This is a genomic window from Methylomonas sp. HW2-6, from assembly GCF_052474525.1.
In genome coordinates, this window is record NZ_CP184124.1 from 3503619 (window position 1) to 3618961 (window position 115343).

Here is a 115343-nt window from a genome sequence, read left to right on the forward strand (position 1 = left end):
CTTTCCCAGCGATTCCAGTTCCGCGTCCAGCCGCTGGCGAATTTCCGGATCGGCTTCCGGCAACTGCGCCAAACCCTGGGTCAAGGCGCTGAAATACAGCATTGTGCCGCCGACCAGTAACGGCAGTTTGCCGCGCGCGGTGATGTCGGCCATCAGCTCCAAAGCCTGATTGCGGAATTGGCCGGTGGAAAAGGCTTCGCTGGGATCGAGGATATCGATCAGATGATGCGGCACGCCGCCGCGCTCGGCCTGGGTCGGCTTGGCGGTGCCGATGTCCATCCCGCGGTAGACCAGCGCCGAATCGACGCTGATGATTTCGGTATCGAGGGTCTGGGCCAAGGCCACGCCCAACGCGGTCTTGCCGGAAGCGGTCGGCCCCATCAACAAGATGGCGGCCGGTTTTTGCAATTCGCTCATTTATTGGCCGCGCATGAAAAACCGGTCCAAATCTTGGTGGCTAAGTGCAACCCAGGTCGGTCGACCGTGGTTGCATTGGCCGATGCGCTCGGTTTGTTCCATATCGCGCAACAAGGCGTTCATCTCTTCGATGCTGAGCTTGCGCTTGGCCCGCACCGAGCCGTGGCAGGCCATCGTCGCCAGGACTTGGTTGATACTTTCTTCGGCTTTATGGCTGACACCATGGGTTGCCAGGTCGGCCAACATATCGCGTACCAGTTGGTCGACGTCGGTCTTCGCTAACAAGGCCGGCGTCGCCCGCAATACCACCGTTTCCGGGCCGGAACGATTGATTTCAAAACCCAGAGTCAGGAAAAACGCATGCTCTTGCTCGGCCAAATCGGCCTCGGCGGTCGTCACTTGCAATTTGATCGGCAACAGCAACGGCTGCGAGACGATGGCCCGGTTGTGGTAATGCTGCTTCAAGCGCTCGTAAGTCACCCGCTCGTGCGCCGCATGAGCATCGACCAAAATGATGCCGTTGGCGGTTTCGGCCAGGATGTAAATGTTGTGAATGTGGGCCAAGGCAAAACCCAATGGCGGCATGACCGAATCCGTTGCCGCCTGCGGCGTCGGCACTGGCTCGTTTTTTGGATAAAGTTTGGCGTAGGCCTGGATTTGCTCGGCAACGTCGGCCGCGCCAGTTCGTTCCGGCTGCGACCGGTAAGCGCCAAACGCCGGCGGCGCAGCAGTGCTTGCATTGCCGGCGGTTTGCGCCGGAAACGTCATCGGTAACGCCGTTTGCTGATTCAAAGTTGGCCGCTGCGGCGCTGACGCCGGCACGGTTTCCGAGAATTCGGCAACGGTTTCGATCCGTTGCGGCAACGGCTGAGAACCCGGCCGTTGCTCGGCCAGACTGCGATGCAACGCCTGAAACAGGAAGTCGTGTACCATCCGCCCTTCCCGAAACCGTACTTCCAGTTTGGTCGGATGGGCATTGACATCGACCAGCGCCGGGTCCAATTCCAGATACAAGACAAACACCGGATGGCGGCCATGGTAGAGCACGTCCTGATAAGCCTGCTTGACGGCATGGGCGACCAGCCGGTCCTTGATCAAGCGGCCGTTGACGTAGAAAAACTGCATGTCCTGCTGGCTGCGGGAAAAGGTCGGCAAACCGACCCAACCGTGCAGACGCAGGCCCGACGCGGCGTACTCGATCTTGACGCAATTGTCGACGAAGGCCGCGCCGCAAATCGCCGCGATACGTTTCTCCTGGGCGGCTTGGCTGTCAGCCGATTTCAGGTTCAGCACTTCGCGCTGATTGTGGTTCAGGACAAAGCCGACATCGAAACGGGCCAGGGCCAGTTTCTGGATCAGGCTCTCGATATGGCCAAATTCGGTTTTCTCGGCTTTTAAAAACTTGCGCCGGGCCGGGGTGTTGTAAAACAGGTCGCGGACATCGACGGTGGTGCCGGGCGGATGCGGGTTGGGTTGCGGGTCGAAATTGCGCTCGCTGCCGTCGGCGCTGACTTGCCAGGCGCAGTCGGCGTCGGCAGTTCGGGAAATCAAGGTCAGCCGCGCCACCGAACTGATGCTGGGCAAGGCTTCGCCGCGAAAGCCCATGCTGGCGACGTGCTCCAGATCTTCCAGCGAAGCGATCTTGCTGGTGGCGTGCCGCGACAGCGCCAGCGCCAGATCGTCCTTGACGATGCCGCAGCCGTTGTCGCGAATTTTGATTTGGCGAATCCCGCCCTGCTCGACATCGATTTGAATCTGGGTGGCGCCGGCGTCGAAGCAATTTTCGACCAATTCCTTGACCACGGACGCCGGCCGCTCAACCACCTCGCCGGCGGCGATTTGATTGACTAATTGCGTGGGTAAAGCGTGAATCCGCATCGAGGCGCCCGAAAAAAAGCGCGTATTTTAGCGGATCAAAACGAAACGGGGCGAAATGATTCGCCCCGTAACGGATCAGACAATCGGCAACGGATGCCTCAGCTATCGCGCGGGATTTGCAGCACCTGACCGACGCGGACGTTACCGTCGTTCATCGAGTTGGCCAGACGCAACGCCCGCATCGACACGCCGTAGTGTTGAGCGATGCCGGACAAGGTCTCGCCGCGGTTAATCACGTGCTGAGTTTGCCCGGCGCCACTGGCAACCACCGAAATGGCTTCGGCCGGCGCCGCGTCGTTGTCAGCCAGCAAGGCTTTGGCCTCGACTCTTGACTTGGCCGCCGGGGCCGGTAGCGGCCGTTCGTCAGGTACGGAATTGAGCGCCACCATCCGCGGTGCCTTGGCGGAACGGTTCAGTTGCGCCATCAGCGTATCGGCCGGCGCATATTGTTTGAAATGACCGACGATGCCGTTGAACACCGCCGCCGCCATTTTGTATTGGTAGGCTTTGCTGGTCAGGCGCCGCTCTTCTTCCGGATTCGAGATAAACGCGGTTTCGACCAGAATCGACGGAATTTCCTGAGATTTCAACACGACAAAGCCGGCTTTTTGCACCGCGCTCCGGTGCAAATGACCCACGCCTTTCACGCTTCTCAAGACTTTATTGCCGACGTTCTGACTGGCCTCTTTCGCGGCCTTACTGGATAAATCCATCAAGACCGAGGCGAGCGTTTCATTGCGGTCGTCGCCGGCTCCCGCCGCGCCGTCGACCGCGTTTTCGCTGGCAGCCAACCAACCGGCACCGGCACTGGAAGCGCCTTTGGTGGCCAAGGTATAAACCGAAGCGCCGTGGGCCTGGCTATCGCTGAAGGCGTCGGCGTGGATCGAGACGAACAAATCGGCTTTGGCGGCGCGGGCGATCCGGCGGCGTTCGTCCAATTTGACGAAATAATCGCCGTTTCGGATCATTACCGCTTTCATACCCGGCTGGGCATTGACCAGATTTTCCAGATTCCTGGCGATCGCGAACACCACGTCTTTTTCCTGGGTGCCGTTCGGCCCCTGGGCGCCGACGTCTTTACCGCCATGACCGGCATCGATCGCCACGACGATGTTACGGCCTTTGGCTTTATTGGCTGCCTTCATCGCCACCGGTTTGATTGCCGTTTCGGATCTTTTCGGCGATTTTTCCGGCGCCGGTAGCGGCGGCATCGCGGCAATGGCGGTTTTCTCGCGGACTAAAGCCACTGGTTCGCCCACGGTCGGCAGCGGCTTGGCTGCCAGATCGACCTGCAAGGCATTGCCTTGCATCACGACTTTGGCATCCGCATCCGCTTTCAACTCAACCACTACCCGTAAATCGCCGCTACCGCGCATCGCACTGCGGGCACCGGCAAATAACGGATGGTCGGCCGGCGGCTGACTGATGGCTTGCGCCAGTTTTGCACCGGTAAAATCGACTACCAGGCGGCTCGGGCTTTTCAACACGAAAGCGTGATGACGCGCCGGGCCGGACAAGCTGAACACCACACGATCCGCCGAGGTGTAGCTGACCGCGCCTAACTCGGCCTGGGTCGCCGCTGCCGAAACGGCAGGCAACAACAAGCCCCAAATCCAGAAAATTCGATAAATTCGCTGCATAACCGACGCGACCGCTAATGACAAGGTTGTTTAGATTATAGCAGTAGGTCTTTGTTTTTCCAGTTTAGTTTAATTGTTCCGGCGCGATTTTGCGCTAACACATTGATTTGCGCGACACGTTGCTGTCGCGCGTACTGCAAACCGATCTCGATATCCGCCGGCGGCAATACCCCCTGCCCCATTTCCGGCCACTCGATACAGCACAATGCATCTTGCTGTAAATAATCGTCGATACCCATCCACTCCAACTCTTCCGGATCTTTGAGCCGATACAGATCAAAATGGAACAACCGCCGGCCGTCGATTTCGTATTCCTCGACCAAGGTATAAGTCGGACTTTTCACCGCCCCGCGATGGCCTGCCGCCCGCAGCAAGCCCCGCATCAAGGTGGTTTTGCCAGCTCCCAATTCGCCGCGCAAATACACCAGGCATTTTTCAGGCAAGGCCTGCCAGAGCGCGGCGCCCAAGGCTTCGGTGTCTTCGCTGCTTTCCAAATCGATGTTCATCTATTCAATAACTCCCTGATACGTGGCGGCAAATCGCCGGCCAGCAAGCCGCGTTCGCCGAATTCGGCGGCGAGACTATCGGCCGCGGCGGCATGAACCTGGGCGCCGGCCAGCGCGGCTTTATCTAACGAAAAACCTTGGGCGATCAAGCCACCAATCAAGCCGGCCAAGACATCGCCCATACCGCCGCTAGCCATGCCCGGATTCCCGGCAGCGACGACATAGTGCTGAGAGCCATCGCCGATTAAAGTCCCGGCGCCTTTTAACAACGCGACGCCGCCATAACGTTGCTGCAGCGCGGAAACCGCCGCAAACCGGTCCTTGCCGACCTGCCGGGTATCGCAGTTCAATAGCCGCGCCGCTTCGCCGGGATGCGGCGTCAGCACCCAGTTATCGCGTCTGGAATTTCCAAGCGCCAATAGATTCAAGCCGTCGGCGTCGACCACGCAGGGTTTACCGGCCGCCACGGCGCCATCGAACATGGCCTGGGCCCAGGCATCGCGGCCCAAGCCCGGACCGACCACCACGACATCGGCTTTGTCCAGCATTTGCTCCAAATCGCCGGCCTGTTCCACCGCCCGACACATCAACTCCGGCCGGGCAATATTGACCCAGGCACTATGCGCGGCCCGGGTGGCGACGCTGACCAAGCCGGCACCGGCTCGCAGCGCCGCTTCGGCGGCAAGGCGGATCGCTCCGGAATAGCCGTGGTTACCGCCTATCAACAACACGTGGCCGAACTGGCCTTTGTGCGCGCTACGTTGACGCTTGGGCATACCGATATTTTTCAGCAACAGCGAAGCCGGCTCGACGCCGACCAGCAATGTGCCGATTTCCAAATCGGCACAAACCACTTCACCGCGGCAATCGGCCGCCGCACCGGTATACAAACCTTGTTTGGGGCCGATAAAGGTCACAGTCAGGTCAGCAACCACCGCCGCCCCCAGGATGCACCCGGTATCGGCCTGCAAACCGGACGGTACGTCGACCGCCAGCACCGGACCGCCGGCGGCATTGATGGCGGCTATCGCCGGCAAATAGGCTGCCGCTACGTCGCGGCTCAAACCGATACCGAACAAGGCATCGACGACGACACCCTCTATCTCGGAAAGGCCGGGCTCAAAATCGGAAACGCAACCGCCGGCCTGCAAAAAATCCCGGTAAGCGCCGCTAGCGTCGGCGGGTAGCTTGTCCGGATCGGCCAGACTGTATACCGCGACCCGGTAGCCGGCCTGATGAGCCAGACGCGCCACTTCGTAACCGTCGCCGCCATTGTTGCCGCCGCCGCAAAACACCGTCAGTTGCCCACAGTCGGGCCAACGCTGCCGAATCTGCCGGAATAGAGCGCTGCCGGCCCGCTGCATCAACTCCCGTCCCGGAATGCCGAGGCCTTCGATAGCCCGGCTTTCGGCGCTACGAATTTGCGCTGTTGAATAAAGAGCTTCAGTCGAAATCTGCATGTTTTGTCCGGAGCGCAAGCGAGTTCCGCGAAATCAAACCGTTGTAAATTTGGTTGTCATTCTATCGCCAAACCGGCCATGACCGGCGGAAATCGCTAAAGTTATGCCACAATGCTCTCCCGAAAAAATGCCGGGACTGCCGTTAAAATCTGCGGTCGGCACTGTTCCAACCTTTGTTGAATAAACTATGCCAGCACCCGCTCCCGTCGATACCGAACAATTAGTTTGCCTGATCAAACAATGGGGTATGGAGCTGGGTTTTCAGCAAATCGGCATCAGCGATACCGACCTGCATCAGGCCGAAGACCATCTGCAAAACTGGTTGGATCGAGATTTCCACGGCGAAATGCAGTACATGGCCGCGCACGGGCTGAAACGCAGCCGACCGGCGTTGTTGCAGGAAGGCACGCGCAGCATTATTTCAGCCCGAATGGACTATCTGCCGGAACCCTCGGCCCGAAGCCACAGCCTATTGGCCGATCCGGCCGCCGCCTTCGTCTCGCGTTACGCTCTGGGCCGCGATTACCACAAAATTTTACGCAACCGCCTGCAGAAATTGGCCGATCAAATCGCGACAGCCATCGGCCCGTTCGGCTACCGCGCCTTCGTCGACAGCGCTCCGGTGCTGGAAAAGGCCATCGCCGAGAAAGCAGGCTTGGGCTGGATCGGCAAACATAGCAATCTGATCAACCGCCGCGCCGGTTCCTGGTTTTTCCTGGGCGAAATCTATACCGATTTGGAACTGCCGGCCGACCAGACGGCAAGCAACCACTGCGGCGACTGCCGGGCCTGCCTTGATATTTGCCCGACCCAGGCCATCGTCGCCCCCTACCAGGTCGACGCCCGCCGCTGCGTATCCTATCTGACGATCGAACTGCATGGACCAATACCGGAAGATTTGCGTCCGCTGATCGGCAATCGGATTTACGGTTGCGACGACTGTCAGCTGGTCTGCCCCTGGAACCGGTTTGCCAAACTCAGTGCGGAAGTCGACTTTCGGCCGCGCCAGCGTTTGGACAGTGCGACGTTACTGGAGTTATTTGCCTGGGACGAAGCGGAATTTTTACAAAAAACCGAAGGCTCGGCGATCCGCCGCATCGGCCATCAACGCTGGCTGCGCAACATCGCCACCGCACTGGGTAACGGCCGGCCGGCGCCTGAGGTTCTGGCCGCATTGAACCGACGTCTGCACGATGCCTCCGATCTGGTCGCAGAGCACGTCCGTTGGGCGTTAAGCCGTTTGACTGGCGCTTGAGTTTTAACGGAGAAAGCGTATATTTGCGAACCAGTTTAAGCTTTTCGGTGACGAGCATGCAGGTAACCGCCGCGTCGAATACATACCATGTCTACGCCCCGCAAAGCCGATCTCCGGCCGCTGCCGCGTCGAACAAACCCCAACCCTCCGCCAACGCCGAGACAAGCGGAGAATTGAGCCAAGAACAACGCCAACTGGTTGAAAAGTTAAAAGCCCGCGACCGCGAAGTCCGCGCCCACGAACAGGCGCATCTGAGCGCGGCCGGCAACCTCGCCGTCAGCGGCGCCAATTACGATTATGTGACGGGGCCAGACGGCCAACGCTACGCCAGCGGCGGCGACGTCAGCATCGACGTATCGGCAGTGGCCGGTGACCCGCAGGCGACGTTGCTGAAGGCCGATACCATCCGCCGGGCGGCACTGGCGCCTGCGAATCCGTCGGCCCAGGACCAGAGCGTAGCCGCCAGAGCCACGGCGATGGCGAACAAAGCCCGGGCTGAGTTGCTGAGCCTGCAAGGCTCTGCAAACGGCGGTGCTACAATCGATTTAAGCGCCTGATTGCTAACTGCCTGAGGACGCTAGCCGGAACGGCCGGGACCATCGAGCAAGCGCGAACGGTATCAATCTCTGCTGCAAAACTCGACGGCAAAACCGGAATCCGGATCGATACGAACCACCCTGACCAACTGCACCGGAGCGTCGTCAAATTCCGTGGTTTGGACTTCCAGTACCGTACCAATTGGCGGAATCAGCGCTTTATCGCACTGCAAAAACAAGCCGGTTTCCGAAAAATCCCGCATTTCGACGATATTCTCCACCGACTCGGGAACGATCAATTTGATTTTGGCGCGGTGTTTTAAACGCGGATGCCTGCGCTTATTGTCAATCACGAATTCTCCTGAATTCTGCTTAGAATTTAAGCCGGTCCAAGCCGGCCACGAGCCCGCTATGCTTAGCCGCCGCGGGCAAACAAATACATGCCCAAGCCAACCATCACTGCGCCGCTGATCAATTTCAACCAACGGCCGTGGTTGCGCTGCAAGCGCTGTTGGCTCAATGTTACGATGCCCAGCGCCAACACCACAATATCGTCTAGCATATACGCCAGATTATAAAGCAGCAAATAGCCGTAATAGTCCCAGCCTTGTAACTGGCGCAAGGTCAATATTCGCGTATACAAAGCCGGAAAGCCGGAGGTGCAGAATAATTCGACGATTTGCACCAACACCGCCAGCAGCACTGCTCCGACCAACGCGCCCCACAGGTTTGCCGCCTGCAAAATCCGCCGTATCCGCGCATAAATGTCAGGCTTGGCCGCTTGCGGGATCGATAACGACGGACCGACACCCAGGGCCCAGAAATCCTTCAGATTCAGCGCACCGGCGGCAACGGCAATGGCTGCGATCGCAATTTCAGAGGCGCGCGACAAACCTATCCATAAAAACAGGTTCAACCATGCCGCCATAAACACGAAGTAAGCCACGCCTTCAACCAAAACGAAGACCCCGGCGACCGCCAGCATTCGCGGCCGGTTCCGCATCGGCGCCAGCATCGATATCATCAACAGCAACACCCACATCGAACACGGATTGAATCCATCCAACAGTCCCATCGCCACGGTAAAGGCCGGCAGCCCTACCCGGTCCAGCGCCACCCGATTCCCCAGCACGGCCAATTCGAACGGCTCTGGCTGCGCCGGCGGATTGGCGGCATTGCCGGCTTCGCAGGTTTGCACGGTTTCCACCTCGCAACTACCGCTTGCCTCCTCGACGGCGGCCGGCGGGCCTGTCTCGGCTAACGCCTCACGCAACAACAGGTCGCCGGTTTCGGCCGAATAGCCTATAACCAGCTTCCCGCCGACCCGGAAGGTCGGCAGCCTTAGCGGGGCCGGCGGATTCTGGGCTGCGGCCAGGGTTTGCAAGCGCTGCCAGGCGTCGGGCTCGCGGCTGACATTGCGGATCACGATGTTCAACTGCGGTCGTTCCCGTTGCAACTCGGCCAGAAAAACTTCGGCGCGTTCACAATGCGGGCAACCGTCGCGCACGAAAGCTTCGATATCGACTTGGGCAATCGGCGCCGAATACGCCGAATTGACCCAAACCAAGGCCAATAGCCAAAGCCGGAACCACAAGCTCAGCCTGGACGATTGCGTTTGAAACTCTAGTACTGCAGCGGCCATAACCGTTTCTCCCCTACCAACAGCTGCCAGCCGAAGTCGCAGCCACCTCGATTTTGTTAGATAATATCAGGCCAACCGCATCGCAGCACAAAACGCCGCGACCGCCTCACCCTTTATCCGCGCTGCCAATCGCCGTAGCGCAAACCGCAAACCGACCTGATGGCCAGAACACCCAGACCCCGCAGATCAGCCGTTCGACGCAGAAAAACCAAATCCCAGGCATCCTGGTTGTTACGCTTACTGGTTCCGCTGGCTCTGATCGGCGGTTTCGTGTTGGCGGTTTACGTCGGCTATCTGGATTTCACCGTGCGCCAGCAATTCGAAGGCAAGCGCTGGTCGATTCCGGCCCGGGTCTATGCCAGTCCGGTCGAGCTGTATGCGGGTTACGAAATTTCCGCCAAGAACTTCGAGGACTTATTGCTGGAATTGCATTACCGGCAGGATCCGCAATTGGCCGGCGAAGGCTCATACAGCACCAAGGGCAGCGTCGTTAACGTCCGCACCCGCGCCTTCAATTTCGGCGACACGGTGCAGGAGAGCCGCAAAATCAGCGTCGCCTTCTCCGGCGCGGCAATCAGCGGTTTGACCGACGCCGGCAACGGCGAAAACCTGGCCATCGTGCGGATGGACCCGGTACAAATCGGCAGCTTTTACCCAACCCGTAAGGAAGACCGGATTCTGATCAAACTGGACGAAGCGCCGCCAACCCTGGTGCAAGGCCTGCTGTCGACCGAAGACCGCGATTTTTACAGCCATTTCGGCCTGTCGCCGAAAAGTATCGCCCGCGCCATGTGGTCCAATCTGAAGGCCGGCGGCATGGTCCAGGGCGGCAGTACCATCACTCAGCAGTTGGTGAAAAACTTCTTCCTGACGCCGAAACGCACCTTGCGCCGCAAACTCAAGGAAGCGTTGATGTCGTTCATTCTGGAATACCGCTACAGCAAGGACGAGATTCTGGAAGCCTATCTGAACGAAATCTTCCTGGGCCAGGACGGCGCCAGCGCCGTCCACGGCTTTGGTCTGGCCAGCGAATTCTACTTCGGCCAGTCGCTGAAAACATTGTCGCTGCACCAAGTGGCGACGCTGGTCGCCTTGGTGCGCGGTCCGTCGGAATACGATCCGCGCCGCAAGCCGGAACATACTCTGGAGCGGCGTAATTTGGTCTTGGATTCGATGCTGAACGAAGGCTACATTACCGAGCAACAGGCCGTGGAAGCCAAGAAACAACCGCTCGGCGTCGCCGCGGTGATCCACCGGTCCGCCAACCGTTATCCGGATTTTATCGATCTGGTCAAACGCCAGTTGAAGCAGGAATACAAGGAGGAAGATCTGACCTCCGAAGGCTTGCGTATCGTCACGACGCTGGACACCCGGATCCAGGACATTCTGGAACGCTCGATGGCCACCAAGCTCAAGCAATTGGAGAAGAGTCCGAAAAGCAACGACCTGGAGAGCGCTGCCATCGTCACCCGTCGCGACAGCGGCGAGATCGTCGCGCTGAGCGGCGGCCGCAATAGCGAATCCACCGGCTTCAATCGCGCGCTGGACGCGGTCAGGCCGATCGGCTCGCTGATCAAACCCGTGGTCTATCTGACGGCGCTGGAATATCCGGAGCGTTACACCATCGCCACACCGGTCAGCGACACCCAGATCAGCATCGAAGCCGAGCGCGGCAAGTCCTGGTCGCCGGACAATTACGACAACCGCGAGCACGGCATCGTCCCGCTGCACACCGCCCTGACCCATTCCTACAACATGGCCACGGTGCGGATCGGTATGGACATTGGCTTGGCCAAAGTCGCCAACACCTTGAAAAACATGGGTGTCAGCCGGCCGGTGGATTTGTACCCGTCCTTTCTGTTGGGCGCGCAACCGCTGACACCACTGGAAGTAACCCAACTTTACCAAACCCTGGCCGGCGACGGCTTCGCCACGCCGTTGCGCTCGATCCGCGCCGTGAACGCGGCGGACGGCAAAGCCCTGCAAAGTTACCCGTTGACGGTGCGGCAGGCAGTGGACCCGGCAGCCACCTTCATCACCAACACCATTCTGCAGGAAGTGATGTACGCCGGCACCGGCCACTCTGCGTATAATTACCTGCCGAAGGAAATGGCGCTGGTCGGTAAAACCGGCACCACCAACCAATTGCGCGATAGCTGGTTCGCCGGTTTCAGCGGCGACTTTCTGTCGGTGGTCTGGATCGGCCGCGACGACAACAAACCGTCCGGCCTGACCGGCGGTAGCGGCGCGCTACAGATCTGGGCGGAAACCATGCGGCAGGTTTCGAAAAAGCCGGTCAGTCTGGTACCGCCGGATAATATCCAGATGACTTGGATCGATCCCGAGAGCGGCCTGCTCAGCAGCGAGAGCTGCCCCGGCGCGAAATTGCTGCCGTTCGTCGAGGGCTCGGCGCCGACCCAGTTCGCCGAATGCGGCGCCAATGCTGAATCCGGCGAAAGCTGGCTCAATAACCTGAACCCTTTTTAATATGCTACGTCACTTAAGCTCCGCTCTGGTTTTATCGATCGCAGCCGTCACCAACGTTTATGCCGACGAGGCGCCGATCAACCGCTTGAAAAGTTTTCTGGCGGCCAGCGCGTCGCTGGCGGCCGATTTCAAGCAGGTCAGCTTCGATAAAAGCGGCCGACCGGCCCAATCCAGCAGTGGCAAATTTTATTTGAGCCGGCCGGGTAAATTCCGCTGGAACTACCAAAAACCGTTCGAGCAGGAAATCGTGTCCAACAACGGCAAAGTCTGGTTTTACGATGCCGACCTGGAACAGGTCACCGTCAAGCAACTGGACGACTCGCTCGGCTCCACGCCGGCACTGCTGTTGACCGGCCAGGTCGATATCGAGGAAAAATTCGTCCTGCAGGAACAGGGCCAGGACGAAGGCATGAACTGGGTCAAGCTATCGCCGAAAAACGAGGAAAGCGGCTTCAAATACATCCTGATCGGCATGAACGGCAACCAGCTCGGCGGCATGGAACTGAGCGATAATTTCGGCCAACTGACCCGGATCTATTTTTCCAATATTCAGCTCAACCAAAAGCTGGACGACAGTTTGTTTAATTTCAAACCGCCCAAGGGTGCGGACGTGTTCGAAAATTAAGTGCGGCCGCTCCGGTCCGCCGGAACCATGGTCACCAATAACAACAAGACCTGCCATTGTATCGAGGAATCCACATGCAAAAATTCAAACCGCAACTGAGTCTATTTTTGTTGGCCGTAACCTTCGCGGTACAACAGCCGGCGTGGGCGGAACCGGAAGCCGACGGCCACGATCCGGCCCACGCCCACCATACCGCTAAAGAACATCACTGGCTGGGCGTCTATAACGGGTTTCTGCCCTGCGCCGATTGCGCCGGCGTCAAAACCCAATTGGGCTTAAACAAAAACGGCAGTTATATTTTGATGACCACGTTCTCCGGCAGATCGGAGCGCGAGTTTGTCGAGAAAGGCAAATTTACTTGGGACGAAAAAAAGATACGGTGACCCTGATGCCGAAGAAAGAAGGCGCGATCGGTAACCGGTATTTGATCGGCAACAACATTCTGACGCAGTTGGACAGCGCCGGTAACCTCTACACCGGCAAGCTAGCCGAACGTTACGTATTGCGCCGTAACGAGATCACCGAAAAAGAACCCTCTCACGCTCACTAAGCGGCGACAACCGATGCGGCCAATATTTGCCGCATCGGCAACCTCCGGCTAGAAACCGGCTTCGACCCGGTTACGGCCAAGTTTTTTAGCTTGATACATCGCCGCATCGGCCCGTTTCAACAAGCTATCGACGGTATCGTCGCCTTGCAATGTGGCAACCCCCAGGCTGGCGGTCAAATTCAACACATCCATGCCGTAAGCCAGCGTATGCGACTCGATATCGGCCCGAATCCGTTCACCTATTATCAGGGCGCCGTCGATGTCGGTATCGCTGAGTAGAATCACAAACTCCTCGCCGCCGTAGCGATAGACTGCGTCGCTGCCGCGCACGCTGTCTTTCAACCAACCGGCCACCGAGGCCAAGGCCAAATCGCCGCATTCGTGACCGTATTGGTCGTTAATCGATTTGAAATGATCGACATCGACGAAGATCATCGATAAATGACTGCCACTACGATGCGCCCGTTTGATTTCGCGCATCAGGCTGTCGTTAAACGCGGTGCGGTTGTTGGCTTTGGTCAACGGGTCGGTGAACGCCATTTTCAGCGCTTGCTGAAACAGCGTGGCATTGCGCAACGGATAAATCAGACAGCACAGCAGACTTTCCAGCATTTTCAGCTCGTCCTTGCTGAAACGTTGGCTCCGGGTCAACTTCAACTCGCCCAACTGCTGTTCCTCGACTTTCAAAGCGTAAGAACAGGAATGGCGAGCCAGCACGCCGCGTTTGTATTCCAGGTCGAAATCGGTATTGGTATATTCGACGCCGTTATGCGGTATGGTGTTTTGGATTTTGTTGCAGAAGATCGCGATCAGCTCGTCGAACTCCAAAGTGGTCTGCAACGCACTACTGATATCGTAGTGATGCAGATTTACGGCGGTCGACGCAGCGAAGGTTTTGTTGCTGACTATGGCTAATTCGGCGGCTTTTTCTTTCATGACGCTTCCTCGAGTCTGGAATCAATGCTCAAGAAGGAAAAGCCAACTCCATGCCAATTTTATTTAATAAATAAAAAACAAACACTTAAACTAAAAACAACCCACCACGCCAACCTGAAGCGGCAATTTTCCGCCGCCAGGAAGAACGGCAATTTAAAACAGGCCCAATTGTACCTGCGCCACTTCCGACATCATCTCGCGCGACCAGGGCGGGTCCAAAACCACTTCCACCTGCACCGAACTGACGCCCGGTAAAGCGCGGATCGACTTTTCCACGTCACTCTGAATTACCGGCCCCATGCCGCAGCCGGGCGCGGTCAGCGTCATCCGGATATGCACGTCGTTACCGCCCTCGGCATTGCCGGTGACGTCGCAACCGTAAACCAGGCCCAAATCGACGATATTGACCGGAATTTCCGGGTCGTAGACGGTTTTCATCACTTCCCAGCAATTCTGCTCCACCGCCTGGCGGTCGGTTTCCGATACCAGGGTTTGCAGATGCTGTGATTCCTTACCCAACGCATCGGCATCGCTGCCGGCAATCCGGACCATGTGGCCGTAGTCGGTCACGACCGTGTAATTGCTGCCGAGAGACTGGTGAATCGTCACTTCCTGGCCCTTTTGCAAGGTACCGTGATTGCCGTCCGGGATTGTGACGATATTGACATCCCGGGTTAGAAAAACAACTTCTCTGTCTGCCATAGCGATACTTAAGGTTTGAAAGTCTGCGCGTCAATAATTTGACCGGTAACGCCGATGCTGGCGTCGCCGAATAAATAAAGGTAAAGCGGTTCCAAACTGGACATCGGCGGAATAGCGGCCTTGTCTTCCGCCGGATAGGCGCGTTTTCGCAACGGCGAATCGATCGGGCCGGGGCACAAGGTATTGACCCGAATCTTCTGGCCGGCTTCCAGTTCGGCGGCCAGGATCGCGGCAAAGCCTTCCAGTGCGATTTTGGAGACACCGTAGGCACCGGAGTAGGCCTGCGCCTTCCGTGCGCCGGAATCGCTGGTAAAGACGATGGCGGCATGCCGGCTGAGTTGTAACAACGGCAACAATACCCGGCACAGAATGAACGGAGCGTTCAGGTTGACGTTCAGCGCATGCCCCCAATCCTTGGTCTTGTAATTGACGATCGGACTGAAGGCGCTGAATTCCACCGCCGAATGCAGCAAGCCTTGCAAACTGCCGTAACGCTGTTCGATCGCATCGGCCATTTCCTGGTACTGGGCCTCGCTGGCACCGGCCAGATCGAACGGGTACATCACCGGCTCCGGCCCACCGGCCTCGACGATGGCATCGTAAACCCGCTCCAGCTTCGGAATATTCTTGTCCAGTAGAATGATTTGAGCGCCGTGCTTCGCCAACGCTAAGGCTGCTGTCGCGCCCAAGCCGCCGCCGGCGCCGGTGATTAAAATGACTTGGTCTGTTAACGGCATATCTGCGCCTGTATCCATTCCATCAGTTGTTGCGGCCGCTCGATCAAGCCGTCTGCGCCCCAGGATTCGGGGACGTCGTCGGCTTTCAGATAACCGTAGACGGCGGCCAGGGTTTTCATATTCGCGCGCTTACCGGCGGTAATGTCGTGGGCGGCATCGCCCAGGTAAACGCAATTTTCCGGTGCGACTCCAGCCTCGCGGCAGGCGGCAAACATCGGCTCCGGATCGGGCTTGCTGCTCGGTGTCGAATCGCCGCTGATCACGCAGGCGGCGCGTTGGCGCAACCCCAATGCCGTTAACAACGGTTCGGTGAAGCGGGTTTTCTTGTTGGTCACCACGCCCCACTTCAAACCCTCGGCCTCGATTGCCTGGAGACTGTCTGCCAACCCATCGAACAGCCGGCTGTAATCGGCAACATTATCCTCGTATTGGTTCAACATAAATTCCAGCATCCGCTCCGCTTCGGCCTGATCCACCTCGACGCAATGCCGAATCATGGCCAAGGCCCCGTGGGAAATCAGCGGCCGCACCGCAGCCGGAGCCGTTTCCGGAAAACCATGGGCGGACAATGTCCGGTTCAAACACGCGATCAGATCCGGTGCGGTATCCACCAAAGTGCCATCCAGATCGAACAGCACGCAATCGAGCTTGAATCCAGTCATGTTCAATCGGCGCGTTTGAAAGCGGCGATGTAATTCACCGAAACATCTTTACCCAGATAAAACGCCTTGCTGAACGGGTTGTATTCGATACCGACCATGCCCTGCAATTCCAGACCGGCAGCGCGGGCCATCCGCCCCAGCTCCGACGGCTTGATGAAGGTTTTGTAATCGTGGGTACCCTTCGGCACCATTTTCAAAAGATGTTCCGCGGCAACGATCGCCAACAACCAGGCTTTCGGGTCGCGGTTCAAGGTCGAAAAAAACACGGTACCGCCGGGTTTGACCAAGGTGGCGCAAGCCGCAACTACAGAGGCCGGATCGGGGACGTGCTCCAGCATTTCCATGCAGGCGACATGGTCGAAACCGGCCGGTTGCTCTTCGGCCAGCTGCTCGGCGCTGATTTTGCGGTAGGTCGCCGCGACACCCGACTCCAAACCGTGCAGATCGGCGACGTCCAGCAAATCCTGGCTCAAATCGATACCCAGAGCGTTGGCGCCCAGCCGGGCCAGACCTTCGGTCAGGATGCCGCCGCCGCAGCCGACGTCGACCACCTGCTTACCGCTGATATCGGCGTATTCGCCAACAAACTGCAACCGTAACGGGTTAACCTGATGCAAAGTCTTGAATTCGCCTTCGCTATCCCACCACCGCTCGGCCAAAGAGCCGAACTTGTGTATCTCGTGCGGATGAACGTTATCTGCTGTCGCCATAATGCCAAACCTTTTCTGTGTGCCTATAGTTTACTGTATTACTAGGTTATTAGTCATGAGCTTTGCGCGCCGACGGCAACGCCTTGCCGCCCCTCATAACAGGAAACCGGGGAATTAACTGCTTAAACGCTGCTGCCAAACCGCAACCCGCTCGTTGAGCGCCGCCAGATCCATCGTGGTCAATTGCCGGTTTTTCAAGAGTTGCCGGCCGGCGACCCAGACATCGCTGATCTGGCGGCGGTCGGCGGCATAGACGATCTGCGCCAGCGGATTGAACAAGGGCTGGGTTTCCAGTTCGCTCAAGTCGATTGCCGCGACGTCGGCCTGCTTACCGACGCTGAGCGAACCGATTTCCGCCTCCAAGCCCAAGGCTTTGGCACCGTTCAGGGTAGCCATCCGCAACGCCGTTTCCGCCGAAACCGCCCCGGCGTCGCCGGCCACTGCCTTGGCCAGTAATGCCGCCGTGCGCATTTCCGAGATCATGTCCAGATCGTTATTGCTGGCGGCACCATCGGTGCCCAGTGCAACGTTGATACCCGCCGCCAAGCAGTCCGCAACCGGGCAGAAACCGCTGGCCAGTTTCAGATTGGACTCCGGACAATGCACGATGTGGGCCCCGGTTTCGGCATACGCTGCCATGTCGGCGGCCGTCAACTGCGTCATATGCACCCCAATGAACGACGGATTCAGCAAACCCAGTTGTTGCAGGCGTTGTATCGGCGTTTGCCCGGTCTTTTGTTTTTGTTCTTCGACCTCGTGCGCCGTTTCGTGCAAATGCATATGCACCGTCAGATTCATTTCGTCGGCATAAGTCAGCACGCTGCGTAACGGCGCATCGGACACGGTATACGGCGCATGCGGCGCGAACGACAGGCTCAGCAAATTTTCGTGGCGCAACTTCTCGTGCAGAGCCAGACCCTTGGTCAGATAGGCGTCGGCGTTTTCGGCCCACACGGTCGGAAAATCGAATACGATCAAGCCGATATTGGCGCGGATACCATGTTGCACGGCTTGTTGCGCGGCAATTTCGGGAAAGAAATACATGTCATTGAAGCAAGTGGTGCCGCAGCGCAGCATTTCGGCAATCGCCAGATCGACGCCGTCGCGAACGAAGGCCTCGCCGACCCATTTCTGTTCCGCCGGCCAAATGTGGTTTTGCAGCCAATCCATCAACTGCAAATCGTCGGCAATACCGCGCAATAACGACATTGCCGCGTGGGTATGGCAGTTGACCAAACCCGGAATCAAGGCGTGGCGGTCCAGCATTTCCAACTTACGCGGCTGGTATTTTCCCCCAATTTCGGCAGAGGGTAACAGGTCGACGATCTTGCCGTCGTTGATCACCAGGCTGGAGTGCTCGAAGATTTGACCCGCGGGTTCGACCGGAATTATCCAGCGCGCCTGAATCACGAGATCGACCTGCATATAAGCCTCCGGGTATGAAATATGGGCGATTATAACCGTTAAGCCGCCCCAGTCCGATAACTTAGCTAACCTTCCCCGCCCGATTATCGAAGACGCAGCGGAAAAATCCCCCGGGGTCGGCTTGTGGCATGCCGATCAAGACTGGTCCGTTAGTAGGTGCATCGGCAAGCTCTCACGCCTGGAAACTACCCGCCACGCTAAGAACCAGCTTAAAATTAAGCCACGGCGGTCCGTAGTCTCTAAAGCAAGAAAAGCCCGGCACCCACGACTTTTGCCCTGGACGGCCCGCACCCCAATAACCTCATCAACCGAACAACATGAGCCAAACATCGCAATTATCGGTCCAAGCCCTGCAATGGACCGGACACAGCCTGAAAGTACTGGACCAGCGCGTCCTGCCGCAAACCATCGCTTACGACGAATACCGCGACGCCGCCGGCGTCGCTACAGCCATCGCCTCGATGCGGGTGCGCGGCGCGCCGGCGATCGGCATCGCCGCCGCCTACGGCGTGGTGTTGTCGGCCATGCGCCATTATCCGCAAGCCGATTGGCAAGCCGCGGTCGACCGCGACATCGAACAATTGGCCGCCTCGCGGCCGACCGCCGTCAATCTGTTCTGGGCGCTGGACCGGATGCTCGGCTTGATCGCGAATAATCCGGCCGATCCGGTCGCCGCGCTGACCGAGCTGGCACAAACCATCCACGCCGATGATTATGCTGCCAACCAAGCCATGGGCGAGCGCGGCGCGGACCTGATCGGTACCGCAAAAGCGGTGTTGACCCATTGCAATGCCGGCGCGTTGGCGACCGGCGGTTACGGTACGGCCTTGGGCGTGATCCGCAGCCTGCACCGCCGCGGCGGCTTGCAACAAGTCTACGCCGGCGAAACCCGGCCCTGGTTGCAAGGCGCGCGGCTGACGGTTTGGGAATTGGCGCAGGACGGCATCCCCGCCACGCTCATCGCCGATTCGGCGGCGGCCTGGCTGATGAAATCCGGCAAGATAGACTGGATCGTGGTCGGCGCCGACCGCATCGCCGCCAACGGCGACGTCGCCAACAAGATCGGCACCTATTCGCTGGCGGTGCTGGCCAAGCAACACGGCGTCAAAGTCATGGTCGCCGCGCCCTCCTCCACTTTCGATTTCAACCTGGAAAACGGCGCCGGCATCGAAATCGAACAACGCGACCCGCGGGAATTGCTGGCCGATTGCTATTTGCACGAAGGCTCATTGGTCAGCGCCTGGAACCCGGTGTTCGACGTCACGCCGGCCGACCTGATCGACGCGATCGTCACCGAGCGCGGCGCCGTCGTCGACCCCGGCAAACACGGCGTCAGGAGTTTGCAACCATGTTGAAGTTGAATTTCAAAAGCGGCAATAGTCCGCTGTTTGCGGTGCAATGCCTCTGGGAAGGCGTGCGCATGCTGATCCGCCCGGAGTTGCGCAATTACCTGCTGATTCCGTTGTTCATCAATATGGTGCTGTACACCGGCGGTTTCGTGCTGGGTTACCACATGGTGTCGGCCTTGATCCACCAGTTCATCCCGGACTGGTTGTCCTGGCTGAACTGGATTCTGTGGCCGCTGTTTTTCGTCAGCTTTCTGGTGGTCGGATTTTTCAGTTTTGCGCTGCTGGCCAACCTGATCGCCGCGCCGTATTACAGCCGGCTGTCCGCCAAGACCCTGGCGCTGATCAGCGGCCAGCCACTGCCGGCGGCGGAATTGGCCTGGGACAAGGTGTTTTTCGGCGAACTGCACCGGATCGGTTATCTGCTTTTGCGGGTGCTGCCGTTATTGCTCTTGTTCGCGGTACCGGTCGTGAACTTGTTGGCCCCGCTGTTATGGGCCGGGTTCGCCGCCTGGGGCATGGCCTTGGAATTCATGGCCTACCCGTTGGAACAGCGCGGCCTGGCGTTTGCCGGGCAAAAACAGTTTTTACAGCAGGTACGCTGGGGCGCGCTGAGTTTCGGCGGCCTGACCAGCCTGGGCTTGACGCTGCCGCTGCTGAATCTGGTCATCGGCCAAGCTGCAGTGATCGGCGCGACGATTTACATCTACCGGCTTTCGGCCCCGGATACCGAGTCCGCCGCCGCATCCTGAGCCCCGCGCAATACCGTTGCGTCGACTTTGCGCTAGGGATCGCCGAGACGAAGCGAACCCGGGTGACAAGGACGCATGAAGCATTCGCCGTCCGTAGCAACAGGCCCCCGGCGCTCCCTGCCGGGGTGACGCCCGGCTATCAACCAACGACATAATCCCCGCCAGCCCAGCCGGAGGCCGCCGCTCCATCAATACTTGATCGTGACGCCGACGAAAGCCGAGCGGCCCATACCCGGCACGTTTCGGCCCCAAGGCACGGTGACGTTGGGGGCGGCGGTCGGGTTCATGCCGTAGCGGTCGCCGAGATAGGAGCCGGCCAACGGATGGAAATATTGTTTATCCAGCACGTTGTCCAAGCCGACGTCCAGCCTGACACTGCCCCATTCGTAGCCGGTTCTGGCGTTGAGCAGGATGTAGGACGGCGTCTGAACTTCGTTACGGATTTGCTGGACATGGGATTTGCCGTCGACGAACTGCATTTCCAGCGCGCTCTGCCAACTGCTCAAGCGGTGGTCCAGACTCAATTTCATATTGAACGGCATCATGTGGTAAAGGTTGCCGCCGTCCATCCGCTCGCCGCGGACGTAACTCATCGTGGTATGGGCCGCAAATTCGCCGAGCTTTTGGTCTTTGTACAAGCGGGTGCGAGCCGACACGTCCATACCCCATAGCCGCGCATCGTGGTTGGCATATTGCAAATAGACGTACTGATTGTCCACCGTCAAGTTATTGATGGTAGGCCCGCCCGTGTATGACGTTGCCGCGCTGCGGCAGCCGTTGGCGTCGCGAGCCGGATTGGTATTGACCAGACAGCGATCCGCATCGATGAAGTTATTGACGTACGTAAAATACGGCGTGACGTTGACTTCCCACAAATTGTTTTGCGGCTCGTGAAATGTCGCGGTCAAACTGACGGTATGGGCGGTTTCCTCGGTCAAATCCATATTGCCGACATAACCGTTGCCGTCGCCAAACCAGCCTACCATCGCCATATCCATTTTCCGCGCGCCCCACACATAACGCTCGTATAAATTCGGCGTGCGGTTCTTGCGGGCATAACCCAATTCGTACTGACTGATGTCGTTAGGCGTGAACTGCACCAGAGCCGTCACGTCGAAAGTGTCGTTGGTCCGCCCTTTATCGCGAGCATTGAACGCGTTGGCCGCCGTCAAGGCTAATTTCGCGCCTGCCGGATCGGGATTGTTCGCCAAATTGCCATTGGTACCCAGCAAATTCGGGTTGTAGGGGCTGACGTTACCCGTATCGGTGCTGGTGTGTTCGTAGCGCAAACCCAGCAAGCTTTTCCATTGTTGGTTCCAGCGCGCTTCCCATTCGCCGAAAAAGGCAACCCGCTCCTTCTCGGCATTGTTTAAATTGATGTAATTCTGCGGCGCCATCATCCAGTATGCCGGATTCGGCGTGGGGTTGGCCGGTCCGGGATCGTTATGCACCGCCGGCCAGTAATCGTTCAGCTTGTTGGCGTGGTATTCGTTGCCGATTCTGAAGGTATCGCGCTTGCCGTAGGGGATTTCCGCCAAAATCTTGTAGCCCAGATTGCGGCCACGGGTTTCCATCGGCATCCTGTCGTTCGGAAAAGCAAAACCGCCGCCCGACACCGTACCGTCGAGATAGCGATTGTGCTTGTCGTCGCCGATGTCCATGCTGTGCTGGGTCGATTCGAAGTAGAACTTACTTTCCAACGTGCCCCAATCGAAACTGCCCTTGTGCATGATGTTGCCGAAGATACTGTCGTTGTTGGTCAGGTCCATACGCTGGTTCGGAAACAACTGGTAGGGCATGTGCTGCTGGCCGCCTCTGACCACAACCAGATGATTGTCGGATTTGAACGACAACGCCGCGGAATGGTTTTGGTTGACGTAAGCCGTGGAGTTGACGATCTGGCCGTTGCCGTCGTTGTAATTCATGCTTTCGGTATGCGAACCGGTATAGTCCAGCCGGACGTTCTGATTAGCGACGCCGGCCGCGATACTGCCGCCGAAGGCGTCGCCGTTGCTGCGGTAAAACGACGACACCGAACCGTCCAGCAAAATATCCTTGCCCGGCTCGGCAAACACCGGTTGCGGGGTTTGTACCGAAATGGTGCCGCCGATGCTGTCGCCGCCCAGGCTCACCGGCGTTACCCCGGTCAGAATCGTGATCTTGCCGATATTGCTGCGGTCGATATACGACAGCGGCGGATTCATGTGGTTGGCGCAAGCCGAAGTCAAGGTCATGCCGTTGATGTCGATTTTGACCCTATCGTCGTTCAGGCCGTGGATCACCGGCAAACTGGAGACGCCGCCGGCGCCATACAAACTGACGCCGGGCGTATCCTCCAATAATTTGGCGGTGTCGCTGACCGCCGCCCGCTTGCTTTCCAGAATATCGGCTTCCATTTCCGATGCGCCCAGGTTTTTAACGCTGGGGAACTTGTCGGTGACGATCACTTTTTCCAACACCACCTCGGTTTCGGTTTCGACCGGTTCCGGCGCGGTCTCGGCAGCCAACGCCGAAGCCGCGAAACAGAGCGATACCGTGCCGAGCCATTTATCGCAACGCAGCCGGTTGCCGGTGGGAGTTGCCGGAGGAACGTTCGGCAAATGCGCCGGTAGATTTGAATTGAAATTGTTCATTGCTTGCCTTTCGAAAGTCTGAAATCTGGGCGAACGCCAAGGTTCGGCCAGAATTAAGTCAAGCAACAAGCGCACCAAACTGTAAGGCTTTGTAATATTATAACTTTCTAATTTTATGTTTTATGGATTAACCAAACTATGTTATTTGCCACACGCAAAATAGGCGATATGCCGCAACCCCGGCCGACGATTTCGGCAACTTTACGGCCCTGCCCGCGCAACCGCGCCGGCCGCAATTCAATCCGCCGCGACGCCGGCTTTGCCGGAAACGGCGGCGCAGACTTACAATAGCGCGACTTCAATCACCTAACTTTTCGGAAAACACGATATGAAATACAGCCCTTGCGTCGACCAATGCACCAGTGACGGTACTCATTGCTCAGGCTGCGGCCGCTCGCACCAGGAAATCGCCGAAACCAAGCAATTGGTCAAAACGGTGGTCGACTTCATCCAGAAACAGGGTTACGACAACCCGGAAGAGTTTGTCGACCGCATCAGCAAAAGCATTCTGAAAAAGCTGCAAAAAGCCAAGGGCTGAGTGGGTTGTAAGCCCAACAAGCGCAGCCAGTTTCAGCCGCCGTCGGCGGCCAGCCGGTAGCCGACGCCGACTTCGGTCAACAGATAACGCGGCCGGGCCGGATTTACTTCCAGCTTGTGCCGCAACTGGCCCATGTAGATGCGCAGATAGTGCTGGTCGTGAATATGCTCGGCCCCCCAAACTTCGCCGAGCAATTGCCGGTGGGTCACGACCAGACCGGCATGGCGCGCCAGGATACCGAGCAGGCGAAACTCGATCGGCGTAATCCGCACTTCGTTACCGGCGATGAACACTTTGCGCCGCGCCAGATCGATTTTCAATTGCCCGGTTTCGAAAGTCTCGCTAGCCGCGATACTGCGCGCCACCCGGCGCAACAAGGCCTGCAAACGGGCATGCAATTCGCCGCTGCCGAACGGTTTGGTCAGATAATCGTCGGCGCCGGCGTCCAGCGCCATGATCTTGTTCTGCTCCTGGCTACGGGCCGACAACACAAGCACCGGCAGATCGGACAGTTGCCGCAAGCGCCGGGCGACGGCGATACCATCCATGTCCGGCAAGCCCAAGTCCAGGATCACGCAATCGGGCTGCTCGCTTTTCAGCAGCGCCAGCCCGGACTTGGCGCAATCGGCTTCGGCGATGCGCCAGCCGCGGTTGGCCAAGCTGGTTTTCAAAAAGCGCCGGGTCTGGCTGTCGTCTTCTATCAGTAAAATCAACGGTGCCGCATCGTTCATCCGCCATTCTCCCCCGTTTCGCCCCAATCCAACGCCGGCGGCTCGCGCAGCGGCAAATCGATGATGAACGCCGCGCCTTTACCGGCCAGATTCGTCGCCCGAATCCGGCCGCCGTGGGCGGCGACGATGGTCCGGCACAACGCCAATCCCAAACCGACGCCGCCGTGTTCGGTCTCGCCGCTCAGCCGGTAGAATTTGTCGAAGATTTTCTGCTGCATGCCGACCGGAATCCCGGCGCCGTAATCGGTAACGGTCAATTGCAAACCGTCTGCCGCCAGTTCCGCGCCGATATCGATCGGGCTGCCCGGCGGCGTGTATTTGATCGCATTCTCGATCAGATTGGCCAGCACTTGCTCGAACAAGACGGCATCGACCCACAACAACGGCAGGCTGTCCGGAATTTGGGTACGCACCGGCCTCTCCCGCAACGCTTTATCGAGCCGGGTCAACGCGCTGCCGACGATTTCCTCCAGCGCGTTCCATTCGCAATGCAGCGTAATTTCGCCGCTGCTGAGCCGGGCCATGTCCAGAATCTTGCTGGTCAATTCGGCCATCCGTTGCGCTTCGTCGAATACCGCCCGGTAAAACTCCTGGCGCTCGGCCGCGGATAAGCGGTCGGCATTGTCGATCAATGCGCCGGCCGCACCGCTGATCCGGGTCAACGGCGTGCGTAAGTCGTGGGAGATCGCGCTGAGCAAGGCGTTACGTAACGCTTCGGCCTGCACCTGCAGGCCGGCTTCGCGGGCGCGTTCGGCCAGATACAAGCGCTCCAGCGCCTGGCCGACCAGATTGCGGAAGGTTTCGAACAAAGCCAGTGCCTCCGGATGCGCCAAGCGCGACGAAGGCTCCGCTCTGACCAACAACACGCCGAATACGGTCTGCGATCCGACCAACGGATAATAGGCTGCACCCTGGCTGTGGCGAGTCGAGTTCGCCGCGAACGCCTGCCGGGCTGCTTCGGCATCGAAACCCGGCCCAACTTCGGCAACCGACGCGGGCAGGCGCCGGTTCTCGTCGGCCGGCACGATGAGGGCTTCGGCGCCGAATTCGTCGCGTATCCGCTCGGCAGCCAACGCCGCAATCGCCTCGCGGCTCTGCGCATCGGACAAGGCCCGGCTTAAACGGTACAAGGCATTGGCCCGGTTTTCCCGTTGCCGGGCAATTTCAGCTTGGCTGCGAGCCCGATCCAATAAATTGCTGGTCAGGCTGGCAACGACGATCATGATGGCCAAGCCGACGATGTTTTCCAGATCGGAAATCGCAAACGAAAAAATCGGCGGCGCGAAATAATAGGCAAACACCGGCGGGCTCAGCAGCGAGGCGGTCAGCGACGCGCCGCGGCCGTAACGGCTGGCGACCAGGAATACGCCGAGCATATAGCTCATCAGAATGCTGGCCGGCTCCAATATGCTCCGCAACGGCCAAGCCGCCAACGTGCAGATGAACGGCGCGGCGATCCCGCAAACGTAGCCGGTGTAGCGCTCGCGCCGGGTCCTGGCCGGCAGGCGCGCTTCCGGTCCGGCATGACTCTGCCACCGCCTGCTACCGAACATCGCCCTCACCCTTCGCGCCGGACATCCGCGTCAAAAGGAATGGGCGTTGACCAGAAAATGCACGCCGATACTGGCGAAATAACCGAGCAGGATCACCGGACACCATTTCATGTGGTTGCTGAAGGTATATTGTCCCTTGGCCTGGCCCAACAAGCCAATCCCCGGTGCCGAACCGATCGCCAACAAGCTGCCGCCGACGCCCAGGGTCAAAGTCAACAACAGCCATTGGCCTTGGGTGATGTCGGGGTGCATGGTCAGAATCGCGAACATCAGCGTGCCGTTATCGACGAAGGCCGAGCACAGGCCGATCGCGATGTTGGCTAAGGTCGGGCTGAGTTGGCCGTAAAGCAGGTGCGAGACGGCGTCGAGATAACCGATGTAACCCAGGCCGCCGATGCCCATCATCGCGCCGTAGAAGAACAGCAGCGTGTCCCATTCCAGCCGGCCGACTTTGTCGAAAATATCGAAACGCGTCGATTGGGTGGCAGCGGTCCGGTAATCGCCGCCGCCGAAAAACAGCGAGAACTCCGACTGGCTCAACGGTTGCGCCTTTTCGGTTTGGTGCAGGTAATAGTAAAAAAACTGCAACAACGACAACCCCGCCATCATGCCGGCCGCGGCCGGCAAATGCAGTTCCATATCGAACACCACGGCCAACGCAATCGTCACGCCGAACAGAAACAGCAGGCGCTTCGCGCCGCGCGGCAACGCGACATCCGCCATTTCGATGCTGGGAACCTCCCGCGGCAGCGCAAAATGCATCGCTAGCGCCGGGACCAGGAAATTCACCAGGCAGGGTAAGAACAACTTGAAGAATTCGGTGAAGCCGAGGATGCCGTGCTGCCAGACGAACAAAGTCGAAATCCCACCTAGAGGGCTGAACGAACCGCCGGCATTGGTTGCAATCACAATGTTGATACAGGCCAAGGATACGAAACGCGGGTTGTTTTTACCGACCGCGACCGCCACAGCCCCCATCAGCAGGCCGGCGGTCAGGCCGTTGACCACGCAAGACAGCAAGAACACCAAGAATCCGGTCATCCAGAACAGTTGCCGATAACTCAAATGCTGACTAACCAGCCAGACTTGCAAGGCGTCGAACAGGCGCATGTCCTCCATCGCGTTCAGATAGGTCATCGATACCATGATGAACAGCAACAACTCGATGTAAGTCTGCAAATTGCTGCGAAACGCGGCGACTGCCAGTTCATCCAGTCCCTGTTCCCGGTAGGCCAGCACGATAACGAACCAGATTAACGCCGCCGCCAACAGCATGGGTTTGGATTTGCGCAATTCGGTCACTTCTTCCAGCATCGCCGCGACATACGCCGCCACCATGACCAAAAGCGAAATGTAACCGGGCCAATGGCCGGTCAAATCCAGGGATTTTGGGCTTTCCGCCGCCAAGCCGGCATCCGCGGCGGCCAGCGCCGGCAGCGCCAGGACTGCCAGTCCCAACAGGCACGATATCATCATCCGCATAAATTTCTCCTTACCCTGATTCGTAAGCGATCCGAATAATCGGACCGATCCGCTAAGCTCGGCGCCATCGCCTTAATGTTTCCATTGACCGCCCGCCGCGACGACCGCGCCGCCTAAACTTCCACGGCCCGGAATTCTAGGCAGCCGGACGTAAAAAAGGTGTAAAGAACGGTCAGGACAGTTACCGAGGATTTGCCAAATCCCGGCAAATTTGCGGAAATGAGCGGTTTTAGCCCGAACCGATCGTTAGCCCGATGAAAAATAAAGCCCTCGCCGACCTGCCCCGCCACAACGTCCCCAACTTCCCCGGCTGGTGGGCCGCATTGGGGCCCGGCGTGGTGTGGATGGCGCTGGCCCAGGGCAGCGGAGAACTGATCTGGTGGCCGTATATGGTCGCCAAGTACGGTTTGACCTTTCTCTGGTTGTTGGCACCGGCCTGTTTGCTGCAATACCCGTTGAATCTGGAAATCGGCCGCTACACAATACTGACCGGGGAAAGCATTTTTCACGGCTTCATCCGCTTGAACCGCAGCTTCGGCGTGTTTTTATGGCTGCTGATGACGGTATCGTTTCTGTGGTTCGGCGCGTTCGCCTCGGCCGGCGGCACGGCGATGGCCGAATTGACCCATTGGCCGGAGGGCTGGAGCCAGCGCGGCCAAAGCCTGTTCTGGGGCTACGCCTCGATTGCGGTGTTCGTCACGGCGATTCTGGCCAGCGGCGTGGTCTATACCTTGATCGAACGTTTCATGAAGCTGGTCGCCGTCGTCACGGTTGTTGGCCTGCTATCGGCCTGTCTACAAGCCGACGTACTGAAGGCGCTTCCGGAATTTGCCCAAGGCCTGTTCGGTCCGGTCGGCGCCATGCCCCGGCCCTGGGATAATCATGACGCCAGCAAGTTGCTGACCGCCATCACCTTCGCCGGCCTCGGCGGCTTCTGGATCTTGTTTTACTCGTACTGGTTGCGCGACAAAGGCGCCGGCATGGCCGGTCTGGTCGGCCGCATCACCGGCCTGGGCGGCGCCGAGGAAGCGGTGCTCAGCGACGGCTTTCTGCCGGCAGACGCCGCACAAAGCGCGCAAAACTGGCAATCCTGGCGCCGATTCTTGAGCGCGGACATCCTGGTCGGCATCGTCGGCAATTTATTGACCACCTTGATGACCTGCCTGCTGGCCTATGCGCTGCTGTTTCCGAAAGGCTTGCTGCCGCAGGAATACGAACTGGCCGTCGTGCAAAGCCAGTTCTTTGCCGTGAGTTGGGGCGAAATCGGCCGGCTGCTGTTTCTGGTCGTGGCCGCGGCATTTCTGACCGATACCTGGCTGGCTACCGCCGACGCGGTCAGCCGGATTCAAGCCGACATCGTCTTGACGCTGTTTCCGCAGGCGCAACGCTGGCCGGCCCGGCGCTGGTATTACCTGTTTCTGGCGCTGCTGACCTTGATTACCTCGTTTACGATGCAGCTCGATGCGCCGGGACCGTTGATCCTGACCAGCGCCCTGATCGGCTTCGCCGGCACCATCCTGTTTCCGGCGGCCTTATATCTTTTGAATTACCGGTTATTGCCGCCTCATTTGCCGGAGTGGGCCAAGCCCAAGGGCCGGCCCTGGCTGCTGGCATTGAGCTTTGCCGTGTATCTGCTGCTGGCGCTGCTGTATCTGCGCGCCAGCCTGTAACGGCCCACCGCTTTAAAACTCGTATTTCAACGAGCCCATTACATTGATCGGCGCGCCGGGGATTACGCCGAGATTGCTGCCGGCCGAGTTGGCGTAGTATTCCTTGTCCAGCAGGTTGTTGATATTCAATTGCGCGGTCAACCGCTGCTGACCGATTTTTTGGGTGTAAGCCGCCATCGCATCCAAACGGACGTAACCGGGCAACAGATAGCTGTTATCGGAATCCCCCGGCCGCGGCCCGACCGCGACCGCGCCTAACCCGGCTTTGAAGGCCTGGTTAAACTGCCAGGTGCCCCACAGGCTGCCCTGGTGGCGCGGCACGTTCTCCAGCCTGTGGCCTTGCAGGCCGTCGAAATCCTGGGTGTAATTGACTTGGGTATAAGCGTAGGTCGCCAGCAAATGCAGTTGGTCGGTGACTTGCCCGGCCAAATCCAACTCGATACCCCGGCTCCTGATTTGCCCGGCCAGAATCTGAAAATTCGGATTGGCCTGATTCGGATCGTCGGTCAGCATATTGCTTTTGGTCAGATAGAAAAATGCCAGTGTCGATGAAAATCGTTGGTCGGCCGATTCGGTTTTAATCCCCAATTCGTATTGCTTGCCGCGCTGTGGGTCGAATTTCTCGCCGCTGGCACTGACGCCGTTATTGGCGCTGAACGATTCGCTGAAACTGCCGTACAGCGACAGCCAATCCTGCACGCGGTACGTCAACCCGGCCCGCGGGCTGAAGGCGTCGTCGTTGGCTGGACTGCGCCCCAATTCCGCCGCTTGCAACGAGACCGGCGAAAAATTCTGCCCTGTGGTCACGCTGTCGTAGCGCCCGCCCAACAGAATATGCAAGCGGTCGAACAAGGTGATCTGGTCCTGCAGATAGGCGCCGACCCAGGACTCCCGCCGGTAAAAGAAGGCGTTATCCACGGTCAGGGCATCGAAATCGACTTGGCCGTAGACCGGCGTGTAAATGTCGATCGGCGCGGTCGGCGCATCCGAATCATGGGAGCTGGTCAAAGAGTGAAAGCCGTCGAATCCGACCAGCAGATTATGTTTGCTACCCAGAATTTCAAACTTGCCGTTCAGGTCGATATTGCCGGAGTGGCTAACGACGTCCTGCACACCTTTGGTAGCCACTCGATCCAGCGTGCGCATGTCGTCGCGCAGCCCAAAGTAGTTGTACAAGGTCGGCCCGCTCAGAGTCCAATCCTTGAACAAATAGCGCTGGGTTATTTTCCAGTCGTCATTGAAATGATAGGTCCAATCTACTGCAACCGAGGTGCTTTCCAGAGTTTGGCGGTGGAAGCCGTCTTTCAGGTTACGGCTGAGCGGAATCGGCGCCGGCCGACCGTTGACCGCCGGAATGCCGTAGTCGGCATTAAATTGGTCGTGTTTGTATTCCAGATCGACGTTGGTTTCGAAGCGGGCGTTCGGCCGCCAGGTCAAGCTGGGGGCGACGAAAAAACGCTGGTTACCGACGAAATCGCGAAACGATTGCTGGTCGGTATACGACCCGTTCAGCCGATACAGCAAGGTCTTGCCGGCATCAAGCGGACCGGTGGCGTCAATTAAAGTACGGTATTGGTCGAAAGAACCGAACTGCTGCTGCAACGAGTAGTACGCGGTATCCAGCGGCTTTTTAGTCACGTAATTGACCATACCGCCGGGCTCGATCCGGCCGTACAACATCGCCGCCGGCCCCTTCAGAATCTCGATTTGTTCGATGTTGGCAATATCGTAAATATCCTGGCGATTGTACAAACCGTTGCGGTAAGCGTCGCCAAACCCGGAACCGGCCAGACCGCGGATCACGAAATTGTCGTACAGGTAACCGCCACCGGTGCGGCCCAACACGCCGCTGACGTGGCCGTTGACCGCGTCCGGCAAGGTCATAGTCTGTTTATCGGCCAACACCGCTTTCGGCACAATTTGGATCGAGATCGGCGTTTCCATCACCGGGGTATCGGTTTTGGTGGCCGTGGTGGCGTTGGGCCGGTTGTAATCCGGATTATCCGGCGCATTCCAGGCATAGACCGGCTTGCCGACCACCGTCATCGCCGGCATCAGCTCCGGGCTGGTTTTGTTGTGCAGCTCCGGCGGCTTGGGCTGAATCGTCACGGTACCGTCGCCGGTGGTTTGCGCCCGCAACGGCGAATCGGCCAACAGCATATTCAGCGCTTCGGCGTCGGTATACTCGCCCTGCACTGCCCGACTACGCAGATGCTCGGCGATGTCGGTGCCGTAAATCAGCGGTTGCCGGCTCTGCTTGCCGAACTGCAACAACGCCGGGTTCAGCGCTTGGGCCGGAATGTCGTAATAATGCTTGGCGCCGACGTTTTCCGCCTGAGCCGCCGGGGCCATTGCCAGGGCAGTCGACGCGACTAGCGCACGGCAGATAAAAATCGAACGGCGATGCGTTGCGTGGGACATGAACACTCCTGATTTCGTCTCGGTTACGGGGCCGCACTGCGGCTGCTAACGGTAACGACGGAATTGGCGGAAGAATCCACATCGGTGCGGCGTCAATGATTGGGCCAATTGCTGCTGCGAGAGGAAAACCCGCCCGAGCCTCGGGCGGGAAAAAGTCTTCATATTGTCGCGGCGACTGCGGCATAATCGATCTAGCGCGCGCCGTGGCGGGCCGCGCTACCGACTTACTCCATAATAACGATGAGGAGCGCGCCCATGTCCCGATTGAACCTGCTTGCCGTGATGTGCCTGACGCTTTGTGCCGCCTTAGCCCACGCCGACTGCGTGGACCCCAAAGACACTTACGATGCCTACAACGAGGTCGCCGACACCGCCCAACACCGGCCGTCGGAATTTTACGTGCTGTCCTACTCCTGGGCGCCGCGCTATTGCGCCGAGAAAGGCGACAAACGCCGCCCCGGCCAAAAAGATTATCTGCAATGCGGCAGCAACGCCCGTTTCGGCTACATCCTGCACGGGCTGTGGCCGCAAGGCACCCTGGCCAAACCCAACGACTACCCACGGGCCTGCGCCGGCGACCAGCCCAAAATCGACCGCGCACTGATGGCGAAATATTTCTGCATGACGCCCAGCGCCTGGCTGTTGCAACACGAATACGAAAACCACGGCACCTGCATGATCGATCAGAATCTGCGTACGCCGCAGGCCTATTTCGATAAAGCGCTGGCACTGCACAGCGCGCTGCGCCTGCCGGACCAGCAAATCACCAACGAAGCCAAGGGCAAAACCTGGTTCGTGCAAAACAATCCGCAACTGCCCGAAGACAGCGTCTACTTCGACCGCAATGCCAAGGAATGGCGGGTCTGTTACAACCGCGATTTCGCCCCGTTCCCCTGCCCCCGTCCCGGCGGCCAAGGCGGAGACGACTCAGACGGCAACAACGGCAACCCCGACGCCTGCCCGGTCAAAGGCAATATCTCCGGCAAGAACCGCAAATACTACTTCGTCCCCAGCCACCCGAGCTATGCCGGCGTAGTCATCGACTTCAGCAGAGGCGAACGTTGTTTCGATACGGTCAAGCAGGCAATGGCGGCGGGCTGGAAAAAAGCGCCTTGATTTTTCAGCTATTTGCAGGCGAGTTTCAGCGTTTCCGGCGATTTGATTTCGCCGGAAGCGTCAGCGCTTGATGTTGCCTTGGCTGTTTTCGGCTTTGCGGCAGAAACAGTGAATTCGGCCAGTTGCGGACGCCCCTCTAGTTTATGATCGTCCGGTAACTTGCTTTTAGCAGATATAGGGCGGGCAAATTTGCCCACCGTTTCGACCCGCGTGGGCACAAAAGGCCGTGCCCACCTTACCGGACTGCCATATGGTCGTTCGTAGTATCAAGCATAAGGTCTAGGGTGCGGCCCTAGTTTCACTATTGAATTGATTGACCGGGAAATATTCCACATGAGCAAACCGCTGAATCATTTTTGCCAAGTCAAGCTCCTCACTGCCGTTATTACTTTGTCCGGCGGCTGTTCGGTTAATCCAGTAGCGTCCAAACCAACCAAATTTGGTTCGGCCTGGCAAACCGTGGCGTGCAAAATTTTTGACGTGCCTGATGCGATTGCCGCGCAATCGGATTGTGGCTATGTCACCGTCCCCGCACAGCATGCCCAACCCAACGGCCCCACTATCCAACTGGCCGTAATCCGAACGCGTAGCAGTGGCAAAAACCCCGCGCTCGATCCCCTGTTTGTCGAACAGGGAGGTCCTGGCGACTCAACCATCGGTGATATTGCCGATGGGGCCTTGCCGAATTTCCCCGAACTCCCCGTCTTGTTAGAGAACCGCGATTTAATCTTCTTAGAGGAACGGGGGACACGTTATTCCAAGCCCTTCCTGTCTTGTCCGGAACTCAATGATCACTATATTGCAGTGGCCAAAGGGGAAATAGGCTACACCGATCCAAGCTGGTTCAAGGCGTGTAACGATCGCCTTAAGGCACAAGGGATAAATCCCAACGCCTTCAATACCCGCGAAAATGCTGCCGATGTCTACTTTGTGGCAGAGACCTTGGGCTACCCGCAGTTCAACTACTACGGCGTTTCCTACGGCACCTTATTGGGGCAATATGTGATTGCGCAGGCGGATAAGCACAAAGCAAAATTGCGCAGCGTGATCCTGGATGGCGTCGTCACCACCAATGTTGATTTCAATCTGGGCGCCGGACACTCGATGAGTTATGCCTTGCGGAATGTGTTTCACGCTTGCGCGCAAGACCAACAATGCGGTCAGGCCTATCCCAATCTGGAGCAGAAATTTTTGGCGCTGGTCGATCAGCTCAATCAGAAACCCATTCCCATTACCCTGACCCTTCCCTCCAGCCAAAAACCGATCGCCAGTCGGCTCGATGGCAATACCTTTCTCAATGGTGTCCTGCACTTTTTAGCTAGGCCTTATTCCGCTGAATCAGCCCGCGGTAGTTCGCTACCCAAGTTCATTTATGCCGCCAGTCAAGGTAACTTCGATTGGGTGACGGAAAAACTGTCAGAGGACTTGGAAAATCATACCAGCGCTAAAGAGATGTATCACACCGTCCTTTGTGCGCGGGCAAAATCGGTGCAAATCACGCCTTCCCAGTTACTGCCGCCAGCCTATCCGCAACTGTTGCCCATTGGCATCCGCGAATCCGAGGCTGTGTCCAAAGCGTGTGACATTCTCCAGGCCGAGTTGAAACCGCCTTTTGCTTACGAAAACCCTGACATTCCAACCCTTTTATTTAACGGTACTTACGATCCAGTCACGCCGCAGCCCTATGGCGAAACCGTGGCCAAGAGTTTGAAAACCGCCTATGTTTACACCTTCCCAGGTGTCGGACATGGGGCCTTGTTTGTGCCGAAGGATATGCCTGCCGGGACCTGTTCGACGCAAATTGCCGCCGAGTTTCTGGCTAACCCGCAGCAAGCACCCGACAGTAGCTGTCTTACTCAGATCAAACCGAGATTTGTGGTTGAATAAAACAGCTTTTCAAAAATCTTTGAGCCGTCGGGCTCGATCTGGAGCGGTTAACGTTAAACAAATCCACTCGGTGGTGGTAAAGACTTTGATAGCTAAGCCCTTAATTTGCATTGGACAAACTCAAATTAAGGGTAAGCAGGAGTCTTCGATGGTTGCCGATGCTGCGCCGGGCTAGCGCAACACCACCAGATACCGGGTCAAGGACACGATTTTAAGGCCCGGCACCGCGGAACCGAAGCCGGCGACGGCCTGGTCGAGGGCATCGAGCCGAAACAGGCCGCTGATCCGTTTATCCGCCCAAGCCGAGTTCAGCAGCAATACCTTACCGGGGCGATAGGCGTTGATGCGTTCGACCGCTTCCGCCAGCGGCACGCCGTCGAATTGCAAGTAACCGTCGCGCCACACCGCCATGTTTTCCGGCCGACCGGGGCGGACGGATATTTGGCCGCCCGCAATTGCGGCGGTTTGGCCGGCCGCCAGCGGGTTGTGCCGGTCGCCGATGCGAATTTCGACCCGGCCTTCGACCAGTTCGACCTGGGTTTGCGCACCGGTGCGGCGCACGCCGAAAGCCGTACCGATCGCCCTCACTTCACCGGCATCGGTGGCGGCCAAAAACGGCCGCTGCGCATCCTTGGCCACTTCGAAAAAAGCTTCGCCACGCAACAACTCGACCCGGCGTTGGAGCTTATCGAAACGAATCGCCAATGCGCTGTCGGCGTTCAAAATAAGCCGAGAACCGTCGGCCAGCACCACCCGGCGCTGCTCGGCCTTACCGGTCAGATAGTCGGCCTGCCATGCCAAGGGCGGATAAAACGCCGCCAAGGTCAACGCCAATAACACGCAAGCGGCAATTGCCGGTGCCCACCGTAGCCGCCGACGCCGATTTCGGAGCGGCGGACAGGTCGGCGCGACTGAAACGGTCGCCGCGGCATCGGTAGCCGGCAGCCGACCGCGTTCCTGCAAGCTGGGTTCGGCGCCGGGAATCGGCCGGCCGCGCAATTGCCCCAGCCCTTGCCAGACCGCCTGGGCCCGTTGCCAGGCCTGTTCTTGGGCCGGACCGGCCTCGCGCCAGGCCGCCAAACCTTGGCGGTCCGCGGCGGAAAATTCGCCGGATTCCCGTTTCGCCAGCCAAGCGCAAGCCTGCTCCAGCAAGCGCGAGTCGTCGTCCGGCAGCGGTGCGGTGGTCATGGCAGATTCCTGAGTCAACGATGAAGGCGATATATGATAGACGAGGCCCGTAGCCTGAACCACATCGTCCGGCTAGGGCTGAGCCAAGGATTTGGCGCAATGCAGCAACGCGCGTTTGATATTGTCTTCCACGGTGCGTACCGAGATACCGAGTTGCTCGGCAATTTCCCGCTGTTTCATGCCTTCGAAGCGGTTCAGATAAAAGATGCGTTGGCACAGCGGCGGCAATTCCGCCAGACTGCCGATCAGGCTGTCCAGGGCTTGCTCGCTCAAAGCCACGGTTTCGGCGCAGCGCAGATCGGGGGCATCGGGCAAGTCCGGTTCCGGCCAGTCGGCAATCGTCGCGTTACGCACGCTCTGACTGCGGTAATGGTCGTACAGCAAATTCTGCGCGGTGCGAAACAGGTAAGCCCTCAGGTTGCCGACTTTGCTTAGATCCTCGCTACGGCATAAGCGGACGAAGGCTTCCTGGCTGAGATCGGCCGCGGTTTCCCGGCAGCGTAGCCGGGCGAAGAGCACGGCTTCCAGCTCGCTGCGGCAGTCGAGATAAAGCTCTTGTAAGGATTGGCTGACAGAAAAGGACATGAGCTGCTGGCTTGGCGGTGCGGAATGCGAGATGTCCTTTGCACACCAGCAAAATTAGCGCCGCAAACCGGAAACCGTCTGCAATCAGCAGGCTAAGCCTTCTGTCGCAGCAACGGTCGGCCCGAAATCAAATAAGCTATGTTAAATAACCCAAGCCAAAGCGGCGATATGGCGCAATCGCCGACCGGATATCAGCCGACCGCGGTGTAGTTGGCGGCCGCTTCTACCAACAACTCGTCGATAAAGTACCGGCAGTAGTTGGGCACGTACAGTTGTTTCAAATACGCGATCTTGGTGGTGGAACTGGGTATCAGGCCGGCCAGATCTTTGGCGAGCAAGTCGCTATCCCGACCGGGCTCGTAAGACGTACCGGCGATGATGCCGACGCCCATACCCAGCCTCACGTAAGTTTTGATCACATCGGAATCGGCCGCGGCCAAGGTAATATCCAGCGGCAAGCGCCCATTTTGAAAGGCTTTTTCGATGGCGCTACGGCCGGTAAACCCCGGCGAGTAGGTCAAAATCGGTTCGGCGGACAGACGTTGCAGCGTGATTTCGCCGTCGGCCAGCCGGTGTCCGGCCGGCATGATCGCGATGTGATGCCATTCGTAACACGGCTTGACTACCAGTTTGTCGTCGTCGGCCAACTTTTCGGTGCAAATGGCGAGATCGGCCTGATGCCGATGCAGCAAGTTGACCAGATTATCCGGCGAGGATTGCACCATATAAATCTTGATGCCGGGATATCTGGCCCGGAAGCGGGCGATCGGCCCCGGCAGCAAATATTTGGCCTGGGTATGCGTGGTGGCGATGCGGAAGGTGCCGTGGTTATTATCGAGAAAGTCGTCGGCGATCAGTTGAATGTTCTTTTTCGCCTGGTTGATCAAATCGACCTCGTCCATGATTTTTTCGCCAAGCGGCGTCAGGCCGGTCAATTTTTTGCCTTGGCGAATAAATAAAGGCGAACCTAATTCGGCTTCGAACAATTGCAATTGGCGGCTCACCGCCGACTGCACCACATGCATTTTTTCCGCGGCCTTGCTCAGGTTGAAATCGGTTTCTTGCAGATTACGCAACAATTCGAGTTGGTTTAAATTCATCTAATTCCTCAAAAAAAACCCACCGTCCTGGAAACTTTTTTTAACTAACCTATACTGTTAGTCGACGGTAGCAAACCAAATCTGATCTGTAGATATAGGATTGTGATTATATCGTTTTATCCTAGAGGTTTAGCACGCTGACATAACGACCGCCTCGCTTCGCCGCAGCGGTCGTTATTTGTGGCTAACCTCCTCCTAGCTACAGGGAAGTTGTTTATGGCGGGTTTAATTACCCGCCATTTTTTTGCGCAGCCCGGCGGCAAATTCTGCCGGCATGATATTCAAGCGCCCCTTTTCTCGGACAGTTCCTGCAAGATTTTCCCCAACAATTCGGCCAATTGCATCGCCAGACCGGAAGTGTCGGCTTGTGCGTCCTTGGCCGCCAACTCGGTTTGCTGCGCCAGTTGTAACAGCGATTGGACTTGAAAAATCCCGGCAAAGGCTTTCAAGTTATGAGCGACAAACTTGATCGTCGCCAAATCGCCCTGCTCTGCGGCCAGCCGCAGTTTTTCCAGATTCTGTTTTTGGCTGCCGTCGACCGCGTTGTCGATAATCTTATCGACGAAACTCTGGCGGCCATCGAAACGCTCCAACATCGCTTGCCAATCGATCAAGCCCGAACTTGGCGGCAGTTGCGTATTTGCCGCATCCTGGGGCGGAGGCGCGGGCAAGTCCTGCTCGACCGGCGCAGCAACGGCAGCCGGCACCACCTTCACAATGGCCTTGACCAATGCGTTCTCGTCGACCGGTTTAGTGATGCGGTCTTTCATGCCGGCCTCCAGACAACGCGCACGCTCCTCTTCCATGGCATGAGCGGTCAAGCCGATCACCGGCAAATCCGGAGCCAGCGCCAACAGCCGCCGCGTGGTCTGGTAACCGTCCATGACCGGCATTTGAATATCCATCAAAACCAGATCGAACGCCTGAGGGCCGGAGCGCTGAATCAAATCCAGCGCCTGCTGGCCGTTCTCCGCGAATACCACCTCGGCGCCTTCCGTGTGCAGAATGTCGGCCAGTACCAGCCGGTTCAACTCGACGTCTTCCGCGGCGAGTATGCGCAGACCTTGCAATCTTGCACCGCTGGCAGTCAGCGCACCGCTATCCCCGATTTCCGGTGCTGCGGCCGGCAACGGGACAGTCAACACGAAGGTACTGCCGACGCCGTACGTGCTTTGCGCCTCGATGTCGCCGCCCATTAACCGCGCCAGATCCCGGCTGATCGCCAACCCCAAACCGCTACCGCCGAATTTGCGCGTAGTCGAATTGTCGGCCTGTTCGAATGCATTGAACAGGCGCTGCAACTGTTCCGCGGTCATCCCAATCCCGCTATCCATCACCGAGAAGCGCACGTTGGCGTCACGACGGCTGATTTTGACCGCCACGTAGCCGCTATCGGTGAATTTGACAGCGTTAGCCAATAAGTTCAGCAGTATCTGCCGCAAACGCAAACCGTCGCCGAGCACCCATTCCGGCAGTTCGCCGTCGAACTGCACCACCAACGTCAACTGCTTTTCCCGCACCCGTAATTCCAGTAACTCGCGGACTTCACCAATCAGGTCGGCCAGTTTGAACGGATGCGGGTCCAACTGCATTTTGCCCGACTCGATTTTGGAAAAATCCAGGATATCGTTCACCAGATTCAACAGGTGTTGGCCGGCTTCGTAAATTTTGGCCATGTTGGCATTTTCCGCCCCGACCTTACGTAAATTCATTTTGGCCAAACCCAGAATCGCATTCAGCGGCGTCCGAATTTCGTGGCTCATGTTGGCCAGAAAATCACTTTTGACTTGCGACAGACGCTCGGCTTGCAAGCGAGCCTGCTCTTGCGCGGCTTGGGTAGCCTTGTGGTTGCTGATATCGCGGATCACCCCGATAAAGATGTTCTCGTAATCGTCGATCAACTCGCTGACCGTCAATTCCAGCGGAAAGGTGCTGCCGTCCGATCTGAGTCCTTCGAATTCCACACAGCGGTTCATGATCGCGCGACTGCGGCTCGTCATATATTTGGCTAGATAGCCATCGTGGCTGGAACGATGGGGTTCCGGCATCAGCAGGCTGACATTGTGGTCTATTAACTGGTTTTCGTCGTAGCCGAACAAGTTACAAACCGCATCGTTAACCAACAGGATAGTCCCGACCTGGTCGATCAATACCACACCGTCGGCCATGGTACGCAAAATCGCCCGGTTGCGGGCCTCGCTCGCCACCAGCTCCTGCTTGGCCCGTTTGCGCTCGCTGATGTCGTGCACGGTTGCCTGCACCAGCTCTTCGTCGCCGATGACGATGCGGTTCAGTTGCACTTCGGCAAAGAACAGCTCGCCGTCCGCTCGCTTATGTTGCCACTCGAAGTGTTGAGCGCCCTCCATCAATGTCCGTTCGATGTACAGTGCGGCCAACTCTGCGGAACAACGGCCGTCCGGCTGATATTCCGGCGATAGCAACACCGGGGACAGACTCAACAGATGCGCCAGATCGCGGCAGCCGAACAAGCTGACCGCGGCCGGGTTGGCCGATAAAAAGCCGCGGGCCTGGCTCAAGGTCATGATCGCGTCCAACGAAAATTCGAATAAGGCCCGAAAACGTTGCTCGCTATTCCGCAGAATGGCAGCGGCTTGCCTTTCGAACGAAATATCGCGAATAAAGGCGTTGAATTCGACGGCATCGGCCAATTCGATTGGCGTGATAGCCAATTCCACCGGAAACTCGCCGCCGCTGCGGCGCAATGCGGCAACTTCTATGCGCCGGTTGACCGCGCTGCCTTTGCCGCTACTGAGAAATATTTTCAAGCCCTGCAAGTGAGCGCTGCGATACCGTTCCGGAAGAATCACATCGTGTAATGGCCGGCCCAAGACTTCCTCGGCTTGCCAGCCGAAGATGGCCTCGGCTTGCGGGTTCCAGCCTGTGATTTCGCCACGGCGATTCATTTGCACGACCGCGTCCAAGGCGGTATTGACGATGCTGCGCAAACGGACCTCGTCTCGTTTTCGCTCCGCCATTAACGCGGCGAAGCCGTCTGCCATTCGATTGAAATGCCCGGCCACCCGGCCGATTTCGTCGTCGGAATCCTGTGCCAGCCGTTGCTGCAAATCGCCTTCGGCGAACGCCTTGGCTGCCTTCGCCAAACCGGCGATGCTGGCACTGATCGACAAATGGGCGCCTATCGAAAAATAAGCGATCAACACCAGCAAAAAACCCGGCACACCCACACTCAACGCCAATGAGGTGTGCATTTCGGCTATCCGGCGTTGGATAGCCCGCTCCGTCTCGGGCAAAAAACTGTCGTATATTTGCTCGAAAACGCTGTCCATCGTGATGGTCGCGGTAGAGAAAAACTGATCCGGATCGACGGTAAACCGCTGCTGCAGCATATCGTCGATCAAATGCCCTGTGATCAGAGTAACCGCATCGCGGATACGATCCAGCATCGCGGCCATCAGCGGCAGTTGCGCCGGGTTGTAACGCTGGATGTCTTTCGCGGCGTGCTCCAGCGTTTTGACGTCGTCCAATATCCGGCTTTTCAGTACCGACAGTTCCTGCTTTTGCGCGGCATCGATCTGCTTGGCGGCCAGGATGCCGACCCCCATCGCCCTGACCCGGCCAATGTTTTCCAAGGCCTTTGGCAGTTGCTCGACAACCAGCAAAATCAAGTGGTGGGTAGCCAGACTGGACTCGTTGACCAAGCGGCTTTCCTCGCTGACCAATGCTGCGAGTTCCAGCAGACCGGTAATCAAGTTAGTATGCAATTCATAGCTGCGCTGCTGACTGATTTCGGTCCCGCCCTGTTTTAACAACAGCGCCCAATCCGTCTGCAGGCCCTCGGCTATCGCGACGCCCGCAGAACCGGCATCGCTAACAGCCACCAGCTCGGCAAGCGCCGCAGTTGTCTTGGCTTCGACCAAGTCGCGCCGTGCCCGCAAACTTTCCGCTCCGCCGATTAAGCCCGCCGACAGGCCGCGATGCTGCTGAACCAATTGAAACGCCCGGGTAACGTGGGCAATCTGGCTTAATCCGGTCACTTCCCGCTGCGCATAGGACAGCGAGCGATTCAGATTTTGATAAAGGTTAAAAAATACCGCCAGTACCGCCAACAGCGACAACAGCCCGATCACGCTGAACTTTTTGCTGAAGCTCAAGCGGTTCATCACCGCTTCGGCCGGCAAAAACAAGACTTTTATGGGGTTCAGCCCGGTCTTCACGGGTTCCGGCTCACGCTTGCTCGCTTACTTCGGCGTTGCCGGCCAGTAAAGCGTTCTGTTTTTCCAGGATCTGATTCAAGCGCAATGCCAGCTGGTGGTCCTTATCGAACAAGCGGTCCAGCTGAGTCGTTAACTCTTCGACATAGCCGTGCAACAAATACTCCTGGCTATCGGTCAGCCCCAAGTGGACGAACGCGTTCTCCATGTTACTGCGGTGTTGTTCGGACAGATTGACCAGCTGCTGATGGTTGACCTGTTGGTTTTGTTCGATTTCGCTCAACAATGCATTCAATTCGCGAATACCTTCCAGCCTGGCTTTGGCCTGCAATTGGCGCTGCTGCTCGCCGACCATCGCCTCCATCCGGGCGCTGGCGCCCTCCACCAGAATCGCCAGGTGATCGCGCAAGCGGCCTATCGCGTCCGGATCGGTCACATCCAGGCCCATCACCAACAAGGTCACGTTCGGAAAATTCAATACCAGTCGGTCTCCGGCCTGATAGATACGGCCGAGTTTGCTCACATAGCTTAGAATCGAGCGCTCCAACGCCGAACATACCGGCTCCGGCCCGAAAACGTGTTCGCCGCAGCTATCGTCCAGTTTCACCAGACCGCTGGCACCGTATTGCGGCAGCGTCTCGATGATCAATGCCCCCAATTGCGCAGGGGTCCGGCATTGAAACGAAGTGCGCAGAAAATGCAGGATCGCTCCGGTCTCGCCCAAACTGGACATGGCCGTGAATGCCGTTTGCTGGGCGTAATCGAGCTGGGTGCGTAGATTGCGTTTTTGCTGTTCGGTCTCGATCGCCAATTCGACCTTGCGCAGCAATACTTCTTTCTTGGCGTTTTTCGGAATGAAGTCGTTGCCGCCGGCATCGAAGGCGGTTAACAGAATTTCCAGGTCATCGTGCGCCGAGACGAACATGACTTGCACCTCGTCGTTACCGTCGGCGCGAATCTGTCGGCAAACATCAATCCCGCTTTGGCCCGGCATCTCAATGTCCAGCAGAATCAGATTCGGCTGCAGATCCAATGCAGCCAAGCAATCGGCACCGTTGGCAAACTCGTGAATCTGATAATTTTGGCCTTGCAACTGGTCGACAATCACCAGCCGCAACAAGGCGTCGTCATCCACAACAAAAATACAGAAGGGTTTATCGGACATCTTATTTCCTCGGTGTCGCGCAAAATCGGGGCGAATACCGTCTACAAGCTTAGTTAATTTCGCCAAACTCTCCAGCCGGAACGGTTACAAAACCAAGCGAATGGTCCGTTCTCGCCAGTTCCGGGCTTTTCTGTTTCAATAGCGGCTTTTCCTTATATGCTGAATTCATGGATTACTCATCTGCGCTCGCCGCGGTTCTCGGCGGCGTTTTAATCGGCGCCTCCGCGGCCTTACTGTTGTTTACCTACAAACATACCGCCGGTATTTCCGGTATCGCTGCCGGTCTGTTGCCGCCTTGGCCGAAGGGCAACGTCTGGCGCATCTGGTTTCTGGCCGGTCTGGTCGCCAGCGCGCCGCTAGCGAAATTGGCCGGCGCCGACCCGGTCACGGAATTGCAGGCGTCGCCTACGCTTCTGGCGCTGGCCGGACTATTGGTCGGTTACGGTTCTCGCCTCGGCGGCGGCTGTACCAGCGGGCACGGCGTGTGCGGTATCGCCCGCCTGTCGCCCCGTTCTATCGTAGCTACGCTGACTTTTATGTTTAGCGCCGGCATCACGGTCTTCCTGACCCGTCATTGGCTTTGAGAGAGGGAAACGTCATGAAACACGGAGTGATACTCTTCGGCTACGGCCTGCTGTTCGGCATCGGCTTGGTGGTTGCCGGCATGAGTAATCCGGCCAACGTTTTGGCTTTTCTGGATGTGGCCGGAGCCTGGAACCCAAGTTTGGCGCTGGTCATGGCCAGCGCACTGGCGACCTTGGGCGGAGCCCGCCATTGGCTGCACCGCAATACCGAAGCCGCCGACCACGAACAAGACACCGGTCCGACGCCGGCAGCGATCGACGCGCGCTTGGTCTGCGGCGCAGCGATATTCGGCGTGGGCTGGGGCATCTCCGGCTTTTGTCCGGGACCGGCATTGGTCGGTCTCACCTCAGGGCTGGCCGGAAACTATGTCTTTGTTGCGGCCATGTTTGCCGGCTTCTACCTGTTCAAACGCTTTCACCGCAGCAATTGACCGGAAGCGGCTTGCAGCTTTGCCATCCAGTCTCGCCGCATTTTGTCCGCTTTACCACAACAATCCACGCCGATCCGGCGCCTGATCGGCGCCGGCTAACAGCTACGGTCTCGGCTGAGACCGCGACTAGCGGGCCTTCGGCGTTTATTTGCGGACACTGGCAGCGGACCGCTAATTCTGGAACCGATTTTGCTGCATGTTAAGCAAACACTTGCCCAGGAGAATTACGATGAGTCTATTTATCGCTTCGATGACGCCGGACCGGGCGTTGGAAGACAGCGCCATCAGCCAAGCCATCACCAAGATTGCAATCGCTTTGGCCGGCTACCGGCAATTGCCGGTGCAAAAACGTTCACCGGCCCTCGATATCGTATTTATGCTACCCGGCAGCCAGGAGCGTGCGGCGTTCGCCGGCCTGCGCATCCGCGGCTTCGACCAGACCGGGCAGAGCTTGCAACTCGAAGCGGCGGTGCCGGACAACATGATAGGCTCGGCGCACGCGGAACGCTACGTCATCGCCGTGATGCAGGACGCGATCGACGCCGGTGCCGAATTTTTCCGCGAACAGCAAATCTTGTTCGATGCGGCGGAGCATCTGGCTTTGAGCGAGGCGCTGACCGAGAAACCCCGCTACGCCATTAACTGAATCGCCGCTGGCAATCCGGCAATTTGCGGCGGTGATGGGGACGCTTCCGCCCCCATCGAAAACCGTCCCCTACCAGGAAAAACTACCGGTGACGGAGCCGCCGCCATCGTACAGATAGCCGGTTTTAAACGCACTGTTGACGCTAAAAGCGCAGCTGCCTTTGGCCGAACTGGCAAACGTCGGACTTGTGATGGTGGCTTGGCCGGTGCTGCCGGTAAAGCCGATCGCGGAGGTGGCGAGCAAGGTTTTGCTGGTACCGGCAGTCAAACCGCCGCTCCAAACGCCGTAAATCGCCGCACCGGAAACCGTCGAGTTCAAGTACTTCAACGTTACGTTCGCCACACACTGCGCCTTGCCGCCGGGAAGAGTCCGGCGCAGAACCCGGGTAGATGCCACTTTCATACTGTTCGTTACCGGACTTTGCTGGGCTTGCAGACTGACGCTGGCGCTGTTCTTCAAACCGCTGTTGTCGGTCACCGTCAAGGTTGCAGTGTAGGTTCCCGGCGTGTTGTAGCTATGGGTAACCGTGGCTGAGCGGCTCACCCCGCTGCCGTCGCCGAAATTCCATTCGTAACCGGTGATGCTACCGTCGCGGTCGCTGGAACCGGATCCGTTAAATTCAACACTCAACGGCGCATAGCCTTGGTTCGGCAACGCGCTGACGATTGCCGTCGGCGCCTGCGCTTCGACAGCTTTAGGGTAGCTGCCGCTGATCTGGTAGCGTCCCAGGCTGCCGTAATCGCTGTATCCGGTGGTCAAGTCGCCGAAGCCGACGCCTTCGATTTGCAGATAATATTGCCCGGGGTTCAGCACCGCAGCGACACTAGCCGACAAACTGTCGGCTGGACTGGCTTCTAACACTGTCGCGCCTTTGGCGTCCAACAGCTTCAATTGAATATCCAAATTTTGCGACACCGGGTCCGGGCTGGCATTGAATTGCACCCCGCCGCCGCCGGTATTGAAGGCAAACACGTCGATGTCGCTGCTGCGTTCGATGATGCCGCTTTGGTCTACGGCACTGGAGTCGCCGGCGATAGGTCCGGCGCCAGCCGAATTGTTGGCATAGTCGTCGACTCTGAGCGGGGTACCGGCAGCGTGAATCACCGTAATATCGTCCTGCAGGTTGTTGGCGCCGGGGTATTCGCCTTTGCTCCATTGCGTGACCGATTTGTAATAGCCTACCCCCATGATCGGCCCCCAACCGGTGACGCCGCTGCCGTGGCCGGAGTAGTAAGTGGTCGAGGCATTGCCGTCGTGGGTCAGATTCAAATTGTGGCCGACTTCGTGCGATACCGCTTCAGCGACGTATTTCGGAAAGCCGTTGCCCAATTTGTCCAGAAACACCCAGGCCGGCTGATAACGGTCCGGCTTGCTGGCCGAATAGTAGGAATAGACGTTGACGTAAGCCACGCCGCCGCAAGCCTGGTTGCACAGTTGCGGCATCGACCGGGTGATCACGGCCCGCGTGCCGTACTGGCCGTCGTCGGCCGCGGTCCGGAACAATTTATCCGCACTCGGCTCTTCCGTGGTCACATCGACATCGAACGGCGCGTAGTCTTCGGCGACCCGTTGCCAGATTTGTTTGATATTGCTCAATTCGGTGGCGCTAAAAGCCGCCGGATTGCCGTCGATGTCGTAGGCCGGGGCCGTCAAAGTCCCGGTATTCCATGCCGTAGCGATAGCCACATGGCCGTTGAAATCCAGATAAATCAGACGGTTGGCGCCAGGCTTGCTGTGCAAGGCAAAGGCATCGGTGCTGGAAGCAACGCTCATGCCGCCGCTTCCAGCTTGGGCCGGCGCGGTAGCGGTCGCCTCCTGCCCATCGCTCTCGCCCGGCGGTAAAGCATCGATGTAAAGCAAGCGGCCGCCCTCGTCGATCCAGGCGGTCGAATCGGTGGCTAAAATCTCGGCCAGGCGTTCGGCGGACATATCGTAGGATCGGGCGACCGCTTCCAGCTTGTCGCCCAAAGCCTCGATTGCGGCCTTACCGTTTTTCTTTTCCGCCAGCCGAATTTGCGGAAACGGCGTTTCGCCGCCGTCAGCGCCGACCGCTGCCGAATCCGCAGGTACCGCGGTGGCGCTCTGTGCCAACGTAATCGGATTGTCGGCGCCGGAATCGTTCAGACCGGAAACGAAGGCCTGCACCCGGCCGTCAGGCAAGGCTTTTAAGCCGTAGTTGTAGCCGCTCAAGGCTGCTTCGGCATCCTCCCTGGAAGAGAAATACAAGGGTTCGCCAACCGTACCCGCCCCCGGACTAGGCATGGTTGTGGTTAAATCGTCCGTACTGGAGACATTTTTTTCGGGTTCCGTCGCGCATCCTGCCGCCAAAACCGTCAACGCCAACGAAGTGAGGAATATTTGCTTGTTCATACGCCGCTCCCGAGGTCAATAAATACGCCAGAACAGTATAGTCCTGTCAACGGAGCTTTAGCGTTGGGAGGAAGATTAAAATTGCATCCCCTCGCCAACCAAACAGCGGAGGCTGCTTAACTCAATTTTCAGCCCCCGAGCCCTTGCCCGCTCCGACTGGGTTTACTTGCCGTTTTCTTTCGACAGCAAGCTGTGGCGCAACGCCGACAGCAGCAACACCGAACCGCCGGCCCCGGCCGCAATAAGCATCTCCGCCGTTTGCGGCTGCGCGCTAAACCAAATCAGCACTAGCGTCGCCACGCTCACCAGCAATGCCGCGACAGGGATGGCGCGCAAAACGGCACGGTACGTCCTGACAGGGGCGGTACGCCGGCGCTCGGCCTGCCAGAGATAAGCACCGACACCGACCAGCAACCCGGCTATCGAGAATCCCCAATTCAATATCGACGCGCCCTGGTTAGTCCCGGTTAGCGCTTGCAGATTCCATTGCATCCAAACGCAGCCTTCCGCCAACAAGGCAGCCGGTAGCAGACCACTGGCCCACGTCAGTTCCAGCGCCAAAAAAGGCAACGCCAGCAACGCCACACTGGCCGCACTAAGCAAACTGAGCGGATACGCAACCAGCACCGCCAACTCCAAAGCGCTGGCGTCTGCGGCGTTTGGCAAATACAAGGCCAAAATGAAACCCAGCAGCGCGATAGTCATCGCCAGGGTATCGAGCTTGACGGCCCGTAACCGGGCTGAAGAAACACGACGGCGCAGCGCTTTTAGCAGGCCACAGGTGAAACACGGCCCCATCAGCAGATAAAACACATCCGATGGCGCCGGAAACGGATTCCAGTAAAACAGTTCTTGCAGATTCCAACAGCATTGGCCGACAAAATACAGGCCGGTACCGTAACAAAACCAGCGGCGATACCAATACTGTCCGGCGTCGCCGTGTAGCGTCCCCAGCCAGGCGATAACCCAGGCCGTACCGGCACTGACCGTCCAATGCACGCTATCCAGCAACGCCAACCAGCTTTCGCCGGCAAACAGCGACAATACGGCTATGGCCAACAACAACAGGCTGGATACGGTCAGAATCGGTTTCAAATCGGCAGGCGTCATCGGTTGCGGAACGGTCATGCTTCATTTTAGCAACTGTTCCGAAATCCGAACCAAATCGGCGGCAAACGCTTGGCGACAATATACCACTCCGGCTCTGCGGCCCTTACGCTATGAGCGGCCGGCCGTCAAAGGTCCGCCTCGTCGTAGCCGAATGCAGCGACAAACCGTGCCAATTGCGGCATCAGCTCGGCGAAGTTTTGTCGGTATGGCCGCCAGCGTGCCAGTGCCGAGTTGTACAAAGGTTGCGACACCGCGGCGAAGCTGGGCGTCGCCACGTAGCGACCGGCCGTGCGCTCGTGAAAACGTTCGACTTCGGGCCGCCAGTCGACGCCGAGCAGTTCGAATACGCCGCGGAAACTGGCTTCGAAATCGTTGACCACGTCTTCGTAGCGCAGCTCCAGCCAGGCCGGCGCGATCCGGTCGCGCAGGCTCAGCCACAAATCCATCACCGCCGCATACTGTTCGGCCACGCCTTGCCAGGACAACAGATTGACCGTGGCCGGCGACGCGGCGAAGGATTGCATCGCGCAACTCAGGCAAACGTCGCGCGGGTCGCGCAACGCAAACAAAATCTTGGCGTCCGGAAACAGGCAACTGATCAAACCGGTCTCGATACTATTCAATGCCACCTTGTTGACGAAGCGTTTACGCAAGGCCTCCGGCCCGAACTCCTCCGCCACCCGCTGCCAGTAATAGGCGCGCAGTTGCCTGGCTTGCTCGATCCCGATCCGGGCCAACGCCGCCGGCGTGTCGTCGCTGATGCCGGCCATGGCCGCCAGTTCGGCCGACAGTTCTTCGAGCAGGTGGTTTTCGTCGGAGGTCAATACCTGCGGATGGGCGGCAAGCACCTGTTCGGTCAAGGTCGTACCGGAACGCAGGAAACCGATCAGAAACACCGGCGCCGGCAAGCCGTCGGCCAGTTGTTCCGGCGTCCAGCGTTTCAGCAAGGCGTCGCTGTAACCCTGTTTGAACAAGGCGATTTTTTTAAAAATGTAACCGGCATCGAGTGCTTGATTCTCCGGCAATTGCCGCTGCAATCCGCCAGCCTTGGCAAACATCGCGAACGCCTCGGCATAGCGTTTCTGCTTATCGTAGACCTTGGACAGTTCCAGGCAGGCACGGGCCAATTGCCGGGTATCGGTTTCGGCGGCGACCACCCGCTCCAGCCGCTGCCGGGCCGCATCGTACTGTTTGTTGTCGAACTCCAATATCGCCAGCAGGATATGAGAACCGGCATCGTGCGGCACCAGTTTCAATACCTTCTCCAGCGCAGCGATCGCCGCGTCGGTCTGATGCAAGCGCTGCAGGCAAACCGCCACCCCGTAATGGGCCGAAGCATTGTCCGGCATGGCTTTGGCGGCCGCCCGCGCCAGTTGTAGCGCCAAGTCCATATCGCCCCAAATTTGCATTTGTTCGGCAAATCCCAACAATACCCGGCCGTCGGTTTTATCGGACTGCCGCAGCAAGGCTTTCGCCGCCCGAGCCAGATAACGTTTGCCTTCGGCCAAACGGTGGCGCCAGCACAAGCCCTGGCCGACGCCGGCCAAGGCCTCGGCATGATTGGGCTTGAGCTCAAGCACCTGGCGATAGCATTGCTCCGCCGCCGCGAAATCGCGGCGTTGGTAGGCATGATAGCGTGCGGTTTCCAGCAATTGCTGCAAGCCGGTTTCGCCTGCCGGGGCCGCCGTCGGCTGCGCGCAGCAGTGTTTATACTTGCGGCCGCTGCCGCACGGGCAGGCTTCGTTACGGCCCGGTTTGGTCGAAGGCTTCGAATTCATGGATGGGTGTTAGGGTTAAACAGCCCGCATCATAACGGGAAAACGCGAAAACGGGAGCACCGCAGCCGGCACTCCCGTCCGCTAGGTCCAAGCCCGGCCGGGTCAGACGGTCGAGGCTTTACGCCGTGCGCGCAAACTCCAACCGGCGACGACGCTGCCGAACAACCAGACCGCGCCCGGCAGCGGTACTTGCGATACGGTAATGCTGTTGCCGTTGCGGGCGAAATTCAGCGTATCGGAACTGAAGGTAATCCGGTAATCGGCGTAGTCCAAAATCGGGTTGGCGTAACCGCCGGGTGCCGAGAAGCTGTCGCCGCTGTTGATGCCTGCGGCGGCTTCGGCATCGGTCAGCCGATAGTCGGCGATTACGAAACGATACGCGCCGGCAGCCAAAGCAATGTCGAAGGCCGGATCGCGGCGAAAATGGATGGAACCGTCGGCCGCGCCTTGCTCTTGGCTGCGGGATGTCAAACTGATGGTACTGTTGCTGACCGTCGCACAGTTATTGGCGATGTCGTCGCAACGGGCCAAGTGGTTAGCTGCGCTCAAGCCCGCAGAACCGTCGTCCAGATACCAGTGGGTGTCCGGGTCCAACCAGGTCAGTTCGCCGTCGCCGTTCAAATCGGCCGTCGCGTAGCCGGCGGTCGCGACATTGCTCTGTGAGGCCTCGTAGGCCGCCAGATTGACGCTAAAACTGCCTGCGGTTTGGATAGCGATGTTCCAAACGTCGAACGTGGTGCCGCCCGCTTGGCGGAACAGGGTGCCGTCGACCACCAGAGTATTGGCTTGCGCCGGCGCGGCCGCCGACAAAACCGCCGCCAAGGTGGCGGACAAAGTATATTTCATCATTTCAGTCTCCGAATGGCCTTTAAGTTGCGCCCGAATCGGCACCGGCGATACCGGAGTTCAGGCTTAGGCCGGACAAACAAAATCGGCCGGGATGTGCGGCCCGGCCGCCAACCCCGGCGTCCCTGCCGGGGCCGGACCGTCCTGGTCCGTAGTCGAGCGTCCTTGAGCGGTCTGACCGTTAACGTTGATTGACGACGGAATTACGCCGATAGCGCTTGGCGTCGTTTCAGGCCCAACATGCCGAACAGCGCGCTGCCGAATAGCCAAACTGCGCCTGGGACCGGAACGGCATTGATCTGCACGTTATAAGACCCCGCCAGCCAGCCGCCGGAACCGTTGGCGGTACCGCAATTGGTCTGGGTATAGCAACTGCCGCCGACGGCCATGATGTAGTAGCCCGGCGCCAAATTCGCCAGATCCAAGGCCGCCCAGTCCAAACCGCCTGTGGTACCGCGGCTGGCACCGGCGCTGCCGCTACCGACCGCATAGCCGGCGCCGTTGGTGAAGCTGCTGTCGGCCGGATTGCTGTTACCGTTCGAATAACCGACGAAACCGGTGACGTGAGTCGAGGTAGCCGGCGGCGTGCCTGCGCCCAAACCGTTCATCCATTGGTTTTTATGGGCGCCGCCGCTCGCTTCCGGGCCGCTGACCTGGCTGTAACGGTGAGCGCCGCTGGAATGGTCGACCGGGCCGTTGACGGACCAAATCGAAAAGCCGGGGTGCAACAAGGCATTGGCGTTATTGGCGCTGACCACGATTTTGACGTCGGTGGCACTGGTAACCTGGAATTGGTACCAATCGGAGGTATGACCCCAACCGGAACCGGCCGGACCGCCGCCGTCGGCCCAGGCTTTAGCGGCCACGCTATCGTTATGGCTGTAAGAAGATCCGGGCGTCACGGTGGCAACTTGGCCGTTGGCAGTCATCGCGGTCAAGCTGAACGCGCTGGCATGGCTGGCGGTTAACGCCAAAGCCGCGCCGGTCAGTAGTTTGGCAACGGATTTTTTTGCGAATTTCATTTAAATTCCTCGTATGTTTTTTAGTCGGCGGCACGCGAATTCCCCGGTTTCGCGATACCACAGTTTGCATCTTCCAATTTGTTCGGCACGGACAGGCGGTACCGGCATCCCTGCATCGGCCTAAGCCGTACCCTGCCGTCACCGGCTCGACAACGAGCCGATAAGCGTGATGCAAATCACATACCAAAATAAAAACATGAGAATTTACGGATGGCTACATTCGAACTGACTCGACAAAAACCGCGCAACTGCTAGGTGATATGACTGACGTACTATGGCATTTGCCGCAGTTTGCGTATTCCTGCCAGGCACCGGCTCGGCCAAGGTCTGACCGACTTCGCTTCCGCCAGACCGATGTGCGTCGCCGCCGGTTGGCGGCGACCTGCGATCTAAACCCGGCTGGCGCCGTTCAAGCGGCCGCCGCGGCGCGATAGCGCAAATCCAAATATTGCGCCAGAGAACAGAAACGCCGAAGCCGGCAGCGGCACCGGCGCCGCGGCCAGCGGCTCCATCCGCCAGGCCAACGCATAGTCCCAGACGAAATCGCCGGCCGTGGCCGCAACCACCCGCAGCTCGTAAGCGTGACCGCCGCGCAAAGCCAGCCACAGGTTTTCGCTGTTGTCGACGCGGCTATCGGATAAACCGACCGTACGCTGCAGCGTGGTGTCGAACAACTCCAGATCCAGATCGTACAAGACCGTGGCCAAGCTGCTGTCGTCGGCGACGCCGATATTCCAGACCAAAGCCGCCGACAATTGCAGATCCTTTAGCGCGGTGATTTTGTAACTGGCGCTCCTATTCGAGTTCAGTCCGCCGAATGCGTCGTCGACATCGAACCCGGCCGGCCGCAGCTCGGCATTGCCGCCGTCCTCGATACTGTCCTGCTCGCCGCCGGCGATGATCCGGTAACTATTGAACACATCGAGCTGGCCGGCACCGAAACGGTCGTCCAAGCCGTTGGCGGTCTGGTGGCCGGCGCTGCGGTAATCGGCAAGATTGGCGGCGGTCGAGGTATTATCGGTGGTCCGTTCGGCCCCGGCCATCAGCGCCGCCTTGACCGTCTCGGCGCGTTCGGCGTTATAAACCTGGCCGATGCCGGCAATCGTTTGTACCGCGTTGGACAAATTGCCGGCACCGCTATGACCGGTTTCGACCAGCAAGGCCGCGGCGGTGGCGACCATAGGCGTCGCGCCGCTGGTGGTGGAGCGCGGCGCGACCAAATCCGGCCGGGTGCGACCACCGCCGTAGACGCTGTCGACCGGGTCCGAACCCCGGTCGTGGCCGCCGTCGGTACGGCCGACCGCAATCGTGTTGTAAGCGCTGCCGAGTAACGGCGAGTCGCTCGGCCCATTGTCCATGCCAACCACCTGAATGAATTCGTAACGCTGGACGATGCGGTCCGCCAAACGCAGGTAGGCGCCGATGTCGGTTTCGCTGTCGGCCCTGCCGATCCAACTATGGTTGGCGATCCGGGCCCCGGCAAACGGGGCTTCGGCGCTAGCGGCGACCAAGCCGTGCAGCCAGTCATCGGCGTTGTAAACGGCAATGTTGGCGATGCCGGGGGCGATGGAATCGTTACCGAAAAACATGGCGGCAACGCCGGTGGCATGATCGGAGATGCCGGTACTGGCCAGCGGCCCCGGATAACTGAAGGTTTTACCGGCAAACCGGGTTTGCCCGGTGTTGGGGGCAAACACCGGATAGCGCAGCTTGTCGGATTGTGGAACCGTGGAGGCTTCGGCCAGAACGACATTGACGCCGGCCCCGGTCGGCGCGGCATTGCCCAGCAACTGCTGCAATTGCCGATAGCCGATGTCGTCCCGGTAATCGGCTTGCGCCAATCCGCACCACAGGCTCGCCAGCCCCAAACCCAGCCGTTTCGTCGCACGCATCGCTAACTCCCGTTCCAAGTGACCGCAACCGGCGGGCGGCGCTTGCTTCGGTTCGGCGACTCTAACGCACCAACCGCATCCGCTTGCCGGTCAGGCTACTATAGTCGAGAAACGTGGAGACGCCAGCCGCGGGCTACAACCAGCCGGAGCGCTTGAGACGCCAGTACAAACCCAGGCTGCCCGCCGCCACGCCGGCCAGCACCAGCGGATAACTGAAGGCCCAATCCAGTTCCGGCATGTGGCGGAAATTCATGCCGTACCAACTGAACACCATGGTCGGAATCGCCAGAATCGCGCCCCAGCCGGCCAGACGCTTGACCACTTCGTTTTGCCGCACAGTTTCGAAGGTCAGATGCACCTGCATCGCCGCCAGCAGCATTTCGCGCATGCCCTGAATCGCCCGGTCCACGCGCTTGATATGGTCGGCGACATCGCGAAAATAAAAGCGCACGTCTTTGTGGATCATGCCGCCGTGAAACCGCATCAGTTCGTTGCAAATGTCGATCACCGGATTGATCGCGCCTTCCAGCAGCAGCAACTCGCGCTTCAATTCGTACAAGCCTTCCATGGTCTGCCGGCTAGGCCGGTTCTGGAAGATGGCCGATTCCAGTACATCGAAGCGTTCCTGCAAGCCGTTGATGACCGGCATGTAGTTGTCGACGATGAAATCCATCACCGAATACAACGCAAACCCGGAGCCTTTGGCCAGCAATTGCGGCATGGCCTGGCAGCGTTCCCGCACCCGGGCCAGGCTGTGCGACGCGCCGTGGCGTACCGTCACCAAAAAGCGCGGCCCGACGAACAAATGGGTCTCGCCGAATGCGACGCTGTCGTCGACCAACTGCGCGGTCTGCAATACGATGAACAGCGAATCGCCGTATTCCTCGATTTTCGGCCGCTGATGCGCGGAACAGGCATCCTCGATCGCCAAATCGTGCAAGCCGAACTCGATTTGGATCGCCCGCAAAATGCCGCTGTCGGCCTCGCGCAGCCCCAACCAGACGAAGGTATCCTCCTTCAGCAGCACCTCGCTGATGTCCTCGATGGTAACGTCGCCGATACCGATGCCTTTCTGGTAGGCCACGCAACGCATGACCTTGGAATTATCGATAGCCTGGTTCAAGAGCTTCTCCGCTTATTTGGCAATGGTGATGGTCGGGGCGCCTTGCTGGTTCAAATTGGCGACCGTCATCTGAAAGATCTGGCACAGCAGGCGGAAACCCTCGCGGTTCCACTGGTAGCCGGTTTCGGGTTGCAATGCGTAATTCTGCCCGCCGAATTCGACGCTGAGGTCGCCGTCGTCGGCGCCGACTTGCAAGGCCAGGGTCTGCACCGGATTTTCGCGCACTGCCGGCGTCGCCGGGTGTTTGTCCACCGCAAACTCCGGCTCGTCGCCAAGGCCTTCGCCGATGAAGTTCAATACATTATGAAAGCTGCGCAAGCGGAACACGCCGTGCAGCGGCCATTCGCCGCCCGGATAGCCGGCGCGGATATCGACGCCGACATCGTTGTCGGCGCCCTGCCCGGCCTCTTCGTGCAGCCGCCGCCGCTCGTCGTTGCTCAGTAGCGCCGGATCGTAATTGGTCAGCACGATGCGCCCCACCACCCGTTTCTTCAGCCGCACTTGTCCCGATTGCGGCAGAAATTCGACGGCGTAGTATTTTTCCAGCTCGGCCAGATGTTCCACCGTCACGCTGCCGGCCGGCAACAACCACTCGCGCTCGAACATCAGCGGTTCGGCAAACAGTTGGTGCCGGTCCTGAACCGACGACAGATGCAGCACCGCCTGGCGAAACACGCGGTAGCCTTCGGCATCGGCCGGCCGATTCGAATAGATGGCGTTTTGCGCGCCGCCGGCCAAGCGCAGTTCGCCGGCCAGCAAACGCAGCAATAAATCCACGTCGACGCCCTGGCGCAACAGCATCGTCAGTTTGCTCTCCGGAAACGGCGTCAACATCCGCTTGGTGAATTCCTCGCCTTCGATCGGCACGATGCTGATGGTCGGATTTTCCGAGACGGTGCCGCCGAACACCGGCGTCAACAACGACCCGTTGTCGCCGGTGACCGCCGGCGTCGCCCCGGCATTCAATTGAAAATTAAAGGTCGCGGCAATATTGGACACCCCGGTGAAATGCAGCGGCTGGTGCTGGTGGGCGCGAGCAATGTTCAGCAACAACTGCCGCGACAGCGTATCGGCGGTGGCTTTGTCGTATTCGACCACGGCGCGGTCCAGGGCCAGCGGCGACAAGCAACCGGACAAGGCCAGCGGCACGGCCAAGCCGAAAATGGCCGGCAAACTCGGCAGCGGCAGTCGGAAATGAAACAGATTGGGCATCGTGGCAAATGGGTGGAAAAAACCGGCTAAGTTTGCACGCGCAGCCGCCGAAAACACAATCGCATTTTTTCGCCGCCGTATTCTCCGGGTCCGCCGGCCTGCGCCGCGGCCGGAGAAATTTGGGTTTACACTGTCGGCATCCGCCACTTCGCTAGCGTGCCGAACCATGAAAATCCACCATTTGACCGCTGCCGAAGCGCTGGAAAGTTTGGGCTCCAGCCTGAACGGCCTGGACGATGCCATGATCGAGGGCCGGCTGCGCGAATTCGGCTTCAACCGCATCGAAGAAACCCGGAAAACCTCTGCGCTGTTGCAGTTTGCCCAGGAGTTTCTGCATTTTTTTGCGCTGATCTTGTGGCTGGCGGCCGGACTGGCGTTCTTCGCCGAATCGCAGCAACCCGGCGAGGGCATGCAGACCTTGGGTTACGCCATTCTGGGCGTGATTGCGATCAACGGCTGTTTTTCGTTCTGGCAACGACATCAGGCCGAACAGGCCATCTCCGCCTTGCAAAAACTGCTGCCGCGCCAGGTCAAAGTGATTCGCGACGGCGAATTAGGCTTGGTTTATGCCGACGAACTGACGCCCGGCGACCTGCTGGTATTGCAGGAAGGCGATAACGTGCCGGCCGATTGCCGCTTGGTGGAAGCGTTGGCGTTGCGGGTCAACAACGCCACCATCACCGGCGAATCCTTGCCGAAAGGCCGCGACGCACTGCCGTCCGCCGCCGAAGACATCGGCCAGAGCCGCAACATCCTGCTGGCCGGCACCTCGGTGGTAGCCGGCGAAGGCAAGGCCGTGGTCTTCGCCACCGGCATGCACACCGAGTTCGGCAAAATCGCCCACACCCTGAAAACCATGGTGAAAAGCCAATCGCCGCTGCAAAAGCAAATCGCCCGTTTGAGCCGCTTTGTGGCGCTGCTGGCGCTGGCGCTGGGCCTGGCGTTCTTCTTTATCGGCCAGGCCATCGGCCTGACCTTCTGGGAAAACTTCATCTTCGCCATCGGCCTGATCGTCGCCAATGTACCGGAAGGGCTGTTACCGACCGTGACGCTATCGCTGGCGATGGCAACACAACGCATGGCCAAGCGCAACGCCCTGATCCGCAATCTGCCGTCGGTGGAAACCCTGGGTTCGACCACGGTGATCTGTACCGATAAAACCGGGACTCTGACCGAGAACCGGATGGCGGTCAAGCAGCTGTTTGTGGACGGCCGCCATTGCGTCCCCGCACACTTGGACCAACATAGCCTGCAACAGCACGCCGCGTTTCTGGCCGGCGCCGCCTTGTGCCACAACCTGAAACGGGTGGAAGGTATCGCGGCGCTGGGCGATCCGATGGAAATCGCCTTGGTGGAAATGGCTCACGCCCAAGGCATGCGCATCGATTATCCGAAGACCGGCGAAGTCGCTTTCGACACCGACCGCAAGCGGATGTCCACCATCCACAGCACCCCGTCCGGAAACATGCTGTACTGCAAGGGCGCACTGGAAATGGTACTGCCGCTATGCCGGAAGATTATGTTCGACAATAAGATAGAGACTCTCGACGACGACCGCCGCCAACAATTGACCGACGCGCTACAAACCATGGCCGACCAAGGTTTGCGGGTACTGGCGCTGGCTTATCGGGCGCTGCCGGAGGCGTTACCCGACGATCCGGAACAGGATTTGGTATTCAGCGGTCTGGTCGGTCTGGAAGACCCGCCGCGGCCCGAAGTCGCCGACGCCATCGCCCAATGCCACCAGGCCGGCATCAAAGTCATCATGGTCACCGGCGACCACCCGCACACCGCGGTCGCCATCGCCCGCCAAATCGGCCTGGTGCGCGGCGAGCATCCCAAGGTCATCGTCGGCGACAAATTGAAGAAACTGACGCCCAGCCAATTGCAAGTCGCGCTGGATGCGGAAGAAATTGTTTTTGCTAGGGTCGGCGCCGACCAGAAAATGCAGATCGTCGCAGCCCTGCAACGCAAGCAGCATGTCGTCGCGGTCACCGGCGACGGCGTCAATGACGCGCCGGCGCTGAAAAAGGCCGACATCGGCATCGCCATGGGCAAGGCCGGCACCGATGTCGCCAAAGAAGCGGCCGACATGATTTTGCTGGACGACAACTTCGCCAGCATCGTCGCCGCGATCGAGGAAGGCCGCGCCGTATTCGACAACATTCGCAAGTTTCTGACCTATATACTCACATCGAACATTCCGGAAGTGGTGCCCTATCTGGCTTTCGTGCTGTTCAAGATTCCGCTGCCGCTGACCATCATCCAGATCTTGGCCGTCGATCTGGGCACCGACATGCTGCCGGCGCTGGGCCTGGGCGTCGAAAAACCCGACACGGATGTGATGAAGCAAGCCCCCCGCTCCCAAAAGGAAACCCTGATCGACTGGCGCTTATTGGCTCGCGCCTACGGCTTTCTGGGCGTGTTGGAAGCCGTCGCGGCTATGGCGACGTTCTTTTTCGTGCTGGAGCGCGGCGGCTGGGAGTACGGCCAAATCCTGCACGGCCGCCAGCCCTTGTATTTGCAGGCAACCACGGCCTGCCTCAGCGCGATCATCATGATGCAGATCGCCAACGTCTTCGTCTGCAAGCAGCGCCAGCACGGCCTGCTCGGCACGGCGTTGCTGGATAACAAACTGATCCTGTCCGGCATCCTGTTGGAACTTGGGCTGATCCTGGCCATCGTCTACACGCCGTGGGGCAACGCCCTGTTCGGCGCCGCACCGATCGGCGGCGAGGTCTGGCTGTTCACGCTGCCCTTCGTCGTCAGCCTGCTGGTCCTGGAAGAATTGCGCAAATGGCTGGTGCGGCGCTTCCAGCCGTTTCCGGTCCGGTTTAAGCCGGTCAAATTGCGCAAAAATGCACGCACCCAACGCTGAGTGATACCGGGAAGTAAGCCCCGTCGATGTCAGCCGGGCAGGTCGCTGGGCTCGCTGCTGATTGATACCTCAGATGCCGGAAAATTTAACAACTCAGCTCTGCTCTGAGGCCGATGTCCGAATCAGCTAGCGCGCGATACCGCGCCGGCACCCAGGATTTATGCGACATCCAACCCTAAACCGGGACGCATCTGCAAATGATACCGCCCCATTCCTGCGGTGTTGTGCTTGATTCTTCTAGTGTCGTATTTTTTTACAGTTATGTGAAAATCGCGTTACAAAGAACTCATAACTCTCTGATAAAGATCAAAATAGTTTTATAGGCATATTTCATGCTCAATCTAAAGGGAATTTTTCCTTTTTTTAACTTATATCTCATCGGGGGAGAGACGCCATGAAATTCAAACACTTATACATTGCAGCGATTGCGATCGGCATCGGGTTTGCCGCGCCGGCATTGCAAGCAGCCACCTATACTGCCGACAACCTGATCGGTTCGGCAAACCTCGGCAATTCAGGCGACGCAAGCGAATTAAACGCATTGAAAGCCTTGTTGGGATCTAGCGGCGACAATTTGGTGATGGACTACAAAAGCAGCGGCTCGGTAACGGCAGTCGCCGACGGCGCCGGCCAATGGTACCTCGACGTCACTCCGGATCAACCTGGCTATTTTCTGCTGAAATTCGGCACCGGCGGCTTGGGCGGAGTGAACGATACCTATTTCTTCGAAAACATCGGAGAAATGACCAAACTGGTATGGACCAACGCCCAAGTCAACAACATCACCGGTGGATGCGGTGCGAACAACTGCAATATCGGTAGATTGAGCCACTACGCTTACACCAACGGCACGGGTACCGACAACATTCCGACCATTCCAGAACCAGGCGTCTTGAGCCTGATGGGTATCGGCCTGTTAGGTTTCGGAGCCAGAAAAATTAACGTCAAGCGCTAATCCGTTAGCATTTCCATACCAAGCCGGCGTCAGCCGGCTTTTTTGTGTCCAGTTTCCGCCGCCTCCTGTTTCCGGATTGGCGCGTCTCAGTCCGCTTCGTCAAGCCGCAGTTACCTCGGCAATACGGTTGAAGCCAAAGCTTGGCCACACCGTCCGGCCAATAATTAGCTAGACTAACTTCCCGAATTCACAGCAAACCAAACACATGCGGGAAGAAAGCAAAACCGAAGACCGAAAACTGGAGATTCAACAGGTCATCCGCTGGCTGCAAGAGGACCGGATTCTGTCGGCGCAGGATTTGGAGAAATGCCGGCAATATGCGGCAGCCAAGATCAATCTAAACAAGCATCCGCTCAAGGTTTTGTCAGAATGCGAGCTGTCCGACCAAACCCAGCTGGGCAAGGCGCTGTCGCAGGAGGATCTGACCCAGTGGCTGGCGAAGAAGCTGGCCCTGCCCTACTACTATTTCGATCCGTTGAAAATCGATGTGCCGACCGTGACGGCCCTGTTCAGCAAGGCCTACGCCGGCAATTACAACATTCTGCCGATCAAAATCAACGACGACGAAATCGTGGTCGCCACCGCCGAACCCTTCATCCGCGCCTGGCAAACCGATCTGGCGAAAATGCACCACGGCAAGATTCGTTGCGTATTCGCCAACCCCGACGAAATCAAGCGCTACCTGGACGAGTTCTATAACTTTTCCAAATCGCTGAAAGGCGCGCAAAGCCACAACGACGGCCGCGCCGCGGAAGGCCAGAATTTCGAACAATTGGTCGAACTGAGCAAAGTCGCGGATCTGGACGCCAACAACCAGCATGTGGTCAATCTGGTGAACTGGCTGCTGCAATACGCCTTCGACCAGCGCGCCAGCGACATCCACATGGAACCGCGCCGCCTGCAGGGCAACGTCCGGTTTCGGATCGACGGTATCCTGCATAACGTCTACCAATTTCCGATGCCGATCATGAACGCGGTTTTGAGTCGACTGAAAATTCTGGGACGGATGAACATCGCCGAAAAGCGGCTGCCGCAAGATGGCCGGATCAAAACCCAGAACAGCAACGGCAAGGAAATCGAACTGCGGCTGTCGACCATGCCGACCGCGTTCGGCGAGAAGCTGGTGATGCGGATTTTCGACCCGGAAGTGTTACTACGCGATTACGTACAACTCGGCTTCAGCAAGCAGGAACTGACGCTGTGGAACCGCCTGGTCGGCCATACCCACGGCATCATTCTGGTCACCGGCCCGACCGGCTCCGGCAAGACCACGACGCTGTATTCGACCCTGAAGCGGCTGGCGACGCCGGAAATCAATTTATGCACGGTGGAAGACCCGATCGAGCAAATCGAGCCGGCCTTCAATCAGATGCAGGTCCAGGCCAATATCGGGCTGGATTTCGCCAGCGGCATCCGCACCTTGCTGCGGCAAGATCCGGACATCATCATGGTCGGCGAGATTCGCGATCTGGAAACCGCGGAAATGGCGGTACAGGCCTCGCTGACCGGCCACTTGGTAATCTCGACACTACACACCAACAACGCGCCGGCCGCGGTGACCCGTCTGCTGGATATCGGCGTGCCAGGTTACCTGATCCAACAGACCGTGCTCGGCATCATGGCCCAACGTCTGATCCGGGTGCTGTGCAAGCACTGCAAAACTGCGGCACCCACCGACGAAAACCTGTGGCGGGGGCTGGTGGCGCCGTTCAAGGTGGCGCCGCCCAAGCAGTTGTTCAAGGCCGTCGGTTGCAAGGAATGCCGCAATACCGGTTTCGCCGGCCGGGTCGGCATTTACGAAATTTTCGAGAACAGCCCGGCACTGGAAAAGCTGATCGTGGAAGGCTGCGACACCGCGCTGCTGCAAAAACAGGCGATCAAGGAAGGCATGCGGCCGTTGCGGCTCAGCGGCGCCGAAAAAGTCGCGGCCGGTATCACCACCATCGACGAAATTCTCAGAGTCGCGCCGGAACGTATCGAGTTGTAGTCCGGCCAATCGTCCCTCCCGGATAGCCCGCGCCGACACCGACCGTGCGCGGCTGGCCGGCTCGACCATGGGCCGGCTGTCAGCCCGTCAAAAAGTCGCACAGCCGGCGGCAACCCGGCTTATTGAGCGGCAGGCGGCGCCTGGAATGCGCCTTGCCGGTAGAGCTGATCGTAAAGATGGTCGCCGATTCGGCCGAACATGGCGTCCTGGTTCTGCTTGGAAAACGGCAACGCAAACAGCATAAACAGTTCGACGTAGCCTTTATTGGATTCTTCGATACTGCCGCTGTACTTTTTGCCGGTCTTGACGTCGGCCAAGGTGTATTGGATGTCGTAACTCTGGGTCACGGTGTACGGGATCAAGGTCAGCGTCAGCCCGCTCAAAATCTGCATGCCGATACTGGAATCGCCGTATTGGCTGCCGCTCAAGGTCAATTGGTAATCGGCTTTACCGGTAAACTCGCCGGGTTCCACCGCTTCGTGATCGCGGATGTAGCCTTTATCTTGCCAGGCATCCATCACGTTCTGGTTGATCAAGCTACCGGCCAGAGTGGACGTGACCATTTTGCCGCCTTCCAAGGTAAACGCGAAGTCGCCGACGGTGTGCTCCACCATCGGTTTCATTGTGTTGGCCGGCGGCGAAATCGGCCCCAGCTTGGTCCCGTCGCTAATGTAAGCGCAGCCCGACAGGGCCATACCGCAGACGGCGGCGATAGAACGCAGGGGTGGGCAAAGTGGTGATGTCATCGGTCCGGTTCCTATTGTGGCGTTTGAGCGAAAAGGTGCCGCCATAACTTGCGGCTAAGTTCCTCGAGTACATTTGGCTGACAGCTCCCGGTCCACCCCTTGCCGACGACTTCCGCGACATTGTCGCCCTGACGCCGCAGTTGCAACCGAACATTGTTCATCGTCCCGCAGGCTTGCTCGCCCTGGTCGATACCGATCGTCGCCCGCAGCAACAAGGCGTCGTCCGCCAACTCGTCGACAAGACGAAAGCCGGCTGCCGCCAACGCCTGTTTTACCTCGACTTTCTGGCGGGCGGCGGTGACGAAAATCGGCGTCCGCGGGCCGTTCGGCAATGCGGCCGCGGCATCCAGCGGCGGAGCGCCCGGCGTGCAGGCGGCAAGCGCCAGTAGCGGTAACAGCGCCAACCCGAGCTTATCGCGTCTTTCCATCGTCATCGTCATTATGCCTTGTGGTTATCGCCGGGCCGATCCGGCTCAACCGGCCGACATTTTCCGGAATGCCGGCGCCGGGTGCGGACAAATTCACCTTGGCCCAGTGGAAATGCTCACAGCCGGGCCAGACCGGGCCCGATACATTACTTCTACCCTTCAAGCCGATTCGGAACCCGGAACGCCGCCAGATCCATCCGGCGCTGCAGACTCCGAGCCGACTTGGGAAAACCGATTTTCCACAGGAGTTATCATGAAATTTACTTTAATCCATATTTTGATTGCAAGCAGCGGTTTATTGTTGCCGCTGTCCGGTCAGGCGCAGTCGATTCGGGTCGATTACACCGGCACCGTCACCGATATCGGTAGCTTGCTGGTCGGTAACGGCGTTGCCATCGGCAGCGCAATGTCCGGCAGTTTTACCTACGATGTCGACACCGGCGTCGTCAGCGCGCTTTCCCACCGTTTCGGCAACGGTTTCACTGCATCGTTGGCAGCGCCGGTCAATTTGTGGGTACAGAACGACCAGCAAAACGGTTCCGCCACTTTGCCGGCGGACGGTTTGATCGTCGGCGGCGCCAGCATTTCCAATACCGATTGGAACGGACTTGCCAATCCGGCAATGCAATTCGGCTTGCTCCAAGAGAATGCGACCGGTCAACTCTGGAACGATACGCTGCCGCCGGATTTGTCCGACTGGTCCTCGATCCCGCTGGCGGCCATCAACGGCCCCGATTGGCGCTGGCTGGACTTTAACGTCCCCAATCGGCCCAATTTCGCCGACGACCAAATCCGGTTCTCGGTCGACAGTTTTACGGTTACCGCAGTGCCATTGCCAGCAGGTATCTGGCTGTTCTTGTCCGGCGTGATGGCTACGCTGGGGATGCAAAAACGAAAAAATCTTGCATAAACATACGCATAGGAGTAATGAGGGTTTGCGGCTCGCATCAGCCGCCAGACAACCGCGCCGGGGTCCGGACGTCGACACGGCCGAAACCAGCGTGGACACTTCGATTCGGTGAAGCTAACGCTAAGCGCCCGATCGATGAAAACTAAATCTTGATTGAGGGGAGTCGCTATGGTCATTAAAACTTGGCTAGTCATTCTCGGCGGTCTGACCGCTGTCGGCCTGTTTGCTTTGATATTTTTTCTGGCAAAGAGTATGGGCATCACCTTCGGCGTTTATGCCGGTGCGATGCTGGTGTTTTACATCCTGGCGGCTACCACCGTCTCCGCCGCGACCGGATTTTCCGAATTCATCCGCGGTATGTTGGTGGGTAGCAATGCCTCGTTAAACGGCTTGTTGATATTCGAACTGCTCAGCCAGACCGGCAATGCCGGCTTGGCGCAGGGCGTGGCGATCGGCTTGTTCGGCTTGAACCTGTTGGCCATCGTCAAATGGATTTCGCAGTTCGAGGTGTATCAGGCCTTGATCGGCTGGTCTAACTGGTGTCTGCCGATGAGTTGGCCTATCGTGCTGTTGGGCTTGCTGTTTCTGTTGTTCAGCCTGTTGCTGGCCGCCGTCACCGGCTTTCAAGTGCAATACCTGAAACTGCAAGGTCTGCGCGTGGATTGGCCGACCGGCACGATTTTCGTCAAGGGCGGCCTGATCAGCAATCTCAACGTCTGGGATACCGCCTTCAATATGGGTAATTTCGCCTTCGTCGACATGAATTCCGGCGATTGGCACATCGAACACGAATCCGGCCATTCGCTGAATCTGGGCGCATTCGGCTTTATTTTCCATCTGCTGGGCGCGGTCGACGAATTGGTATTCCGTCAAGGCGACGCCTACTCCGAACGCCTGGCCGACAGCAATGCCGGCGGCGGCAACAACATACCGATGTGGGCCTGAGCGAAGCGGTTCGCTTGAGTTAATCCGCAACGGCATACCGGCCGCGCCGGTATGCCGCTTCTCGCAGCTTGGGTTAAGCGCGATTTTAGGGCAGACTGTGTCATCCTTTGATACCGAATGACGCCGATGCCTGTATTCATAGCCTGCAGCCTGATCCTGACCACCCTGATCGAAACCCATAACCCGGTTTTGCCCTTGCTGAATCTGGAAGCCGTTTGGATGTCCGCAGCCGCAATCGCGGCGATATTCTTGCTGGCGGGCGGCCTGAAACGCCTCAGCAGTGCGGCCTGGCAAGACGGTTTTGCCTGCGCCAGCCTATGGGCTTGGTACGGCTACTGGAAACCGCTGTTCAGCGAAGGTTCGCCGCAATTCAGCGTGTTTCCGGTCTATTTCGCTCTGCTCGCCGCCTGGATGCTGTTCGGGTTTATCAACCGCAGCCCGCGCTTCGATTGGGAGTCCCAGGAAACCTTCCGCTACTTCGAGACCTACCTGTCCCGCGTCACGCCGGGTTTGATTGCCGCGCTGGTGCTGGTTTGCCTGACGCTGCCGGAACATTATCTGTCGTTTCCGCTGGCGATGACCTTCTTCATCATCCGGAGTGCGTTCCAGCGTTGTATCGAAATCATAGACCGCCTTTGACCGGCCGCGCCGGAACCCGGCTTATGCGCCGTTCACCGTTCAACGCCAGTCATCCTTATCCGCCGTAAGGTATCCGTTTATACTAAGCATACGCCGCCAAAAACCCTAATGCCGGGTAAGGCCAACCTGGTATGGTACTCCACCGAAACGGCGGAGAGCGGGACACTTAATATTACAAAGAATCAGACTTTGGAGGGTACAACCATGCTGGTGGACGAAGGCGAGAAAATTAAGGCTCTAGTCAGAGAATTCTTTAAAAAAGGCCATAAATCCAGTAATAAGCTATACGACGTGGATCTTGCTGGCTCTGCCATTTTGGCGACTATGAGCGCCAAAGGCATGACCCGATGGCTGGAAGCCGACGAGTCTGACAAACACAGGCTTAACGGCGTCGCGTCGCACTTAGACTTGGCCGAGAAATTGGTGAAGATGACGATCGCCGACCGCTCGGGCAACTGCGGAGAAATGGCGGCATTGAGCGCTTACTACGCTAAGAAAATCTACAATATCAAGCGCGATTTACTCTACATCGGCATCGTTTACGGCAAAGGCGACCACGCTTTTTGCCTGGTTTCGCAGGAAGCGATCCCGGATACGGCGCGCAAATATGCATCGACGGCCGATTTCACCAGCCGCAAGATCGCCCAATCCTGGCTAATCATCGACCCTTGGCTAAATACCGTTTGTTACGCATCCAACTACCTGACCAAAAGCGGCGAGAAACTCGATAAATGGGCCACAGACGGCAAGCGCGTGTCATGGCATGGCGGGTCTCAAGGCCCAGGTTGGTACGTGCCTAACGGCGAATATAAGACCGAGTTCGGCAAAGCGCCGGTGTTTTTGGACGCTTTCTAGCCGGGCCGCTCTAACGGCGCAATAAAGCTAACCGCAGAGCGCGAATGCTCGGACTCCGCGACTTAGCTCGGCGAGCGGCAGTAACGCCATCGGCCAATCGCCTCTCCGGCGAGCCTTCCCGATCCGGTCAGATCAAGCTGCCGAATTACGCAGAAATCAACACGTCGTTGAGCTGAATCACCGGTTCTATATCGGTGTAATTCGGCATATCACCCTGTAATTCGGCGGCATGCGGCATGAAAGCCGCCAAAAAATCTTCCACCGATTCGAACAGAAAATGACACATCGCGACATAAACCGGCTCGCTACCCGGCACCGCGCCGCTAAGCCCCCGCTCGACCGATACTCCGCGATACCCTGGGTGCGCGCTGAGGCGTGCTATCGACAGCGGCATGTGGGAATCCAGGTAATAAGCAAAATCGAAGCGGGCACCCGCCCGGTTAGGATACAGAATACTGATTTTTTTCATCTCCACCTACTGGTTGCAACCGAAATCAAACGCTATAAAAACAGTCCCTCTCCAGCGTCGGCATAGCCAACACCGGAACCGGGCGGCTTAACCCTCGCCGGCAGGCCGGGCCAGCAAGCAGTCCAGTTTGGCGAAGGTTTTCACGTCGCGCGCATTTGCGACGGATGCTTTTTAAATGCCGGTCCGCGAGCCGGCGTTAAATTTGACTGCGCGGTAGCGACACCATAAACCCAGGCATTTCAATCACAACATGCACCGGATTACACGATCGACGCGCTGCGCTTCGTTCCGCAGCTAAGGCCCTGCAGCGAATTCGCCGGCCGCGCTATAATCCGCCGAAAACAGCCAGCAGGAGAAAATCATGGCGGAATCCGGCCCTAACGCCACCATCATTGCTACCGTAATCACCGTGATCGGCTCGGTCGCGGTCGCGGCGATCAGCAATTGGGATAAAATTTCCCCCAAACCGCAGGTCTCTCCGCCAACAGCAACGGCAGTCACGCCTGAGCCGACCGCCAATGCATCCCATCATCTCAGCAGCAACACCCAAGTTGCCCTGCCGGTGCCGGTCATCGATATCAGCGGCACTTGGTACAACCCCGCCGCACCGGCCAACGGCTCGCGCATCGTCCAGCAAAATACCGGTTTTCAGTTCAACAGTTGGGGCATGCTGCCGCAAGGCATAGGCTACGAGTCCAAGGGCAGCGGGACAGTCGTCGCCCAGAACATCAGCTACAACTATTTCGCCCAATATCAAAACGGCTGGACTTCGCAGGGCAATTGCAGCGGCACCGTCAGCAGCGACGGCAACCAGATCACCGCGACCTGCAGCGACAACGTGTTGGGAACCTTCGTTTCCACCGGCATCAAGCAGTAAACTCCGACTACAGGCCGCTAAGCACCGGCAGCCGCAGCCTCAAGAAACCTCGCCGATAAATTGAGGCTTAACAGCGGCGCAAACTAGCGCTTAATCGGCGGACATGCCGCAGCAAGGGCATTTCCAATCGGCGTGCGCCGGCGGTTTGGGATGGACGGTATTGCGCAGTTTTTGCGTACCGCCGAAATCGTGAAAGTTGCGGCATACCTTCTCGAACGCCGCTTGTGGCGACACGGCGTAGCTGAACTTGAATTTGGGGTATTTACCGACATGCTGTTTCAACCGCACGTTGAGATCTTCTTCAGCCCGCCCGACATACTTGACGACGAATTTATGCGTGTTTTGATTGATCACTCCCAGGGCATAATTGCCCTCGGAGATTTTGGTAACCAATTCGTCGATCTTAGCCAGGCTCAGATCATAAGCGCCGTACATATCCAGTGAAGCCATAATTTACTCCGGTAAAGCCCTGCGTTAAACGTCGGGCAAAATCGCCCCAATGCCCGATCATACTCCCTATTGCAGAAACATCCGGTTTTATTGGGTACCCGCCGCGATCGGCCGTAACACTTTTCGATTGCGGCCATTATCCAAAGCTGGAGTTGCGGTCGATTGAAGTAGCGCAAAAAGGACAGAAACAGTCTCCCGACGGCATGCGAGAGTAACGTTATTGGCAAAATCGAAGCCGCCCCAGCTAGCACGACCGGAACCGAGCAGCTTATCGCTCGTCGGCAGGCCGAGCCAGCAAGCGGTCCAGTTGGTTGGCAAAGGCTTGCACGTCGCGCGCACTCAACGCCGCCGGGCCGCCGGTATCGACGCCGCTGCTGCGCAAGCCGTCCATGAAGTCACGCATCGCCAAACGTTCGCCGATATTGTGTTCGCTGTAACGCTCGCCGCGCGGATCGATAACGTGGCCACCTTTGGCTATCGCTTGCGCCGCCAGCGGAATGTCACCGGTCACGACCAAATCCCCCGCCACCATACGCTGCACGATCTCGTTATCCGCCACGTCGAAGCCGCCGGCGACGCGCAGCATACGGATATAACGCGACGGCGGGATTGGGATGCTTTGGTTCGCCACCAGCGTGGTCGTCAACTGGCAGCGCTCCGCCGCCCGAAACAGAATGTCTTTGATCGCCTTGGGACAGGCGTCGGCGTCGATCCAGATTTGCATGGTGAGTAGGTGTTTTTTTTATAGTTTTTTGAGGTGTCGCTATCGCGACGATTGATTTACGTCGGGTCTCGGCCCGACAGCCGAGATACTTTCTTTTGCGTCGCCAAAAGAAAGTATCCAAAGAAAAAGCGACCCGGCATTCCGCCCTAATCCTGCGCTTCTCGATTTTGCCGAGGGTTTTCCGAAGGGGCTTCCCAGCCCCTGCGTAAAACGCGATGCATCCATGCATCGCCCCTTCGGGCTAATCTCGTCAAAATCTGCGATGCTCGGGGCGAAATAACGGGACCAACCCCGAACCGGATTCGTAGGTAATCACCGGATTACCGGGCAGCAAATAATGCTCATTGGTTTGCTTCCGGTCACAGCTGGCGCTAAATCAGGCTACACGGCGTCTGCACAACTAATACAGTTTCTGGTTCCCAAACTCCAGTTTGGGAACTTTAGCTTGAAAGCTCCAGCTTTCGTTAATTTAACCAAGAAGCAAGAGCTTCCAAGATCAGGTAACCAAGCCGGAGCTTGGTTACCAGTCAAAACGTCGTACTTGAAATTGCGAGGACTGGCTTAATGGTGAGCTTGCCTGCGCGAGAATCGACGCAGTGATATTTCCCTCGAAATACTCTTCGCCACAGTTATTGCAAACCTTGGCAGGCACATTTTTGAATATTAAAACCGCCTCGCCAGAGTCCAGCGACACATTCGATAAAGCATCAATCATAAAGCCAAACTTGCAAATCGGACATTGCATAGCTTTTACCGGTATAAATAATTTTGGGAACTTTATCTTGAAAGCTCCAGCTTTCGTTAATTTAACCGAGAAGCAAGAGCTTCCAAGATCAGGTAACCAAGCCGGAGCTTTGTTACCAGTCAATGCCCTGGGGCAATCGGCCCGCGACGCGAGCAAGTCTGGTTCCCACGCAGCGCGTGGGAACCAGAAAACCAGTCAAAAAGGGCCACAACGCGGACACACCTTTTCGCGCGAAGCGCATACCAAATCCCCTATGCCGCGCCGAGCACCGGAGGGTTTGGGCGGAATAGCCCGACAGGGGCGCGGCAGGGATGCCGCGCGTTTTCGGAGGGCTAGGACAGCCCTTCCGAAAACCCCGCTCAAACCCTTCGGCGCACAGGATAAAAGCGGCATCGGGGTGTCATTTCTTTTGGATACTTTTCTTTGGACAAGCAAAGAAAAGTATCGCGGTTGCCGGTCCGCGAACCGGCGTTAAATTTGGGCTTCGCGATAGCGAAACAATATTCATGACAAATTTTAATTCGGCGTGGGCACAAAAACCGTGCCCACCCTACGCGGCTGGTTCCCAAACTCCAGTTTGGGAACTTTAGCTTGAAAGCTCCAGCTTTCGTTAATTTAACCAAGAAGCAAGAGCTTCCAAGATCAGGTAACCAAGCCGGAGCTTAGTTACCAGTCAATGCCCTGGGGCAAAACCAGTCAAAAAGGGCCGCAACGCGGCCACACCTTTTCGCGCGAAGCGCATACCAAATCCCCTATGCCGCGCCGAGCACCGGAGGGTTTGGGCGGACAAATCGGCAGGATTGCCGATTTGCATGCGCAGCACCCGCAGGGCGAGGTACATGGATGTACCGAGTGAGCAGCCCGACAGGGGCGCGGCAGGGATGCCGCGCGTTTTCGGAGGGCTAGGACAGCCCTTCCGAAAACCCCGCTCAAACCCTTCGGCGCGCAGGACAAATCGGCAGGATAGCCGATTTGCATGCATCGCACCCGAAGGGCGAGGCACATGGATGTGCCGAGTGAGCTAAGCGGCATCGGGGTGGCCTGCTGACTCGCGCCGTCCAGGCGCTCGCACTTCGTGCGCCGTTGGCGTCCAAATCCGCTCCCGGCGGATTTGTCTTTGGATACTTTCTTTTGGCCAAACAAAAGAAAGTATCGCGGTTGCCGGTCCGCGAACCGGCGTTAAATTAAGCCTCGCGGTAGCGAATCATTGTTGATCCAAACCAGCAATTCGTTGATCCAAAACGGCAATTCCGCGTGGGCACAAAAACCGTGCCCACCCTACCCGGCTCAGCGCATCCTATGCCCCTGAATTACATGGGAATATTTTCAAGAAAATTCCACACTTTAGCTCCTAGTGTCACTATTTTTTCCACTTTTGATGCCGTTTCTGTCATCTTATAGAAGCTATCCCAAAGCTCCTTGAATTTATTCAATTCGGGCTCAGCACATCCGCTCTCTAAAATCGTATCTTTTGATTGAATTAAATCGCCCAAGCCGGAATTGACAGCATCTTTCAACGCTTTTAGACCTGAAAACTTGTATTCTTCTATTGCTTTTTCAATCAAACAAATATGATTCAGAATTAACGAACGAAGTGAATCACTTATAGATGTAACTGCCAATAACTCACGAAGCTCACCGATAATATGTTGAATTTTCAATATGTCTTCGGGGGATAATTCAGCTTCTTCATCCGGCAAAATTTCAGCACAAAACCCCAGCGAAACATAAGTTTCCGGGGTCAGCGTATTTCTTATATGCTGCCAAGAGTTTCCAAGATGGATGATAGAGATAGCGTTCTCAACATTTTGTAATGCTCCCGCGTATAAGTTCTCACTGAAATTTTTTTCCCGCATTTGAGTACTGACCAACTCCAATTCATTGCTGAGCCACCCAAGTCGTTCTGAAACTTTGACTGCAAGCTTAGTAGAACTCTGTTCTTCCAACTCAAACAACTTCTTCCAATTTATAAGAACTTGCTCATTAGCTGGGTAATTATTTACCTTGCTTAAGATGCTATTTAACCGACTCGCAGAATTAATATGTTGTGGCATAGAAATAAAAATGATGGGAAGTTTTGAATCTAAAATCTAGAACTTTTAGATACTAATTACCTATGGGCTTTCCATCCAGGCGGAAGAAGCTATGCTTTTCCGCCTTAAATCACCCACACTTCGACTCCCCACAATTCAAACAAGTCATACACCCATCCATCAACACCATCGCCTTCGTCGAACACTTCACGCATAACACCGCCTTTTCCGGAAACGCCTGGGCATCCGACTCACCATGCGCCGCTTCGAATTCCCGGCGTTTTTCGGCCAGGAACTGTTTTTGGTGGTCGGTCATTTTTTCCGGCTTGATCATGCCGATGTGCTTCATGTGCGATTCGATCGCCGAACCGATTTCCGCCACCAAGGATGGCATGAACACGCCGCCTTTTTTGAAGTAGCCACCGCGCGGGTCGAACACCGCTTTCATTTCTTCCACCAAAAAGGTGGCGTCGCCGCCTTTCCGAAACACCGCCGAGATCACCCGGGTCAAGGCCAGTACCCACTGGAAATGCTCCATGTTTTTGGAGTTGATGAAGATTTCGTAAGGCCGGCGCTCTTCGTGGGCGGTGCCCTGGTTGAGGATCATGTCGTTGATGGTGATGTACAAGGCGTGCTCGGACTGCGGGGTTTTGATTTTGTAAGTCGAGCCCAGCAAGACTTCCGGCCGCTCGACGTTTTCGTGCATCGACTCCAACGAGGGTTTTTCCGCGTCCGCTTGTTGCACCGCTTCCGCGCTGTCTTTGCTCAGCACTTTGTAGCCGACGATTTTTTTGTTGATTTTGTGTAGGGTCATCTCGTTTACCTAAAAAGGTTGTCGACTCGCCGATGTAACGAGCCGTGTATGTTCTTAAAAATCAGGAGGCGTTTGCCCGTTTTACCGAATCGAGGTAGAGCGTATCCGGGCAAATATCCTGCTCGTGCGGCCAGACTACCGTGCCGTCGACCACTGCGGCGCGTTTGAAATACTGCCTGTCGCTCAATTCCTTGAATACGCCGAAATCCAACAAGGGTGTGCAGTCGTAAACGCCCTGGCTACCGTCGGTGAATTCCAGCATTAACGAGTAATCGTCGCCGGCTTGTACCGATTTGACTCTCGGGTTCATGGCTTACCTCAACGGTTCGATTTTATAGGGTTGCTCGCCGGTAACAGCCAATTGCCAATCGGCCATCAGTTCGTCCTTATGCAGTTCGATCCAAGCCTGCAGCAATTTCATTTGGGCTTTGGGGATCTCGCCTTCCAGAACTTCACCCTCGGGAATCGCGACTACGACTTCGTAATCTTGGTATTTGGCATGGATATGCGGCAGTTTGTGCTGCTTGTTATCCAGAAAATACATGTAGACGATGATGCCGTAAAACATTGAAATCGCTGGCATGGCAAATCTCCCAAGACGAATCAAAACTTCCCGTAATACCCTTCCTTCAAGGCATCGAACAAGTTGGCCGCGGTGTGAATTTCGCCGTCGTATTCCACTTCGTCGTTGCCTTTGAATTCCACGACGTGGCCGTCTTCCAGCGTGAATTGGTAGGTGGTATTTTCCAGATCCGATTCCTTGACCAGCACGCCCTGGAACACTTCCGGGTTGAAGCGGAAGGTGGTGCAGCCTTTCAGGCCTTGTTCGTAGGCGTATTCGTAGATCGACTTGAAGTCTTCGTACGGGTAATCGGTCGGCACGTTGGCGGTTTTCGAGATCGACGAGTCGATCCAGCGTTGGGCGGCGGCCTGGATGTCGACGTGTTGTTTCGGGCTGATATCGTCGGCGGCGATGAAATAGTCCGGCAATTTTTGTTTGGGATCGTCGCTGTAGGGCATCGCATCGGGATTGACCAGATGGCGGTAGGCCAGCAGTTCAAACGAGAACACGTCGATCTTTTCCTTGGACTTTTTACCCTCGCGGATCACGTTGCGCGAATAATGGTGGGCAAAGCTGGGCTCGATGCCGTTGCTGGCGTTGTTGGCCAACGACAAGGAAATGGTGCCGGTCGGCGCGATCGAACTGTGGTGGGTAAAGCGGCAACCGACTTCGGCCAGTTCCGTTACCAATTCCGGTTCTTCCTGGGCGACTTTCTGCATGTAGCGACTGTACTTGGCGTGCAAAACCCGGCCCGGCACCTGGTCGCCGAGTTTGTAGCCGTCGGCTTTCATTTCCGGGCGTTTGTGCAGCATTTCGCCGGTGACTTCGAACATCTGTTCCATGATCGGCGCCGGGCCTTTTTCCTTGGCCAGCTCCAGGCCGGTGCGCCAGCCTTCCAAAGCCAGTTCCTTGGTGACTTGCTCGGTAAACGCCAGCGAATCGGCATCGCCGTATTTCATGCCCAGCATGGTGATGGTCGAGCCCAAACCCAAGTAGCCCATGCCGTGGCGGCGCTTACTGGTGATTTCGTCGCGCTGTTTTTCCAGCGGCAAGCCGTTGATTTCCACCACGTTATCCAGCATGCGGGTAAAGATGCGGATGGTCTTGCGGTAGTCGTCCCAATCGAATTTAGCTTCCTTGCCGAACGGTTGGTGGACGAAGCGGGTCAGGTTGATCGAACCGAGCAGGCAGGAGCCGTAAGGCGGCAACGGCTGTTCGCCGCAGGGGTTGGTGGCGCGGATGTGCTCGCAGAACCAGTTATTGTTCATCTCGTTGACCTTGTCGATCAGAATGAAACCCGGTTCGGCGTAATCGTAGGTGGAGGACATGATGATGTCCCACAGGCGGCGGGCCGGCATCACTTTGGTAATGCGGCAGGCCACCAGACCGGCTTCGTTGACCACGTAGCCTTTTTTATTGGGCAGATCGCGCCAGATGATTTTGCTGCTGTCGGTCAAGTCCAGTTGGTCGGCCTTGGCTTCCCGCTCGGTGATCGGGAACGACAGCGGCCACTGGCCGTTGTTTTTGACGGCTTCGACGAATTCGCTGGTAATCAATAGCGACAGGTTGAACTGGCGCAAGCGGCCGTCTTCGCGCTTGGCGCGGATAAAATCGACCACGTCCGGATGGGCAACGTCGAAGGTGGCCATTTGCGCGCCGCGACGGCCGCCGGCGGACGACACCGTGAAGCACATCTTGTCGTAGATATCCATGAACGACAGCGGGCCGGAGGTGTAGGCGCCGGCGCCGGAGACGTAAGCGTCGCGCGGCCGCAGAGTGGAAAACTCGTAGCCGATGCCGCAACCGGCTTTCAGGGTGAGGCCGGCTTCGTGGACTTTGCGCAAAATATCGTCCATCGAGTCTTCGATGATGCCGGATACGGTGCAGTTGATGGTAGAGGTGGCCGGTTTATGCTCCAGCGCGCCGGCGTTGGAAACGATACGGCCGGCCGGAATCACGCCCTTGCGCAAGGCCCACAGGAATTCCTTGTAATGCTTTTCCTGCAAGGCTTTGGTTTTCTCCACACTGGACAAGGCCTTGGCCACCCGCTTGTAGGTATCGTCGATGGTGTCGTCGATGGCGCGGCCGTCCTTGGTCTTCAAACGGTACTTGCTGTCCCAGATGTCCAGCGAAGCGCTTTGCAGCGGAATATCGGTATCGTTTGACGTCACAACATGAAGTTTTGCGGTCATTCGTAGCTTCCCTTGTTATTTTTGAGTTGATTACGGAACGGTGTTGCCGGCTGGGCCGGTACGCCGGAATGTTCGATGCGGCAAGCGGTGCGACATAAATTAGCCCGCTCAATGCATACTGGATATAGTGCTTTGTAAAAATACTAGCACAATATATTGTGTTAACCGCGGATTTTTTTACTAGTGATTCGCTACTTTCGTACTTGTTTTTTTAACTCAACGGCTTAGCGGAAACTGTTAATTCGGCAGGCTACAATTGCCCCCGGTTGGCAGCGGCGGCGGGTTAAGGCGGGGTTAATAAATCCGGCTAAAATGCGGATACCGGTGCAGCATCTCTAACGCGCCGGACAGCCACCCTGCGGCATCAGCGGCGGTGGGACAAACCTATTTTAGAAGAGGCGAACATGAACAACTTTACTAAAGCCGGCCTGCTGGCCGCTATGGCGCTTTGCCAACCCGCCTGGGCCGAGGTCGATATGCCGCGCGTCGACCGCCGCCAGGAAATCCAGGAACAACGTATCGAGCAAGGCATCGAGTCCGGCGAGTTGACCCGGCGCGAAGCCAACCGCCTGGAGCATCAACAGATGCGGATCGAACGCCAGGAAAACGCGGCTCAGGCCGACGGCGTCGTGACGCCGGCAGAGCGGGCCCGGCTGAATCACCAGCAAAACAAGGCCAGCCGCAACATCGCCCGCAAAAAACACAATCTACGCCAACCATGAGCACTCGGAAAATCCGGCTGCGGCCGGATTTTCGTGTTAAGCGTCCCCTTTCATCAAACTCAGCAATTCGTCCGCCGAGACTTTGCCGCTGACGTCGGCGCCGTCCAGCAGGCTATCGGCCAGATCGCGTTTGTGGCTATGCAAGGCGACGATTTTTTCCTCGATGGTCTGCTTGGCAATCATCCGGTAGATCGTCACCGGCCGCTGCTGGCCCATGCGGTGGGCGCGGTCGGAAGCCTGGTCTTCCACGGCCGGGTTCCACCACGGGTCCATGTGGATCACGTAGTCGGCGGCGGTCAGGTTTAACCCCACGCCGCCGGCTTTCAGACTGATCAAAAACAATTCACCGTTGCCGCGCTGAAAGGCATCCACCCGTTGCTGGCGTTCTTTGGCCGGGGTGCTGCCGTCCAGATATTGGTAAGCGATGCCGCGCTGCTCGACGTATTCCTTGATCAATTGCAGATGGTCGACGAACTGGCTGAACACCAGCGCTTTGTGCTTGTTCTCCAGCAATTCATCGACAATATCGCCGAAGGCCGCCAATTTACTGCTGGGCAAAGCCACGCCGGAATTGACCAGGCGGGTATTGCAGCAACTGCGCCGCAGCTTGCTGATTGCGGCCAGAATCTGCAATTGTTTTTGCCCGGCCGGCGTCTCGGCAGTGGCCAAGGCTTCCAGCGTTTGCCGGCGTAGCGCTTCGTAAAACGCCATTTCTTCCGCGCTGAGTTCGACGTAAACCGGTATCTCGGTCCGCGGCGGCAATTCCTGCAACACCTGGGTTTTGGTGCGGCGCAGGATGAAAGGCTGGATCAGTTTCTTCAACCGGTAGCGGGCTTCGGGGCTGGCATCGCGCTCGATCGGCCCGGCGAATTGGCGGTTGAATTGTTCCAGCGAGCCCAACAAGCCGGGGTTGATGAAACGGAACAGGTTCCACAATTCGCCCAAATGGTTTTCCAACGGGGTGCCGGTCATGATCATTTTGAAATCGGCCTGCAAATTCATCGCCCCTTGCGAGCGGCGGGTGGCAATATTTTTGATCCATTGCGCCTCGTCCAGAATCACGGTCCGGAACCGGATCTGGGCCAGTATCTCGGCCACGGTTTCCTGCTGCAGCAAACCGTAACTGCAAATCAGCAGATCGTATGGCCCCAGGCTTTCTATCACACCCTGGCGGTCGCCGCCGGCCAGGATTTGCGGGTTCAAGGTCGGGGCGAAGCGGCGCGCCTCGTTTTCCCAATTCATGCAAACCGACGTCGGCGCGACGATCAGGCTGGGCCCGTCCGGCGCCCGCGCCAACAGCAGGGCCAAGCCCTGCACGGTCTTGCCCAGGCCCATGTCGTCGGCCAGACAGGCACCGACGCCCCAATGCGCCAACCGCGCCAGCCAGCGAAAGCCGGCCACTTGGTAGTCGCGCAGTTCGGCCTGGAAGGTCGACGGCAGTTGCGGCTGGTAGTCGCGCGAGTCTTTCAGCCGTTGCAACTGGTTCTGCCAATGCTGGTCGACCTGAAATCCGGCCTCGTCCTGCCAGTCTTCCAGCGTCAATGCCGCCAACGGATTAAGCCGGACTTTCTTGCCGCTCAGATCCGCGTATGCTTTAAGATCTTCCAGCCGGCGGCGGAATTCTTCGGTCAGTGCAAAAAACTGGCCGTCTTTCAATTTGAGGAAGCGGCCCTGGCGCTCGTCCAACAAACCCAGCAATTGGCGGATTTCGACTACGGTATTGTCGTCGACCCGCAATTCGCCCTGGACGCTGAACCAGTCGTTATCGCGTCTGACTTGCACGCTCAACCCGGTGCCCACCGTCTGTCCGAGCAGCTTGAATTTGACGCCTTCCGGCCACTCCAGAATCGCCACCCCTTCGTTCAACCCCTGCAATTGCAGCAATAATTCCAGGCACTGTTCGACCTGCTCCAACAAATATTCGCCGGCAGCGTCTTGTTCGGCCATGCTCAGCACCGGACAAGCTTGCAACAGGTCGGCTGCGCGCCGCTTTTCCAAGGCTAAATCGCGCACGGCCTGCACCGGGCGGCCGTCCAGCTCGGCCAGCACGCTCTCGCCGCCGTGGCCCGGACGGTAGTAGGCGCCGCCGTCGGCCAAGGGCCGAATCAACACCGCCACCCGCAAGCCTTCACCCAGCGGCAGGAGATGCACCCGCGGCGTACTGTCGGCGGCAACCTGCTCGGCGTTGGCGGAGCTGCCGCCGATATCGGAATGTACGGTCAACACGCCGGAAATCGCCGTCAGGGCCTGCAATACCCGTTCTTGCGCCGATGCCGGCGCTTCGAGGCCGTTTGGGCCAAGGACGCCGTGAATTTTATGGTGCTCGGCGCTGAATTCGATCACCCGCAATCGGGTCGGGGTTTCCTTGCCGACATGAAATTTCTGCTCGTAACCGGGTTGCGGTTCCAGCGTGATCTTGATTTTGCCGCCGCCGTCCAGTTTCTTGACCCGCAACTCGGCATCGCCTTTCAAGACTTCCACTTTGGCGTCCGGCGTATCGGCCCAAAACAATAGCGGGTGGCCGATCAAGGCTTGCGGCATGCCGCTGTCGAAATCGAAGAACGTGGTACCGCCGTACCAGCCGCTATCCCGGTATTCCTTGATGTGGGAGCACAGTTTCAAGTCCTGTTCGGTCAAATAATCGAACTGGTCGGTTTCCTGCGCCAGCCGCTTCAAGGCCACCGCCCGGCCCTTGCTCCAACCACCCTTGGCTTGCAACTTTTGTTCGCGCGGCTCGATCCGCACCCGATGGCCTTGCTCGTCGTAAGCCAACAGCCAGACCAATCGGGTCGGTTTATCCACGGCGGGCGCACTGGTAGTTTTTTTATCGGCCACCGGGAGATTTGCCAGCGCATCCAGCGCCACTTCCCAATCGGCACGACTGGCGAACAGATCTCTCAAAGCCGGACGGCCTTGCAGAAACTCGCTATCCCATTGCTTCGAACGCGGCGGCTCGATGACTTTGAACACGGTTGCCAACTCGGCGGCCGGCCAGCGGTAGCCGTTATCCTGCAGGTGCCGGTATAGTTTCTGGGTCAGCGGATCGACTCGTTGGAAATGGTCGGCTTTGACCCAAAACTTGACCAGCAGCGACATCAGGGGCAATAGCAGCGGCGGCGTGTGTAAGGTCTCCGGTAACCCGCTGTCGCGATAACCGTCGCCGATTTTGTAGGACGGCTCGGGCGCCAGCAATTGGCTGCGCAGCTGCAGTTCGCCTTGCAGGAAGCGGTTGAACAAGACCAGATCGTGGTAAACGCCGATCCAGTAACCGTCGCCCTTGATAGCTTGGTTCAGCAGCGTACCCAGCTTGGCGCGCTGTTTGGCATCATTGTGCTTCAGAATCGCCAATGGATAAAACACGCCGGCCAGACCGTAGAAATAGGCGTTGCGCTGACCGGCCAGCTTGCGCTGCGCCGCCAGCGCGGCATCGTAGAGTTTGACGGCTTCGGCATAGTCGCCGCGCAGAAAAGCCAACGCCGCAGCCAGCGCCTGCAATTCGGGATCGGCTGCGCCGCAGGTCCGAGTCGCCACCGTTTCCCAGTCGCCGCGCAGCAATTGCAACTCCAGACCGATCCGATTCAGAAACCCGAGGCCTTCGCCGTTATCGGCGAACATCAAACTCGCCAGCAATTCGTCGAGTTTCGGATCGGCATAAAGGTACAGCAGCTGATGCATTCCGGCGTAAGCGGCCAAGCCAACCAACAATTGCGGATGGTTTTTGCTGAACCAGGCGCTATCCAGCGGATTCAAAAACCAGGACAGATACAACTCATTGGCCGGCGGCAACTTGCCCAGGTAGCGCTCGCCGCTTTCCAGGCATTCGTCGACCTTGCGATAGTCGCCGCGGTAAAACTGCAACCGCGCCTCGCGGATACAATCCTCGACGCTGCCGTAACGGTAGTAGCCAATACCGGGCGGATTGGCCGCCAACACGGCCGACGCATAGCGTTTGAATTCGCCGGCATCGACCATTTGCCTGGCGATGACTTCCACCAAAGTCCGGCAACAACGGCTACCGCCGGATTTGGCGTTTTCGTCGATCAGCCCCAATTTCAATAGCGGCTTCAGGCGGCTTTTGACGACATCGGACTTCAATGCTTTACCGGCTTCCTTGATGCCCAAGGCGGCCAGACATTTGGCCAGATTGGTCGGCGAACTGTAACCGTAATACAGGGCCAGCAGCTTCATGATGGTCTGCTGGTCGGCGGTCAGCGATTGGTAAGCTTTGAGGCGCTCTACTAAACGTGCGGATTGCATGATGCGACGGAAAACAAAAACTAACGATGGTAACAGCTTGCCGCCGCGGGATGAAGTCGGGATAACGCGCAGGACAAAAAAAAGCCCGCATAGCGGGCTTTCTATCTTAAGTGCCGGACTGCTCGGCCTAGAGCTTGGCCAGCACTCTGGCGACGGTTTCGCCCATCGCGGCCGGCGTCGGCGCGATGGTGACGCCGAGTTCTTGCAACATTTCGACTTTTTCCGCCGCCGATTCGCCGGACGCCGAAATGATCGCGCCGGCATGACCCATGCGCCGGCCTTTGGGTGCAGTCAAACCGGCAATGTAGGCTACCACCGGTTTGCTCATGTTTTCCTTGGCAAACACGCCGGCTTCGACTTCCTGCGGTCCGCCGATCTCGCCGATCATCATGACCACCTTGGTTTCCGGGTCCTGCTCGAAACGCTCGAAAATGTCGCGATGCGAGCTGCCGTTGATCGGGTCGCCGCCGATACCGACCGAGGTCGACACGCCGATGCCCAGCCGCTTCATTTGGTCGGCTGCCTCGTAACCCAAGGTACCGGACCGGCCGACGATGCCGACGTTGCCCGGCATGTAGATGTGGCCCGGCATAATGCCCAGCATCGACTTGCCGGGGCTGATGGTGCCGGCGCAGTTGGGACCGGTCAGCACCATGCGCTTTTCTTTCGGAAACCGGCTCAGGAAGATTTTGACTTTCATCATATCCTGGGTCGGGATGCCGTCGGTGATCGCCACGCAGTATTTAATCCCGGCTTCGGCCGCTTCCATGATCGAATCGGCCGCGTAAGCCGGCGGCACGAAAATGATGCTGGCTTCGGCGCCGGCTTGTTCGACGGCTTCCTTGACGGTATTGAACACCGGCCGGTCCAGATGTTTCTGGCCGCCTTTGCCGGGGGTAATGCCGCCGACCACGTTGGAACCGTAGTTGATCATGTCCTGAGCGTGAAAGGTACCGATCTTGCCGGTAAAGCCCTGGACGATGATACGAGTGGATTTATCGATAAAAATTGCCATGTTGTTTCCTTATCCTAGGGCCGCGACGACTTGGTTGCGGGCTGCAACCGCCTTCTCGGCGGCTTCCGCCAAGGTATCGGCAGTGATGATCGGTAAGCCGCTGTCTTCGATGATTTTGCGGCCCAATTCGACGTTGGTACCGGACAGGCGTACCACCAGCGGCACTTTCATATCGATGTTTTTCACGGCCTGCACCACACCTTCGGCAATCCAGTCGCAACGATTGATACCGGCAAAGATGTTGACCAGCATGGCTTTAACGTTTTTGTCTTGCAATACCATGCGGAAGGCTTTTTCGGTCCGTTCCGCCGAAGCGCCGCCGCCGACGTCCAAAAAGTTGGCCGGCTCGCCGCCCGCCAGCTTGATCATGTCCATCGTCGCCATCGCCAAGCCGGCACCGTTGATCATGCAGCCGATGTCGCCGTCCAGGCCGACATAGCTCAAACCGCGGTCGGCCGCGGCCATTTCCCGCGGGTCTTCCTGAGTCTTGTCGCGCAATTCGGAAATTTTTTGGCGGCGGAACAAGGCGTTGTCGTCGAAGCCCATTTTCGCGTCCAGGGCGATGATGTCGCCGTGGCCGGTCACGACCAGCGGATTGATCTCGACCATGTTGGCATCGAGGTCGCGCATGGCGCGGTAGCAGCCTTGAATCAGTTTAACCGCGTGCGGCACCTGGTCGGCATCCAGGCCCAGCGCGAACGCCATTTCCCGCGCCTGAAAATCCTGCAAGCCGACCGCCGGCTCGATGTGGATTTTTTTGATCGCATCGGGGTTGGTCTCGGCCAGTTCTTCGATTTCCATACCGCCTTGCGCCGAGCCGACCATGACGATTTTTTCGTGAGCGCGATCGATCAGCAAGCTGAAATACAACTCTTTGGCGATGTCGGTGCCGGCTTCGACGTACAGGCGCAAACATTGTTTGCCGGCCGGCCCGGTTTGGTGAGTGACCAGGCGTTTGCCCAACAAGGCGTTGGCGGCGTCGCTGACTTCCTCGTGGGTTTTGCAGACTTTGATGCCGCCGGCTTTGCCGCGGGCGCCGGAATGAATCTGGGCCTTGACCACCCAGACATGGCCGCCGATTTCGCGTGCGCGTTGCACGGCGTCCTCCGGGCTGTAGGCCAAGCCGCCGTCGGCGATCTTTACACCGTATTCGGACAGCAATTGTTTTGCTTGGTACTCATGAATGTCCATGGGTTCTCTCGTGGAATTGGAAAATGTAGGTTGGGTTTACCCTTCGGGCATAAAAGCGAAGCGTAACCCAACATTAAAAGCCGTCGTGTTGGGTTACGCCTATCGGCTAACCCAACCTACATGTTTTTTTATTGGCTTTTCGCGGCGATCGCCTCGGCCATGCGCACGATGTTGTTGGCCATGCGCTCGGAGGCGGCGTCGATCAGGCGACCGTCCAGTGCGGCGGCGCCTTTGCCTTGGGCGGCGGCTTCCTTTAAAGCTTCCAGAATACGTTTGGCTTTTTCGACTTCGGCCGGCGGCGGGGTGAAGACTTCATTGGCCAAGGCAATCTGCGACGGGTGAATCGCCCATTTGCCTTCGCAGCCCAACGCGGCGGCGCGGCGGGCACCGGCTTTGTAACCTTCCGGATCTTTGATATCGCCGAACGGGCCGTCGATCGGCCGTAAACCGTAAGCACGGCATGCCACCGTCATCCGGCTAATCGCGAAATGCCATTGGTCGCCCGGGTAATCCGGATTCAAACCGCCGATGTTGACGGTGCGAGCCCGGTTGCTGGCGGCATAATCGGCCACACCGAAATGCAAGGCCTCCAGCCGACCGCCGATCGAGCCCTGTTTGGCGATGTCTTCGACGTTGGCCATGCCCAATGCGGTTTCGATCAAGGCTTCGATGCCGATCTTGTTTTTCAGCCCTTGCTGCATTTCCAATTGATTCAGCATCGCTTCGACCATGTAGACATCGCCGTAAACGCCAACTTTCGGGACCAACAAGGTTTTGATCTTGCTACCGGCCTGTTCGACCAGATCGACCACGTCGCGCACCATATATTGGGTATCGAGGCCGTTGATCCGCACCGACAGCGTGATGCCGTGGCCTTCCCAGTCCAGATCGTTAATCGCCTGGATCACGTTTTTGCGCGCCTGCAATTTGTCGTCCGGCGCTACCGCGTCTTCCAGATCCAAAAAGATGTAGTCCACACCGCTTTTCAGGGCTTTTTCGAACATATCCGGATTGGAACCCGGCACAGCCAGTTCGCAACGTTGTACACGTTGAACATTGGCTTGGTAAAGAGTGTGGCTCATGAATGCTTTTCCTAAGGGTCTGAGAGTGTACGGCCGAATCAGCCGGGACAAGTTGGCTAAAAATAGCCGGTCATTTTACTTTCGGGACCGTTAATGTCAATGTTTCCGGGCGCTTACGCGGCCATGAAAACTCAGTCCTGGCTTTAGAAGCCTAATCATGAAACGGATTTTGTCTCAATTTAACGTCGTAATCTAACGACAAACTGACTGGACGTATTTGGATTTCTGCGGAGGGCGCATGGAAAGTTGTTTTGCAGGAATAAGATAGTTTTGAACAATCAAGAAACATCACAAGTGTACAGGCCGCACATTCTGTCGGCCGCAGAAGAAAAATCGGGAATCCGCAACAATGGCCAACGCAAAATAAGGAAGGCCGCGGAACCAGGAATTTAACGAGTCTTGGCCTGTTCCGCCAACTTAGCCTTGCCGATTTGCAACATTTTTTCCTTATACTCAGGCAACATCGCTTTAAATTCGTTTTGAACCGCGTTTCGTTCCTGCTGATTGCCAAGGCTATTATCGAATCGCTCGATATCACGTTGAGCCGAATTCTCAATTGATTTGGCCTCCTCGGACAAGACCCTCAATTCACTTCGACTCGGTATGTCGGTCGGCTGTGTCGACGGCGACGGGGGGAGGAGCGGTCTTTCGCCCGAACCATCGCCTGAACCCGCGTTTTTTAGTTGAGCTGTTTCGTTAGCTTTCTCAGACCGGGCTTTTTCAGACGTAACAGCCCCCTCTTCGCCGGAACAGCCAACCAAGGTTGCGGAACTTCCACCCAATACCGCCACAATGGCTAAGCTCTTGACCGATTGCATAATCGGCGAATACCTTCCCCACCGCAGCCGGATCGAATGACCAGCGAGCTCCCGAAACATATTTACACTCCGTTCTGGTTGCATCTTATTGCACCCCCGTCGTAAATGTCCAATAGGTCCAGCCAATTCCGTTCCCGGCCTGGTCGGTCAAGCTTGCCCAGTTGGAGATGTAAACCCGGTATTGCCGGCTCGCCGTCAACGCAGCACTCGGCGTCAACGTCACGGTCTTGCCGTCTGCGCTGACACTGTAGCTCACGCTCGGACGCTGCCCGGTCGCGGTGTCGTACAGCGCAATCGTGTCGCTGTTCACCGCCAACGGGTTCAACCGGTCGTTGAAGGTCAGTACCGGTTTGACATTCAAGCCTATCCCTGTCGCGCCGTTCGCCGGGCTGTATTGCGCCAGACCGTTGCCTTGCAGGTCGGCTCCCACACCGCTCGTAAAGCTTCTGTCCTCGGCACTCGCCAATACGTTGCCGCTCAGGTCTTCCACGCCTTCGACGTGCAGGCTGTAGCCGGTGTTCGGCTGTAACGGCTGTTGCAATTTCAGCGTCAGCGTTCTCCGATCCCCGCTCAGTTCCCGCGTCACCGCGATCACGTCGCCGCCTTTGCGCAGTTCCACTCCACCCAAACTCAAACCGCTCACCGGCTCGTCAAACCGCACTTGCAGGACTCCGTTCGTCGGAACGCTGGCTTGGTCGGCCTCCACGCTGTACGCGCTAACCTGCGGCGCGGTGTTGTCGGCTGCGATCGCTGTGGTGAAATAGCGCGTGTCGTACTCGCTGTTGCCGTTCATGTCCTGGACGTAGTAGACGTAGAGTCGGTAGTTGCGACTGACGGCCAGCGCCTGTTCCGGTACCAAGATCAAGGTTCGGCCGTCGTCGCTCAGACTCCGGGTTGCCGCTACATGGGCTCCGGTGGTGTAGTCGTACAGGTAGAAACTGCTGTCCGTGACCGACACCGGATCGATAGCTTCGTTCAGGCGGACTTTGAGTACGGCATTGACCGGTACGTCAGTCGCGCTCTCCGCCATGCTCCACTCTACTACCGCCGGCGCCGCGGTATCCGGGCCGTTGGCGGTATGGAAGGTGTGGCTCAACGGGGTAACCAGATTACCCGCGTAGTCTTCGGCTTTGTCCACCGCCACCGTGACGTCGCTGTCCGCCGGCCAAGGTTCGTGCGGGATGTAGGTCACTTGCCGGTTGCTGTCGCTGAAATTCAACGAGTAGGTCGACGCATTGTAGTTCGGCACTTGCGCCAGCGGCAGGTCGGGATCGTCACTTAAGAAGCTGATCGGATTCACGGACTCGTCAAAGCGCATCGAGATGCGGTTGTTGATGCCGACCTGTTCCGCTCCGTCCGCCGGACTCAGCGCCGTGACTTTCGGCGCTACCGTATCCTCCAAGGCGTCCGCCGCCGTCGAATAGTAGTAGACGTAATCGCTGTTGTAGGTCGCTGCCACGCCGCTGGCGTCTTTGACGCCGGCACGAATGCCGATTTGATAGCCACGGTTAGTCTGCAGCAATTCGGTCGGTTGCAGGCGTACTACGCGGTTACCTTTCAGCAGACTCACCGTTGTCGGGATTTCGGCTCCGTAGTAGTAGTACCGCAACGCGAACGTACTGTTGCTGACGCTGGCCGGGTCTAGCGCTTCGTTGAATTGCAAGTCCAATACCGGATTCAGTTTGCTGCCGCTCCAGCCGGTCGCAATCACATACGGTGCCTTCTGCGCCGGATCTTCTTCAATCCGGAATTGGCTATGGAAGCTGTTCAAGGCATTGCCGCTTTGGTCTTGCGCGGTGCTGTCGAGGAACACTTCGATGTAGGCGGCTTTCGCCCACGGCTGTTCCGGCGTAAAGACCAGGGTCCGGCCGTCGCCGAGCAATTGCGGGGTGCCTTTGATCAACACGCCGTTTTGCGAGACATGTAATGCCGCTGGCAAACTAGTGGCTTTCAGCGCTTCGTTGCTGTACAGCACAATTTTGTTTTTCGACAGCACGTTGTAAGCGCCATTGCCCGGCAAGGCCGTGACGATACTCGGCCGTGCCGTGTCGACATCCGCCGCGGTGGCAAAGACTTTGGCGGCATCGGCCAAGCGGTTGCCGCTCAGGTCTTTGATGTCGTTGGTCAGCAGGACCGTCACGACGCTGGAGGCCGGCAGGTTGTAGTTCAACGTCACCGTGCGGTTATCGCCGGAGAAGCTGATCGACGGCCTGACGATGTTGCCGTTGACGAATAGGCCGACGCTGTTGCTGTTGACGGTGCTCCGATTCAGGGATTCGGAGAAACTCAGCACGATCGGGTTGTTGCCGTACACGTCCATCGCTCCGTCGTTCGGGGTGATGGACACCAGTTGCGGTGCGACGGTGTCGCCACCGGTGCCGGTGTTGAAATAGCTGTAGCGATAGCCGCTGCTGTTGCCGGCAATGTCCTGTACGCCATTGGCATAGGCCCAGATCCGGGTGTTACCGGGGAAGGCTACTAACGGGGTGAACGTCACGATGCTGCCGTTACGGCTGAGGGTTCCGGCCACATTTCCGCTGAAGCCGTCGGCTTGGACATAGATGCCGCTGTCCAGGCTGGTGCTATCGATCTCTTCGTTAAAGCTGAAGACGATCGGCGCTGTCGCGCTGACGCCGGTACTGCCGCTCGCCGGGGTAATGACGACGCTCGGGCCTGTGGTGTCGGCGGTGGCCGAACTGGAGGTGGTGAAACGGCTGGTGACCGCCGCCAATCGGTTGCCGATATAGTCGTACAGACCGTCCAGGACAATGCTGTACTCGGTGTTAACCGCCAACGCGCTGCTGGGGGTAAAGGTGATGGTGCGGTTGTCGCTGCCCAGTACGGCGGTGCCCGCCACCTCGACACCGTTGAGTTGCAAATGCACGCTGCCGGATAGACTGAACGGACTGACCGCTTCGTCGAGTACGAAGCGCAGTTTGCTGTTCACCGCGATGCCGGTCGCGCCGTCTTGGATGTTTTGTCCGCTGATTAACGGTGCTTCCTGGTCGTTGGCCGTACCCGTCGTAAATGTCCAATAGGTCCAGCCAATTCCGTTCCCGGCCTGGTCGGTCAAGCTTGCCCAGTTGGAGATGTAAACCCGGTATTGCCGGCTCGCCGTCAACGCAGCACTCGGCGTCAACGTCACGGTCTTGCCGTCTGCGCTGACACTGTAGCTCACGCTCGGACGCTGCCCGGTCGCGGTGTCGTACAGCGCAATCGTGTCGCTGTTCACCGCCAACGGGTTCAACCGGTCGTTGAAGGTCAGTACCGGTTTGACATTCAAGCCTATCCCTGTCGCGCCGTTCGCCGGGCTGTATTGCGCCAGACCGTTGCCTTGCAGGTCGGCTCCCACACCGCTCGTAAAGCTTCTGTCCTCGGCACTCGCCAATACGTTGCCGCTCAGGTCTTCCACGCCTTCGACGTGCAGGCTGTAGCCGGTGTTCGGCTGTAACGGCTGTTGCAATTTCAGCGTCAGCGTTCTCCGATCCCCGCTCAGTTCCCGCGTCACCGCGATCACGTCGCCGCCTTTGCGCAGTTCCACTCCACCCAAACTCAAACCGCTCACCGGCTCGTCAAACCGCACTTGCAGGACTCCGTTCGTCGGAACGCTGGCTTGGTCGGCCTCCACGCTGTACGCGCTAACCTGCGGCGCGGTGTTGTCGGCTGCGATCGCTGTGGTGAAATAGCGCGTGTCGTACTCGCTGTTGCCGTTCATGTCCTGGACGTAGTAGACGTAGAGTCGGTAGTTGCGACTGACGGCCAGCGCCTGTTCCGGTACCAAGATCAAGGTTCGGCCGTCGTCGCTCAGACTCCGGGTTGCCGCTACATGGGCTCCGGTGGTGTAGTCGTACAGGTAGAAACTGCTGTCCGTGACCGACACCGGATCGATAGCTTCGTTCAGGCGGACTTTGAGTACGGCATTGACCGGTACGTCAGTCGCGCTCTCCGCCATGCTCCACTCTACTACCGCCGGCGCCGCGGTATCCGGGCCGTTGGCGGTATGGAAGGTGTGGCTCAACGGGGTAACCAGATTACCCGCGTAGTCTTCGGCTTTGTCCACCGCCACCGTGACGTCGCTGTCCGCCGGCCAAGGTTCGTGCGGGATGTAGGTCACTTGCCGGTTGCTGTCGCTGAAATTCAACGAGTAGGTCGACGCATTGTAGTTCGGCACTTGCGCCAGCGGCAGGTCGGGATCGTCACTTAAGAAGCTGATCGGATTCACGGACTCGTCAAAGCGCATCGAGATGCGGTTGTTGATGCCGACCTGTTCCGCTCCGTCCGCCGGACTCAGCGCCGTGACTTTCGGCGCTACCGTATCCTCCAAGGCGTCCGCCGCCGTCGAATAGTAGTAGACGTAATCGCTGTTGTAGGTCGCTGCCACGCCGCTGGCGTCTTTGACGCCGGCACGAATGCCGATTTGATAGCCACGGTTAGTCTGCAGCAATTCGGTCGGTTGCAGGCGTACTACGCGGTTACCTTTCAGCAGACTCACCGTTGTCGGGATTTCGGCTCCGTAGTAGTAGTACCGCAACGCGAACGTACTGTTGCTGACGCTGGCCGGGTCTAGCGCTTCGTTGAATTGCAAGTCCAATACCGGATTCAGTTTGCTGCCGCTCCAGCCGGTCGCAATCACATACGGTGCCTTCTGCGCCGGATCTTCTTCAATCCGGAATTGGCTATGGAAGCTGTTCAAGGCATTGCCGCTTTGGTCTTGCGCGGTGCTGTCGAGGAACACTTCGATGTAGGCGGCTTTCGCCCACGGCTGTTCCGGCGTAAAGACCAGGGTCCGGCCGTCGCCGAGCAATTGCGGGGTGCCTTTGATCAACACGCCGTTTTGCGAGACATGTAATGCCGCTGGCAAACTAGTGGCTTTCAGCGCTTCGTTGCTGTACAGCACAATTTTGTTTTTCGACAGCACGTTGTAAGCGCCATTGCCCGGCAAGGCCGTGACGATACTCGGCCGTGCCGTGTCGACATCCGCCGCGGTGGCAAAGACTTTGGCGGCATCGGCCAAGCGGTTGCCGCTCAGGTCTTTGATGTCGTTGGTCAGCAGGACCGTCACGACGCTGGAGGCCGGCAGGTTGTAGTTCAACGTCACCGTGCGGTTATCGCCGGAGAAGCTGATCGACGGCCTGACGATGTTGCCGTTGACGAATAGGCCGACGCTGTTGCTGTTGACGGTGCTCCGATTCAGGGATTCGGAGAAACTCAGCACGATCGGGTTGTTGCCGTACACGTCCATCGCTCCGTCGTTCGGGGTGATGGACACCAGTTGCGGTGCGACGGTGTCGCCACCGGTGCCGGTGTTGAAATAGCTGTAGCGATAGCCGCTGCTGTTGCCGGCAATGTCCTGTACGCCATTGGCATAGGCCCAGATCCGGGTGTTACCGGGGAAGGCTACTAACGGGGTGAACGTCACGATGCTGCCGTTACGGCTGAGGGTTCCGGCCACATTTCCGCTGAAGCCGTCGGCTTGGACATAGATGCCGCTGTCCAGGCTGGTGCTATCGATCTCTTCGTTAAAGCTGAAGACGATCGGCGCTGTCGCGCTGACGCCGGTACTGCCGCTCGCCGGGGTAATGACGACGCTCGGGCCTGTGGTGTCGGCGGTGGCCGAACTGGAGGTGGTGAAACGGCTGGTGACCGCCGCCAATCGGTTGCCGATATAGTCGTACAGACCGTCCAGGACAATGCTGTACTCGGTGTTAACCGCCAACGCGCTGCTGGGGGTAAAGGTGATGGTGCGGTTGTCGCTGCCCAGTACGGCGGTGCCCGCCACCTCGACACCGTTGAGTTGCAAATGCACGCTGCCGGATAGACTGAACGGACTGACCGCTTCGTCGAGTACGAAGCGCAGTTTGCTGTTCACCGCGATGCCGGTCGCGCCGTCTTGGATGTTTTGTCCGCTGATTAACGGTGCTTCCTGGTCGTTGGCCGTACCCGTCGTAAATGTCCAATAGGTCCAGCCAATTCCGTTCCCGGCCTGGTCGGTCAAGCTTGCCCAGTTGGAGATGTAAACCCGGTATTGCCGGCTCGCCGTCAACGCAGCACTCGGCGTCAACGTCACGGTCTTGCCGTCTGCGCTGACACTGTAGCTCACGCTCGGACGCTGCCCGGTCGCGGTGTCGTACAGCGCAATCGTGTCGCTGTTCACCGCCAACGGGTTCAACCGGTCGTTGAAGGTCAGTACCGGTTTGACATTCAAGCCTATCCCTGTCGCGCCGTTCGCCGGGCTGTATTGCGCCAGACCGTTGCCTTGCAGGTCGGCTCCCGCACCGCTCGTAAAGCTTCTGTCCTCGGCACTCGCCAATACGTTGCCGCTCAGGTCTTCCACGCCTTCGACGTGCAGGCTGTAGCCGGTGTTCGGCTGTAACGGCTGTTGCAATTTCAGCGTCAGCGTCCTCCGGTCCCCGCTCAGTTCCCGCGTCACCGCGATCACGTCGCCGCCTTTGCGCAGTTCCACTCCACCCAAACTCAAACCGCTCACCGGCTCGTCAAACCGCACTTGCAGGACTCCGTTCGTCGGAACGCTGGCTTGGTCGGCCCCTACACTGAAAGCGGTGATTTTAGGTCCACTGGCATCCTTATCGAAGGATGTAGTGAAATAGTAATTCGAGTAATTTAACGAGTTGCCAAAAAGGTCCTTAATCGCATTGGTTAGCGCAATCCGGTGCTGCCGTCCGACAGCCAAAGCTTGGTTCGGCACAAACGTCGCGCTTTGACCGTCTCCGTTTAGCGTGACAACACCCAACACTTGTTGCCCGGTTACGCTGTCATAAAGCAATACCGATTGGTCATTCACCGAGTCGGTGTGCACCGGCTCGCTAAAACGCACTCCGACGACAACGTTGACCGGAACATTGCTGCTGTTCGAGTTCGGATCGACTGCGGCAACAGTCGGCGGCGTAGTATCTACCGTGTTGCCGGTTTTATAGTGAAAGCTATGGGGTGAAGCTATCGGATTGCCGGCTCTATCCCTAACACCATCGACGACAACTTTGTAATCCGTGTAGTCGGCAAGAATATCGCTCGGTGTGAAAATCAATTGCAGACCGTCACTCGATAAGCGTACCCGCCCACCCACTTTGGCGGCACCTTCCAGTAGGCCTTGGTAAACGGAAATCGAATCGGTGTTGATGGACTTCGCCTGTAAAGGCTCGGCAAAAGTCACGATAATCGGGTTGTTTTCCGGTATATCGGTTGCCTCATTGGCCGGCGAAGTTGAATTCACCGTCGGCGGCGTCACATCCGGATTCAGCGGATCGGTGCCTTTTTGCACTTCGACGCCGTCCTCGATGCCGTCATTATCCGAATCGGCGTCGGTCGGACTGGTATACATATCAACTTCGTCGCCGTCTTTAATGCCGTCGTCGTCGGTATCCGGATCGGCCGCATTGGTTCCGTAGATTGCTTCCTGTTCGTCACTCAGACCGTCGCGGTCGGTGTCGGCTTGTACCGTTAATGTTAAAGTCGGCGTAGTTGTTTGGTTCCCGCCGAAATCGACCGCTCTCGCGGTAATCGAAATAGTGCTGCCAACCGTCCCGAACGGTACCGAAACAGGATATTGGTAAGGACGCGAGGTATCGGTGTAAACAACTTCGCCATTCATCAGGAAAGACACCGATTTCACGCCGATATCGTCGTCGGCGTTGGCGGTGATAGTAATTTTTTTACCTTCAACAACTACAGTATCTTGCGGCGGTTCGGAAATTTCGATGGTCGGTGCCACACCGCCTTTGTCTTCGGTGAGCCGGTATTGGGCGATGAACAATCGGGTATTGCCGTCGCTACCGTAATCCTGACCAACGACATAGGCTTCTTCCGTCACGTAAACATAATTGCTATCCAAAGCAATACCGGTACCGGCATAGTCGCCTAAACGGGACAGATCGATGGTACCTTGAAATACCGCGTTTTCCGGATCTTCGATGTTGACGTAAGCAGTCACGTTGGGAAACAGTTGCTCCGCGGCAAATGCGAATCCGTCGGTCAATTCGATGTCGCGGGGGACGAAATTAGCATCGCCGCCGATCACAACGGGATTGCCAGCATCGCGGACATCGACCACTTTCCAACCCGACGAATACGCGGCGACATAAGCGTAACCGTCTTTTAGTACAACATCCTTAACCGGGCCGATACTCAAACTGCCTTTCTTCAAAGGATTGGTTTTATCGGTAATGTCGACCGCGTGCAACGAAGATCCGGCTACCGCAACCAAGGTAGTTCCTTGAACGTCAACGCCTTTGGTCTCACCTAAACCACTTAACGCACCGGCGAAAAGCGGTTGATTTGGCTTGCGGACATCGACTATCTCGAGCCCGTTATTGCCATCCGCAATATACGCGAATTGGTTGTCGATCTTAACGTCCTGGGCTATGCCGGCCGTTTCGTAGGAGGCCATCAAGCTGGGCGCGGTCGGATCGGTGACGTCGATGATCTGCAAGCCATGGTCGCCGTCGGCCAGATAAACCAAATTGCCGACAACACGCACGTCAATCGCGGTACCGGCAGTATCCAGACTGCCGACAATACTGGGTGCGGAACGGTTCGCTACGTTAAGAATTTGTAAGCCTTTGCTACCCGCAGCCACATACGCATAGTCTCCTGCGACATCGACGTTATTGGCGTAGCCAGGAATCGCGATCGAAGAAAGGGCGGTTGGATTGAAGGTGCCGATGGTCACCGTGACCGTTTTTTCCAATCCGCCGTTGCGAACGGTCAAATTCGCGGTGCCGGACTGGCCGGCGAACAATAAACCGTCCTTGGCGCCGAAACTCACTACACTCAAATTGCTGGAGCTGTAAGTAGTGCCAGTCGATTTTGCGGTGAGATCGACCAAACTGCCGTCGCCGCGTTTGCCGGAAACTTTTACCTGTAAATTGGCCTCGTTATAAACGGTATTGAAGGTCATGGTCGGATTGGCGGGCGACACCACCAATTCTACGTAGTTACGCCCGCCGCCATCGGTACCATCCGTCGGGTTATAGCCGGCTATGATCTCGTCGTTGTCGTTGACCCCGTCGCCGTCCGTATCGGCTTTCAACGGATCGGTGACATAACCTTTCGACCCGGAAACCTCGACACCATCACTCAAACCGTCGCCATCACTGTCGGCCAGTCTGAAATTGGTACCCGCTTGATACTCCTGCTTGGTGGTCAAACCGTCGTTATCAGGATCTTCCAAAGCATCTAACGGGTCGTTGGGATTCAAGCCGTTAGCAATCTCAAAATCGTCCGGCAAACCGTCATCGTCGGCGTCTCCCGTAGTCACCACATTGATGCGCTTAAAGGCGACTACTTCGTCCTTCCGCGCAGTAATCAACACACTACCGCTAGACACCGCGGTTACCAAACCTTCGGAGTCGACGCTGACAATGGCCGGATTACTGGAGGTGTAGTTCGTACCATTGCTGGACGCTGAGATGTCCTTTACCGTTCCATCCCGATAAGTAGCGTCTACGATAAGCTGCGCAGTGGCGCCTTGGCTGATTAGGGTTTCGGTGGAAGGTTCGGTAAATTTTAGGCTAACCGGTATCGGTTCAATCACTTGGAACTTTATTTCCGGCACATTGACTATGCCGTTTTGCACCACATTGAAATATTCGCTTTCCCCGGAAAAGGTATCTCCGAGAATGGTACAGGTGGCCCGCGCCCTGACCCGGCCCATTTGCGACGGCACGTTTGGCATCGCCCAGCCGCCATCCTTGTTGACCTGCACAGTTCGATTCAGAATGTTGACGACGCAGTTTTGATCCAAACCGTTACCTGCCGCTTGCCCTTGCCAGATCAATCCCAGCAAGAACGTCAACAGCGAAAATGATTTCGTAATCTGTGTGTTCATCGTCTTCATCTCCCGATCCCTAAGACGCTATTACGTTATTTTTTTAGACTATCAATCATGCTGGCGAAGGTTTCGAACGACTGCACGCCGTCGAAGCGCCGATATTCCACCAATTGCTTATTTTTATTAATTTTGCCGATCAGAAATGCTGGCGTGCCGTTGACACCCAAACTAGAACCTAATGCAATGTCGCTTTGCAGCTTGTCGAGTTGGACCGGATCGTCCATGCATTTACGCAACACCGCCAAATCCAACTTGTGCCGCGAAACCACTTCGGCAAGCAATTCGTCGTTGACTTGACCCTTGGCTTCAAAAATCGCATCGTGCATCGGCCAATATTGTTTTTGCTCGCCGGCACAACGCGTTGCCAAGGCCGCCATTTTTGCATGGGCGTGAAATTCCAAGGGAAAATCCATCATGACATACTGGATAACACCCTTGTCTATGTAACGCTCGCGCAGTTTGGGCAACACGTTCTTGTTATGCTTAGCGCAAAACGGGCATTCGTAATCGGAAAATTCAACCACCGCAATATTGGGCGACGCCTTAGCTGAACTTATATTTGCGGCACCCGCCAAGGAAATTGGCTCTGCTTTAGGTTGCGATTGAACTAGTTTCTGCTCCAAAGCAAATACCTTATCCTTCAATTGGCCAATTTCCTTTCTCATCTCCGACAACTGGGTAAATACTTCGTCAGCGACCCAACCTTCTTCAGCCGATACAGAGGAAACCCACGACAAAAAAAATAACATGGTAATTGCCTTAATATTCTTGGCGGACAATCCCGCTAGTATTTCCATATATTTATTCAACATTGCTTATTGATTAGCCGAAGACGATAACACTGAATTTCGCGGCAGATTGAATTCAAAGAGCCGCCGGCAACTTCGAAACAAACCACCAGATTTTTTCCACTTGAGAAATACCTAAAAACTCAATCATAGAATATTGACTGTAAACCACTATTAACAGCGCTAATCAAATTACACGAAAACCGAATACTCCAATCCGATCGGCATAAAATGGATACTAAAGACTAACGTTTCTAATTTCGATGCCACGATCGACTAATAGCTTTTGGACTTTAGAAAGTTTAACTCCGCTCTCATCCGAAACCTTGAACCTTTGTCCCGAGTGCGCAATAAAGACCAAGGACAAACTCGGAAAATCAACACCGCCATGCTCCGATATCACGTAATCGATATCGCCAAAATTTAATGCAAAAGAATCGTCAGACTTAAGAAACAAAAAATTGGATTTAGGGGGAACTTCCCATCGAATAAAACTCTCGGTTACCAGAATTTTCCAGCCACCGCCGATAACTATAAATACAATTCCGCGCAACAAAAATAACAAAGAAACCAACCGTGCGATAAACTTGGTAAAACCCCAAAAAAAATCGAACTGCGGATAATAAGCCGAGTACCTTTCAACACAAAAAACAACAACAAACAGAACACAGAAAAAAAACAGATATTTAAGACCAACAGCCCGCAGACTTTTGTTATATTCCATTAATCGTCGATCAATTTGTATTTCTTAGCTATAGCGCCTAATAGATAATCGGAGTACAGAACGCCTTCGCCGACAGAAACCTTTCCAAAAAAGTCCGCAACAATCGAATCGCCTTCTTGCTTAAACCGCAGAAGCTCAAGTTTTCCATGCCCAGTTTGGGAAAAATTAAACTCAACAAAGACATCAATTAGAGAACCATTTTTAATAAAACCGAGCAGATTTACGTTCTTCCAAGACGAAACATAGGCAACAAAATTCTCAACATTCATCACACTTTGATGACCGGTAACACCGACCATGCGTATTGGATTGTTAGCCCCCGAAGCTAAAAACGCTGTATTTAAGCCACTTTCTTTCACTTGTTTTATCGTTTTGACAACAGCAGAAGCGATCTTTCTGTTCTCGAGGTCCTTGACCTTGACAATCAAATCGTCCAGCTCCTTACAATCCAAACAGAACTTCTCGTTTAATTCAATTAGCAGATAATTTAAAAAAATAGGGCAACTATTTTTTGGATCCTCATCTCCGAAAGGCCACTTCAATTTGATTTTATTCGTAGCGACCGCGGAACCATCAGAAAGCGATTTATCACTAGCTCCGCTATTGACTAATGTGTAATAAATACTTTCATAAATCTTGTTTTCAGGATTGTTTGCAAACTCAAAATCCAGCAAACAATCTTTAAAATCAACAGTACAATGAAAATCTTCTCTCCATGGAATATTTTTATTTGGGTATAAATAATCTACGCCAATACCGATATATCTACCCCAGCGAACTCCGCCTAAAAACCTAATATCTTGTTGCTCGGTATAAAACTTTTTCGGCATTGGAGAGACTTTTTCAAAACCTTTAGTTTTGTCTTTAAGCAGATAGCCGACCGTCCTACCGTTTTTCAAATCAGAAATCAATTTATTCAAAACGCTTGCCGAGCTGCGATAATTCGCATCACTTGGACTTATAACGCTATCAAAACATATTTCTCCCTCGACGTAGGCAGTCTTATCACCTATCAAGGTTACATATTTTTTGCTCGCATCGGCAAAAGCGCCAATAGAATGCAGCAAAATCCAAATCAGAAACAGTAGTCTATAAATTAGTTGTTGCATTAACATGAACCATCTTGCCCTGGATAGATAATAATCACATAAGTGAATTGCGGTGGATTTAACAACTCATATCCAAACAAGGATATTCTAACCCCGACTTTTGCTTCACCCGTAAATGCGGCGAGCGTATAACCACAAAACGTCGGACAGTTATTACCGTAAATAGGCAAATTCCCTTGAAAACCGCTTTGACCCAACCTTGCTGCTGCGGTAGCCGTTACCCCCACATCGATAATCTGCTTTGGAGTGCCCGCTAGCAATACATCGGCCCCGATACTTTTAATATCTAAGCCTATGGTTGGCTTAATCGAGATATTGGCTCCACCTGTGAGAGCTACGCAACCCTCAGCGTCAATACAATCAAAAAGATACTCCCCATATCCTCCGGCGCTCCCCGTGAGAGACACATCGGCCCAAATTCCCCATTTTCCGTCTCCGAACACATGAATACCATATCCTTTATATGCCAAGGTTTCGTCGAAACTTAACTTCGGCGCTTGGGATAAAGTCGCAGTTATCTCCACATATCCAAGAATATTCACCCTTTCGTATCTGGAAACGGGATTTGTCATTCTGCAATCTTTACAACACCTTTTTCCTGTTGCAACCTCACCACGCGCCTCAACCTTTACCCCATTGATATTCAAATAAGGTATTTTCTTTAAGACGTTCTGCGCCTTGTCTGCGAAATCTTTTACCTTGCCCAAATTCGACTCTGAAAATCGAAAAATCTGATCATTTCCCTCATCGACAGGGCATTCGGGCATCCCGCATCGACCGTCTTTGCATTCAAAACAATTTTGTTTCTCGGAGCCATCCCCACATTTGGCTTTATCTTTTGCGGGATCGGGCTTAATAGCCATGTCCATGCAACTACCACACTTCGCATCTTCTTTTGTAATATCAGCATCATCTTTCTGATCTTTTGCGCTACCGTTTTCGCAGCCTGGCTTTTTACAATCGCCTTTTATATCGTTTTTCGAGACATCCGAGTCATTAGGAACTTGGGTAGGACTTCCGCCCTTACATCCTGGCTTTTTACAGTCTTCTGGAACATCCTTTATTGATGTCGGCGTTTTGCTGTCGTCTGGAACAATCTGACAGTTACCCACGCATTTTTGACATTCCCCAGGACTCGAAGCGCAACCACTTCCTCCAGGCTGACTACCGCAATGCCATCCCGCTTTGATTACCCCCACGCCCTCATTAGACTTGATCACGCTGCCATCGGCGGCAACCGTACCCAAACCGATCGCCACAAACTCTTCCAGATCATGGTCGTAGGAATACATCTCGACTTGCGCGCCTGGCTTATGACCATCGACATTCGGCAAAGTCAGCCTGGCCGGCGGATCGAACTTGGCGCCGACTGGCTGAATCGTGACGATGAACTGCGGCTGCATGCCGTTGGGCGGTGCCATCGGGATTTTGCTGGCATTCACCGGCGTGACCGACAACTTGCCGGTCTTTTTGCCGTCCGGAAAGGTGACCGAGCCTTTTTTGACTTCCAGTGCAAAACCGGGCACTTCAGGCAAAGTGAGTGTAACGTCCTGATCGCCGACGATTTTGGCGTTGACGGTATCCAGTTTGACTAGATAGATCGGTGCAGATAGGGGGTTATCGGCACCGGCGATAGTGACAAGATTAAAAGCCAACGTCGGCCATTCGCCTTCGGCGGTAGTGGTACTGCCATCAGCGATTAAACGGACCGCACCGATCGGCACTTCGGTGATTTTAAACTGGCCTTTGTCGTCGCTTTGCGCTTCGCGGGTAGTGCCGTCGACGCGCACGGTGACTTTGGGTAGCGGATGTTCCTGATTATCCAGGACCACACCGCTAATGCTGGTTTGGCCGGGATTGCCGGTCTTTAGGGCTGAAGCGGTGAAACCAGCGTACAACTCGGTTCCGACTAAAGTCGCACTGACCCTATGCACATCCAGCCCTTCTTCGCTACCCAGCGTAAATTCGGCAGTAGCGCGGCCGTCGCTGTCGGTGGTGCTGGTGATGGCGGTTTGGCCGTTTTGGAATTTGCCACCACCTTGGGTGACCTTGAACTCTATTTTGGCTCCCGGTACGACGTTCGCGCCGTCGTCGACCACTGCAACGACAAACGGCAACGGTAACGGTTGACTAACCGCGCCACGTTGGTTGTTGCCGCTGTTGACGGTAACTTTGTTGCCGGCCCCGACTGTCGCGCTGGCATAGAACAGCACTTCGCCGTCAAAACCAACTGATGTAGCTCTAACGCGCTGGTTTCCGGTACCAGCCCGGCTGCCGGTCTTAAAGGTGGTGGAAGCGACGCCTTGGGCATCGGTTTGCACCAGCACGCCTTGACCTTGGTCGCTGTTGCCGACGCTTAATACGCCGTCGCCCTCGGTGACGCGGTAGATCACCGGTTTGTTGGCAACCGGTTTGTTGGCGCTATCCAGCAACTTGACTTTCAAGGGTTGCGCCAAAGCGGCGTTGATTTTTGCTGTTTGGTCCTGGCCGCCAAACAGTTCAATGTGCTGCGGAGCCAAGGGTTGATAAGTGACTTTGATGCTGATGCTGCTGGTATTGCCGACATTATCGGCAGCATCGATCTTGATCGTGTTTTCGCCGACGTTCAATGCCACGTTTTCGGCCAAATAACTGCGGTTGGCAATCGAGGCTGCTACGCCATTTACTTTGACGTTGGCTTGGCCTTCGGCGACGGTACCGCGCACGATATCGTTGATCAGGCCGGATACCGCGATTTTATCGGTGCGCACGGTATCGCCGTTTTTGGGCGATTCGACTGTTAAATACGGCGGCGTCATGTCCAAGGATAGCGAAATGGCGTCGCTGACATCTTCGCCTTTAGCATTAACTGCGCGGGCCGTGATGGTGTTATGGCCCTCGTCCAACGAGACGTCAGCTTGAAAGCTACCGTTGTTGTTGGTGACTGGTGCACCGTTTAGCGTAATCTGGGCAGCAGGATCTGAGACGGTGCCTTTGACGGTTTGCGGCGTATGACCAACGGTGAGCAGCGTCGCCGGGCTGATGATTTGCACCTTCAAGGCTTGTGCGACGGCTTTTTCGACCCGAGTGGAAAAACTGAAGGTATTGGGGCCGCCGCCAGCGACGATGACAGTCACCAAGCCGCTACCGCCAGCGGTAAAGTTGCCGCCAACGTAGCCGGTCAAATCGAAATAAGGTTCGCCGGCGTCGGTGGTACCGCTCGCATTGCTAATCGAGACTTTGCCGGCCGGTGCCAAGCCGGTGATAACTAACCGCAACGGTCCGGCGATTTCACCACCACTGGTATTTTGGAGGCTAACGCCGACCGTTGCGTCGTTGCTGCGGCGGTTGCGCACCGGAGTAGCTAGTTTGACGCTGACCTGGCTGGCAGAGACCGTTTCCCAACTTCCGGTTGCGGCTTCGGCGGTTTCCGGAAACTGCAGGGACAAGAAAAACAACATAAAAAAAGCCGCGATGGGAAATAGCGGCTTTATCGGTGTTGAGAAATAAGCTCTCGACTGTGCGACTGTCCTACCCATTAACAAAACTTGCAAACGCTGGATAACCGACATCCGTAACTCCTTATTTTTCTTTTGTCATCGCGACACCCATGCATCGCCGCTTGTTTAACTGTCAGGCTCCGTAGCCTTCCTGATGGACACAAAAAACGCAGATGTGAGCAATAAACTCTGACACCTGCGTCTCCACGTTAGCCACTGAGCCGCACTCTAGCAAATTATATTTTGCGAAACAACTCTAAGTTATTGGATTCGATTTTGAACTTTACGGCGACTTCTGGATACACGGCCGCAATAAGCCAATCCGCCAAGCATCATCAGTCCGAGTGTTCCGGGCTCAGGCACGCTAACCGGTGGTTCTGAGCGCTGTTCCAGACGAACGTTATCCAACAGAACCTTGGAATCGAGACCATCTTCTTCATCGTTCAATTCGAACGAAAATGCCACAGAACGGCCTACGTAAGCGCTAAGGTCTAGTGAAAAAGACGTTGCACTGCTCAAGGCATCAATAGTTGCCAACAAGACATCACCCAAACCATTGGCGTCGTACATCCAAAGCGATAAATTGTCGCTAAACAGACCTGCGGGGCTTTCCGAGCCGTCATTCCCCAATGAGCTAAACAGCGCATCGAACTTGAGAAAATCGTCACCGGCCCCCAATAAAATCGGGGTGCCGAAACTAAACAAGCCATCGTCGCCCTGCACTATTACTGCAGAAAAAGGTGCCGTACCGGCTCCCGTGACCAGTTCAGCGGCGCCGGCTGAATTCCAATTCACCGCTCCGTTACTGGTTACGGTAGACCAGCCGTTAAGATCGCTATTGAACGTCCCGTTAACAATGGCCGCCGCGGAAACCGAATCAGCGTAGAGCATTGCAACCAAAACAGCCGCGCCGAAAGGAAACAATTTTGTTTGCATGTTAAATTCCTGTGATTTGAACAATGCCCTGTCCGCACACAAAAATTATGCCTTTTTGTAGGTTTTAACAGAAATTCAACCCATTACATTCGTTAAGGTAAATTTCCGCCCCCGCACTTGAGTACGAATGTAAAATTTCCCGACAAAAAGCCAAGCGACACCTTGCAGTGATTTACTGATCATAGGCCGCATTCGCAACCTGGGGTCTGATTTTGACCGGCAACGTCAAGGATGTCGCAGCCATTTCAACAATCGGCAATTCGAGCCGGTCGTCCTTGAATGCCCAGCGGGCATAACGGTTATTCAATTTGCGATAGTTGATGCCCGCAGTCACCGTCAACGGGCCTTTCGTGTCGTCCGAAATAGTAAAGGTGTAACTAGTCACGTCACTTCCGCCCGGCGGAATCGTGCGCTTAAAGCTGTCCCCCACCATATTGAACAAATCATGCCGCCAAACGGCATTGCCTTGCCGATCTATCGGAATCGACCGGTAGAAATAGGCGTTCGGCTCGACGTTATTGCCGGCGTCGAGTTGGCCGGATTCGTAAACCGTGCGCCCCTGGCCATCCTTAACCAGAAAATGAATCCAGACTTCGTTGATGTCGGTAGTACCTCCGGGAAAGGCATGACCGACCTGCGCATTAGTCACAGCCACTTTCAACGTCACTTTTTCACCTAAGTAACAATAGGCCGGAGCTTCGGTCGAAGGAATCAAACTCGGATCGACATGGCGCGCGGTTTCTACCGCGTCGTTACGATTCGGCTTGTCTATGCTGATCCGCACCTGATCGGCAGTCAAAAACCGCCTTGTTCTTTCCAGCTGACCTTCGTTGCGTGTTACCCACGGAACCGCGGTGTTCGCACCGACATTGAAATGCGTTTTGATCAATCCCTCCGGACTCGCAGAGGGATCTTTGCCAGGCTGAAGTGGAAAATGGCAATCCTGGCAACGGCGTTGCTGGGCATGAGCAAACGTTTGCCGGGTTTGTCCCGAGTAAGGACCGTTCAACCATGCGGTGTAATCGTCCTGCATCTTCACCCAACCCCAGTTATTAAAGTCTTTGTCCATAAACTGCGCATGGCAAGTAGCGCATATTTCCGGCGCCGCCAACACACTTTTCGCGAGATCCGCTTTGTGCTGCTCGGGTTTCAAGCGTATCAAAAAGTTATGCAGAAACACTGGCAGCGATCTATCCGCACCATCAAACAAATACGCTTGCGGTGGCGCAAACCGGTAGCTGGCAACGCCCTTCAAATGTTCTATGCGCTCGATGCCATGGCAAGCCATGCAACTGACACCCTGCTGCATGTGGCCGGGCGTGTCCAGCTTTCCGCCCTTGGTCAGTTGACCGCTCAGCAACGCGACCGGCGCGTGACAGCCCTCGCAATAGCGGGTTGCATCCATGCCCTTGCGTTCCGATAACAATTTAATATTCGTTTGGTAGGTTTTATCGGATGCGGCTTGGGCATGAATCGAGGCTTGCCATTGCTCAGCGATCTCTAAATGGCAACTGGCGCAACGCTCGGAACCGCCGACGCGCTTCACATCAAAAAAGCCCCCCGTACTGGTTTCCGTTTGACTTGGACGAAACGGATGTTCGCCGTAGCTGTAGCCGTAGGGCTCTATCGCAGGCGTATCGCTATAGGGACTGGTGCGGAATTGATACGCAAACGTCGCCCCGGCAACGAATAAAAAACCAATTACAGTAATCGTCACCAAACCCTTTGCCGAAGAACCGGCCAATGACGGAAACCGGCTGGGCTCCTTGTTTTTGCGGCGCTCCGGCAGCGAAAGCGCGTGAAAGGCGACATGCCCGACGAGAATTGCGACCGCAACGGCAGACAACCAAACATGCGATTGAAACACCCAACGCTCTGCTTCCGATTGGCCGAACAAAACCACATGCAAGCCAGTGACAACCAAAGCGACGACTAACAAAGCGGCCAAAATACCGGAAAAAGCTACCCAAGAGCGCTTCAGGCCAATCGTTCGGCGAAAGTGCAAGAATAGGTAAGGCAGCAATGCTGCTGACAACGCCAGTCCCAAAAACGTATGTAACAACCAAAGCCATTGTTGAAATACCGAAAAAGCCGGCCAACCCCAACTCAAGTATCCACTCCAAATCAGCACCAGGATCAGCCCGGCAAGCGGCCTGGCATAACGCCGTTCGGCGAGCATTTGACTGTTTTGTAGACTCATGACTTACCCTCCGAACCTTGACCAAATATCAGCATTTTCGCCGACGGGTCGTTGCGTTTAAGCAAAAACTCGACCCCACTCAGCCGAAGATCGTCTTGCTCGTTAGCGCTACCGGCAATCTTGCGCGCGAACTCGACTAACGAATCGTCGTTAAAGCTGAATAATTTTTCCAACAGAGCCGGCCGTAGCGGATCTTTCTTGTTTTGTGCCGCGGCGTAAAGCTGATTCAATGCATCGGGATCGAACTCAGTGGTGTATCGTTTCAACACCGCTTCGCGTAACGTTAAGTCGAGCGTAGTATCCAGCAACATCCGCCGCGCGGCTTCGCGCTTGTCCGGGCTTGTTTCTCCCGCGTAGATTAACACCGGGCAGAATTCCTTGAACGCGGCGTCCGCAGTGAAGCAAACCGCTGTCAGACTCGGCGTTGATTGCGAACCCGTATTTTGTGCCGACAATACTGCTAACAACCTATTCGGCGAGGAAATGCCGTGTGCCGACCAAGACCGTAGCGCCTGACCCCGCAATACCGGATCTTCTATCAACGTCCGGAGTTCTTCCTCGCGAAAATCGGCGTTTCGCGCCAGCATCTCTCCCAGCGCCCACTCTCGAATCGCCGGATCAACATCGCGCCATGCTTGGCGTGACAATTCGTTCGTGGCACCCTCGGCCTTGACCGACAATGCTCGGTAAGCCGACGCTCGAACCTCCGGTTCTTTGGCTTTCAACTGTTCCCACAACCAGCTACGAACGTGGGGATCGTCATAGTGCTGCCAAATACTGATCCACGCCAACCGCTGGCCAATATCGGCCGGCTTGAATCGACTGAATAGGTCGAGCGCTTTTTGCCGTAGCGGCCCGCCATCGAACACCGCCGCGTCGTCTCCCAAAACCAGCAATTCGTTTAACACAGCCAATCGTTGTGCCAGTGGCCGATCGCGAAATGCGCCGCTTCCATCTAGAAAATTCGTCAATTTGGCTGGAGCGTCAACATCGCCCAGGCGCTTCGCCGCGACAAACAGTCGTGCAATAACATAGGCAGGTTGTTTGTCGTCCGCCAACAAAGCGTTTAATTTTGGCAACGCTTCGGTCTGACGAATTAGCCCCACTGCCCTGACCAATTCGCCGCGGGCGCTTACATCGCTGTCATCTAACCGGTCAAGCAACGCATGAACACCGCGAAAACGCTCCGCGTCGGCCAAGGCCCTGGCAGCCGCGCCCCTGACCTGCGGAGAGATATCGTCCAATAATCGGATCAGATAAGGTACTGCAAGGTACTTACGGTAGACCACCGCCTCTTCCTCGCGGAAAAAATACCCAAACGTGTCAGCTAGAGCGACTTTGACCTCGACACTGTCGCGATTGAAAGCACCTAATAACCAACGCACCGACGCTTCGTCTTCCATAGCTCGCAAACCCGCAATGGCTGCAACGGCATTCTCGGGCTCAGAATCGTCTAACCCCCTTACCAATACCGCCAATCCGCGTGGGTTTGCAGCCTCTGTAGCCAGTTGAATTGCCGCCTTCCGTACCTCAGGTTCCGAATCGGCCAAAGCCTCACGCAGTTCGCGAAAAAAATCTTCGTCACTCAATATATCCTTCGTCATCCGTAAGCAACGGGCTCTCAGTGCCGGTTGGCCGCCGCCTAAGGCCATCGGCAGAAGCGCTTTGGCGTCGCGAGCTAGCTTGGCATCCAATGGCTGGAGCTCGCTTTGGTCCTGGTCGACTAACCAATAGCGATCGACTTGCTTGGGGTAAACAACCTGCCGCCCGCCGTCAGGCCACTCAACCACTACCTTCTCGACAGATGGGTTGGGACCTAACCCAAACAGCAAACGCTTGTCGCTATCCGACAAAAATCCTTCGCCGCTAACAAGGGTTTTGGTTTGGCGTCCCGTAGCCGTGTAGGCGTGGACAATGGCTCCCAAGCCGTCGCGGTTGCTACGCTGCCCCTGCAATTTCAAGCCCAGCCAGTGTCTGGCCTGGGAATCGTTCCGGAGGTACTGGCCCAATTCGTTGTTTTGGGTAAAGTAAAGATCAATGTCGCCGTCGTTATCGAAATCTGCCGCTACCGCCCCGCGCGCGGATGTCTGATCGAAAAACGCCGATCCGGAATTCGCTGAAACAAATTGACCTCGAGTATCGTTTAGCCAAAATTGTTTCGGTTGCCCTTGGCTAAGCCTTGCCGTATCTGGGTCGGGTTCTAAATGTCCAGCAGCGAGCACGACGTCTTCGAATCCATCGTTGTTGAAGTCCCGCACCAACGGCGACCAACCGGATACGTTCAAAAACGCGTCGCTGCCGATGCCAAGCTCCCGGGACCTATCCAAAAAACCAAGGGAACCGTCTCTATCTGCCTGCCAAAACAACGCTAAGGTATTTTCTCCGCTAGGACTGGCCAACAGCAGTTCGGCGCGTCCATCGCCATTCAAATCGCCAGCGCCGATCCCCCTGCTGCCCAAAGCCGAACGTAGCCCCAGAGTTTGGCCTGCCGATTCGAATCGTTTACCGTTACGGTTGAGATATGCACTGTTTGAGCCGGTGCCCTTGTCGTTGCTGACAAGCAGATCCGGCCAACCGTCTCCGTCAAGATCATGCCAAGACACGTCCAGGGTACGACCATCGGCGCCCTGCACGCCAAACTCCGCCGCCACTTCCTTGAATTTGAACCCGCCTTGATTGACATACAAGCGATTAGGTAACGCCGGATACAAACTGGCGTCGAAGGTACCCTTCTTTTCCGCCACAAACTGACTGTTGGCCTCGTACGTTTTTTTTCCCTTCTCGAACTCGATAAAACGCCCCACGTAGATGTCGAGCAAGCCGTCTCGGTTGAAATCGGCTGCAGCAGCTGAAGTGCTCCAACCGTTATCCGTCAGGCCGCTTACCGCTGTAACTTCGGCGAATTTGCCGCCGCCGGTATTCCGATACAGAAAGTTGCCTTGTTTTGCTGTAACCAGTAAATCGCTATTTCCGTCATTATCAAAATCCGCAGCCAAACACCCCATTCCCCAAAGGGTTTGCTCGAGACCGGCATCGGCCGTGGCATTGCGAAACCTGCCGTCGCCAGTATTGAGAAACAAAGCATTGCCTTGATTTTGTTGCCACCAATACGCCTTACCGTAATAACGCGTCTGGCCGCTGCCATTGACCAAAAACAAATCGACTAGTCCATCGCCATTAAAATCGGCCGCGCACGCGCCGGCACCCAAAGACTCGTCGATACCGGCCAGTTGTTCGTCGCCTTGCTGATGACTGAAAAACAAATCGGCGTCCAAGGTTCGATCGGAAAACACAGGCCTATCGATGTCAACCGCGTGGTTTTCATCGTCAGTGGTTTTCGGACTGTCCGAGTTCAAAAAGCCTGGCGGTACTCCGACTGGAGTATTCGATAGGGTTACCGCCGACAAAACCAGCAATATTGAAATACCGACTATATCGAGAGAAATCAGCTTCAAATCCTTGATTATGGAACGCATAAATAACTCAAAAAGATAGGGCTGCAGCATAGCCCGAGCGAAGCGAAAAAGTGTACCGGCTATTCTTATATCAGAATCGTTACAAACGATCGATTTATTCTGGACCGAACGCCGAAACTCTGCGGCAGCATCTATTTGATTCGTATCTCCGGAACCATTCAACGAGTATTCCTGCATTGGTCGGACTTGCTCAAGCCTGCCTTCTATGGCACCATCCGGCGATTTTCTAAGCTTCCAAAATTCCAAGGAGAAACCAGATGGCGGGTCGCAATCACCTTTTTGTTCCAGGTCCAACCAATACCCCACACGAAATTCTGAGCGCGATGCACGTGCCGATGGAAGACCACCGCTCGCCGATTTTCCCTAAATTGTTGTCGCCGATTCTGGAAGACCTGAAAAAGGTGTTCCGCACCGAAACCGGCCAATGCTTCGTGTTTCCGGCCACTGGTACCGCCGGCTGGGAAGTGGCAATGACCAACTGTTTGAACCAGGGCGATAAAGTCCTGATTTACCGTTTCGGCCAATTCGGCCATTTGTGGGCGGAAGCCGCGCGCAAACTGGGTTTCGATGTGGAAATTCACCAAATCGAATGGGGCAAGGGCATTCCGCTGGACCATTTGGAAGCGCGCCTGAAAGACGATAAAAATCACGAAATCAAAGCCGTACTGGCCACCCATAACGAAACCTCGACCGGGGTCACCAGCGATATTCCCGGCGTCCGCAAAGCCTTGGATGCGGCCGGCCACCCTGCCCTGCTGTTTTCTGACGGCGTCAGCGCGATCGGCAGTATCGATTTCCGCCAGGACGAATGGGGCGTGGACGCAGCGATCGCCGGCTCGCAAAAAGGCTTCATGTTGCCGGCCGGTCTGGCGATATTGGGTTTCAGCCAAAAAGCCCTAGCCGCAATCGACAACAGCAACTTCCCGCGTTCTTTCTTCTCGTTGAAAGACATGGCGGCCTCCAATAAAGATGGTTACACCCCTTACACACCGTCCACGCCGATGCTGTACGGCCTGCGCAAAGCGCTGGAATTGCTGCTGGAAGAAGGCATGGAAAACGTCTACGCCCGCCATCACCGTCTGGGCGAAGGCGTACGCCGCGCTGTGGCAGCCTGGGGCTTGCAAACCTGCGCCCAGGAAGGCTGGGCTTCCGACACCGTCACCGCCATCGTGGTACCGGCCGATAAGGACGCGCGCCACGTGATCAGCACGGCTTACAACAAGTACAACATTTCCTTGGGCGCCGGCTTGAGCGAAGTGGCCGGCAAAGTGTTCCGCATCGGCCACGTCGGCGACATGAACGACGTTTCCTTGTTGGGCGGGATTGCCGGCGTGGAAATGGCGATGCTGGATCACGGTTTTGATATCAAAGCCGGCAGCGGCGTCGCCGCGGCGATCGAATACTATCGTTCTACCGCGAAATAGCCCTCGCTGACGGTCGGGCGGCGAATCCAGATTCGCCGCCCGACCGCTCACCCCATTGCCCCGCTCTGCTGCCGGCATTTTCCGGCCTAAGGTTGTGCGCAGCACACCAAAATCGATCGAAAGTCGCACCAAAATTCGGCAAAAACACTTAACCGGACAGGTTGCGCACCGACCACAAAATGAATATCCAACTGAAATTACTATATTTTTTTCATGTCGGCGCCATTTTTGCTGTTACCTACCGAGGACCAACTGTTTTCAACAGCCAAGGGAGGACGTCATGAGACATTCATTATTGCTAATCGCTATGTTGGCCGTTCCGGCCCAAGTCAAACCGTTAAACCAGCCCGATCCCGGTTTATATGGCAGTTTCGCTGCCGCGCCGCTGCAGATTCCCAATCTATTACCCTCGCCCGAAACCGTAACATCAAGCCGCTGGTTATTTCCAGCAGCCCTCCAGGGCTGCCAAAACAACACGGTTCCGAGCGAATTGTGCAAATTAGTCGAATGGTCGGCCATGGATTATCCGACACTGAGCCAAGTGGCCTGGACCCTAATGCCCAGCGCCGGTTATGGCCTGGCTCAAGCCGGGTTCGCATCGACCGCGGCCGGGCACACTATCGATGCCGATCAGACCGAAGCGCAAAATCTATCGGGACTGCCGTTGGCGGCCATAGCCTGGTTTTCGCTGGGCTGCCTGCTTGGGTCGCTAGCCATGCTGCGCCACCGCCAGACTCGCCGCGCTTACGCGATCGCTTAAGGTTTTTAAAGGGTATATTTGCGCTTGAGCTTTGAGTTGCCTATAGTCGCTGCCATTGACAATCCAATCGGCGGCGACAGTCGGCAAACTCACCGATACGCCGTCTCGACTCACGACCAAGCAAGAGGCGACGGCCATGGCGAAAACCCTGTACCAATTGCTGAACCTTCCGGAAACGGCTACCGCACAACAAGTCCATAGCGCTTTCAAAACCGTCGAACGGCTCTACACCGGGCGCCATGACGATGCTTCATTGGCGAGTCTGGCCCGCGCCAGAGAGGCGTTCCTGATCCTGTCGGATGCGCAGCGCCGCTTGGCGTACGACCGTAAACTGGCGATGGCGCAGGTCGCGGCCGACTCGGCTATTGCCCCGGCCGAGCGGCATAGGCCTTTCCAACTTGCGCCGCGGCAGATTATGGTCGCCGCGCTACTGGCGGTGGCGGCCGGGCTCTGGCTGTACCGGGATTACCAAAAAACCGAACGACTGGCCGCTGCTGCAGAAAGTCTGCTGCGCCAGCAAGAATGGCTAGCGCAGCAAAGCCGGGGCGATCGGCAACAAGCCCAAATCGAGGCCGAACGTAGCCTGCGTCAGCAACAACTGGAAGACGCCAATCGCTTGGCGGAACGCCAGCTAGCCAACCAACAACGAGCGCTGGAACTATTGCAAAGCCAGGCGGATACCCAATCTGAGCTTAGGCAGCAGGATATCGCCAACAGCCGCCTGGAAATGCAATATCGAAAACCCGAATTGGCGCTGGAATTGCAGCAGCAGAAACAACAGTACGCGACGGCCCAACGCGAACGCGCACTGCATCAGCACGACGAGAACATTGCCAGTATCAACAGCCTGAGGGCCGCGCGGGTCAGAGCCTACGACCGCGAACACACCACCGGCGAGATTTCCCGCTCAAATCCGGCCTTGGATCCTTAGCCGCCGCGCCGAAAATCGCCGCCGGCTGGCTTATACTGGCGGCCCGAACGCAGCCATACAGGAATTTTTGATGAGTAAACCCAAAGTGTTGATCAGCCGGCGCTGGCCGGCGACCGTCGAAGCCAAATTGCAGGAACTGTTCGATACAACCTTGAATGGCGACGACCACCCGATGAACGCCGACGAGTTTCGAACGGCTCTGCAAAACTACGATGCGGTCTGCCCGAGCGTTTGCGATGCGCTACCGGCCGAGGTGCTGAACGTCGCCAACAAACGCTGCCGGATCCTGGGAAATTTCGGCGTCGGCTACAACCATATCGACATCGCGGCAGCGAGGGAACAAGGTTTGGTCGTGACCAATACCCCCGGCGTACTAACGGAAAGCACCGCCGATATTGCTATGACTTTATTGCTGATGACGGCACGGCGCGGCGCCGAAGGCGACCGCTTGGTCCGCTCCGGCCAATGGCGCGGCTGGTGTCCGACGCACATGATGAGCAGCGACGTCACCGGCGCCACGTTGGGATTGGTCGGCTTCGGCCGCATCGCCCAGGCCATGGCCCGCAAAGCGCACCACGGCTTCGGCATGAAGATTTTGTACGTCAAACCCAGCCCGGCCGATCCGGAAATCGTCGCCGATCTGCAAGCGGTGCGGTGCGAGACACTCGAAGAACTCTTGCCGCAGTGCGATTACGTGTCGCTGCATTGCCCCGGTGGCGCCGACACCCGGCATCTGATCGACGAACGCCGCTTGGACCTGATGAAACCCAGCGCGCACTTGATCAATACCGCTCGCGGCGATGTGGTCGACAGTAAAGCCTTGATTCGGGCGTTGCGGGAAAAGCGCATTGCCGGTGCCGGCCTCGATGTTTACGAAGGCGAGCCGGACATCGACCCCGGCTTTTTGGCATTGGAAAATGCGGCCTTGTTGCCGCATTTGGGCAGCGCCACGATCGCCACCCGCACGGCGATGGGCGAAAAAGTGCTGGCCAATTTGCAAGCGTTTTTCGCCGGCCGGACGCCACCGGACCGGGTGGTGTGAGGCCGGCGGCGCGGCACGTCCGACCCCGACCGCCGGTGGCTGAGATCAGACCGATTATTCGCTTCGGCGTTTTTTCAGACCCAAGATACCGATCACGCCGGCCAGAAACGACCACACCGCGGCCGGCAGCGGTACCGGCGAGGCTTCCAGATGGTTATCCATCCGCACGTCGGCGTATAAACCTTCGGTCTGGCCGGCCGCCAATTCGAAGCCGAACAGGCCGCTAGTGCCGGCTCGTGACACGTTCAGGTCATTGAACGCGGTATCGACCCGGTCGGCACCTTGCCACAGGCCGTCACCGTTAAAGAAATCGATCGCCACGGAACTGGAATCGGTGGCCGAGCCGGCCGCCGCGCTGAGCAGATAATCCAGACGCAAATTGATGGCGTAGCGATCGCTGCCGTTATTGCGAAACTCCAAGCCGTACCAACCCAAATGGTGCGCATCCAGGGTACCGTTCGCCAAGGTGCCGCTGGCGGCAAAGGTGTAATTGAAATCGCCGCCGGTCGACAACTCAGGATTGTTGGCGAGCACCGAGCCGACGCCGTTGATTTGCACTTGCGAATATTCGTCGCCGGGATTGGCCGGAGCGTCGATCTGCTGGAAATAGCCGACGATCTCCAGGCCGGACAGATCCCCCGGATTGCTCAGGTTGACGATGCTCTCAATACTGTAACTTAACGCTGCGGAACTGTTGAAACTTGTAGCGGCAGTCGCCGTACCCGCGGTAAACAGCCCCAACCCTGCCAGCCATACCAGAACGGCTCTGTGTTTTATTGAAGTTTGCATAAGTTAATCTCTACTTGACTTTTGTGTCCGGAAATCCCGCGCGACTCGGCGTCGCGCGGGCCGGTGTTTTCGATACGGCATTCAGCCGCTCAGTGCGCCAACAACTGGTCGAACGGCAACAGCGGGTCGACTGAACCATTGGCACCGACGGCCGGGACGACTAATACTTCGTCTTGCGCCAGATCGGCTTGCAACGGATTGCCGGATACAACAGCTTCATGGTTACCGTCGTGGCCGTTCGGCACGATCACCTCCGGATGGTCAAACGGCGCCTTTTCATAGCGCACCCGGTCGTCAGTGAACGATTTCAGGTACGCGATCAATTTGGCCCGGTTAGCCGGCGAATTGATCGACGACGAGATGGTACCGACCTGCTCGTGCAAAATATCGTTGTGGAAATTACCTTGCCGGCCATAAAACTCGATCACCTGTTCCAGCGTTGCCATACTGCCGTTATGCATGTACGGCCCGGTCAGCTCGATATTACGCAGGGTTGGAACTTTAAAGGCCGCCTTGACTGCCACGCCCAGATTTGCGGCATTGGCTTCGTTGCGTGCCGAGCTGGGCGACGGAATGAAAGCTGTGGCCGGATCCGCACAGTTTTGATTGCGCGACACACCCTCCCGACTGCCGTCCGCCTGGATACCTTCCACTGCGGTAAAGTAATAAGGCTCGGAAACGTCGGTATTAATCGCAATCGCGGTGATGAAATCGCAAGCGCGAATATCCTTAACCAGACGATCCTTGATCCCGGCGGGACGGTCCTGCAAATACTGAAGGTACTGAGCGGCAAAGGATAGCGGATTGCCGAAATCGTCGAGACCGCCAACTCCTCGGTCGCCATTCGGATCGGCAACACCGGTGTTGATGTACCCCAAGTCCATCAGCAAAGGCATGCCGTCGCTACTGAAATCCCGGGTTACCGGATTGACATATTGGGTCATGCCGGCTGCTCGCGCGCCGCCGGAAGGACCGAACGCATCCGGTCCGTACGAAATTGGTGTCGCTGCCAAACCAAAGGTTTTGCCGGGCTCGGGCTTTAACAACGCCGCATTGGTAGCGACCGCGGCCAGACTCAAGCTCGGGCCGGCATGACACAAATTACAATGATTGTTGAAAAACAAGTTGCCGCCGTCTTTCAGCGCTTGGCGCTTGGCCTCGGTCTCGGCCGGCGTGGCGCCGACAATATTGGTCCAGGTCGGGCGCAGACTGGCATCCACCGGGCTCAAATCGAAAGGCGATTGATCCGCCACCAAGGTCGACTGGTAAAGCTGGAGCGCCAAGCCGAAGAACATCGGGAAATTGGCCTCCATTTGGTTGTAGGCGGTTTGTCCCGGTGGAGCACCGAACGGGCCGATGCCGCTATAAGACCAGTATTTGGTATTGAAAGCCTGCATGATCAGATTTTTATAGGTCGTATTCAGACCGGGCTTCAGATTTCCGATGCTGCTCAAGCTATAGGGGCCCAACACACTGTCTTCGTGGTGCACCTTCTGATGTTGCAAGGCTTGGCGTCCCAACAGCTTGCGGCCGATATCGGCCCATGTCCGCTGCCTGCAGCTCATTTCGGTATCGCTCAAACCCGGCGCCGTCGCCAACGATGCTAAAGACGAGTTTTCCAGATGCAGCTTTTCTTTAACCACCGAGCGCGAATTGAGTTTGACCCAAACCCCGGCATTCGAGTCGCGTTCACCCCAGGGACTGCTACCGTTAAAGATATTGTTGGCCCGCCCGTCCCAGAAATTGCGGTGGTTGAACACCGCATTGATTACAGTCGGCGCATTCCGCGGCTCCACCCGCCGGGTACCGGTTTGGTTAACGTGAAATACCGCATCGACGCTACGCGAACATTGGTCGGCACTGCCGCTGAAACGCGAAGCGCCTTTGAAGTCGCCGCTAAAGGTACCGGACGACGCCACCACATCATCGGTGGTAAAGGTCACGGCGCTGAATTTATCGGCCGGATCGGACAGCCGGTGCAACGGAAAGTCTTGCGAACGCAAGGTATGATTGGGGCCGCCACCGCCCGACGCCAACGTATCGAACGTCTGCCCGCTGGCTTTGCTGCTCTTGGCGCCGGGATTCAGCTGATTTTTGACCCGGGCGTCGGCCCCGGCGTGAAAATGGCAAGACCCGCAGGCCATGCCGTCGCTACCGACGCTCATATCCCAAAATAAGGCCTTGCCCAACGCAATCGCTGCCGCCTTATTCACCACGATCGGGCTGGAACCGTCCAACAAACCCGGCACCGGCGGCACCGGTACCCGCTGTAACGATACCGGAACCGGTCCGTGGGCCGCCACCGGCAGCGCCGCCAGCGAAGCGATCGCTATTAAAAAGATTCTCGGAAATACCTTCATACCTGCCTCGTAAAACCCGCTATTCACCCGGCGCCGCATCTGCTTTGGCCCCGGTCTGGGAGTCGGATAAAGACTGAACCTGCGCATGCCTTCGATTGCATCCGTTCAGTCGAAACCAAAGAAATCAGGGCCGGCCCCAACCTAGACAACCCCGGGAACCGACCACTAAATTATTGTGAGCGCCAGCTAATCGGGACAACATCGGACATAAGGCATTTGGACCTTGTTACCCGAGCACGCCCCATTCGGCAAAGCGGATAGGCTGGCGCTGTAAGCTAGACCGGTTTTTTTCGACCTAGCGCGGTAAAACCCAATAGAGCCGAACCGAACATCCAGACAGCTCCGGGCAACGGCACCGCACTGACTCCGGTATTGTTGATGGTCAACATATAGTTTTGGCCTGCACCGATTCCGCAATTTTGACCATTGGCATTATCATCCGGGCAACTACCCGCCCAGCCGATCAAGTAATAACCGGCTTTCAAGCCCTGCAGGGTCAACATCGCCTCGCCGGCACTCAGGGTCGCGAAACCGGTGTAGACGTAGGGTGAATCTTGGTTGACGTTGGTGAGTGCCGTACCATTCAGCGGATCGCTGGCACCGCCGCCGTATTGACCGACATTTCCGGGGTTGGTGGCACCCGCGAGCAGACCTTGAATCTTATCGCCATCGCCGTTAGTGAAGGAGTAGCCGGCATTGGCATAACCGATCCATCCGTCATGGCCGCGGACTATGTTTCCGCCGCCGCCTTCACCCAGCCAGCCGTTGCTGCCCTGAGTCAAATCGGCGCCGGGCACACCCAGCAATCCCGTGCCGCCCAGACCAGGAGGCGCGACGTAACCGGCGACACCGCCATCGTAAGGCCCGCGCACCTGACTCCAGGCATGTCCGTAACCGCTGCCGTCGGCGGCACCGGTAACCATGGGCGCGGTTCCGCTGGTCCAGATCGAAAATCCCGGATAGTTCATCGGTGCCGTGCCGCCGTTTTGTTTCAGATTGACCGTGACATCGAATCGAGTACCCGCGGCGACGTCGGCGTCATCGCCGACCTGAAAAATCCTGAAGGGTGGCGTATGGGTCCAACCGTAGTTAAAACCGGTTCCGTAGTCAGCCCAAGCCCTTTTCGGCGCCTTGCCGGATACGCTAGCGCTGTCGCCAGCGTCGATAACACCCAGACTGGCCGGACTAATAGCGGCGGCCTGTCCGGAATAAGCGGCCATAACGCTGGCGCCGAGCGCAGCCAGAATTGCGCGGCGTAAGCTCTGTTGATTAATGCCTATCATATTGATGCCTCAATAACTGATTCGAAGTGAAGAAATTGCATAATTGCCTAGTCCAGGGCAGTCAGGCCGTCTCGCCGTGAGACCCCTGAATTTCCGTCTCCTCCTCGCGGCAGGTTCGGCTTTTTCCCGGAGGTGATATCGCGTCCGTTATCACTCGAATGAGAAAGCACAATTTGTACCTATTTTTTTTAATTAATTTTCAATAAGTTACAATCAATCCAGCCAAGACTTGCGGATTTTGCCGCAGTATTGGCCGTCTGCGGCAACGCCTTGGTCAGCACGACAAATCAACACTAATACCTCATTAAATTCATTAACTTATTAAACATTCACAGCAAAAAAACGGTTACCAGCCGATC

At 57.0% G+C, this 115343-nt stretch carries 87 protein-coding genes and 1 riboswitch (1 of these 88 only partly in view); of the genes, 29 read left to right on the forward strand and 58 right to left on the reverse strand.

The features are described 5' to 3' along the window. From miaA to ACH518_RS16950, 5 genes are all read right to left on the reverse strand, one after another. On the reverse strand, positions 1-417 hold the 5' end (the start) of the coding sequence (gene miaA, locus ACH518_RS16930; RefSeq protein WP_445370927.1) for a tRNA (adenosine(37)-N6)-dimethylallyltransferase MiaA. The gene continues 522 nt to the left of window position 1, outside the view; only the first 417 of its 939 coding nucleotides appear in the window; it begins with the start codon at positions 415-417; its stop codon lies off the left edge, out of view. Continuing rightward, complete coding sequence (gene mutL, locus ACH518_RS16935; RefSeq protein WP_445370928.1) at positions 418-2295, reverse strand: DNA mismatch repair endonuclease MutL; 1878 nt, start codon at positions 2293-2295, stop codon at positions 418-420. It abuts the gene before it with no gap. A 98-nt stretch (positions 2296-2393) separates the two neighbouring features. Beyond that, entirely contained in the window at positions 2394-3935 is a 1542-nt protein-coding gene (locus ACH518_RS16940) for an N-acetylmuramoyl-L-alanine amidase (protein ID WP_445370929.1), read from the reverse strand. A gap of 35 nt (positions 3936-3970) precedes the next feature. After that, positions 3971-4441, reverse strand: coding sequence for a tRNA (adenosine(37)-N6)-threonylcarbamoyltransferase complex ATPase subunit type 1 TsaE (gene tsaE, locus ACH518_RS16945; protein ID WP_140912542.1), 471 nt, complete (start codon positions 4439-4441; stop codon positions 3971-3973). Beyond that, positions 4438-5901, reverse strand: coding sequence for an NAD(P)H-hydrate dehydratase (locus tag ACH518_RS16950; protein WP_445370930.1), 1464 nt, complete (start codon positions 5899-5901; stop codon positions 4438-4440). Before ACH518_RS16950 ends, tsaE begins: the two co-directional genes overlap by 4 nt. Positions 5902-6088: 187 nt before the next feature. Here ACH518_RS16950 and queG point away from each other — a divergent pair, with 187 nt between their 5' ends. Next, positions 6089-7156, forward strand: a complete 1068-nt coding sequence (gene queG / locus ACH518_RS16955) for a tRNA epoxyqueuosine(34) reductase QueG (protein ID WP_278211535.1) — start codon at positions 6089-6091, stop codon at positions 7154-7156. Positions 7157-7212: 56 nt separating this feature from the next. After that, the gene (locus tag ACH518_RS16960; protein WP_140912539.1) at positions 7213-7713 is read left to right on the forward strand and encodes a putative metalloprotease CJM1_0395 family protein; all 501 of its coding nucleotides are present in this window, start codon (positions 7213-7215) and stop codon (positions 7711-7713) included. 62 nt (positions 7714-7775) lie between these two features. Here the strand turns inward: ACH518_RS16960 and ACH518_RS16965 are convergent, their stop codons facing one another. Both ACH518_RS16965 and ACH518_RS16970 read right to left on the reverse strand, forming a co-directional pair. Further along, entirely contained in the window at positions 7776-8045 is a 270-nt protein-coding gene (locus ACH518_RS16965; protein WP_278211532.1) for a PilZ domain-containing protein, read from the reverse strand. Positions 8046-8107: 62 nt separating this feature from the next. Then, on the reverse strand, positions 8108-9334 hold the full coding sequence (locus ACH518_RS16970) for a glutaredoxin family protein (protein ID WP_445370931.1): 1227 nt from the start codon (positions 9332-9334) through the stop codon (positions 8108-8110). A gap of 159 nt (positions 9335-9493) precedes the next feature. Between ACH518_RS16970 and mrcB the strand changes: the two genes are divergently transcribed. From mrcB to ACH518_RS16990, 4 genes are all read left to right on the forward strand, one after another. Continuing rightward, positions 9494-11821: a penicillin-binding protein 1B gene (mrcB, locus tag ACH518_RS16975; protein ID WP_445370932.1), complete on the forward strand. Its 2328-nt coding sequence runs from the start codon at positions 9494-9496 to the stop codon at positions 11819-11821. A 1-nt stretch (position 11822) separates the two neighbouring features. Next, positions 11823-12446, forward strand: a complete 624-nt coding sequence (lolA, locus tag ACH518_RS16980) for an outer membrane lipoprotein chaperone LolA (RefSeq protein ID WP_278211528.1) — start codon at positions 11823-11825, stop codon at positions 12444-12446. Between the two features lie 74 nt (positions 12447-12520). Continuing rightward, the gene (locus ACH518_RS16985) at positions 12521-12829 is read left to right on the forward strand and encodes a copper resistance protein NlpE (protein ID WP_445370933.1); all 309 of its coding nucleotides are present in this window, start codon (positions 12521-12523) and stop codon (positions 12827-12829) included. Between the two features lie 5 nt (positions 12830-12834). After that, on the forward strand, positions 12835-12996 hold the full coding sequence (locus ACH518_RS16990) for a hypothetical protein (protein WP_445370934.1): 162 nt from the start codon (positions 12835-12837) through the stop codon (positions 12994-12996). Between the two features lie 48 nt (positions 12997-13044). Here ACH518_RS16990 and ACH518_RS16995 read toward each other — a convergent pair whose 3' ends face one another. The 6 genes from ACH518_RS16995 to ACH518_RS17020 form a co-directional block, all read right to left on the reverse strand. Next, complete coding sequence (locus ACH518_RS16995; protein ID WP_278211526.1) at positions 13045-13932, reverse strand: GGDEF domain-containing protein; 888 nt, start codon at positions 13930-13932, stop codon at positions 13045-13047. A 153-nt stretch (positions 13933-14085) separates the two neighbouring features. Further along, positions 14086-14634, reverse strand: a complete 549-nt coding sequence (sufT, locus tag ACH518_RS17000) for a putative Fe-S cluster assembly protein SufT (RefSeq protein WP_140912532.1) — start codon at positions 14632-14634, stop codon at positions 14086-14088. An 8-nt stretch (positions 14635-14642) separates the two neighbouring features. Next, the gene (locus tag ACH518_RS17005) at positions 14643-15371 is read right to left on the reverse strand and encodes an SDR family NAD(P)-dependent oxidoreductase (RefSeq protein ID WP_278211525.1); all 729 of its coding nucleotides are present in this window, start codon (positions 15369-15371) and stop codon (positions 14643-14645) included. After that, entirely contained in the window at positions 15362-16033 is a 672-nt protein-coding gene (locus ACH518_RS17010; protein WP_445370935.1) for an HAD family hydrolase, read from the reverse strand. Before ACH518_RS17010 ends, ACH518_RS17005 begins: the two co-directional genes overlap by 10 nt. Before the next feature lie 2 nt (positions 16034-16035). Beyond that, complete coding sequence (ubiG, locus tag ACH518_RS17015) at positions 16036-16743, reverse strand: bifunctional 2-polyprenyl-6-hydroxyphenol methylase/3-demethylubiquinol 3-O-methyltransferase UbiG (protein WP_140912529.1); 708 nt, start codon at positions 16741-16743, stop codon at positions 16036-16038. A 114-nt stretch (positions 16744-16857) separates the two neighbouring features. Then, positions 16858-18168, reverse strand: coding sequence for a TRZ/ATZ family hydrolase (locus tag ACH518_RS17020; protein ID WP_445370936.1), 1311 nt, complete (start codon positions 18166-18168; stop codon positions 16858-16860). A gap of 317 nt (positions 18169-18485) precedes the next feature. Between ACH518_RS17020 and mtnA the strand changes: the two genes are divergently transcribed. Further along, positions 18486-19523: an S-methyl-5-thioribose-1-phosphate isomerase gene (mtnA, locus tag ACH518_RS17025; protein WP_445370937.1), complete on the forward strand. Its 1038-nt coding sequence runs from the start codon at positions 18486-18488 to the stop codon at positions 19521-19523. Continuing rightward, entirely contained in the window at positions 19517-20266 is a 750-nt protein-coding gene (cysZ, locus tag ACH518_RS17030; RefSeq protein WP_140914349.1) for a sulfate transporter CysZ, read from the forward strand. Before mtnA ends, cysZ begins: the two co-directional genes overlap by 7 nt. A 188-nt stretch (positions 20267-20454) precedes the next feature. Here cysZ and ACH518_RS17035 read toward each other — a convergent pair whose 3' ends face one another. Further along, positions 20455-22899, reverse strand: a complete 2445-nt coding sequence (locus ACH518_RS17035; protein WP_445370938.1) for a TonB-dependent receptor — start codon at positions 22897-22899, stop codon at positions 20455-20457. Positions 22900-23227: 328 nt separating this feature from the next. Between ACH518_RS17035 and ACH518_RS17040 the strand changes: the two genes are divergently transcribed. After that, positions 23228-23437 carry a DUF1289 domain-containing protein gene (locus ACH518_RS17040; protein ID WP_445370939.1) on the forward strand — a complete coding sequence of 70 codons (210 nt, stop codon included), beginning with the start codon at positions 23228-23230 and terminating at the stop codon, positions 23435-23437. 32 nt (positions 23438-23469) lie between these two features. Here the strand turns inward: ACH518_RS17040 and ACH518_RS17045 are convergent, their stop codons facing one another. The 3 genes from ACH518_RS17045 to nhaD are packed head-to-tail and all read right to left on the reverse strand — an operon-like array spanning position 23470 to position 27203. Continuing rightward, positions 23470-24168, reverse strand: a complete 699-nt coding sequence (locus ACH518_RS17045) for a response regulator (RefSeq protein ID WP_445370940.1) — start codon at positions 24166-24168, stop codon at positions 23470-23472. After that, the gene (locus ACH518_RS17050; protein WP_445370941.1) at positions 24165-25721 is read right to left on the reverse strand and encodes a DUF4118 domain-containing protein; all 1557 of its coding nucleotides are present in this window, start codon (positions 25719-25721) and stop codon (positions 24165-24167) included. Before ACH518_RS17050 ends, ACH518_RS17045 begins: the two co-directional genes overlap by 4 nt. 30 nt (positions 25722-25751) lie before the next feature. After that, positions 25752-27203, reverse strand: a complete 1452-nt coding sequence (gene nhaD / locus ACH518_RS17055; protein WP_445370942.1) for a sodium:proton antiporter NhaD — start codon at positions 27201-27203, stop codon at positions 25752-25754. 254 nt (positions 27204-27457) lie between these two features. On the opposite strand from nhaD, the gene ACH518_RS17060 reads away from it, so the two are divergent. Next, positions 27458-28873: an Nramp family divalent metal transporter gene (locus ACH518_RS17060; RefSeq protein WP_445370943.1), complete on the forward strand. Its 1416-nt coding sequence runs from the start codon at positions 27458-27460 to the stop codon at positions 28871-28873. A gap of 12 nt (positions 28874-28885) precedes the next feature. Here the strand turns inward: ACH518_RS17060 and ACH518_RS17065 are convergent, their stop codons facing one another. Beyond that, positions 28886-31294 (reverse strand): TonB-dependent siderophore receptor, encoded by a 2409-nt coding sequence (locus ACH518_RS17065; RefSeq protein ID WP_445370944.1) that lies wholly within the window; start codon positions 31292-31294, stop codon positions 28886-28888. Positions 31295-31549: 255 nt separating this feature from the next. On the opposite strand from ACH518_RS17065, the gene ACH518_RS17070 reads away from it, so the two are divergent. Both ACH518_RS17070 and ACH518_RS17075 read left to right on the forward strand, forming a co-directional pair. Beyond that, positions 31550-32410, forward strand: a complete 861-nt coding sequence (locus ACH518_RS17070; protein WP_445370945.1) for a ribonuclease T2 family protein — start codon at positions 31550-31552, stop codon at positions 32408-32410. 333 nt (positions 32411-32743) lie between these two features. After that, complete coding sequence (locus ACH518_RS17075; protein ID WP_445370946.1) at positions 32744-34297, forward strand: alpha/beta fold hydrolase; 1554 nt, start codon at positions 32744-32746, stop codon at positions 34295-34297. 171 nt (positions 34298-34468) lie between these two features. On the opposite strand, the gene ACH518_RS17080 is transcribed toward ACH518_RS17075, so the two are convergent. From ACH518_RS17080 to ACH518_RS17100, 5 genes are all read right to left on the reverse strand, one after another. Continuing rightward, positions 34469-35485 (reverse strand): FecR family protein, encoded by a 1017-nt coding sequence (locus ACH518_RS17080; protein WP_445370947.1) that lies wholly within the window; start codon positions 35483-35485, stop codon positions 34469-34471. A gap of 72 nt (positions 35486-35557) precedes the next feature. Then, complete coding sequence (locus ACH518_RS17085) at positions 35558-36070, reverse strand: RNA polymerase sigma factor (protein WP_278211508.1); 513 nt, start codon at positions 36068-36070, stop codon at positions 35558-35560. A gap of 191 nt (positions 36071-36261) precedes the next feature. Further along, positions 36262-37170 (reverse strand): LysR substrate-binding domain-containing protein, encoded by a 909-nt coding sequence (locus tag ACH518_RS17090; RefSeq protein WP_445370948.1) that lies wholly within the window; start codon positions 37168-37170, stop codon positions 36262-36264. 281 nt (positions 37171-37451) lie between these two features. Continuing rightward, positions 37452-41366 carry a PAS domain S-box protein gene (locus ACH518_RS17095; RefSeq protein WP_445370949.1) on the reverse strand — a complete coding sequence of 1305 codons (3915 nt, stop codon included), beginning with the start codon at positions 41364-41366 and terminating at the stop codon, positions 37452-37454. Positions 41367-41376: 10 nt separating this feature from the next. Continuing rightward, positions 41377-42528 (reverse strand): response regulator, encoded by a 1152-nt coding sequence (locus ACH518_RS17100; protein WP_140914186.1) that lies wholly within the window; start codon positions 42526-42528, stop codon positions 41377-41379. Between the two features lie 167 nt (positions 42529-42695). Between ACH518_RS17100 and ACH518_RS17105 the strand changes: the two genes are divergently transcribed. From ACH518_RS17105 to ACH518_RS17115, 3 genes are all read left to right on the forward strand, one after another. Further along, positions 42696-43112, forward strand: coding sequence for a YeeE/YedE family protein (locus tag ACH518_RS17105; protein WP_445370950.1), 417 nt, complete (start codon positions 42696-42698; stop codon positions 43110-43112). A gap of 14 nt (positions 43113-43126) precedes the next feature. Then, a complete protein-coding gene (locus ACH518_RS17110) occupies positions 43127-43543 on the forward strand; it encodes a DUF6691 family protein (RefSeq protein WP_445370951.1) in 417 nt (138 codons plus the stop codon). 229 nt (positions 43544-43772) lie between these two features. After that, complete coding sequence (locus tag ACH518_RS17115; protein WP_445370952.1) at positions 43773-44189, forward strand: hypothetical protein; 417 nt, start codon at positions 43773-43775, stop codon at positions 44187-44189. Positions 44190-44258: 69 nt separating this feature from the next. On the opposite strand, the gene ACH518_RS17120 is transcribed toward ACH518_RS17115, so the two are convergent. The 8 genes from ACH518_RS17120 to ACH518_RS17155 form a co-directional block, all read right to left on the reverse strand. Beyond that, the gene (locus ACH518_RS17120; RefSeq protein WP_445370953.1) at positions 44259-46559 is read right to left on the reverse strand and encodes a PKD domain-containing protein; all 2301 of its coding nucleotides are present in this window, start codon (positions 46557-46559) and stop codon (positions 44259-44261) included. Positions 46560-46721: 162 nt separating this feature from the next. Next, positions 46722-47687 carry a hypothetical protein gene (locus ACH518_RS17125; protein WP_445370954.1) on the reverse strand — a complete coding sequence of 322 codons (966 nt, stop codon included), beginning with the start codon at positions 47685-47687 and terminating at the stop codon, positions 46722-46724. Positions 47688-47794: 107 nt separating this feature from the next. Beyond that, entirely contained in the window at positions 47795-49447 is a 1653-nt protein-coding gene (locus ACH518_RS17130) for a sulfotransferase (RefSeq protein WP_445370955.1), read from the reverse strand. Between the two features lie 102 nt (positions 49448-49549). Then, a complete protein-coding gene (locus ACH518_RS17135; protein WP_445370956.1) occupies positions 49550-50296 on the reverse strand; it encodes a hypothetical protein in 747 nt (248 codons plus the stop codon). 200 nt (positions 50297-50496) lie between these two features. Then, complete coding sequence (locus tag ACH518_RS17140) at positions 50497-51315, reverse strand: PEP-CTERM sorting domain-containing protein (RefSeq protein WP_445370957.1); 819 nt, start codon at positions 51313-51315, stop codon at positions 50497-50499. Positions 51316-51704: 389 nt separating this feature from the next. Next, the gene (locus ACH518_RS17145; protein ID WP_445370958.1) at positions 51705-53207 is read right to left on the reverse strand and encodes a hypothetical protein; all 1503 of its coding nucleotides are present in this window, start codon (positions 53205-53207) and stop codon (positions 51705-51707) included. A gap of 133 nt (positions 53208-53340) precedes the next feature. Further along, the gene (locus ACH518_RS17150) at positions 53341-54300 is read right to left on the reverse strand and encodes a magnesium and cobalt transport protein CorA (RefSeq protein ID WP_445373013.1); all 960 of its coding nucleotides are present in this window, start codon (positions 54298-54300) and stop codon (positions 53341-53343) included. 42 nt (positions 54301-54342) lie between these two features. Beyond that, a complete protein-coding gene (locus ACH518_RS17155; protein ID WP_445370959.1) occupies positions 54343-55542 on the reverse strand; it encodes a hypothetical protein in 1200 nt (399 codons plus the stop codon). 166 nt (positions 55543-55708) lie between these two features. Between ACH518_RS17155 and ACH518_RS17160 the strand changes: the two genes are divergently transcribed. The 3 genes from ACH518_RS17160 (at position 55709) to ACH518_RS17170 (ending at position 61362) form a co-directional block, all read left to right on the forward strand. After that, a complete protein-coding gene (locus ACH518_RS17160) occupies positions 55709-58420 on the forward strand; it encodes a cation-translocating P-type ATPase (RefSeq protein ID WP_445370960.1) in 2712 nt (903 codons plus the stop codon). A 394-nt stretch (positions 58421-58814) separates the two neighbouring features. Then, positions 58815-59375: a PEP-CTERM sorting domain-containing protein gene (locus tag ACH518_RS17165; RefSeq protein ID WP_445370961.1), complete on the forward strand. Its 561-nt coding sequence runs from the start codon at positions 58815-58817 to the stop codon at positions 59373-59375. 205 nt (positions 59376-59580) lie between these two features. Continuing rightward, entirely contained in the window at positions 59581-61362 is a 1782-nt protein-coding gene (locus ACH518_RS17170; protein ID WP_445370962.1) for a GspE/PulE family protein, read from the forward strand. Positions 61363-61481: 119 nt separating this feature from the next. Here ACH518_RS17170 and ACH518_RS17175 read toward each other — a convergent pair whose 3' ends face one another. Then, positions 61482-62108: a hypothetical protein gene (locus tag ACH518_RS17175; protein WP_445370963.1), complete on the reverse strand. Its 627-nt coding sequence runs from the start codon at positions 62106-62108 to the stop codon at positions 61482-61484. Between the two features lie 11 nt (positions 62109-62119). Beyond that, positions 62120-62542, reverse strand: coding sequence for a hypothetical protein (locus ACH518_RS17180; RefSeq protein WP_445370964.1), 423 nt, complete (start codon positions 62540-62542; stop codon positions 62120-62122). 247 nt (positions 62543-62789) lie between these two features. On the opposite strand from ACH518_RS17180, the gene ACH518_RS17185 reads away from it, so the two are divergent. From ACH518_RS17185 to ACH518_RS17200, 4 genes are all read left to right on the forward strand, one after another. Next, complete coding sequence (locus ACH518_RS17185; RefSeq protein WP_445370965.1) at positions 62790-63446, forward strand: hypothetical protein; 657 nt, start codon at positions 62790-62792, stop codon at positions 63444-63446. 168 nt (positions 63447-63614) lie between these two features. After that, positions 63615-64391, forward strand: a complete 777-nt coding sequence (locus ACH518_RS17190) for a hypothetical protein (protein ID WP_445370966.1) — start codon at positions 63615-63617, stop codon at positions 64389-64391. A 126-nt stretch (positions 64392-64517) separates the two neighbouring features. Beyond that, entirely contained in the window at positions 64518-65030 is a 513-nt protein-coding gene (locus tag ACH518_RS17195) for a hypothetical protein (RefSeq protein WP_445370967.1), read from the forward strand. Between the two features lie 204 nt (positions 65031-65234). Continuing rightward, positions 65235-65885 (forward strand): hypothetical protein, encoded by a 651-nt coding sequence (locus tag ACH518_RS17200; RefSeq protein ID WP_140914169.1) that lies wholly within the window; start codon positions 65235-65237, stop codon positions 65883-65885. Positions 65886-66030: 145 nt separating this feature from the next. On the opposite strand, the gene ACH518_RS17205 is transcribed toward ACH518_RS17200, so the two are convergent. Continuing rightward, the gene (locus ACH518_RS17205) at positions 66031-66354 is read right to left on the reverse strand and encodes an EthD family reductase (protein ID WP_445370968.1); all 324 of its coding nucleotides are present in this window, start codon (positions 66352-66354) and stop codon (positions 66031-66033) included. Positions 66355-66715: 361 nt separating this feature from the next. Here ACH518_RS17205 and ACH518_RS17210 point away from each other — a divergent pair, with 361 nt between their 5' ends. After that, entirely contained in the window at positions 66716-67231 is a 516-nt protein-coding gene (locus ACH518_RS17210) for a hypothetical protein (RefSeq protein ID WP_445370969.1), read from the forward strand. A 90-nt stretch (positions 67232-67321) separates the two neighbouring features. Here ACH518_RS17210 and ACH518_RS17215 read toward each other — a convergent pair whose 3' ends face one another. The 3 genes from ACH518_RS17215 to ACH518_RS17225 form a co-directional block, all read right to left on the reverse strand. Further along, positions 67322-67681: a hypothetical protein gene (locus ACH518_RS17215; RefSeq protein WP_445370970.1), complete on the reverse strand. Its 360-nt coding sequence runs from the start codon at positions 67679-67681 to the stop codon at positions 67322-67324. Between the two features lie 268 nt (positions 67682-67949). After that, positions 67950-68405 carry a YaiI/YqxD family protein gene (locus ACH518_RS17220; RefSeq protein ID WP_445370971.1) on the reverse strand — a complete coding sequence of 152 codons (456 nt, stop codon included), beginning with the start codon at positions 68403-68405 and terminating at the stop codon, positions 67950-67952. A 520-nt stretch (positions 68406-68925) separates the two neighbouring features. Then, positions 68926-69273, reverse strand: a complete 348-nt coding sequence (locus tag ACH518_RS17225) for a type II toxin-antitoxin system MqsA family antitoxin (protein WP_445370972.1) — start codon at positions 69271-69273, stop codon at positions 68926-68928. Between the two features lie 553 nt (positions 69274-69826). Between ACH518_RS17225 and ACH518_RS17230 the strand changes: the two genes are divergently transcribed. Beyond that, positions 69827-70006, forward strand: a complete 180-nt coding sequence (locus ACH518_RS17230) for a hypothetical protein (RefSeq protein WP_445370973.1) — start codon at positions 69827-69829, stop codon at positions 70004-70006. Between the two features lie 454 nt (positions 70007-70460). Here ACH518_RS17230 and ACH518_RS17235 read toward each other — a convergent pair whose 3' ends face one another. From ACH518_RS17235 to ACH518_RS17255, 5 genes are all read right to left on the reverse strand, one after another. Next, entirely contained in the window at positions 70461-71204 is a 744-nt protein-coding gene (locus ACH518_RS17235) for a hypothetical protein (protein ID WP_445370974.1), read from the reverse strand. Between the two features lie 109 nt (positions 71205-71313). Beyond that, the gene (locus ACH518_RS17240; RefSeq protein ID WP_445370975.1) at positions 71314-71997 is read right to left on the reverse strand and encodes a TSCPD domain-containing protein; all 684 of its coding nucleotides are present in this window, start codon (positions 71995-71997) and stop codon (positions 71314-71316) included. A 61-nt stretch (positions 71998-72058) separates the two neighbouring features. Further along, entirely contained in the window at positions 72059-72307 is a 249-nt protein-coding gene (locus ACH518_RS17245) for a DUF2442 domain-containing protein (protein ID WP_140914160.1), read from the reverse strand. Between the two features lie 3 nt (positions 72308-72310). Further along, complete coding sequence (dhiT, locus tag ACH518_RS17250; protein ID WP_445370976.1) at positions 72311-72580, reverse strand: type II toxin-antitoxin system toxin DhiT; 270 nt, start codon at positions 72578-72580, stop codon at positions 72311-72313. A 20-nt stretch (positions 72581-72600) separates the two neighbouring features. Then, a complete protein-coding gene (locus ACH518_RS17255; RefSeq protein ID WP_445370977.1) occupies positions 72601-74751 on the reverse strand; it encodes an adenosylcobalamin-dependent ribonucleoside-diphosphate reductase in 2151 nt (716 codons plus the stop codon). Between the two features lie 404 nt (positions 74752-75155). Here ACH518_RS17255 and ACH518_RS17260 point away from each other — a divergent pair, with 404 nt between their 5' ends. Next, complete coding sequence (locus tag ACH518_RS17260) at positions 75156-75473, forward strand: hypothetical protein (protein ID WP_445370978.1); 318 nt, start codon at positions 75156-75158, stop codon at positions 75471-75473. A 36-nt stretch (positions 75474-75509) separates the two neighbouring features. On the opposite strand, the gene ACH518_RS17265 is transcribed toward ACH518_RS17260, so the two are convergent. The 13 genes from ACH518_RS17265 to ACH518_RS17325 all read right to left on the reverse strand — a co-directional run bounded on the left by ACH518_RS17265 (position 75510) and on the right by ACH518_RS17325 (position 106689). Beyond that, positions 75510-79730, reverse strand: coding sequence for a DEAD/DEAH box helicase (locus tag ACH518_RS17265; protein ID WP_445370979.1), 4221 nt, complete (start codon positions 79728-79730; stop codon positions 75510-75512). Between the two features lie 127 nt (positions 79731-79857). Continuing rightward, positions 79858-80745 (reverse strand): succinate--CoA ligase subunit alpha, encoded by an 888-nt coding sequence (sucD, locus tag ACH518_RS17270; RefSeq protein WP_445370980.1) that lies wholly within the window; start codon positions 80743-80745, stop codon positions 79858-79860. Positions 80746-80754: 9 nt separating this feature from the next. Next, positions 80755-81936, reverse strand: a complete 1182-nt coding sequence (locus ACH518_RS17275) for a malate--CoA ligase subunit beta (RefSeq protein ID WP_140914154.1) — start codon at positions 81934-81936, stop codon at positions 80755-80757. Positions 81937-82064: 128 nt separating this feature from the next. After that, positions 82065-83018: an HpcH/HpaI aldolase/citrate lyase family protein gene (locus tag ACH518_RS17280; RefSeq protein ID WP_140914153.1), complete on the reverse strand. Its 954-nt coding sequence runs from the start codon at positions 83016-83018 to the stop codon at positions 82065-82067. A 389-nt stretch (positions 83019-83407) separates the two neighbouring features. Then, the gene (locus ACH518_RS17285; RefSeq protein ID WP_278211465.1) at positions 83408-83836 is read right to left on the reverse strand and encodes a hypothetical protein; all 429 of its coding nucleotides are present in this window, start codon (positions 83834-83836) and stop codon (positions 83408-83410) included. 85 nt (positions 83837-83921) lie between these two features. Further along, positions 83922-93680 carry an Ig-like domain-containing protein gene (locus ACH518_RS17290; protein ID WP_445370981.1) on the reverse strand — a complete coding sequence of 3253 codons (9759 nt, stop codon included), beginning with the start codon at positions 93678-93680 and terminating at the stop codon, positions 83922-83924. A gap of 35 nt (positions 93681-93715) precedes the next feature. Then, entirely contained in the window at positions 93716-94495 is a 780-nt protein-coding gene (locus ACH518_RS17295) for a DsbA family protein (protein ID WP_445370982.1), read from the reverse strand. A gap of 214 nt (positions 94496-94709) precedes the next feature. Further along, positions 94710-95195: a hypothetical protein gene (locus ACH518_RS17300; protein WP_140910703.1), complete on the reverse strand. Its 486-nt coding sequence runs from the start codon at positions 95193-95195 to the stop codon at positions 94710-94712. Continuing rightward, entirely contained in the window at positions 95195-96304 is a 1110-nt protein-coding gene (locus ACH518_RS17305; protein ID WP_445370983.1) for a hypothetical protein, read from the reverse strand. The genes ACH518_RS17300 and ACH518_RS17305 overlap by 1 nt, the downstream gene beginning before the upstream one ends. Next, positions 96304-99855: a carboxypeptidase-like regulatory domain-containing protein gene (locus tag ACH518_RS17310; protein ID WP_445370984.1), complete on the reverse strand. Its 3552-nt coding sequence runs from the start codon at positions 99853-99855 to the stop codon at positions 96304-96306. Before ACH518_RS17310 ends, ACH518_RS17305 begins: the two co-directional genes overlap by 1 nt. Before the next feature lie 189 nt (positions 99856-100044). Continuing rightward, positions 100045-100719: a PEP-CTERM sorting domain-containing protein gene (locus ACH518_RS17315; RefSeq protein WP_445370985.1), complete on the reverse strand. Its 675-nt coding sequence runs from the start codon at positions 100717-100719 to the stop codon at positions 100045-100047. 172 nt (positions 100720-100891) lie between these two features. Then, on the reverse strand, positions 100892-102919 hold the full coding sequence (locus ACH518_RS17320) for a cytochrome c family protein (RefSeq protein ID WP_445370986.1): 2028 nt from the start codon (positions 102917-102919) through the stop codon (positions 100892-100894). Continuing rightward, positions 102916-106689, reverse strand: a complete 3774-nt coding sequence (locus ACH518_RS17325) for an FG-GAP-like repeat-containing protein (RefSeq protein ID WP_445370987.1) — start codon at positions 106687-106689, stop codon at positions 102916-102918. Before ACH518_RS17325 ends, ACH518_RS17320 begins: the two co-directional genes overlap by 4 nt. On the opposite strand from ACH518_RS17325, the gene ACH518_RS17330 reads away from it, so the two are divergent. The 4 genes from ACH518_RS17330 (at position 106653) to ACH518_RS17345 (ending at position 110552) form a co-directional block, all read left to right on the forward strand. Then, positions 106653-107819, forward strand: coding sequence for an aminotransferase class V-fold PLP-dependent enzyme (locus ACH518_RS17330; RefSeq protein ID WP_445370988.1), 1167 nt, complete (start codon positions 106653-106655; stop codon positions 107817-107819). The two genes, ACH518_RS17325 and ACH518_RS17330, sit on opposite strands and share 37 nt — an antisense overlap. A 280-nt stretch (positions 107820-108099) precedes the next feature. Beyond that, the gene (locus ACH518_RS17335) at positions 108100-108579 is read left to right on the forward strand and encodes a hypothetical protein (RefSeq protein ID WP_445370989.1); all 480 of its coding nucleotides are present in this window, start codon (positions 108100-108102) and stop codon (positions 108577-108579) included. A gap of 136 nt (positions 108580-108715) precedes the next feature. Next, positions 108716-109510, forward strand: coding sequence for a hypothetical protein (locus ACH518_RS17340; RefSeq protein WP_445370990.1), 795 nt, complete (start codon positions 108716-108718; stop codon positions 109508-109510). A 70-nt stretch (positions 109511-109580) separates the two neighbouring features. Further along, positions 109581-110552, forward strand: a complete 972-nt coding sequence (locus ACH518_RS17345) for a 2-hydroxyacid dehydrogenase (protein WP_140910694.1) — start codon at positions 109581-109583, stop codon at positions 110550-110552. A 54-nt stretch (positions 110553-110606) separates the two neighbouring features. On the opposite strand, the gene ACH518_RS17350 is transcribed toward ACH518_RS17345, so the two are convergent. From ACH518_RS17350 to ACH518_RS17360, 3 genes are all read right to left on the reverse strand, one after another. Further along, positions 110607-111341: a hypothetical protein gene (locus tag ACH518_RS17350; protein ID WP_445370991.1), complete on the reverse strand. Its 735-nt coding sequence runs from the start codon at positions 111339-111341 to the stop codon at positions 110607-110609. An 89-nt stretch (positions 111342-111430) separates the two neighbouring features. Then, entirely contained in the window at positions 111431-113701 is a 2271-nt protein-coding gene (locus tag ACH518_RS17355) for a cytochrome c peroxidase (RefSeq protein WP_445370992.1), read from the reverse strand. Positions 113702-113976: 275 nt separating this feature from the next. Next, entirely contained in the window at positions 113977-114984 is a 1008-nt protein-coding gene (locus tag ACH518_RS17360) for a hypothetical protein (protein ID WP_445370993.1), read from the reverse strand. A 53-nt stretch (positions 114985-115037) separates the two neighbouring features. Beyond that, positions 115038-115114: riboswitch (cyclic di-GMP riboswitch) on the reverse strand. Positions 115115-115343 lie beyond the last annotated feature (229 nt).

Bases quoted from the DNA above. Each gene is read 5' to 3' on its own strand.
- ACH518_RS16995 (WP_278211526.1), bottom strand. From the start codon at position 13,932: ATGAAAGAAAAAGCCGCCGAATTAGCCATAGTCAGCAACAAAACCTTC.
- ACH518_RS17345 (WP_140910694.1), top strand. From the start codon at position 109,581: ATGAGTAAACCCAAAGTGTTGATCAGCCGGCGCTGGCCGGCGACCGTC.
- ACH518_RS17330 (WP_445370988.1), top strand. From the start codon at position 106,653: ATGGCGGGTCGCAATCACCTTTTTGTTCCAGGTCCAACCAATACCCCA.
- lolA (WP_278211528.1), top strand. From the start codon at position 11,823: ATGCTACGTCACTTAAGCTCCGCTCTGGTTTTATCGATCGCAGCCGTC.
- ACH518_RS17020 (WP_445370936.1), bottom strand. From the start codon at position 18,168: ATGCAGGTCGATCTCGTGATTCAGGCGCGCTGGATAATTCCGGTCGAA.
- ACH518_RS17175 (WP_445370963.1), bottom strand. From the start codon at position 62,108: ATGACATCACCACTTTGCCCACCCCTGCGTTCTATCGCCGCCGTCTGC.
- ACH518_RS17075 (WP_445370946.1), top strand. From the start codon at position 32,744: ATGAGCAAACCGCTGAATCATTTTTGCCAAGTCAAGCTCCTCACTGCC.
- ACH518_RS17090 (WP_445370948.1), bottom strand. From the start codon at position 37,170: ATGAATTTAAACCAACTCGAATTGTTGCGTAATCTGCAAGAAACCGAT.
- ACH518_RS17280 (WP_140914153.1), bottom strand. From the start codon at position 83,018: ATGAGCCACACTCTTTACCAAGCCAATGTTCAACGTGTACAACGTTGC.
- ACH518_RS17320 (WP_445370986.1), bottom strand. From the start codon at position 102,919: ATGAGTCTACAAAACAGTCAAATGCTCGCCGAACGGCGTTATGCCAGG.
- ACH518_RS17140 (WP_445370957.1), bottom strand. From the start codon at position 51,315: ATGAAATTCGCAAAAAAATCCGTTGCCAAACTACTGACCGGCGCGGCT.
- ACH518_RS17220 (WP_445370971.1), bottom strand. From the start codon at position 68,405: ATGCAAATCTGGATCGACGCCGACGCCTGTCCCAAGGCGATCAAAGAC.
- ACH518_RS17040 (WP_445370939.1), top strand. From the start codon at position 23,228: ATGAAATACAGCCCTTGCGTCGACCAATGCACCAGTGACGGTACTCAT.
- ACH518_RS17100 (WP_140914186.1), bottom strand. From the start codon at position 42,528: ATGTCCGATAAACCCTTCTGTATTTTTGTTGTGGATGACGACGCCTTG.
- ACH518_RS17235 (WP_445370974.1), bottom strand. From the start codon at position 71,204: ATGCCACAACATATTAATTCTGCGAGTCGGTTAAATAGCATCTTAAGC.
- ACH518_RS17035 (WP_445370938.1), bottom strand. From the start codon at position 22,899: ATGAACAATTTCAATTCAAATCTACCGGCGCATTTGCCGAACGTTCCT.
- ACH518_RS17010 (WP_445370935.1), bottom strand. From the start codon at position 16,033: ATGACTGGATTCAAGCTCGATTGCGTGCTGTTCGATCTGGATGGCACT.
- ACH518_RS16985 (WP_445370933.1), top strand. From the start codon at position 12,521: ATGCAAAAATTCAAACCGCAACTGAGTCTATTTTTGTTGGCCGTAACC.
- ACH518_RS17045 (WP_445370940.1), bottom strand. From the start codon at position 24,168: ATGAACGATGCGGCACCGTTGATTTTACTGATAGAAGACGACAGCCAG.
- ACH518_RS17125 (WP_445370954.1), bottom strand. From the start codon at position 47,687: ATGACCGTTCCGCAACCGATGACGCCTGCCGATTTGAAACCGATTCTG.
- ACH518_RS17340 (WP_445370990.1), top strand. From the start codon at position 108,716: ATGGCGAAAACCCTGTACCAATTGCTGAACCTTCCGGAAACGGCTACC.
- ACH518_RS17200 (WP_140914169.1), top strand. From the start codon at position 65,235: ATGCTGGTGGACGAAGGCGAGAAAATTAAGGCTCTAGTCAGAGAATTC.
- ACH518_RS17060 (WP_445370943.1), top strand. From the start codon at position 27,458: ATGAAAAATAAAGCCCTCGCCGACCTGCCCCGCCACAACGTCCCCAAC.
- ACH518_RS17065 (WP_445370944.1), bottom strand. From the start codon at position 31,294: ATGTCCCACGCAACGCATCGCCGTTCGATTTTTATCTGCCGTGCGCTA.
- ACH518_RS17070 (WP_445370945.1), top strand. From the start codon at position 31,550: ATGTCCCGATTGAACCTGCTTGCCGTGATGTGCCTGACGCTTTGTGCC.
- ACH518_RS17210 (WP_445370969.1), top strand. From the start codon at position 66,716: ATGGCGGAATCCGGCCCTAACGCCACCATCATTGCTACCGTAATCACC.
- ACH518_RS17155 (WP_445370959.1), bottom strand. From the start codon at position 55,542: ATGCCCAATCTGTTTCATTTCCGACTGCCGCTGCCGAGTTTGCCGGCC.
- ACH518_RS17190 (WP_445370966.1), top strand. From the start codon at position 63,615: ATGGTCATTAAAACTTGGCTAGTCATTCTCGGCGGTCTGACCGCTGTC.
- ACH518_RS17050 (WP_445370941.1), bottom strand. From the start codon at position 25,721: ATGTTCGGTAGCAGGCGGTGGCAGAGTCATGCCGGACCGGAAGCGCGC.
- ACH518_RS17130 (WP_445370955.1), bottom strand. From the start codon at position 49,447: ATGAATTCGAAGCCTTCGACCAAACCGGGCCGTAACGAAGCCTGCCCG.
- queG (WP_278211535.1), top strand. From the start codon at position 6,089: ATGCCAGCACCCGCTCCCGTCGATACCGAACAATTAGTTTGCCTGATC.
- ACH518_RS17135 (WP_445370956.1), bottom strand. From the start codon at position 50,296: ATGATGAAATATACTTTGTCCGCCACCTTGGCGGCGGTTTTGTCGGCG.
- ACH518_RS17215 (WP_445370970.1), bottom strand. From the start codon at position 67,681: ATGGCTTCACTGGATATGTACGGCGCTTATGATCTGAGCCTGGCTAAG.
- ACH518_RS17305 (WP_445370983.1), bottom strand. From the start codon at position 96,304: ATGCAACAACTAATTTATAGACTACTGTTTCTGATTTGGATTTTGCTG.
- mtnA (WP_445370937.1), top strand. From the start codon at position 18,486: ATGAGCCAAACATCGCAATTATCGGTCCAAGCCCTGCAATGGACCGGA.
- ACH518_RS17180 (WP_445370964.1), bottom strand. From the start codon at position 62,542: ATGACGATGGAAAGACGCGATAAGCTCGGGTTGGCGCTGTTACCGCTA.
- ACH518_RS17110 (WP_445370951.1), top strand. From the start codon at position 43,127: ATGAAACACGGAGTGATACTCTTCGGCTACGGCCTGCTGTTCGGCATC.
- ACH518_RS16970 (WP_445370931.1), bottom strand. From the start codon at position 9,334: ATGGCCGCTGCAGTACTAGAGTTTCAAACGCAATCGTCCAGGCTGAGC.
- ACH518_RS17080 (WP_445370947.1), bottom strand. From the start codon at position 35,485: ATGACCACCGCACCGCTGCCGGACGACGACTCGCGCTTGCTGGAGCAG.
- ACH518_RS16950 (WP_445370930.1), bottom strand. From the start codon at position 5,901: ATGCAGATTTCGACTGAAGCTCTTTATTCAACAGCGCAAATTCGTAGC.
- ACH518_RS17355 (WP_445370992.1), bottom strand. From the start codon at position 113,701: ATGAAGGTATTTCCGAGAATCTTTTTAATAGCGATCGCTTCGCTGGCG.
- ACH518_RS17185 (WP_445370965.1), top strand. From the start codon at position 62,790: ATGAAATTTACTTTAATCCATATTTTGATTGCAAGCAGCGGTTTATTG.
- ACH518_RS17265 (WP_445370979.1), bottom strand. From the start codon at position 79,730: ATGCAATCCGCACGTTTAGTAGAGCGCCTCAAAGCTTACCAATCGCTG.
- dhiT (WP_445370976.1), bottom strand. From the start codon at position 72,580: ATGCCAGCGATTTCAATGTTTTACGGCATCATCGTCTACATGTATTTT.
- ACH518_RS16940 (WP_445370929.1), bottom strand. From the start codon at position 3,935: ATGCAGCGAATTTATCGAATTTTCTGGATTTGGGGCTTGTTGTTGCCT.
- ACH518_RS17230 (WP_445370973.1), top strand. From the start codon at position 69,827: ATGCCCTGGGGCAAAACCAGTCAAAAAGGGCCGCAACGCGGCCACACC.
- ACH518_RS17285 (WP_278211465.1), bottom strand. From the start codon at position 83,836: ATGCAATCGGTCAAGAGCTTAGCCATTGTGGCGGTATTGGGTGGAAGT.
- ACH518_RS17160 (WP_445370960.1), top strand. From the start codon at position 55,709: ATGAAAATCCACCATTTGACCGCTGCCGAAGCGCTGGAAAGTTTGGGC.
- ACH518_RS17310 (WP_445370984.1), bottom strand. From the start codon at position 99,855: ATGTCGGTTATCCAGCGTTTGCAAGTTTTGTTAATGGGTAGGACAGTC.
- ACH518_RS17240 (WP_445370975.1), bottom strand. From the start codon at position 71,997: ATGACCCTACACAAAATCAACAAAAAAATCGTCGGCTACAAAGTGCTG.
- ACH518_RS16990 (WP_445370934.1), top strand. From the start codon at position 12,835: ATGCCGAAGAAAGAAGGCGCGATCGGTAACCGGTATTTGATCGGCAAC.
- ACH518_RS17350 (WP_445370991.1), bottom strand. From the start codon at position 111,341: ATGCAAACTTCAATAAAACACAGAGCCGTTCTGGTATGGCTGGCAGGG.
- ACH518_RS17315 (WP_445370985.1), bottom strand. From the start codon at position 100,719: ATGCAAACAAAATTGTTTCCTTTCGGCGCGGCTGTTTTGGTTGCAATG.
- mutL (WP_445370928.1), bottom strand. From the start codon at position 2,295: ATGCGGATTCACGCTTTACCCACGCAATTAGTCAATCAAATCGCCGCC.
- ACH518_RS17145 (WP_445370958.1), bottom strand. From the start codon at position 53,207: ATGCGTGCGACGAAACGGCTGGGTTTGGGGCTGGCGAGCCTGTGGTGC.
- ACH518_RS17245 (WP_140914160.1), bottom strand. From the start codon at position 72,307: ATGAACCCGAGAGTCAAATCGGTACAAGCCGGCGACGATTACTCGTTA.
- ACH518_RS17195 (WP_445370967.1), top strand. From the start codon at position 64,518: ATGCCTGTATTCATAGCCTGCAGCCTGATCCTGACCACCCTGATCGAA.
- ACH518_RS17165 (WP_445370961.1), top strand. From the start codon at position 58,815: ATGAAATTCAAACACTTATACATTGCAGCGATTGCGATCGGCATCGGG.
- ACH518_RS17260 (WP_445370978.1), top strand. From the start codon at position 75,156: ATGAACAACTTTACTAAAGCCGGCCTGCTGGCCGCTATGGCGCTTTGC.
- ACH518_RS17105 (WP_445370950.1), top strand. From the start codon at position 42,696: ATGGATTACTCATCTGCGCTCGCCGCGGTTCTCGGCGGCGTTTTAATC.
- sucD (WP_445370980.1), bottom strand. From the start codon at position 80,745: ATGGCAATTTTTATCGATAAATCCACTCGTATCATCGTCCAGGGCTTT.
- ACH518_RS17150 (WP_445373013.1), bottom strand. From the start codon at position 54,300: ATGCGTTGCGTGGCCTACCAGAAAGGCATCGGTATCGGCGACGTTACC.
- cysZ (WP_140914349.1), top strand. From the start codon at position 19,517: ATGTTGAAGTTGAATTTCAAAAGCGGCAATAGTCCGCTGTTTGCGGTG.
- sufT (WP_140912532.1), bottom strand. From the start codon at position 14,634: ATGGCAGACAGAGAAGTTGTTTTTCTAACCCGGGATGTCAATATCGTC.
- ACH518_RS17255 (WP_445370977.1), bottom strand. From the start codon at position 74,751: ATGACCGCAAAACTTCATGTTGTGACGTCAAACGATACCGATATTCCG.
- ACH518_RS17005 (WP_278211525.1), bottom strand. From the start codon at position 15,371: ATGCCGTTAACAGACCAAGTCATTTTAATCACCGGCGCCGGCGGCGGC.
- ACH518_RS17335 (WP_445370989.1), top strand. From the start codon at position 108,100: ATGAGACATTCATTATTGCTAATCGCTATGTTGGCCGTTCCGGCCCAA.
- ACH518_RS17360 (WP_445370993.1), bottom strand. From the start codon at position 114,984: ATGATAGGCATTAATCAACAGAGCTTACGCCGCGCAATTCTGGCTGCG.
- ACH518_RS17115 (WP_445370952.1), top strand. From the start codon at position 43,773: ATGAGTCTATTTATCGCTTCGATGACGCCGGACCGGGCGTTGGAAGAC.
- ACH518_RS17085 (WP_278211508.1), bottom strand. From the start codon at position 36,070: ATGTCCTTTTCTGTCAGCCAATCCTTACAAGAGCTTTATCTCGACTGC.
- ACH518_RS17170 (WP_445370962.1), top strand. From the start codon at position 59,581: ATGCGGGAAGAAAGCAAAACCGAAGACCGAAAACTGGAGATTCAACAG.
- ACH518_RS16960 (WP_140912539.1), top strand. From the start codon at position 7,213: ATGCAGGTAACCGCCGCGTCGAATACATACCATGTCTACGCCCCGCAA.
- ACH518_RS17205 (WP_445370968.1), bottom strand. From the start codon at position 66,354: ATGAAAAAAATCAGTATTCTGTATCCTAACCGGGCGGGTGCCCGCTTC.
- tsaE (WP_140912542.1), bottom strand. From the start codon at position 4,441: ATGAACATCGATTTGGAAAGCAGCGAAGACACCGAAGCCTTGGGCGCC.
- ACH518_RS17120 (WP_445370953.1), bottom strand. From the start codon at position 46,559: ATGAACAAGCAAATATTCCTCACTTCGTTGGCGTTGACGGTTTTGGCG.
- ACH518_RS17275 (WP_140914154.1), bottom strand. From the start codon at position 81,936: ATGGACATTCATGAGTACCAAGCAAAACAATTGCTGTCCGAATACGGT.
- mrcB (WP_445370932.1), top strand. From the start codon at position 9,494: ATGGCCAGAACACCCAGACCCCGCAGATCAGCCGTTCGACGCAGAAAA.
- ACH518_RS17295 (WP_445370982.1), bottom strand. From the start codon at position 94,495: ATGTTGAATAAATATATGGAAATACTAGCGGGATTGTCCGCCAAGAAT.
- ubiG (WP_140912529.1), bottom strand. From the start codon at position 16,743: ATGGCGACAGCAGATAACGTTCATCCGCACGAGATACACAAGTTCGGC.
- ACH518_RS17300 (WP_140910703.1), bottom strand. From the start codon at position 95,195: ATGGAATATAACAAAAGTCTGCGGGCTGTTGGTCTTAAATATCTGTTT.
- nhaD (WP_445370942.1), bottom strand. From the start codon at position 27,203: ATGCGGATGATGATATCGTGCCTGTTGGGACTGGCAGTCCTGGCGCTG.
- ACH518_RS17290 (WP_445370981.1), bottom strand. From the start codon at position 93,680: ATGAACACACAGATTACGAAATCATTTTCGCTGTTGACGTTCTTGCTG.